The organism is Streptomyces sp. iso_384, assembly GCF_056172905.1.
This window is the reverse complement of sequence record NZ_JBWBTT010000001.1, coordinates 5,900,236-6,012,805: the sequence shown is the minus strand read 5'-3', so window position 1 is coordinate 6,012,805 and position 112,570 is coordinate 5,900,236. Positions and strand designations below refer to the sequence as shown.

Sequence of the window (112,570 nt, the reverse complement as noted above, 5' to 3'; positions counted from 1 at the left end):
TCCCGGTAGACGACAGGGAAGCCGCCGGTGCCGTTGCCCCACACGATCACCGGGTGGCGGCGGTCGCTGTCGGCGATGTCGCGCGGGTAGTACAGGGTGGTGACCGCCCCGACCTCCACCGCGGTGGCGTACGGGCCGGGGGCGCCGAAGTCACCGGCGGCCGAGGCCGAGGGCGTCGCGGCGGCCACGGTGGTGTCCGTGGCCGCCACCGCCGTGCCCGCGCCGGTCGACGCGGTCAGGGCCAGGGCGAGCGCGGCCAACGGGACGAGCAGTTTCCTTCTCCACAGCACGGCGACTCCTGACGTCGGGGTGGACCGGGTGGCGCGTCCGGATCACATCGGTGTCCGACCGCACATCCTGGGCGAGCGACCGGTTGCCGTCTCTGCGCAATCGCGGCAATCACCGACGGCGGAGTTTGTGCAACCTGCCGAGAGCCCCCCGCCGGCCGCGACCGTGCCGACGGCCCCCGGAGTTCGCGCCGCTGTCCTGGAGTGTTCGCACACCCGTCGCATAGCCTCCTGACCATGACTGCGACGACTGCCGATGTGTGGCTGCCCTTCCCGGCCGAGGAGATCGACGGGCTGCCCGATGGCCTCAACTACCTCTTCTGGGACGGCGAGTCGGACTACCCCGCGGACCCGGCCCACTGCGCCTACTACGTCGTGCCCTACATGAAGGGCCCCGAGATCGCGGTGCGCCCGCTCGCCGAGATGGGCGCCGTCCAGGTGGTGCAGACGCTCTCCGCCGGCATCGACCATGTGGAGCCGGGCCTCGGCCTGCTGCCCGCCGGCGTACGCCTCTGCAACGCCAAGGGGGTCCACGAGGCGTCCACCGCCGAGCTGACGATCGCGCTCGTCCTGGCCTCCCTGCGCGGCCTCCCCGGGTTCGTCCACGGACAGGACAAGGAGGAGTGGCGGTCCGGCTTCTACCCCGCGCTCGCCGACAAGTCCGTTCTCATCGTGGGCTACGGCTCCATCGGATCGGCCATCGAGGACCGGCTCGTCCCGTTCGAGTGCGCGCGGGTGGCGCGCGTCGCGCGCACCGCGCGGACCACCGCACGCGGCCCCGTACACACGCTCGACGATCTGCCCGCCCTGCTGCCCGAGGCGGACATCGTGATCCTCTCCACCCCGCTGAACCCGTCCACGCAGGGGCTGGTGGACGCCGACTTCCTCGCCGCGATGCCCGACGGCGCGCTCCTCGTCAACGTCGCACGCGGCGGAGTGGTCGACACCAAGGCCCTGTTGTCCGAACTGGAATCCGGACGGCTGCGGGCCGCACTCGACGTGACCGACCCGGAACCCCTGCCCGCGGGCCATCCTCTCTGGCATGCTCCGCATGTCTTGATCACGCCGCATGTGGGCGGCAGCACCTCGGCGTTCGAACCGCGCGCCAAGCGGCTGCTGGCCGCGCAGCTCACCCGGTTCGCCGCCGGAGAGCCGGTGCACAACGTGGTACGCACCACCGGCTGAGCCGCCGAGGCGGCCACGCTACGGGGTGGTTCGGATGCACGCGGTGCCGCTCACCTCGCCTTTCGTCACGGAGCGTAGAGAATCTATGGCCCTGAGTGACGGATCTGGTGTATCGTCCGATCCGGGGGGCTGCGCCGTGGAAGGACGGCGCGGGGGGAGCACCGGAACGCGAGGGGGCGACGGGCGATGTGCTGGCCATGGAGAGACGATCCGAAGTGGACGGGCGGACGGTCGCTGCCGTCCGCGACGACGGAGCACAGCACCCGCGGATGGCCGGATTTCTGCCCCGGACCGGCATCGCCGACGCCGCCCGGGCCGAGCCGGAGCGAGCGGCGCCGCAGGCGCCCCGCGAGGCGCCGGGCGCCGGGCCGCACCTGCCCGGCGGGCCCGGGGCGGGGAGACCTCCGGTGAGCGTGCTGGGGGCCCTGCTCGCCCCGCGGTCCGCCTCCGGCTCCACGGGGATGCGGTCCCGGATCCTGCTGGGCTTCGTCTGCGCGGCGTATTCGGTGGGCGCCGCCGTCGGCTGGGGCTCGCCGCAGGTCGCCGTCTTCATGGGGGACTTCGGTCTCGCGGCGGCGGCGCTGATCGCCGCGGTCTCCTGTTTCCTCTACGCACGGACGGGCGCGGGCCGACTGCGGCCCGCCTGGCTGCTGTTCTCGCTCTCCTCCCTCATGGCGGCCTGCGGAAACGCCGTCTGGGGCTGGTACGAGGTGATCCTCGGCGTCCCCGTGCCCACGCCCTCCCTCGCCGACGTCTTCTTCCTCTGCTTCGCACCGCCCGCCATCGTCGGGCTGCTGGTGCTCGCCAAGCGGCCCGTCACCCGCGCCGGCTGGGTGTGTCTGGCCCTCGACGCCTGGCTGATCGGCGGCTCGCTGCTGACGCTCGCCTGGAGCCTGGCCCTCGCGCACACCACGCACCTGGCGGGCTTCCAGGACACCAGCGTGGCGCCCGCGGCCCTCTCGCTGGCCTACCCGCTGCTCGACATCGTGCTGGTCTCGATGGTGCTCGCCCTGCACTTCCGCCGGGCCGGGGTGAACCGCTCCGCGGTCAACACCGCCATCGCCGCCCTGGCGCTCACCGTGCTCAGCGACGCGGTGTTCACCTCGCCGCTGCTGCGCTCCACCTACCACTCGGGTCAACTCCTCGACGCCGGCTGGTTCGCCGGGTCGCTGCTCCTCGCCTACGCCCCGTGGGGCGCCCGGCGCGCGGCCCGGCCGGCCGGCCGCCCCGGGCCCCCGCGCGCCATCGCCAGCCGGCCCATCGCCGGCTCGCTGGCCGCGCTGACCCCCTATCTCGCCGCCGCCGTCTGCACGTTGGGCATCCTGTACAACGTGGTCGAGGGCCGCCGGGTGGACCGGGTCGTCATCTTCACCGGCTGCACCGTCGTCCTGGCGCTGGTCGTCCGGCAGGGCATCATGCTCCTCGACAACATCTCCCTCACCCAGGAACTGGCCCAGAAGGAGAACCACTTCCGCTCCCTGGTGCAGGGGTCCAGCGACGTCATCATGATCGCAGCGCCCAACGGCACCCTGCGCTACGTCAGCCCCGCCGCCGCCGGGGTCTACGGGCGCGAGGCGGAGGATCTCGTCGGCTCCGAGCTGTCCTCGATCATCCACCCCGAGGATCTGGGCCGGTTCGTCCACGAGGTGCGCCGCTTCCTCGCCGCCCCGCCGCACGAGGAGCCCACCACCCGGATCGAGTGCCGCTTCCGCTCCGGCGCGGGCGACTGGCTCAATGTCGAGTCCACCGTCAACCGCCACCAGGGCGGCCTCCTCCTCAACAGCCGGGACGTCACCGAACGGGTCCGACTCCAGGCCCAGTTGCAGCACAACGCCGAGCACGACCCGCTCACCGACCTGCCCAACCGGGCCCTGTTCACCGCCCGGGTCCGCCAGGCGCTCGGCGGCCGCCGCTCGGGCGACCCCGGCACCGCTGTCCTCTTCATCGACCTCGACGGCTTCAAGCAGGTCAACGACACCATCGGCCACCAGGCGGGCGACGAACTGCTCGTCCAGGCGGGCCGCCGCCTCCAGGACTCCGTCCGGGCCGGCGACACCGCGGCGAGACTCGGCGGAGACGAGTTCGCCGCGCTCATCGTGGGCGACGGCACCCGCGACCAGGGCGCCCGCGAATACCAGGTCCACGAGATCGCCGACCGGCTGCGGCTCACCCTGTCCCAGCCCTACCGGATCGGCCCCAGCGAGGTCCGGGTGGCCGCCTCCATCGGGGTGGCCTTCGCCGAGCCCGCCATCAGCCCCACCGACCTCATGCGCAACGCCGACCTCGCGATGTACCGCGCCAAGGCCGGCGGCAAGGACCGGGTCGAGCTCTACGCCCCGCAGATGCAGGCCGACGTCGTACGCCGCTCCGAGCTGGCCACCCGGCTGCGCACCGCCCTGCGCGACGGCGAGTTCGCCCTGCTCCACCAGCCCGTCGTCCACCTCGCCAGCGGCTCCGTCGCCGCCGTCGCCGCCCAGGCCCGCTGGCGCTCCGCCCAGGGCATCCTGTTCACCCCAGCGGAGTTCCTGCGGGTCACCGGCGACGACGACCGCACCGCCGAGCTCGGCCGCTGGCTCCTGGAGGAGGCCGTGAAACAGGCCGCCGACCGGGCCAGGGCCGGACACCCCGTCGCCGTCTCCGTCCGGCTCTCCGCCGCCCGGCTGCTGGACGCCGGCCCGCCCCTCGGCTCCATCGAGGCGCTGCTGACCCGCCACGGGCTGCCCTCGGGCGCCCTGATGATCGAGGTGGCCGACAGCGACCCCCGGGTCTCCTTCGACGCCCTGGAGCAGCGCCTCGTGGCCCTGCGCCGGCTCGGCGTACGGATCGCGCTCGACGGCTTCGGCAGCGGCTTCGCGGCGATCAACGCCCTGCGCCGGCTCCCCATCGACGTACTGAAGCTCGACCGGAATCTGGTCGAGGGCGTCGTCGAATCGGCCCGCCTGCACAAGATCACCAGCGGCCTCCTGCGGATCGCCTGTGATCTCGGCCTCCAGTCCGTCGCCGACGGCGTCGACGTGCCCGAGCAGGTCCTCGCCCTGCGCGCCATGGGGTGTACCCACGGCCAGGGGATGGCCTTCTCCGGACCGCTCGACGAGTACCGGCTGCGACGTGCCCTGGTCCGCGGGGAGTTCCCCGTACCGGGCATTCCGAGCCCCCGGCCGGTGATGGCGGGCGGCTCGATCCCGCTGCTCACCGGATCACATGCTGAGACGCCCGTCCCACCCACTTGACACGTCATGCGTGCCGGAGAGAGGGTCAATGCCATGCGCACCCGAATTCTCGTACTTGGAAAGCGCGTCGGCTGAAGCAGAGTCACTCCACGACACTCTGCGGACCGCACCCGGCGCGCTCCCCTCGCTTGCCTCACGGCACGAGGGGTTTTTTGTTGCACTGACACCTCTCAAAACGCTGCAAAACACCCGCGAAAACCCTCAGCTTCGAGAAGAGAATGCCGATGACCGAGCAGGCCACCGGGGCCCACCACCCGCAGCCGCGCGCCCGTACCGGCGGACAGCCGTCCGTCACCGTTGAGCACGTCACGGGCGCGCAGTCCCTCATCCGTTCTCTCGAGGAAGTCGGCGCCGACACGGTATTCGGCATTCCCGGCGGTGCGATCCTCCCCGCCTACGACCCGATGATGGACTCCACCCGGGTCCGCCACGTCCTGGTCCGCCACGAGCAGGGCGCCGGTCACGCCGCCACCGGGTACGCGCAGGCCACCGGCAAGGTCGGCGTCTGCATGGCCACCTCGGGCCCCGGCGCCACCAACCTGGTCACCCCGATCGCCGACGCCCACATGGACTCCGTGCCGCTCGTCGCGATCACCGGTCAGGTCGCGTCCAAGGCGATCGGCACCGACGCCTTCCAGGAAGCCGACATCTGCGGCATCACGATGCCGATCACCAAGCACAACTTCCTGGTCACCAAGGCCGAGGACATCCCGCACACCATCGCCGAGGCCTTCCACATCGCGTCCACCGGCCGCCCCGGACCGGTCCTCGTCGACATCGCCAAGGACGCCCTCCAGGCGAAGACCACCTTCAGCTGGCCGCCCACCCAGGACCTGCCCGGCTACCGCCCGGTGACCAAGCCGCACGCCAAGCAGATCCGCGAGGCCGCCAAGCTGATCACCCAGTCCAAGCGGCCCGTGCTGTACGTCGGCGGCGGAGTCCTGAAGGCCGGCGCCACCGCCGAGCTGAAGGTCCTCGCGGAGCTGACCGGAGCGCCCGTCACCACCACCCTGATGGCGCTCGGCGCCTTCCCCGACAGCCACCCGCTGCACGTGGGAATGCCGGGCATGCACGGTGCGGTCACCGCCGTCACCGCGCTGCAGAAGGCCGACCTGATCGTCGCCCTCGGAGCCCGCTTCGACGACCGCGTCACCGGCAAGCTGGACAGCTTCGCCCCGTACGCCAAGATCGTCCACGCCGACATCGACCCCGCCGAGATCGGCAAGAACCGCACCGCCGACGTGCCGATCGTCGGAGACGCCCGCGAGGTCCTGGCCGATCTGGTCCAGGCCGTCCAGGCCGAGCACACCGAGGGCAACACCGGCGACTACACCGCATGGTGGAAGGACCTCAACCGCTGGCGCGACACCTACCCGCTGGGCTACGACCTGCCCGAGGACGGCAGCCTCTCGCCGCAGCAGGTCATCCAGCGCATCGGCAAGCTCGCCCCCGAGGGCACGATCTTCGCCGCGGGCGTCGGCCAGCACCAGATGTGGGCCTCCCACTTCATCGACTACGAGCAGCCCGCCACCTGGCTCAACAGCGGCGGCGCCGGAACGATGGGGTACGCGGTCCCGGCCGCGATGGGCGCCAAGGCCGGCATGCCCGACCGCACGGTCTGGGCGATCGACGGCGACGGCTGCTTCCAGATGACCAACCAGGAACTGACCACCTGCGCGCTCAACAACATCCCGATCAAGGTCGCCGTCATCAACAACGGCGCCCTCGGGATGGTCCGCCAGTGGCAGACCCTCTTCTACAACCAGCGCTACTCCAACACCGTGCTGCACTCCGGCGCGGACACGGACGGCAACGCCGCCAAGGGCACCCGAGTCCCGGACTTCGTCAAGCTGTCCGAGGCCATGGGCTGCTACGCCATCCGCTGCGAGGACCCGGCCGACCTGGACAAGGTCATCGAAGAGGCCAACTCCATCAACGACCGCCCCGTCGTCATCGACTTCATCGTCCACGAGGACGCCATGGTCTGGCCGATGGTCGCCGCCGGCACCTCCAACGACGAGGTCCAGGCCGCCCGCGGCGTCCGCCCCGACTTCGGCGACAACGAAGACGACTGAGAGACAGAGAGAGAACGACTCCCATGTCCGAAAAGCACACGCTCTCCGTCCTGGTCGAGAACAAGCCCGGTGTCCTCGCCCGGATCACGGCCCTGTTCTCCCGACGCGGCTTCAACATCGACTCGCTCGCGGTCGGTACCACCGAGCACCCCGACATCTCCCGCATCACCATCGTCGTGAATGTCGAGGGCCTGCCCCTGGAGCAGGTGACCAAGCAGCTCAACAAGCTGGTCAACGTCCTGAAGATCGTCGAACTCGAGCCGTCCGCTGCGATCCAGCGGGAGCTCGTCCTGGTGAAGGTCCGCGCCGACAGCGAGACCCGCTCCCAGATCGTCGAGATCGTCCAGCTGTTCCGCGCCAAGACCGTCGACGTCTCCCCGGAGGCCGTCACGATCGAGGCGACCGGAGGGGCCGACAAGCTGGAGGCGATGCTCAAGATGCTGGAGCAGTACGGCATCAAGGAGCTCGTCCAGTCCGGCACCATCGCCATAGGGCGCGGCGCGCGCTCGATCACCGACCGGTCCCTGCGCGCCCTCGACCGTTCCGCCTGACCCGCGACGGCAGCGGCGCCGCGCGCCGCTCGCATGGCGAGACCCGACAACGCATACGACGCACCCCGCCGTACGGTGGGACGCAACACCTGCACACCAAGGAGAAGACCCAGTGGCCGAGCTGTTCTACGACGACGATGCCGACCTGTCCATCATCCAGGGCCGCAAGGTCGCGGTTCTCGGTTACGGCAGCCAGGGCCACGCCCACGCGCTGTCGCTCCGCGACTCCGGCGTCGACGTCCGCGTCGGTCTGCACGAGGGCTCGAAGTCCAAGGCCAAGGCCGAGGAGCAGGGCCTGCGCGTGGTGACCCCGTCCGAGGCCGCCGCCGAGGCCGACGTCATCATGATCCTCGTCCCGGACCCGATCCAGGCCCAGGTCTACGAGGAGTCCGTCAAGGACAACCTCAAGGACGGCGACGCGCTGTTCTTCGGCCACGGCCTGAACATCCGCTTCGGCTTCATCAAGCCGCCGGCCAACGTCGACGTCTGCATGGTCGCCCCGAAGGGCCCCGGCCACCTGGTCCGCCGCCAGTACGAGGAGGGCCGCGGCGTTCCCTGCATCGTGGCCGTCGAGCAGGACGCCTCGGGCAAGGGCCTGGAGCTCGCCCTCTCGTACGCCAAGGGCATCGGCGGCACCCGCGCCGGCGTCATCAAGACCACCTTCACCGAGGAGACCGAGACCGACCTGTTCGGTGAGCAGGCCGTCCTCTGCGGTGGCACCGCCGCCCTGGTCAAGGCCGGTTTCGAGACGCTGACCGAGGCCGGCTACCAGCCCGAGATCGCGTACTTCGAGTGCCTGCACGAGCTGAAGCTCATCGTCGACCTCATGTACGAGGGCGGCCTGGAGAAGATGCGCTGGTCCATCTCGGAGACCGCCGAGTGGGGCGACTACGTCACCGGCCCGCGGATCATCACCGACGCCACCAAGGCCGAGATGAAGAAGGTCCTCGCGGAGATCCAGGACGGCACCTTCGCCAAGAACTGGATGGCGGAGTACCACAACGGTCTGCCCAAGTACAACGAGTACAAGAAGGCCGACAGCGACCACCTGCTGGAGACCACGGGCCGTGAGCTGCGCAAGCTCATGAGCTGGGTGAACGACGAAGAGGCCTAGGCCTCGGGGGAGCGGGGCGGGTCCTGACCACAGAATCCGCCCCGCTCCGCAGCACCGGAGGAGTCGCTCCGTACGGGGGTCCGGAGGGGCTGTTCCGCACGGGTGTACACGACGTCCACCCTCGTGCGGGTGATCCTTCCATCGGGGCGCAGTACGAAGCCCGTCGCATGACTACACTTCTCAACACATACACGCGTCAGGGCCCACAGTGTCGTGCGTCTACCACGCGGCTAGCCCCTCCACCGCCTGCGGCCGTCGGGACGGCCGTCCGCACTGGACTTGTGAGGACTCACGTGAGCTCGAAGCCTGTCGTACTCATCGCTGAAGAGCTGTCGCCCGCCACGGTCGACGCTCTGGGTCCGGATTTCGAGATCCGGCACTGCAACGGCGCGGACCGCGCCGAGCTGATCCCCGCCATCGCCGATGTCGACGCGATCCTGGTGCGCTCCGCCACCAAGGTCGACGCCGAGGCGATCGCGGCCGCCAGGAAACTCCGGGTCGTGGCCCGCGCGGGCGTCGGTCTGGACAACGTCGACGTCTCCTCGGCCACCAAGGCCGGCGTGATGGTCGTCAACGCCCCGACCTCCAACATCGTCACCGCCGCCGAGCTGGCCTGCGGTCTGCTGGTGGCCACCGCGCGCAACATCCCGCAGGCCAACACCGCGCTCAAGAACGGTGAGTGGAAGCGCTCCAAGTACACCGGCGTCGAGCTCAGCGAGAAGGTCCTCGGCGTCGTCGGGCTCGGCCGCATCGGCGTCCTGGTCGCCCAGCGCATGTCGGCCTTCGGTATGAAGATCGTCGCCTACGACCCCTACGTCCAGCCGGCCCGCGCCGCGCAGATGGGCGTCAAGCTCCTCAGCCTGGACGAGCTCCTGGAGGTCGCCGACTTCATCACGGTGCACCTGCCCAAGACCCCCGAGACCCTCGGTCTCATCGGCGACGAGGCACTGCACAAGGTGAAGCCCTCGGTGCGCATCGTCAACGCCGCGCGCGGCGGGATCGTCGACGAGGAGGCGCTGTACTCCGCGCTGAAGGAGGGCCGCGTCGCCGGCGCCGGCCTCGATGTGTACGCGAAGGAGCCCTGCACGGACTCCCCGCTGTTCCAGTTCGACCAGGTCGTCTGCACCCCGCACCTCGGCGCCTCCACCGACGAGGCGCAGGAGAAGGCGGGCATCGCGGTCGCCAAGTCGGTGCGCCTCGCGCTCGCCGGTGAGCTGGTCCCGGACGCGGTCAACGTCCAGGGCGGCGTCATCGCCGAGGACGTACGCCCCGGTCTGCCGCTCGCCGAGAAGCTCGGCCGGATCTTCACCGCGCTCGCGGGCGAGGTCGCGGCCCGGCTCGACGTCGAGGTGTACGGCGAGATCACCCAGCACGACGTCAAGGTGCTGGAGCTCTCGGCCCTCAAGGGCGTCTTCGAGGACGTCGTCGACGAGACCGTCTCCTACGTCAACGCCCCGCTGTTCGCGCAGGAGCGCGGTGTCGAGGTCCGCCTCACCACCAGCTCCGAGTCGCCCGACCACCGCAATGTGGTCACCGTGCGCGGCACGCTCTCCGACGGCCAGGAGGTCGCGGTCTCCGGCACGCTGGCCGGCCCGAAGAACCTCCAGAAGATCGTCGCGATCGGTGAGCACGACGTCGATCTGGCGCTCGCCGACCACATGGTCGTCCTGCGCTACCAGGACCGTCCCGGTGTGGTGGGCGCGGTCGGCAAGATCCTCGGCGAGGCCGGGCTGAACATCGCGGGCATGCAGGTGTCCCGGGCCGCGGAGGGCGGCGAGGCGCTGGTCGTCCTCACCGTCGACGAGACGGTCCCGCAGCCGGTGCTGACCGAGATCGCCGAGGAGATCGGCGCGTCCTCGGCCCGCTCGGTGAACCTCACCGACTGACACACCGCACGACCCCGGCTGCCGGGCGCTCCTTCACCGGGGGCGCCCGGCAGCCGTATTTTCTGCGGGCCAACCCGCCCGGGTGGGCCCGGGGTTGGGTCCTGGGGCCCACGACGTGAGGGGGCGCCCGACCCTAGGGTGACCGGTTGTCATGTCACTCATGGGCACCGGGGGTCGGATCACGTATGTCTGCTGTCGGTGGCATACCCGTAGCGGGAGGGCCGGCCCCTGCCGTCGCCCCGCGGCGTGACCTCCCGGGCCCGCTCACCGCGGTCCGGGTGGCTCTCCTCGTCCTGTTCGGCGCCACGGTGCTGGGCGCGTTCGGCCTGTCCGGCTCGGCGCTCGCGGTGGACGCGATGGGCGCCGAGGTGCTCGGCATCCTGCTGTACGCCTCCGCGCCCGGGGTGCTCGCGGCACTGCTGGCCCGGCATGTCAGGACCGGTGGCGCACGGGTGCGGTGGGGCATCGTCGCCGTCCAGGTGTGGCTGATACTCGGCGGTCTCGCCAACCTCGGCGACGGCTCGCCGGACGGGCTGACCCAGCTGGTCCTGCCGGTCCTGATCCTCGTCCTGGTCAACCGCCGGGTGAGCCGGGAGTGGTTCCGGCTGCCGCCCGGCGAGCGCGGGCAGCCGCCGAGGTTCTCGCTCCCGCACATGATCACCTGGAAGCGGGACCGGGGCCAGACCGCGCTGGAGTACCTGGGCCTGGTCCTGATCGTCGTCGCGCTGATCGCGGCCCTGACGGTGGGCGGCCTCGGCGGCCGGATCACCGAGGGCCTCCAGTCCGCGATCTGCTCGCTGACCGGCAGCTCCTGCCCGGTCTCGCCGGGCAGCGGCTCCGTCGAGGCGGGCGAACAGCCGGGCGACGGCACGGACGGCGGGGGAGCGGACGGCGGTACCTCGGGGAGCGCGGACGGCGGTACGGACGGGGGCGCCGACGACGGCTCGACGACCACCGGCGGCACGACCGGCGGCACCACCGGCGGCTCGACGACGACGGGCGGCACCACCGGCGGCACCACCGGCGGCACCACCGGCGGCACGACCGGCGGCGACGCCACGGGCGGCACGGGAGGGTCCGGCGGCTCCGGCGGCTCCGGCGGAACGGAAGGAACCGGCGGTACGGCCGGCTCCACCGGAGGCGAGAGCTCCGGCAGCTCCGGCTCCACCACGACGAGCGGCGGCACCGGCGGAACCGACGACACCGGGCGCCCCGGCACCGGCGAGGACACCTTCCCCGAGGACAACGAGGAGCCCGAGGCCGCCTACGACGTACAGGCGTCCGACGACGGCGACGGCGAGGGCGGCGAGCAGGCCGAGGAGAAGGAGGACTGCGGCGGCTGGGGCTTCTTCGGCTGCGCCTGGGACCGTACGACGCAGGTCTTCAAGGGCCTCGTGGTCGACGGGATCTGGGGCGACATCTCCGGGATCATCGACCTGTTCAAGCCGGAGACCTGGTCGGGTCTGGTCGACTACGGCAAGCAGCTCGGCGACCAGTGGGTCACGGACTCCTCGGGCGCGGGCGACAAGTGGGCCGACGGCGACTATCTGGGCGCTCTTCTGGACTGGGGCGGGGCCTCCGTCAACACCGTGATCTCCGTGGGCGACGACATCTTCGTCGGGGACGAGGTCCGCGAGCGCTGGAACAACGGCGAGAAGACCCGGGCCGTCACCGATGTGATCTGGAACGTCGGATCGATCTTCATCCCCGGCTACAACGTCGGGAAGGTCGTCGGCAAGGTCGGCAAGCTCGGGGTGCTGGGCAAGGTCGCCGGAGCCGTCGCCCGCGCCGCCGACGACGCGGGCGCGGCGGCCCGCCGGGCCCGTAAGGCCGCGGAGGCCGGCGACCTCGACGGCGTACGGAAAGCGGCGAAGGAGGCCGACGAGGCGGCGGACACCGCCGAGGACGCGGCGCGTCGGACCGGCTGCGCCATCGCGGGCGGGCCGCCGCTCGTGCGGTACGGCTCCGGCGGCACCGGCGGTGTGCCGGGCGCGGGCACCGGTGTGCTGGCGGCCGGTTCCGCGGCCCGGGTCGTCCTCGCCGAGGGCGGCTGCGACGAGGCGGCCAAGGCGGCCGCCGCCGAGGCGCGGGCGGCGGAGCGGGCCGCCCACCTGGAGCAGAAGCGGCTGGAGGAGCCGGACCGGGCGCGCAAGGCGGAGCTGGACAAGAAGCGGTACGCCGAGCCGCAGCGCAACGACACCTCCGACCCGCGCAACTACAACCCGCCGTCCTGGGCCGACGACCTCAAGGACCGTACGCTCGGGGACGCCGACGCGGGCGACGGCTACTGGGCGAGCCGGGACCGCAACCCCGCGCCGAACTGGAAGAACGAGTCCTGGCTCCGCTACCAGGAGCAGGTCACCGGTACCAACCGGGGCCAGGAGTACGTCGTTCCGCATCCGCGCGAGGGCAAGCCCGCGGTGGAGTACGACGGATGGGACTCCTCCCGGCAGACGTTCCTGGAGGCCAAGAACGGCTACGGCAGCTATCTGTCCAAGACCGACAGCGGCACCCTCACCCCGTCCGGCAAGGACAAGTTCGTCACCGAGGCCCGCGCCCAGGTGGAGGCGTCCGGCGGCCGGACCGTGGAGTGGCACTTCTCCGACCCGGACGTGGCCAAGGCGGCGCGCAAGGCGTTCCGTGACGAGGGGCTGCCGGTCAAGGTGGTCCACAGCCCGACGAAGCCGAACGACAGCACGAGGAAACCGGGAGCCTTCGACGAGTAGCCGAGTAGCCTGCAACGCGTGGTGGTCCCGGCCGTCGTCCGGCCGGGGGACCGCATGCGCAGCGGGCCGGGCGACGGAGGAGAGACGAGCATGCGACGCGTAGTGCGGGGCTTCTGGGGCCCCAGGCCGGAGCCGGTCGAGGCGCTGGCCGACCGGTGGCGGCGGACCCTCGACGGGCTCGCCGAACTGGTCCCGCAGGCGGCCGACGTCTGGAGCCAGGTCCACGGGAACGGGCCCGCCACCGCATTCACCGCCGACGGCGACACCCTGCTCGCGGCACTCCGCACCGCCCAGAGCGCGGCCGACTGGTCGGATCTGACCGGCACCGGGCTGCGGCTCGTCGGCACCGGGGCGCGCGGCTGGCAGGCGGAGGTCAGCGGTCTGGCCGGGGGAGCACCGGAGTTCCTGCTCCAGTCGCTCGCGATCACCCTGCACGCCCCGGACGAGGCCGTGGTGCCCGAGGAGGCGCTGCTGTCCCTCGTCGCCCGGGTGTGGGAACCGGACTTCGGCGATGTGAGCGACGACGACGTGCTGGACGCGCTGGAGGACGACGCCGGGTACTCCGTCGGCGACCCGGTCGTCGGCCGGACCGGCTATCTCTCCCCGGCCCGCGCCGCCCTGGTCCCGGGCGATCTGGAGACGGTCCGCGAACCCCTGCCCGGCGGCGGGGAGTTGCTGAGCATCGCGGCTCCGGGTGACAGTGCGACGGTGGTACGGGTGTACGAGCGGCTGCGCGAGGCGGGGGCGCTGGCCCCGCTGCCCCGCCCGATGGACCGGCCCGTCCTGTGACCGCCCGGGCGGGCGAGGCCTTCGACGCGGAGCGGGCGGCCGCCGAGGTCGGGGCGCTCCTCGCCGCTCCCGTACCGGCCGGAGGACCCACCACCGCCGAGGGCGACCCGGCCACCGGCGAGTGGACGGTCACCGTCGGGGCGGGCTTCCGGATCGTGCCGCTCTGGGAGGGCGACCCGCTCACCGGTGTGTACGCCCCCGAGTGGAACGACGCCGAGGAGGCTGCCGAGGCCCATCTGTCGGCGCTGGCCGAGGAGTTGGACCGTCACTGGGGCGCGCACCGCACGGTGCGGCTGCATGTGCCGCTGATGCGGTGGCAGACCGGTTCGCCCGTGGAGCCGCTGTTCGCCGCGCTGTTCGCCGAGGACCTGTACGGGGACCTGGAGGTCTGGGGCCCGGTGGACCCCGGCGGGCGGTGGATCGCCCTGGCGCTGGGCCACAGCGACGGCGACGCGCCGCTGGTGCTGGCCGCCCTGGTCAGCGACCGCCCGGTCACCGAACCGCCGGACGGCGACGGCCCGTTGTGAGCCCCGCCGCCGGCCCGGCAGGAGACGGCCGGAGCCGCTGATAAGGTCCTTCGACATCAGCCGTCCCGTGATGGAGAGGGTTCATGAAGCTGCTCCCCCTGTTCCTCCGCCGGCCGATCGAAGCGGTGTACGAGCGCCGGCTCGCCGCCACCCTGGTGGGCCTGCCGCGCCCCCAGCACGTCGGGATCATGGTCGACGGCAACCGGCGCTGGGCCCGCAAGGCCGGGCACGCGGACGTCCGGGAGGGCTACCGGGCGGGCGGCGCCAAGGTGACCACGTTCCTGGGCTGGTGCACGGCCGCCGGAATCGAGCACGTGACCCTCTTCATGCTCTCCGACGACAACCTGGGCCGCCCCGCCGAGGAGCTCGGCCCGCTGATCGAGGTCATCGAGGAGACCGTCCGGGACATCACCGCAGAGGGCCGGGACTGGGAGGTCCGGGCGATCGGCTCGCTGGACATGCTGCCCGGCACCAGCGCCCGGGTGCTCAAGGAGGCCACCGCCGCCACGACCGGCCGCGGCGGCCTCAAGGTGGACGTGGCGGTCGGCTACGGCGGCCGGCGCGAGATCGTCGACGCCGTGAAGAGCGCCTTCGAGGAGCACATCGCGGCCGGCGGCGACCCGGCCGAGCTGGTCGCCCGGTTCGGGATCGACGACATCTCCCGGCACCTCTACTCACCCGTGGCCGACCACACCGACTTCATCATCCGCACCTCCGGCGAGCAGCGGCTGTCCGGCTTCCTGCTCTGGCAGTCCGCGTACGCCGAGATGCACTGGGTCGACTGCTACTGGCCGGCCTTCCGGCACGTGGACTTCCTGCGCGCGCTGCGCTCGTACGCCAACCGGGAACGCCGCTTCGGCAAGTGAGCGCTGCCGGACCGCCTACAGCCGGGCCCGCTTCACCGCCATGTGCAGCAGCAGCCGGTCCTCGCCGTCGTTGAGATCCAGGCCGGTGATCTGCTGGATCCGGGAGAGCCGGTAGTAGAGCGTCTGGCGGTGGATGCCCAGCGCGGCGGCCGTCCGGCTCGCCTGGCCCGCGCAGTCCAGGAACACCTCGGCGGTGTGCGCCAGCTCCCGGTGCAGCGGGGTCAGCAGCGAGGCGACCGCCGGGTCCCCGGGGTCGTTGCCGGTGCCCGGGAGGGCGGTCAGCAGACGGTACGGGCCGATCGCCGACCAGCGGGCGACCGGGCCGAACCTGGTCTCGGCGCGGGCCGCGCGCGCCGCGGCCGTGGCCTCGCGCCAGGAGACCGTCAGCTCGTCCAGACCCCGGCGCGGCGCGGCGATCCCTCCGGTGGCGGCCGGTCCGGCGCCGGTGCGCAGCCGGTCCGCGGCGCTCAGGGCCGGGTCCAGCCGGTCCGGCGAGCGCAGCCGGACGAGCGCGGCCAGGGACCGGGGCCCGGCGGCCCCCGGCGCGGTGACCGTCGCCAGCGCGGCCGCCGAGGCTACTCCTCGTACCGAAGGCGTGTCGTCCGCCCACGGGGTCACGCACACCACCGTGTGCAGCCCCTCCGCGTCCCGGCCCAGCGCCTCGCCCAGCGCGGCGACGGCGGTGTCGTGCTGCCGGCCGGGCCCCGCCGTGAGCACCGCGCCGAACTCCCGCGAGAGGTCCGAGCCCGCCCGCGCCTCGTCGGAGAGCAGCGCCCCGATCCGGGCGGCGACCTCCATCGCGGCGGCCAGCTGCTCATCGGTCGGGCCCGGGTCCGCGTCGAGCAGCCAGACGTAACCGAGGACGACACCCCGATGGCGTACGGGAAGGCAGATGCGGTCCCGGAACACCCCGGCCTCCGGGGCGGCGGGAATCCGGACGGGGCCGGTCGCCCGGGTGATGCCGAACCCCTCGAACCAGGCGCGCACGGCGGGCGTGGAGCGCCGGGTCAGGATCGAGCGGGTGCGGACCGGGTCCATCGCGGTGTCGTCGTCGCTGTCGTGGGCTCCGAAGGCGACCAGGCCGAAGTCCCGGTTCTCCAGGGTGGCCGGAGCGTCGAGGAGGGCCGAGATCTCGTCGACCAGTTCCTGGTAATCGCCTGTCACTCCGCCATTCTGCACCCGTTCGCGGTCTTCTTCAGACAGATGTCTGAGATGGCGGCCACGGATGCGTGACAGGTGTCGATGGCACAGGATCGGAGCGGTCCCTAGATTTCACGGTGGTTATCCGTGCCGTACCGGTCCGTTCACGTTCGTACCGTTACGGCCATTCGTCCGTACATTCGTGGAGGTGCCCCGTGCTGGGTCCCGTGATTCTCGCCGCATCGCGCAGCGACAGGATGCGCCGGTTCGTCTCGGCCGCGCCCGGCACCAAGCAGGTCGTCGACCGCTTCATCGCCGGTGAGACCGTCGACCAGGTCGTGCCGATCGTCGAGGACGCCGCGGACAAGGGCCTGGAGGTCACGCTCGACGTCGTCGGCGAGGACATCACCACCCCCGCGCAGGCCGAGGCCGCCCGCGACGCCTACCTGGAGCTCATCGAGCGCCTGAAGGCCCTGGGCCTGGGCACCCGCGCCGAGATGTCCGTGAAGCTGTCCATGTTCGGACAAGCGCTGGAGGGCGGCCACGAGCTGGCCCTCGCCAACGTCCGCCCGGTCGTCGAGGCGGCCGCCGCCATCGGCACCACGGTCACCCTGGACGCCGAGGACCACACCACCCTCGACTCGATGTTCGCCATCCACGAGGAGCTGCGGAAGGACTTCCCGCAGACCGGCTGCGTCATCCAGTCCTACCTTTTCCGCACCGAGGGCGACGCCCGCCGCCTGGCCGCCGCCGGCAGCCGCGTGCGCATCGTGAAGGGCGCCTACAAGGAGCCCGCCTCCGTCGCGTACCAGGACAAGGCCGAGATCGACAAGGCCTACGTCCGGATCACCAGGATCCTGATGGAGGGCGAGGGCTACCCGATGATCGGGTCGCACGATCCCCGTCTCATCGCCATCGCCCAGGAGCTGGGCCGCCAGGCCGGGCGCAAACTGGACGAGTACGAGTTCCAGATGCTGTACGGCATCCGCAGCGACGAGCACATCCGGCTCGCGGCCGAGGGCCACCGGATGCGCGTCTACACGGCGTACGGCACCGACTGGTACGGATACTTCATGCGCCGCCTCGCGGAGAAGCCGGCCAACCTGCTGTTCTTCGGCCGCTCGATCCTCACCAAGGGCTGAGCAGCCCCCGGGCTGACCCACACCCCCGCCGACACCAAGGAGACAAGGCAATCATGGACGCCGTCACCCAGGTCCCCGCGCCGGTCAACGAGCCGGTCCACTCCTACGCCCCGGGCTCCCCGGAGCGCGCCCGCCTGGAGGTGAAGCTCAAGGAGCTCGCCGACAACCCGATCGACCTGCCGATGACCATCGGCGGCGAGAAGCGGATGGGTGGCGGCGAGCGGGTCAACGTCGTACAGCCGCACAACCACAAGGCTGTCATCGGCACCTTCGCCGGCGCCACCGAGCAGGACGCCCAGGACGCCATCGACGCGGCCCTCGCCGCCGCTCCGGCCTGGCGCGCGATGTCCTTCGACGACCGCGCCGCGATCATCCTGCGCGCCGCCGAGCTGCTGTCGGGCCCCTGGCGCGAGACGCTGGCCGCCTCCACCATGCTCGGCCAGTCCAAGACCGCCCAGCAGGCCGAGATCGACACCCCCTGCGAGCTCATCGACTTCTGGCGCTTCAACGTGCACTATGCGCGCCAGATCCTCGCCGAGCAGCCCCCGGCCAACTCCCCGGGCGTGTGGAACCGCATGGACCACCGCCCGCTGGAGGGCTTCGTCTACGCGATCACGCCGTTCAACTTCACGGCCATCGCGGGCAACCTCCCCACCGCCCCGGCCCTCATGGGCAACGTCGTGGTGTGGAAGCCGTCCCCGACCCAGACCCACGCCGCCGTGCTGCTGATGCAGCTCCTGGAGGAGGCCGGTCTGCCCAAGGGCGTCATCAACTTGGTCACCGGCGACGGCATCGCCGTCTCCGAGGTGGCGCTGAACCACCGCGACCTGGCCGGCATCCACTTCACCGGCTCGACCCCCACCTTCCAGCACCTGTGGAAGACGGTCGGCAACAACATCGCCAACTACCGCACCTACCCGCGGCTCGTCGGCGAGACCGGCGGCAAGGACTTCGTCGTCGCGCACCCCAGCGCCGACCGCGCGATCCTGAAGACCGCGCTGACCCGCGGCTCCTTCGAGTTCCAGGGCCAGAAGTGCTCGGCGTCCTCGCGGGCGTACGTCCCGGCCTCCATCTGGAACTCCGGTTTCCAGGAGGAGTTCGCGGCCGAGGTCGACTCCATCACGATGGGCGACGTCACCGACCTGTCGAACTTCATCGGGGCCGTCATCGACGAGCGCTCGTTCGCCAAGAACAAGGCCGCGATCGACCGCGCCAAGTCCGACCCGACCTGCACGGTCATCGCGGGCGGCACCTACGACGACTCGGTGGGCTACTTCGTCCGCCCGACCGTCATCGTCTGCTCCGACCCCGAGAACGAGGTCTTCACGACCGAGTACTTCGGTCCGATCCTCGCGATCCACGTGTACGAGGACGAGAAGTACGACGCCATGCTGGAGCAGATGGAGTCCGTCTCCGACTACGCGCTGACCGGCTCGGTCATCGCGGGCGACCGTGCGGCCGCCGCGTACACGATGGACAAGCTCCGCTACGCCGCGGGCAACTTCTACATCAACGACAAGTCGACCGGCGCCGTCGTCGGCCAGCAGCCCTTCGGCGGCGGCCGTGCCTCCGGCACCAACGACAAGGCGGGCGCCCCGCAGAACCTCCAGCGCTGGACCCTGACCCGGGCCATCAAGGAGACGCTGGTCCCGCCGACCGACTACACCTACCCCCACCAGGGCTGACGCCCTCCCGGGGCGTCGCAGCACGACGCCCCGGACCCGGGGCCTCCGCTGCGGAGCCCCCTCAGAGCACCGCCCCCCGACCGGCCCCCCTGCCGGCCGGGGGGCGGTTTTCATGTGCGCCCAGGTGCGGGGCCGTCGGCGCGGTCCCGGGTCACGCGGTCTTGTGGTTTAGGTAATGGGCATGTCAAATTCCTTCTCGGTACGTCCCCACACGTCACCTCAGAAGGAGCTCCCCCATGAGACGCAACTCCCGCGCGCGCCTGGGCGTTTCCCTGTTGCTCGTCGCCGGCGCCCTCGGCCTCGGAGCCACCCCCTCCACCGCCGCCGGCACTCCCGCCGCCGCACCCTCGGCGATCCCCGCCCCGTCCGCGTACGCGCTCGACACCAAGGTCGACCGCGCGCTCGGCGCCGCCACCGCCGGAACCTACCTCGACGCGAAGACCGGGAAGCTGGTCGTCACCGTCACCACCGACCGGGCCGAGGAGCAGGCCCGCGCCACCGGAGCCACCGTCCGCCGGGTGGCCCGCAGCGCCGCCCAGCTCGACGCCGCGATGGCGACCCTGGAGGCCGAGGCGAAGATCACCGGCACCTCCTGGGGCATCGACCCGCGCACCAACCGGGTCGCCGTCGAGGCCGACTCCTCCGTCTCCGCACGGGACCTGGCCCGCCTCGAAGCCGTCGCCGAACGGCTCGACGGCGCGGTCGACATCAAGCGCGTCCCCGGTGAGTTCCGCCGCGAGGTGCTGGGCGGCGGAGCGATCTACGGCGGCGGCAGCCGCTGCTCGGCGGCCTTCAACGTCACCAAGGGCGGGGCCCGTTACTTCGTGACCGCCGGACACTGCACCAACATCTCGGCCAACTGGTCGGCCAGCTCGGGCGGTTCGGTCATCGGTGTCCGGGAGGGCAGCAGCTTCCCGACCAACGACTACGGCATCGTCCGCTACACCGACGGCTCCTCGCCCGCAGGAACGGTCGACCTCTACAACGGCTCCACCCGGGACATCACCTCCGCCGCCAACGCCGTCGTCGGCCAGGCGATCCAGAAGAGCGGCTCCACCACCAAGGTGACCAGCGGCACCGTCACCGCCGTCAACGTCACCGTCAACTACGGCGACGGGCCCGTCTACAACATGGTCCGCACCACCGCCTGCTCGGCCGGCGGCGACAGCGGCGGCGCCCACTTCGCCGGATCCGTCGCCCTCGGCATCCACTCCGGCAGCTCCGGCTGCTCGGGCACCGCGGGCTCGGCCATCCACCAGCCGGTCACCGAGGCGCTCTCGGCGTACGGCGTGACGGTGTACTGAGTCCCGTGAGCCCATAGGCGGCCCATCCGGCCGCACGAGCCCGACGCCCGCCCGGACCACCGTGCATCCTGGTCCGGGCGGGCCTTCGCGCACGCGGGCGCCGGTCACCGGCAGGCCTCAGTCGGCGATCCTGATCAGCATCTTGCCGGTGTTCTCGCCGCGCAGCATGCCGAAGAACCCGTCCACCGTCCGCTCGAAGCCGTCCACGACGGTGACGTCCGGCGCGATCAGCCCGCTCTGCAGATGCGGCACCAGAAGCGCTTCCAACTCCGTCTGCGCATAACCGTAGTCACGCACCAGCACCCCTTCCAGGCGCAGGCTCTTCCCCACGATGTCGAACAGGTTGCGCGGAGCGGCGGGCGGCTCGTGGGCTGAGTGGTACTGCGAGATCGCGCCGACCCAGGCGATCCGGCCATGGTCGCGGAGGACCGAGATCGCACCCTCCAGATGGTCCCCGCCGACGTTGTCGACATAGGCGTCGATGCCGTCCGGGGCGGCCTTCGCCAGCAGTTCGCCGACCGGCCCGTCGTGGTAGTCGAAGGCCGCGTCGAAGCCGAGTTCCCCGGTCAGCCGGGCGACCTTCGCGGGCGTTCCCGCGCTGCCGATCAGGCGACCGGCGCCGAGCAGCCGCGCGATCCGCGCCACCGCCGTGCCGACCCCGCCCGCCGCCGCCGAGACGAAGAGGTCCTGACCGGCCCGGAACTCCAGCGTCCGGGTGAGCGCCACATAGGCGGTGAGCCCGGTGCCGCCGAGGATCGAGAGATGGGCGGCGAGCGGGACCCCGTCGTACGAGGGCAGCGTCCGCACGCCGCCCTCACCGGGCGTCACCACGGCGTGGGTCCGCCAGCCCGCACGGTGGAAGACGAGGTCGCCCTCCGTGAGGCCGGGGGTGCGCGAGGCCGTCACCCGGCCGATGGCGCGGCCCTCCAGCGGGACGCCCAGCTCCCAGCCGCCCTCGTCCATCAACTCGCGGTGGTACGGGTCCACCGAGAGGTAGACGTTCTCCACCACGGCCGTGCCGGGAGCCGGTTCCGGTACGGGTGTTTCCTCGACGGTGAAGAGGTCCGCGGTCGGGAAACCGTGCGGGCGGGCGGCGAGTTGGAAGGCGCGTGCGGTGCGCTGTGTCGTCATGCCGACGACGGTAGGAGGGAACGCGACGGCCGGACAGGGGGCGTCGTCGATGGAACAATCCTTTCCATGAACAGCATTCATGCGGGGGGTCCGGGGGCGGGACCGCACGGCGTACGGGGCGCGGGGCGGGCGGAACGGTGACCGATCTCCTGCCGCAGGAACTCCGCGTCATCGCCGCCGTCGCCGACGCCCGCGGATTCTCCGCCGCCGCCCGGACCCTCGGTATGACGCAGTCCGCCGTCTCCCACTCCGTACGCGCCAGTGAACGCAAGGTCGGCGCGGTGCTCTTCGAGCGCGGGCGCCTCGGCGCCGCGCCCACCGCGGCCGGTGACGTGGTCGCCGGGCATGCCCGGCGCATCCTCAGGCTGCTCGATGTGCTGGGCGCCGAGGCCCGGGGGGTGGCCGCCGGATCCGGCGGCGCGGACACGGTGGGCGGTCCGCTGCGGATCGCCGCCTTCCGCAGTGCCGCCCTGTATCTGCTGCCGCCGGCGCTGGAGCGTCTCACCGCCCGCCATCCGGGGATCGAACCGGTGGTCCGAATGGTCCGCGAGGTGGGCCGGGGCACGGCCGGCGAGGTGCTGGACGGGCGGGCGGACCTGGCCGTCGCGACGCTCGGGACCACCTCGCCGGTGCCGCAGGGGCTGGTCGGCGGCGTACTGCTGGAGGAGGAGTACTCCCTGGTGCACCCGGCCGGACACGCGGCACCCCGCACCCTGCCGCTGGTCGACTGGGTCGAGAACTGCACCTCGTACACCCGCGACTGGTGGTCGGCCCAGGAATGGATCCCCCGGGCGACGGTCGAGGCCGAGGACGACGGGGCGGTGCTCTCGATGGTCTCCCGTGGCCTCGGCATGGCGATCATGCCCGGTCTGTCCCTGTACGGAGCACCCGCCGGAACGGAGATCACCGCTCTCGGCCCCGACCGTCCCACCCGCTCGATCGGCTATGTCACCACCCCTGAGCAGGCACGATCGCTCGCAGTGCGGGCGCTGATCCGGGAGCTGCGGGCGGAACGCGTGGAGTCAGCCGTCTCAGATAGTAGGAAGTCCGACTAACTGTGGAGACAGAGCGGCCCGACTGTCCTAGCTTTGTAGGAGCCGAACGAATCGCTCGATCGAGCGACTGTGGCGGTTGCGGGCGCGCGCCCCGAAGCAGGTAACCCCTGCGGCGTACGCTCCCCGCTCCTTCCGGCGCCTCGAAATCCGGTCCTGATCCCTCGGCACCGTGCCGCGTCGTGCCTTCGCCCGACGCACGGTTCCGACATCCACGCGATCTCAAGGAGTCGATCCATCATGGCCACCTCCACCGCACGCCGCGTCCGCCACACTCCCCGTCAGTCGGAGTCGGACCGCAAGAACGCCGCCGCCGCTCTCCAGCGCGCCCTCGACCGCCGCGACAACGGCGGCTCGACCGGCCACTGAGCCGCCGCTCCGCCCGCCCCCGCTCCGCCCGCCCGTACACCGAACACCCTTGCCCTCTGTCCGAATGGTGGACGTCGGATGTCATGGGGTGGGACGCACCGTTAGGCTTCCGGCATGTCTCGCAGCATCGATCTCGCAGTGATCCCCGGTGACGGAATCGGCCAGGAAGTCGTGGCCCAGGGCCTCAAGGTCCTCAACGCTGTCCTCCCGCAGGATGTGAAGCTGGAGACCAAGGAGTACGACCTCGGCGCCCGGCGCTGGCACCGCACCGGTGACACCCTCCCGGACGCCGAGCTGGAAGCCCTCAAGAACCACGACGCCATCCTCCTCGGCGCGATCGGCGACCCGTCCGTGCCGTCCGGCGTCCTGGAGCGGGGGCTGCTGCTGAAGCTGCGTTTCGCCTTCGACCACTTCATCAACCTCCGCCCCTCCAAGCTCTTCCCGAACACCGCGACCCCGCTCGCCGGCCGCCCCGACATCGACTTCGTCGTCGTGCGCGAGGGCACCGAGGGCCCGTACACCGGCAACGGTGGCTCGCTGCGCACCGGCACCCCCGCCGAGGTCGCCACCGAGGTCAGCGTCAACACCGCGTACGGCGTCGAGCGCGTGGTCCGGGACGCCTTCGAGCGCGCGGCCGCCCGCCCGCGCAAGAAGCTGACGCTGGTCCACAAGAACAACGTCCTCGTCTACGCCGGCCACCTCTGGAAGAACACCTTCGACAAGGTCGCCGCCGAATACCCGCAGGTCTCCACCGACTATCTGCACGTCGACGCCGCGACGATCTTCTTCGTCACCCAGCCGGAGCGCTTCGACGTCATCGTCACCGACAACCTCTTCGGCGACATCCTCACCGACCTCGCCGCCGCCGTCACCGGCGGCATCGGCCTGGCCGCCTCCGGCAACATCAACCCGACGGGCGCGTTCCCGTCGATGTTCGAGCCGGTCCACGGCTCCGCCCCCGACATCGCGGGGCAGGGCAAGGCCGACCCGACCGCCACGGTCCTCTCCGTCGCCCTCCTGCTGCGCCACCTCGGCTACGAGGCCGAGGCCGTGCGCATCGAGGACGCCGTCTCCGCCGATCTCGCGGAGCGCGACGGGGGCACTGCGCGGACGACCGACGAGATCGGCGACGCTCTCGCGGTACGCGTAGCGAGCTGACCCGACGACTCCACTTCGAAGCCGCCGGGCCGGCGAAAGCACCCGGCGGCTTCTCCTGTGCGGCCCCCGGGTGCCACCATCGACCCCTGGACCGCATTCACCCCATTTCGTGCACGGCCCCCCGCAAGCGATAATCGAACGCGGGGCCGTGGCTCGTGGAAAAGCTCGGACGTCCTAGGATCTGACCGAAAACGTCGGGTGGAAACGGGCGTGAGCGCGGTCCATCACACACAAGACCGGTGAAGGACACGCACTCATGACGACGCCCACGATCGAGCTCAAGCCCTCCTCGAACCCGCTGTCCGACGCGGAGCGCGAGGCGATCCTGGCCAACCCCGGATTCGGCCGGCACTTCACCGATCACATGGTGACCATCCGCTGGACCGAGGGCCGCGGCTGGCACGACGCCGAGCTGGTCCCCTACGGCCCGCTGTCGCTGGACCCGGCCAACATGACCCTGCACTACGCGCAGGAGATCTTCGAGGGGCTGAAGGCCTACCGTCAGCCCGACGGCACGGTCGCCTCCTTCCGCCCCGACGCCAACGCCCGCCGCTTCCAGCGCTCGGCCGCCCGCCTCGCCATGCCCGAGCTGCCCGTCGAGACGTTCATCGCGGCCTGCGACGCCCTGGTCCAGCAGGACAAGGCGTGGGTCCCGGCGCACGGCGGCGAGGAGTCCCTCTACCTGCGCCCGTTCATGATCGCCACCGAGGTCGGCCTCGGCGTGAAGCCGGCCAACGAGTACCTGTTCCTGGTCATCGCCTCGCCCGCCGGCGCCTACTTCCCCGGCGGCGTGAAGCCCGTCTCCATCTGGCTTTCGGAGAACCGCGTCCGCGCCGTCCCCGGCGGCGTGGGCGACGCCAAGACCGGCGGCAACTACGCCGCCTCGCTCCTGGCCCAGGCCGAGGCCGCCGCACACGGCTGCGCCCAGGTCGCCTACCTCGACGCGGTCGAGCACAAGTGGGTCGAGGAGCTCGGCGGCATGAACCTCTACTTCGTGTACGCCCAGGAGGACGGCTCCAAGAAGATCGTCACCCCGGCCCTCACCGGTTCCCTCCTCGCCGGAGTCACCCGTGACTCCCTCCTCAAGGTCGCCCGCGACCTCGGTTACGGCTCCGAGGAGGGCCGGGTCTCCATCGGCCAGTGGCGCGACGACACCGCCGAGGGCACCCTCGTCGAGGTCTTCGCCTGCGGCACGGCCGCCGTCATCACCCCCGTCGGCCTGGTGAAGTCCGAGGGCGGCGAGTGGACCCAGAGCGGCGGCGAGCCCGGCGAGGTCACCATGAAGCTGCGGGAGCGCCTTCTCGACATCCAGCGCGGTGTCGTCGAGGACACCCACGGCTGGATGCACCCGCTCGGCTAGGCAACCCCGAGGGTTTCCCACCCCGGACAAGGCCGCACCCGGCTGCTCGCCGGTGCGGCCTTTTCCGTGCGCGGAGATTAGAGCGCTGCTCGAACTGAACCGGAAGAGCTTTCGGTCAGCTGAGCCATTCGGTTAGAGTGACACTCTAATCGCCTCGCCAGGAGCCCCCATGCCACCCACCCCCGCCCCCTTCCGCATGCCCCCCGAGTGGGCCCCGCACGAGCGCACCTGGATGGCGTGGCCGGGGCCCAACCCCACCTTCGCCTCCGACGCCGAGCTGGCCGAGGCTCGTCGTGCCTGGGCCGGTGTCGCCCGGGCGGTGCGCCGCTTCGAGCCGGTCACGATGGTGGTCGGGCCCGGCCAGGAGGAGGGGGCCGCCGCGCTGCTCGGGCCGGACGTGGAGCTGGTCGTGCGGCCGCTCGACGACGCCTGGATGCGGGACATCGGCCCCACCTTCGTCACCGACGGCCGCACGCTGGCCGCCGTCGACTGGACGTTCAACGGCTGGGGCGCCCAGGGCTGGGCCCGCTGGGAGCACGACCAGCGCATCGCCCGGGCCGTCGCCGAGCTGACCGGCGCCCCCGTCCGCAGCTCCCCGCTCGTCAACGAGGGCGGCGCGATCCACGTCGACGGCGAAGGCACCGTCCTGCTCACCGAGACCGTCCAGCTCGGCGAGGAGCGCAACCCCGGTTGGAGCAAGGAGCAGGCCGAGGCGGAGATCCACGCCCGCCTCGGCACCGAGAAGGCGATCTGGCTGCCGCGCGGGCTGACCGGCGACTACGGGACGTACGGCACGCTCGGCCATGTCGACATCGTCGCCGCCTTCGCCCGCCCGGGCACCGTCCTCGCCCACGTCCAGCCCGACCCGGCCCACCCCGACCACGAGGTCACCCGGGAGCTGCTGGCCGTGCTGCGCGCCGCCACCGATGCCCGGGGCCGCGCCCTGGAGGTCGTCGAGGTGCCCGCGCCCACCGTGCTGCGCGACGAGGACGGCGAGTGGGTCGACTACTCCTACATCAACCACTACCTCTGCAACGACGGCGTGGTCCTCTGCGCCTTCGACGACCCGCGCGACGAGGAGGCCGCCGCGATCTTCCGGGGCCTGTTCCCGGACCGTACCGTGACCCTCGTCGACGCCCGTACGGTCTTCGCCGGCGGTGGAGGCATCCACTGCATCACCCAGCAGCAGCCGCAGGTACGAACGAACCCATGACCCCCGCCCCCCGCCGCACCCACCACGCCGCCCCGCCCCGCGAGGACGTCCTCGCCGCCGCCATGGCCACCATCGCCGAGCGCGGGCTCGACGGGCTGACCATGGCCGGGCTCGGGCGCGAGGTCCAGATGAGCAGCGGGCACCTGCTCTACTACTTCCGCACCAAGGACGAACTGCTGCTCCGGACCCTGGAGTGGAGCGAGGACCGACTCGGGGCCGAGCGGCGTGCCCTCCTCGCCGAGCCACGGGCCGGATCCGCCCGTGAGCGGCTGGACGCCTACATCGACCTCTATCTGCCCGCCGGCCACCGCGACCCGCACTGGACGCTCTGGCTGGAGGTCTGGGGCCGCTCGCAGAACGCCGACGAGGACGCCCGCGCCCGGCAGGCCGCGATCGAGGGGGCCTGGCACCGCGATCTGGTGGCGCTGCTCGCCGAGGGCATGTCGCGCGGCGCGTTCCGGCCGGTGGACGCCGACCGGTTCGCCGCCCGGCTGCGGGCGCTGCTCGACGGGTTCAGCATCCATGTGACGGTCGGGATCCCGGGAACGGGCCGCGAGCAGGTGCTGGCGCAGGTGGCGGAGTTCCTCGACGAGACGCTGACGCCCCCCGGCCCCGCGCGGACCATCGCGTGACCCACCGCGCGGCCGGGGGCGAGATGCGACCGGCGTCACGACCGCATCCTGAGACGCCGGTGTCACGGGCGCGTCACTGTGCGAGACTTCTGCCGTGTCCTCGTTCGTCATGATTATTGGCAGCAGGCGCGCCGGTCCGCAGTGACCGTCCCGTACCACCCCGTACGGCACGGCCACCGTGCCCCAGACCCGCGCGCAGACCTCTCGCACCCGCGAGGGGTTTTTTCGTTTTCCGGCCCGTACCCGGGCGGGGCGAAGCGCGCGGGATGATGGGGGCAAGTGGAACCCGATCGTCCGGATCCACTCATCCGACAGGAGCCAGATCAGCATGACCACCAAGGCCAACGCCACCGACGACAGTTTCCATGTCTTCGACACCACACTGCGCGACGGTGCTCAGCGTGAGGGCATCAACCTGACGGTCGCCGACAAGCTGACCATCGCCCGTCATCTGGACACCTTCGGTGTGGGGTACATCGAGGGCGGCTGGCCGGGGGCCAACCCGCGTGACACCGAGTTCTTCGCCCGTGCCCAGCAGGAGATCACGTTCGAGAACGCCCAGCTCGTGGCGTTCGGCGCGACCCGCAGAGCCGGTGGCAGCGCGGCCGACGACCCCCAGGTCAAGGCGCTCCTCAACTCCGGCGCCCCGGTGATCACCCTGGTGGCCAAGGCGCACGACCGCCATGTCGAGCTCGCCCTGCGCACCACCCTGGACGAGAACCTGGAGATGGTCCGCGACACCGTCGCCCACCTGTGCGAACAGGGCCGCCGCGTCTTCGTGGACTGCGAGCACTTCTTCGACGGCTACCGCGCCAACGCCGAGTACGCGAAGTCCGTGGTCCGTACCGCGTACGAGGCGGGCGCCGAGGTCGTCATCCTCTGCGACACCAACGGCGGCATGCTCCCCGCCCAGGTCCAGGCCGTCGTCTCCACCGTCCTCGCCGACACCGGCGCCCGGCTCGGCATCCACGCCCAGGACGACACCGGCTGCGCCGTCGCCAACACCCTGGCCGCCGTGGACGCCGGCGCCACCCACGTCCAGTGCACGGCCAACGGCTACGGCGAGCGGGTCGGCAACGCCAACCTCTTCCCCGTCGTCGCCGCCCTGGAACTCAAGTACGGCATGAAGGTGCTGCCCGAAGGCGCGCTTGCCGAGATGACCCGGATCTCGCACGCCATCGCCGAGGTAGTCAACCTCACCCCCTCCACCCACCAGCCGTACGTGGGCGTCTCCGCCTTCGCCCACAAGGCCGGGCTCCACGCCTCCGCGATCAAGGTCGACCCGGACCTCTACCAGCACATCGACCCGGAACTGGTCGGCAACACCATGCGGATGCTGGTCTCCGACATGGCCGGCCGCGCCTCCATCGAGCTGAAAGGCAAGGAGTTGGGCGTCGACCTCGGCGACGACCGCGCCCTGGTCGGCCGGGTCGTCGAGCGGGTCAAGGAACGCGAACTGAAGGGCTACACCTACGAGGCCGCCGACGCCTCCTTCGAACTGCTGCTGCGCGGCGAGGTCGAGGGCCGGGCCCGGCGCTACTTCCGTACGGAGTCCTGGCGGGCGATCGTCGAGGACCGCCCCGACGGCACCCACGCCAACGAGGCCACCGTGAAGCTCTGGGCCAAGGGCGAGCGGATCGTCGCGACCGCCGAGGGCAACGGCCCGGTCAACGCGCTGGACCGGGCGCTGCGCGTCGCCCTGGAGCGGATCTACCCGCAGCTCGCCAAGCTGGAACTGGTCGACTACAAGGTCCGCATCCTGGAGGGCCGCACCGGCACCGAGTCCACCACCCGGGTGCTCATCACCACCGGCGACGGCACCGGTGACTGGGCGACCGTGGGGGTCGCCGAGAACGTCATCGCCGCCTCCTGGCAGGCACTGGAGGACGCGTACACCTACGGACTGCTGCGCGCGGGCGTCGAGCCCACCGAGTAGCCCGCCGTCACCGCATCACGCGAGAGCCGCCGCCCGTCACCGGGTGGCGGCTCTCAAGCGTTCAAGAGATGAATGCACAATGCGTCCTGCCTGGTGAGCCGATGGGTCCGGACCAATCTCGACGTGAAGTATTGACGGCCCCGTATCGGCGCGGTTAACTCCAGCCGCAACGCCGGTACCGGTTCCGGAACCGGTACCGAACGCGTCGGCCGACAGGTCACCACACTGTCCGCCGCGCTGCCCCACCCTGCTCGCACCCTGCTCCCACCTGCTCATTCCTTGCCCTTGCCTGGTCCAACGGAGGCCCAGATGCGTGTCACCATCGCCGATGTCGCCCGCGAGGCCGGCGTCAGCAAGACGACCGTGTCACGGGTCATCAACACCAAGGGCGAGGTGGACCGTTCCACGGCCGCCCGTGTTCGTGAAGTGATCGCACAGCTCGGTTACGTACCCAGCTCCGGAGCCGTCGGTCTCGCCCGTGGCTCCAGCCGTACGGTCGGCATGCTCGTGCCCTCGCTGACCTGGCCGTGGATGGGCGAACTGCTCCAGGGCGTCGTCGACACCGTCGAGGCCGCCGACTACGGGCTGCTGCTCTTCACCTGCAACCGCGGGGCCGAGTCCGTCCAGCGCTTCACCAGCCAGGTGTCCGCGCGCGCCTTCGACGGGCTCGTCGTCGTGGAGCCCGAGAACACCCTCGGCCACCTCACCGAACTGCACCGCGACGGCCTGCCGATCGTGCTCATCGACGATCGCGGCCACCACCCCGAATTCCCCTCCGTCGTGACCACCAACCACGAGGGAGGCGCGTCCGCGGCCCGCCACCTGCACGCCGCCGGACGCTCCCGGCCCCTGATCCTGACCGGTCCCCAGCACTTCGGCTGTGTACGGGACCGGACAGCCGGATTCCGTTCGGTCCTGCCCACCGACCTGGTCGTCGAAGGCGACTTCACCGAACGCGGCGGCCGGCTCGCCGTCGAGGAACTCCTCGCACGGGGCGTCGCGTTCGACTCCGTCTTCGCGCACAACGACATCAGCGCGGCCGGTGTGCTCCGCTCCCTGCGGGCCGCCGGACGCCGGGTCCCGGACGACATCGCCGTCGTCGGCTTCGACGACATCCCGATGGCCGAACACACCGAACCGCCCCTCACCACCGTGCGCCAGCCCACCCGCCGGATGGGCGAGACGGCGGCCCGGATGCTGCTCTCCCACCTCGGCGGCACGCCCGTACCGGACGGACCGGCCGTGCTGCCCACCGAACTGGTCGTGCGCCACTCGGCGCCCTGACGGACCCGGCCGCACGGCCGCGCCCCGCTCGCTTCGCACCCTTCCGCCCGCCGGGCTCTCCCCGACCCCGGCAGCCCCTTCCTGGAGTCGCCATGTCCGTACGCCGTCGCACCACCCTCAGAGCGGTCGCCGCAGCCACCGTCGTGGTGGCGCTCGCCGCCGGTTGCTCGAACGCCAACTCGGGTGCCAACAAGGGGGGCGGCGCCGCGAGCGGCGTGCTGACCCTGGGCAAGCCGGACGGACCGCAGACGAACAACAGCAACCCGTTCCTCAACACCTCGGCGGGCGCGGTCCTCGGCTACCGCTACATGATCTACGAGCCGCTGGCCATGACGAACATGATCAAGCCCACCGAGAAGGCCGACCCCTGGCTCGCCACCGAATGGGCCTGGGAGGACAACTTCACCCAGGTCACCTTCACCCTCGACGAGCGGGCGAAGTGGGCCGACGGCAAGCCCCTGACCGCCGCCGACGTGGAGTTCACCTTCAACCTCCTGAAGAAGCACCCGGCGCTCAACGGGAACGGCATTCCCTTCGACGGGATCGCCGTGGAGGGCGAGAAGGTCGTCCTGACCTTCAAGGAGTCCCAGTTCGTCAACCAGAACAAGATCATCCAGACCTTCGTCGTGCCCAAGCACATCTGGGAGAAGGTCGACAACCCGGAGACCTGGCCCAACCGCACCCCGGTCGGCTCCGGACCGTACAAGCTCAAGACGTTCACCCCGCAGACCACCACCCTGACCGCCACGCCGAGCTACTGGAACGGCACCACCAAGGTCAAGGAGCTGCGCTACACCGCGTACAACGACAACAGCGCGGCCACCACCGCGCTGGCCACCGGCAAGGTCGAGTGGTCCTTCGTCTTCATGCCGAACCACAAGCAGCTGTTCATCGACAAGGACCCCAAGAACCACCAGCTCTGGTTCCCCTCCGGTCTCGGCATCCACGGCCTCTGGTTCAACACCGCCCGCAAGCCCTTCGACAACCCGGCGCTGCGCAAGGCGATGGCGATGGTCGTCGACCGCAAGGCCATCCACATCCAGGCCCAGGCCACGCTCTACCCGGAGATCACCAACCCGACCGGCATCCCGCTGCCCGCCGGTGAGCCCTTCCTCGCGCCCGAATACCAGGACGCCACCACCAAGCCCGATGTCGCCGGGGCCAAGAAGGTGCTCAGCGAGGCCGGGTTCACCCTCAGCGGCGGTGTGCTCAAGGACCCGTCCGGCAAGCCCGTGAAGCTGACCTTCACCGACCCGGCCGGCTGGAACGACTACATCACCGGGCTCGCGATCATCAAGGACAACATCAAGGAACTCGGCATCGAGGCCAAGGTCAAGACGCAGACCGCCGAGGCCTGGGGCGCGGACGTCGCCAACGGCAACTTCGACGCCACCCTGCACTGGACCAACAGCGGCGCGACGCCCTACGACATGTACCAGAACATCATGGACGGGGCGATCCTCCAGCCCATCGGCAAGAGCTCCCAGACGGGCAACTTCGGGCGCTTCAAGAGCCCCGAGGCCACCGCCGCGCTCAAGGAGTACGCCAACGCCACCGGGGATGCGGACCGCACCAAGGCGCTCAACACCCTCCAGAAGATCTTCGTCGAGGAGGCCCCGGTCATCCCGACGGCCGCCGCGCCCATCGGAGCCGAGTACTCCACGAAGAACTGGATCGGCTGGCCCACCGAGGCCAACCCGTACGCCCCGCCGCAGCACACCCAGCCCACCGCCCTGGAGATCGTGCTCAACCTCAAGCCCGCCTCCAAGTAGGCACGGGGAAGGACGGGAAGGACGGGAAGAACCGGCCATGACCATGAACGATCAGCCCGAGCCCGAGCGGAACGGCACCGATGTGGTGCTCGAAGCGCGCGGAGTCACCAAACACTTCCCCCTGCGCCGCACCGCCCGCGACCTGTTCGCCCGCGAGCGCCGCAGCGTCCACGCCGTCGACGACGTCTCGCTCCGGCTGAGACGCGGCACCGTCACGGCCCTGGTGGGGGAGTCCGGCTCGGGCAAGTCCACCGTCGCCCGGCTGCTGGCCCAGCTCCATCCGCTCACCTCGGGCGAGATACGGCTGGGCGGTGAGCCGGTGGTGGCCGGTCGCGGCCGGTCCTTCCGCCGTTACGTACGCCGGGTCCAGCTGATCTTCCAGGACCCCTTCGCCTCGCTGAACCCGGTGCACACCGTGCGCTACCACCTCACCCGCGCCCTGAAGATCCACGGCCGGGCGGGCAAGGGCGACGCCGAGCTGGAGGAGAACCTGGCCGCCCTGCTGAACCGGGTCCAACTGGCCCCGCCCCAGCAGTTCCTGGACAAGTTCCCGCACGAGCTCTCCGGCGGGCAGCGCCAGCGCGTCGCCATCGCCCGGGCGCTCGGCGCGGACCCGCAGGTCCTCCTCGCCGACGAACCCGTCTCCATGCTCGACGTGTCGATCCGGCTCGGCGTCCTCAACCTGCTCCGCGACCTCAAGGAACGCCTCCACCTGGCGATCCTCTACATCACCCACGACATCGCCTCCGCCCGCTACTTCGCCGACACCACCCTCGTGATGTACGCGGGCCGGATCGTCGAGGGCGGCGACAGCGAGACGGTCACCCAGCACCCCGCCCACCCCTACACCCAGCTCCTCATCGCCTCCGCACCCGACCCGGACCGGATCGCCGCCGAGGCGGAACAGGAGGAGACCGGCACCGGCGAACCGCCCTCGCTGATCACCCCGCCCGCCGGCTGCCGCTTCCACCCCCGCTGCCCCAAGGCGATGGAACGCTGCCGCACCGAACTGCCGCCGCGCTTCGACCTGCCCGACGGACAGTGGGCGGCCTGCTGGCTCTATGACGGCTCGGACACCCGGGCCGCGGCGGGCGCGGGCAACCGGGCCGCAACGGGCACGGACACCCGGGCCGCGGCGGGCACGGGCGCCGAGGAGGTCTCGCGGTGAAGTACCTCCTCCAGCGCCTCGCCTTCTACGCCGTCACCGCGTGGGCCGCGATCACCATCAACTTCCTCATCCCGCGGCTGATGCCCGGCGACCCGGTCCAGGCCCTGCTCAGCCGCTACCAGGGGCAGCTCGACACCAAGGCCATCGACTCGCTCAAGGCCCTGTTCGGCCTCGACAAGCAGCAGTCGATGTGGCAGCAGTACACCGACTACTGGGCCCACCTCCTCGACGGCGACCTCGGCCTCTCCTTCACCTTCTTCCCCACCCCGGTCAGCGAGGTCATCGGCCAGTCGCTGCCCTGGACCCTGGCCCTGGTCGGCATGACCACCCTGATCAGCTTCGTGCTCGGCACCGGCATCGGCGTCTACAGCGGCTGGAAGCGCGGTTCCTGGCTGGACGGGCTGCTGCCGGTCACCACCTTCATCTCCTCCATCCCGTACTTCTGGCTGGGCCTCGTCGCCATCGCGGTCTTCGCCGAGAAGTGGTCGCTGTTCCCGAACTCCGGCGGCTACGACAACGCGCTCGTCCCGGCCTTCGACTGGCCGTTCATCTCCAGCGCCCTCTACCACGCGGTCCTGCCCGGCGTGACGATCGTCCTCAGCGCGGTGGCCGGCTGGATCCTCGGCATGCGCAACATGATGGTCACCGTCTCCTCCGAGGACTACGTGATGGTCGCGCAGGCCAAGGGCCTGTCCGAGCGGCGCGTGATGTTCGGCTACGCGGCCCGCAACGCGGTCCTCCCCAACATCTCCGGCTTCGCCCTCTCCCTCGGCTTCATCGTCGGCGGCACCCTCCTCGTCGAGATGGTCTTCACCTACCCGGGCATCGGCTTCCAGCTGCTCCAGGCCGTCGGCGGCAAGGACTACCCCCTGATGCAGGGCGTCTTCCTGATCATCACGCTCTCCGTCCTCGCCGCGAACCTGCTCGCCGACCTCGTCTACGCCGCCCTCGACCCCCGCACCCGGAAGGAGGCATAAGGCATGTCCATCACCGACCCCGACGTCGCCGTCCTCGACGGCGCGCCCCCGCCCGCCGCCCCCACCCGCCGGGCCCGGCTCCGGTTCCTGCGCGGCGGGAAGACCCGCACCGGCCTGATCCTGCTGGCGTTCTTCGTCCTGCTGGCCGTCGCAGGCCCGTGGCTCGCCCCGTACGACCCCGACGCCATGAGCGACCAGCTGCTCCAGCCGCCCTCCGGCGACCACTGGTTCGGCACCACGCACACCGGGCAGGACGTCTTCTCGCAGATCCTCGTCGGCACCCGGGGCGTTCTCGTCGTCGGACTGCTCGCCGCCGTCATCGCGACCGCCCTGTCCGTCCTGATCGGGGTCAGCGCCGGATTCCTCGGCGGAGCCGTCGACGAGATCCTCTCCGCGCTCTCCAACATCTTCCTGGTGCTGCCCGGACTCCCGCTGATCATCATCGTCGCGAGCTTCGTCCCCGACACCGGCGACATCGTCATCGCCGTCGCCATCGCCCTGACCTCCTGGGCCTGGGGATCGCGGATCCTGCGCGCCCAGACCCTGTCGCTGCGCCGCCGCGACTACGTGGAGGCCGCCCGCGCCACCGGCGAGTCCACCCCGCGGATCATCCTCTTCGAAATCCTGCCGAACCTCACCGCCGTCATCGCCTCCGGCTTCGTCGGCACGGTCATCTTCGCGGTCCTCACCGAGATCACCCTCGCCTTCATCGGCGTCGCCGACATCTCCCACTGGAACTGGGGCACCGTGCTCTTCTGGGCCCAGTCCAACCAGGCCCTCGCCCAGGGAGCCTGGTGGTGGTTCGTCCCGGCCGGCCTCTGCATCGCCCTGCTGGGCACCGCGCTCGCCCTCATCAACTTCGGCATCGACGAGTTCGTCAACCCCCGCCTGCGCACCGCCACCGGATCCTCCCGGAAGGTGAAGATGCGCGTCGGCTTCACCCCCGTGGCCCGGAAGACCCCCGGCACGGGCCACCCCGGGCAGAGCAGCAAGGAGCCGCGCCCATGAGCGCCGAGCCGGTCCTGACCATCAGCGGACTCAACGTCGACTACGGCACCGACGCGAGCGCCGTCCACGCCCTGCGCGACATCGACCTCACTCTCCGCCGCGGCGAAGTCCTCGGCCTGGCAGGGGAGTCGGGCTCGGGCAAGTCGACCCTCGCCTACGCGGTGACCCGGCTGCTGTCACCGCCCGGCGTCATCACCGGGGGAGAGGTCCACTACCACCGGCCCGGCGGCGACCGGGTCGACATCCTCTCCCTCGAACCGGACCAGCTGCGCGCCTTCCGCTGGCAGGAGCTGTCCATCGTCTTCCAGGGGGCGATGAACTCCCTCAACCCGGTGCACACCGTCCACAGCCAGCTCACCGACGTCCTCGCCGCCCACCGCCCCGAGCTGAGGAAGCGCCAACGGACGGCACAGGCAGAGGAGTTGCTGGAGCTCGTCGGTATCAGCTCCGACCGGCTCGCCGCCTACCCGCATCAGCTCTCCGGCGGGATGCGGCAGCGCGTGATGATCGCGATGGCGCTCGCCCTGGAACCCGAGATCGTCATCATGGACGAGCCGACCACCGCGCTGGACGTGGTGATGCAGCGGCAGATCCTGCGACGGCTCGTCCAGTTGAGGGAACAGCTCGACTTCTCGGTCGTGTTCATCACCCACGACATCTCGCTCCTGATCGAATTCTCGGACCGGATCGCGATCATGTACGGAGGCCGCATCGTGGAGCAGGCGGGTGCGGCGGAGATCTACCGCGACCCCCGCCACCCGTACAGCGACGGGCTCCTGCACTCCTTCCCCGCGCTCCACGGCCCCCGGCGCGAACTGACCGGCATCCCCGGCTCCCCGCCCCACCTCTCCGCGATGCCCACCGGCTGCGCCTTCCACCCGCGCTGCGGCAAGGCCTTCGCCCCGTGCGCCGCCGAGGTCCCCCGGCCGGCCCCGCCCACCGGCGAAACCGGCCGCGAGGTCGCCTGCCACCTGCACGCCTGACCAGGTCCCTCCCCTCCTACGTACGGAGACCGATGAACCTCGCCCCCACCCCGCAGCGACTCCTCCGTCCCGCCCCGGTGCGAGGACTCCCGGCCGACTTCCGCTGGGGCGTCGCGACCTCCTCGTACCAGATCGAGGGCGCCGCCGCCGAGGACGGGCGCACCCCGTCCATCTGGGACACCTTCTGCCGGGTGCCCGGGGCCGTGGAGGGTGGTGAGCACGGCGATGTGGCCTGCGACCACTACCACCGGATGCCCGAGGACGTGGAGCTGATCGCGGGCCTCGGCGTCGACACGTACCGCTTCTCGCTCGCCTGGCCGCGCATCCAGCCGGGCGGCCGGGGCCCGGCGAACAAGAAGGGGCTGGACTTCTACAAGCGGCTGGTCGACGAGCTCCAGGGGCGCGGCGTCACCCCGTGGATCACGCTCTACCACTGGGACCTGCCGCAGGAGCTGGAGGACGCGGGCGGCTGGCCCGCGCGGGACACCGCCCTGCGCTTCGCGGAGTACGCGGCTCTCGCCTACGAGGCACTCGGCGACCGCGTCGAGCACTGGACCACGCTCAACGAGCCCTGGTGCTCGGCGATGCTCGGTTACGCCTACGGGCTGCACGCCCCGGGCCGCCGCGACCTGGGCGACGCCATGGCCGCCGTCCACCATCTGCTCCTCGGCCACGGTCTCGCCGCCGGCGCGCTGCGGGACGCGGCCGGGAGCGACCCGCTGGAGCTGGGCATCACCCTGAACCTCGGCACCGCCACCCCCGAGACCGACAGCGAGGCCGACCGCGAGGCGTGCCGCCGCGCCGACGGCATGGGCACCCGGCTCTACCTGGACCCGCTCGTCCACGGCCGCTACCCCGAGGACATCGTCGCCGACCTGGCCGCCCAGCACATCGAACTCCCGTTCAGGGAAGGCGATCTGGCAGCCATGGCCGCCCCGCTCGACGTCCTCGGCGTCAACTTCTACCGCGGCATGCAGTTCTCCGGCGTCACCGAGGACGGCTCGCCCACCGACGCCGACGGTCTGCCCGTCACCCGCGTGGTCGAGCGCGAGCTGCCCCGTACCGCGATGGACTGGGAGATCACCCCGGCCGAACTCACCGACCTGCTCCTGCGGTTGGAGCGTGACTACGCCCTCCCGACGGTCATCACGGAGAACGGCGCGGCCTTCGACGACACCGTCGCCGCCGACGGCTCGGTCCCCGACGCCGACCGCACGGCCTATCTCGCCGACCACATAGCCGCCGTCGTCGCCGCCCGCGACCGAGGGGCCGACGTGCGGGGCTACTTCGCCTGGTCGCTGATGGACAACTTCGAGTGGGCCTACGGCTACGACAAGCGGTTCGGCATCGTCCGCGTCGACTACGACACCCAGGTCCGCACGCTGAAGGACAGCGCCAAGTGGTACCGCGACACGATCCGCCTCACCCGCGACGCCGGCACCGCACAGCGCGCCACCACCTCTGATCCGTAACGACGTTCGGTACATCGGCCCCCTGAAAGAGAGCGCTCCCAAACAATGTCTCGCACCCCGCACCTCCGTCCCCGTAGGGGCAGAGCCAGACCCGCGACGGCCGCCCTCGCCGCCGCGGCCGTGCTGGCCACCCTGCTCGCCGGCTCGACCACCGGCCCCGCCGCGGCCGCCGACGAACCGGCCCCCGTGCTCGTCGACCGCTTCGAGGGCGAGGTGCCGCTCGGCAACAACCCGCCCGCCGACGCGATCTTCACCTGGGGCGGCGACGCGGACGACCATCCGCAGCTGAAGCTGGCCGAGCGCGCCGACGCCCCCGAGGGCGAAAAGGTCCTCGAAGGCTCCTACGACATCAGCGCGTACGGCGGGTTCAGCCATGAGTTCGCCGTGGACACCCCGCCGCAGAACTGGACCGCCCACCAGGGCATCCGCTTCTGGTGGTACGGCCAGAACACCGCGCCGCTGCCGCCCGGCTCCGGCAAGAAGATCAACTTCGAGATCAAGGACGGCGGCGCGAACGGCGGCGCGTCCGAGCTGTGGACCACCTCCTTCACCGACGACTGGGAGGGCTGGCACCTGGTCGAGATCCCGTTCGCGGACTTCGTCTACCGCGCCGACTACCAGCCCGTCGGCGGCATCGACCAGATCCTCGGCCTGAACGAGATGTGGGGCTACGCCCTCACCCTGCCCGGCGGCGGACCCGGCGAATTCGCCCTGGACGCAGTTGAGTTGTACGGCAAGGCGGACCCGGCGCTCACCGCGAGCGTGGTCACCGACACGGCCGTCCGCCCGGTCGGGAACGGCGAGACGGCGCAGCTGACGCTCTCCGTCGCCACCACCGGCTCCGTCCCCACCGAGGAGCCGGTCACCGTCACGTACGCCACCAAGGGCGGCACGGCGGAGGCCGGCAAGGACTACACCCCGGTCACCGGCAGCCACACCTTCCCCGCCGGCACCGCGTCCGGCACCACCCACCAGGTCACCGTCCGCACGGCGAAGGCGTCGAAGCCCGCCGAGGCGAAGACGATCCCGCTGGAGCTGACCGTCACCGGCGCGAAGGCCCCCCGGGAGAACCCGCAGGTCGTCATCGACGCACATGGACTCCCGTACCAGAACGCCAAGTTGCCGGTGAAGCGGCGAGTGGCGGACCTGCTGGCCAGGATGTCTCCGGCCGAGAAGGCCGGCCAGATGACCCAGGCCGAACGCAACGCGCTCCGCGCCCCGGGTGACATCGCCGCCTACGACCTCGGCTCGCTGCTCTCCGGCGGCGGCTCGGTCCCCACGCCGAACACGGCGGCGGCCTGGGCCAAGATGGTCGACGCCTATCAACTGCGCACCCGGGCCACCCGCTTCCAGATCCCGCTGATCTACGGCGTGGACGCGGTGCACGGCCACAACAACGTCGTCGGCGCGACGATCATGCCGCACAACATCGGCATCGGCGCGGGCCGCGACCCGAAGAGCGCCGAGAAGACCGGCGCGGTCACCGCGAAGGAAGTACGCGCCACCGGCGTCCCGTGGGACTTCGCGCCGTGCGTCTGCGTCACCCGCGACGAACGCTGGGGCCGCTCCTACGAGGCCTTCGGCGAGGACCCGGCGCTGGTCGAGGCCATGGAGACGGTCATCCAGGGCATGCAGGGCAGCCCCTCCGGCAAGGACCTGCACCGCAACGACAAGGTGCTCGGCAGCGCCAAGCACTTCGTCGGCGACGGCGGCACCGAGTACGGCTCCGCCACCACCGGCTCGTACACGATCGACCAGGGCGTCACCAAGGTCACCCGCGAGGAGCTGGAGGCCGTACACCTGTCGCCGTTCGAGGAGTCGGTGAAGCGGGGCGTCGGCACGGTCATGCCGTCGTACTCCTCGCTCGACGTCCTGGGCGACGACCAGGGCCCGGTCAAGATGCACGCCAACGCCGAGATGATCAACGGCGTCCTCAAGGACCGGATGGGCTTCGAGGGCTTCGTCATCAGCGACTGGCAGGCCATCGACCAGATTCCCGGCGACTACGCGAGCGACGTCCGTACGTCGGTCAACGCCGGACTCGACATGATCATGGTCCCGACCGCGTACCAGGACTTCACGAAGACGCTCAAGGACGAGGTGACGGCGGGCCGGATCAGCGAGGCCCGGATCGACGACGCGGTCGCCCGCATCCTCACCCAGAAGTTCCGCCTGGGCCTCTTCGAGAAGCCGTACGCGGACACCACCCACCTCGACAAGGTCGGCTCGGCCGAGCACCGCGCGGTGGCCCGTGAGGCGGCCGCGAAGTCGCAGGTGCTCCTGAAGAACGACGGGGCCGTCCTGCCGCTCAAGCCGAACCAGAAGGTGTACGTCGCCGGGTCCAACGCCGACGACATCGGCAACCAGGCCGGCGGCTGGACCATCAGCTGGCAGGGCTCCTCCGGGAAGACCACCACGGGGACGACCATCCTGGAGGGCATGAAGAAGGCGGCGAGGAGCCCGGAGTCCGTCACGTACTCGCGCGACGCCTCCGCCGCCACGGACGGCTTCGACGTCGGTGTGGTGGTCGTCGGCGAGACCCCGTACGCCGAAGGCATCGGCGACGTCGGCAACGGCCACGACCTGGAGCTGACGGCGGCCGACAAGGCAGCCGTGGACAAGGTCTGCGCGGCCATGAAGTGCGCGGTCCTCATCGTCTCGGGCCGCCCCCAGCTCATCGGCGACCAGCTCGGCACGATCAACGCGCTGGTGGCCTCCTGGCTGCCGGGCTCCGAGGGCGACGGCGTGGCCGACGTCCTCTACGGCAGGCGCGCCTTCACCGGACAGCTGCCGGTGACCTGGCCGAAGTCGGAGGCCCAGCTCCCGATCAACGTCGGGGACACGGCGTACGACCCGCAGTTCCCGTACGGCTGGGGCCTGACCACCCTGAAGAAGCCCCCGGCCGGCGGCGAGCTCACCCTCGCGGCCCTCGCCGTGGCCGCCCAGGTCGCCGAGAAGGCGAAGCTGGGGAAGACCCCGGCGGGCAAGGCGATCGTGGAACGGGCCCGGCTGCTGGTCCAGCGGAAGATCGACGGAAAGTTCGGCCAGGCGGTCGCCAAGCCGTTCGCGGAGGCGGACCACCTGCTGCTGAAGGGTGACCTGACCGGCGCGGTCGCCAAGCTGCGCACGGCCTACCGAGCCGCGTAGCCGAGCGGTGCTCCAGGCGGGCGACGGCGTTCGCCGCCCGTCTGGAGTAGCGTGAAGTATGAGGAAAAGGCTCTTTCCCGCGCTGCTGGCGGGCCTGCTGCTCATCATCGCAGCGGCGGCTCTCGCCCTGACCTCCCCCGCGTCGGCCGCGCCCGCCGCGACCGTCCAGGACGCCGCCCAGGCCCTGCGCGACGACCCGGTCTATGTGGACCCGGGCGCTCGCGATCAGCTTTCCGTCGCTGACGAGAAGGCCCTGGAGAACAAGATCACGGACGCCGACAAGCCGGTGTTCGTGGCCGTCCTCCCCGATACCCCCGCCTTCCCCGAGGAAGGCCTCCTCCAGACCCTGCGCAGCGAGACCGGCATCACCGGTGTGTACGCGATACGGCTCGGCGACGGCTTCGACGCGGGCGCGGACCCGCAGGTCATGCCCACCCGAGCGGTGAACAACCTCACCGCGTCGGTGGAGAACCCGGCCACCGCGGCCGACCCGAACACCCAGCTCAACGCCTTCGTCGACCGCGCCGTCGAGCAGGCCCGGGGCACCGCCCCCGCCTCCTGGTCCGGCGGCGGAGGCGCGGCGGACGGGACCGGAGCACCGGTCGGCGGCCTGATCACGCTCGGCGCGCTGGTCGCGGCGGGCGGCGCGGGCGCGTACGCGATCTCCCGCCGCAACAAGCGCCGCAAGGAGGAAGAGGAGCGCATCGCGCTCGACAAGCTCCGGGTGGTCGTCGACGAGGACATCACCGCGTACGGCGAAACCCTGGAACGCCTGGACTTCCACCCCGCCGAGAAGGGCGCGGACGACACCATGCGCGCCGACTACGAACGGGCCCTGGACTCCTACGAGACCGCCAAGACCAGGATGGACAAGGCCACCCACCCCTCCGACGTCCGCGGAGTCACCCAGTCCCTGGAGGACGGCCGGTACTCCCTCGCGGTCCTGGAGGCCCGCCGCGCCGGAGCGGAGATACCGGCCCGCCGCCCGCCGTGCTTCTTCGACCCGCGCCACGGCACCGCGGTCACGGAGGTCGTGTGGACCCCGTCCGGCGGCGCGGCCCGCGAGGTCCCGGTCTGCGGTGCGGACGAGGCCCGGCTGAGCCGGGGCGAGGACCCCATGAGCCGGACGGTCGACGTGGGCGACGGCAACCGCCGCCCGTACTGGGAGGCGGGCCCGGCGTACGGCCCCTGGGCCGGCGGCTACTTCGGCGGCGGCCTGCTCCCCGGCCTCCTGGTCGGCACCATGCTCGGCTCGATGCTCGCCACCCCGGCGTACGCCTCCGAGTACGGCGGCGGTGACTTCGGCGGCGGCGCGGGCGGCGACTGGGGCGGCGGCGACTTCTCCGGCTCCGACTTCGACTCCTCCGGCTTCGGCGGTGGCGGCTTCGGCGACGGCGGAGGCTTCGGGGGCGGAGGCTTCGACGGCGGCGGGTTCTGAGACCGGCGGCGCTTTCCGAGCCGCCCGGCAGCACGGTCGTTCCGCAGCGCGCCGGGCGTCACGGTCTCCCCTCAGCGCCCCGGGTTCCGGTGGATCCCCTCAGCCGGGACCCGGGGTCTTGTTTCGGGCGGACTCAGTCCTCGTCCTCCTCCATGCTCTCGAACCCGGAGTGGAACAACGCCGAGAAACTGGAGTACTTCGTGGTGTCGCCGTACTTCGGTGTGAACTCGTGGGCCGCCCACTCGCCGTCCGGCCCGACGTCGGTCGGGTCGAGCAGCCAGAAGTCCTCCCCCCGGGCGATCTCGATGCACCGGCGAAAGAGCTCGACGTCCTCCTCGTTGCCGGGTATCGAGGCGTAGATCTCGGTCACGCGTCCGCCGGCCTCGCTGTCCCGCATCCACACGACGCGGTCGCACGGATGAACCCCGTCCACCCAGCCGTCGAGGCGCGTCCACCCGTCGCTCGCCAGGAAGAATCCCCGCAAGCCGGCCGGGAACCGCACGCCGAGCCGCTCCTCGGACGCTGCCAGGGCTTCCTCCCGGGCAGGGGCTTCACCCAGCCACGCCTCGACCCGCTCGTCCTGGTCCAGAGCGTCCAGCTGATCCTCGTCCAGCAGGTCGACCAGCTCTTCCTCGTCGGCACGGACCTTCACGTACAGCTCGCCGTACCGCTCCAGGAAGACACGCCATTCCTCCGGTGTGGTCGGAGCGTCAGCAACTTCATTCTCTTCAGGCTCAGTTGTATCGGTCACGCCGATCATGGTGCCAGGTGGTTCTGACAACGCCGAGGTGGGCGAGGACTCCTGTGGCAGGCGTCCCCCGGTACGGGTGGAACCGCCGGGAGGTCAGGCGTGGGTGATACCGGCCTCGGTGGCGCGGGCCCGGCGTTCGGTGATGGAGCGGTACAGGGCTCCGAGAGCGGTGGCCTGGACGATGGCACCGATGGGAATGCCTATCAGTCCGACGGGACCGGCGACGAGGAACATCATCGAGGTCGGGGCGGTGGCCAGGACCGCCCACAACCCGGCGAAGCCGGCGTCTCCGGTGGAGGACGCGGAGACGGCGTCGATGGTCGCCCACAGGCACACCGCAAGGACGATACCCAGGGCGGGTACGCGGTCGAGCCGACCCGGGCGGACGGGCTGACGGTGATCCCCGACGCGGCCAGCCGGGACGGGGGAACGGTGCGTGGCTTCGGGGCGGACCATGTCGTCGAGCGCGGGGCCGGAATCGCTGAGCGCATCCGTGCGCTCGTCCCTAAGGCGTGGCCGGTGTGGTGGACGGGTCGGCCCGGACCACCGAGCTGGTGCCCGCGATCAGAGACGGTGGCACGCTCGTCGAGCTTTGGGGGTGGCCGGGGCCGGCCGAGCGGGGCATCAGGGTGTGACCGGTGATGGTGCCCGATCGCATCGGCGACACGGTCGGCCTGGACAGACTCTGCCGTCAGGCCGAGGCCGGCGTTCTGACGCCGCGCGTCGCGCGGGTGCTGCCCGCCGCCGAGGCCGCCCGGGCGCACCGGCTGTTGGAAGCGGGCGGCCTGCGGGGCCGGGAGGTCCTGGACTTCTCCTGAGCCCGGCAACCGTCCGTCCACGTGAGGGCGGCTATGCCGCGTACCAGGCGGCCACGCCACCGAGGACGATGATCACGCACATCGCCGCGTTGCTCTGCCGGTAGTCCACGAAGATCGCGGTGAACTCACGGAGCATCGCGTTGGGCCAGAAGTAGGCGGCGGTGGGGGAGCCCACCACCTGCCCCCGGATGCCCACCCGTCGTGCGGTGAGCGCGGCACGGAAGGCGTGGTAGTTGCTCGTGACGACGACGCACCGGTAGTCGGGCTTCGCCTTTTCCATGATCGCCTTGCTGAACCGCAGGTTCTCCTCGGTGTTCGTGGACCCGTCCTCCCGCTCGATGAGCTCCGCCGGGAACCCTTGGGCGACCAGGTGGTCGGCCATGGCGTGGGACTCCGGCAGCTTCTCGTCGGGCCCCTGCCCGCCCGAGGTGATGAGCACGGGGGGACTGCCGCGCCTGGCGAGCCTTGCGTGGACAGACTGCCCGCGCTTCAGGCGGCCGGCCAGCAGCGGCGGAACGGTGGAGCCGCCGATCAGCCCCGAGCCCAGCACCACCACGAAGTCGGCCTTGCGGCGCACCCGGAGCCGCCCGTAGAGGAACGCGTAACAGACGAAGCACAGGAACAGGAAAGCGAAGTAGAGCGCCAGCCCACCGGCCGCCGTCGCCAGCCCGATCAGCACCGGAGTCCGCACGGCGGCGGCTGTCGCCAGCAGGGCGACGACACCGAGGATCGCCAGGGCCGCCAGCAGGGAGAGCAGGTTGGACGGGCTCCGGCCTTCCTTGCGCAGCATGCGTACGCCGTTGAGGAACAGGAAGCACACCAGCACGAGCAGGGCCACCGCCCCCAGTGCCACCAGCGCTCCGACGACGTAGGGCACCGAGGGCGACTTGGAGCTGACCAGGCGGTACAGCAGGGCACCCAGCGCGCAGAGCACGGCGAGCCCCAGGACGACCGCGTTGCTGAACTTGCGGCGTTCGAACAGCACGCTCACGCAGAAGACGAGGAAGAGAAGTGCCGCGGGGGCGTAGGCCAGCATGCGCACAGACTAGGCAGCGTCCCGGCGGCCGTCGACGGCGAGGAGGGGCGGGGCGGTTGCCATCGTGCTGGCGGCCGGAGGGCTGCGCCGGGCGGACGACGCATCCGCCGCACCGTGACGGTGACGGTGCCCCCACGGACCCGGTGTGACGGTGCCCCCACGGACCCGGTGTGACGGCGTCCGTGCGCGTGTCCGTGACGGTGATCGCCGATCGGGGCGTGCCCTTTGCGGGGTCTCGGGCGTTGAACCCGGCATGAAGAAGCGAAGCGTACTTGCCGCCGTCACCCTCGCCACCGGAGCGGTCATCGCCGCGATCAGCCCGCCCCCGGGAGGCGGCGACGCGGCGCACGCCGCCGAACCGCCGGTCAGCCTCGGCGCGCTGGACGACGTCGGCGACCTCGGCAAGCTGGTCGACGGCGCGGCCGGGGCGACCACCTCCACCGCCGGTACGGTCACCAGCACGGTGGAGGACGCCCGGTTCAGCTGAGCCGGCCGGCGAAGGCGCCAAGGGCGGCAGGGGAGGCGGATCGCCTCCCCTGCCGCCCTTCTCCTGTTCGGTCAGGCCAGGAAGTCGACGCCGAGGCAGGAGCCCGCGTCGGCGGCAGCCCGGTAGACGGGCCAGGCCAGGGCCAGATCCTGCCAGGGCAGCCCGACGGGCGCGTAGACGGTGATCTGGTCGCTCGTTTCGCGGCCCGCCTGCTCACCGCCGAGCACCTGCCCGAGAGACGCGTGCGCGGCGTCGGCGCTCAGACCGCTGTTGCCGAGCGCCCCCATGGAGACGGCCAGCTCGACGTCGTCGACCACGGTGCGGGCGCGTCGCAGCGCGTCGGCGGCGAGTTCGACCTTGCCGGGCTCGTCCGCGCCGAGCGTGGTGACGTGCATGCCCGGGCGCAGATCGGCGGCAGCCAGCAGAGGGCTGCGTGACCAGGTCGCGAGGACGACGATGTCCGTGCGCGCCGCGGCGCTCCGCGGCTCGCTGACCGTCTCGACCTCGATGCCCAGGAGCTTTTCGTGTTCAGCGGCGAACGCGGCCGCTCGCGCGGGGTCGGTGTCGCACACGGTCAGCCGGGACACCGTGCGCAGGCGGACGAGACCCCGCAGCACCATTCGGGCCTGCACGCCCGCGCCGACGACGCTCACCGAGTCGGAGCCCTCGTCGGCGAGTACATGGGTCGCCAGCGCCGCGGCCAGTCCGGTACGCCAAGCGGTGACCGAGGCCGAGTCCAGCACGGCCAGCAACTGCCCGTCCGCCAGGTCGTGCAGGCAGACGAGGCCCCGCAGCGCGGGAACGGCGTCGGGAAACTTCGCGTTGACCTTCACCGTGTAGGCCGGGATTCCGTCGATCACCCCGGGCAGAAGCGCTGTCGCCGTACCCGGACCGGGCAGGTCCGTACGGATCCGCAACGGACGGACGTCCGGAGAGGGCGCGGTGAAGCCCGCACGAAGCCCGGCCATCACGGTGTCGGGGTCGAGCAGGTCGGTGATCTGGGAACGGGTCAGCAGCAACGTCACCGGGCCACCCTCGCTCGTGGGCCGTGGTTGGGGCAACCACGTGAAGACAGTCCGGCAACCGGCGTCGTCCGGGTCGGGCTTCGGCGACTGGGCGCGTCGAGCCCGTACGACCTGATGAGGCGGGCCAGTTCTCGGCCCCACGCCAGGAGAGGTTCCTCGCTCCGGTTGACCTGGGCGGTGACCTCGGCGCCCTCCACGGCGCTGATGACGGGGTCGCCAGCTTGCGGGCGTCCTGTGCCGGGAAGACGCCGGAGTGCACCTCGGCGATGTCGACCGCCTGGCCATGGGGCTGGCCGGCGCCGAGCACGTTCTGGAGACCAACGCCGACGCGGGCGTCGACACGGCTCTCCCGGCCGCCGTCGTCGACCTGTTCCGGCGGGGCGTGGAGGCGGGGCACTCCACGGACAGCTTCTCGGCCCTGGTGGAGCTGATGGCGAAGCCCGGGAGCAGCTGAAATATGCGGCAAGGCGCAGGTTTACGGCCATGGGGCATATGCGACGCCTTATTGGTCCAGACCTATTGTGCGGGCGTGCCCGGCTCGCTAGCGCTCTGACCGGAAACGATCACCGGGTGGTGTCCAACGGAGCTCGTGCCGGTTGGATGTGATGACACGTCTGATCGGTGCGGGGAGGCGGGACGGCAGGGCTGGTCAGGGTTCGCAGGCTGACCGAGCAGGAGGGGCAGAAGCTGCAGCAAATCGTGCGGAGGGGCAGCACCAGCACTGTGCGGTTCCGTAGGGCGATGATGGTGTTGGCCTCGGCGGGTGGGAACACCGTCCCGGTGATCGCGAATCTGGTGCAGGCGGACGAGGACACCGTCCGGGACGTGATCCACCGCTTCAACGAGATCGGTCTGGCCTGCCCGGACCCTCGGTGGGCGGGAGGCCGTCCCCGCCTGCTCAGTGATGACGACGAGGAGTTCGTCATCCAGACGGCCATCACCCGCCCCACCAAGCTCGGCCGGCCCTTCACGCGCTGGTCGATCCGCAAGCTCGCCGATCATCTGCGGCGCAACGCCAGCCGTCCGATACGCATCGGCCGAGAGGCCCTGCGCTGCCTGCTCGCGCGCCAAGGGGTGACGTTCCAGCGGACCAAGACCTGGAAGGAATCCAGCGCCCCGGACTTCGACGCCAAGCTGGAACGGATCGAGTACGCGCTGACCGAGCGCCCTGATCGCACGTTCGCCTTCGATGAGTTCGGGCCGCTCGGCATCCGTCCCACCGCCGGGTCCTGCTGGGCGAAGGAGGGCCGGCCCGACCGGGTGCCGGCGACCTTCCACCGCACCCACGGGGTCACCTATTTCCACGCCTGTTACTCGGTCGGCGACGACACCCTGTGGGGTGTCAACCGTCGTCACAAGGGGAGTGTCCCGTCCCTGGCCGCGCTGCGATCGATCCGGGCCGCCCGTCCGGACGGTGCCCCGATCTACGTGATCCTGGACAACCTGTCCGCGCACAAGTGCAGCAAGATCCGCCGGTGGGCCCGGCAGAACAAGGTCGAGCTGTGTTTCACGCCGACCAACGCCTCCTGGGCGAACCCGATCGAGGCGCATTTCGGGCCGCTGCGGCAGTTCACCCTGGCCAACTCGCACCACCCCAACCACACCGTGCAGACTCGGGAGTTGCAGCGATACCTGCGCTGACGCAACCAGAACGCCCGCCACCCTGACGTCCTGGCCGCGCAAAGGCGCGAACGCGCCCGTATCCGTAGCGAGAAGGGCATTCGGTGGGGCGGTCGACCACTGGTCGCAGCAGTTTGATGGGCCCGGCCACAGCGGTCTACTCGGCCATCTCCCCGGGAGAACGACGGGAGATCTCCTTACCCGCTTCGGTCTCCACCAGGGTCACCGCGCCGATCCAGTTGCCGTCATCCGGGTACTCCCAGTTGGCCGCGTCCTCCAGGACGGCCGGAAGCTCATCCCGAGGCACCAGGCCCCCGGGCTGGAAGCCCTGCTCCCCGGACGGGGACGTCCACGGCGCGACTCGACGAACCTCGATCCATCCACGATCGATGAGAGTGAGCAAGGTCCCTGCCAGCTCCTTCACGGGCCGGGACTGATCGGCATCGTCGAGATCTCCCCAGACACCAGCCAGGATGTCGATCTCGTATGAATTGACCATGAACGCTTCCTCGGACCTGGTCAACGCCTGCCACTCGTGCTCGCTCATTCACTGATCATCGCAGGACACCCCGGTGATCGTTTCCGGTCACGGCACTAGCTTTCTCCTGGCGGCGCGCGCTGTTCGGATCGGCCCGACTCATCTATTCACTGACGCATAGTCATGTGTGTTGACTGAAAACGGAGTTACCGACATGCACAGACGCATTGCCGCTCTCGCGGTGACCGTGGCGACCGCCGGAGCGATGCTCCTCGGCACCGCCTCGACCGCCTCCGCCACGGGCCCCGGATTCTGGCTCCGCAGTCATCACGCCAGCCTCGCGGAGTGCCAGGCGGTGGGGAACGCCGGCGCCGACAACGCCCTCTGGAGCCGTGTCTTCATCTGCAACCCGTTCGCGGGCAATCCGAGCGTGTACGAGTTGTGGGTGCGCTACTGAGGTAGCGGGCGGACAGCGAACCGCCCCGGCCGCGGCGGCGGCCGGGGCGGTGCCGGGCGTTCAGAGGGCGGCGCTGCTGCCGTGGACGAAGGCGCTCCAGGCGGCGGGCTCGACGGTGAGGACGGGGCCGTCGGTCACCTTGGAGTCGCGGATGTGGACGGCGGCGGGGTGGGCGGCGACTTCGACGCAGGCTCCGCCGTCACCGTTGCTGTAGCTGGACTTGCGCCAGTGGTAGGCGACTTCGACGCAGTCCCCGCCGTCACCGTTGCTGTAGCTGGACTTGAACCAGTGGAGGGCCGTCGGACCGGGGGCGGGGTGTGCTGCGCGGGACATGTCTCTCCAAGCAGTGCGTCAAGCAGTGCGTCCAGTAGCCGGGCGCTCTCCGCGACGGTGAGCGCCTGGGAACGCAGCATCCCATACCTCTGCATAAGTGCGCTGACGTCGGCGGGCTCGTCATACAGCTCTCCGCGCAGCTGGCCGTCGACGTAGACGAGCCCGTCGTGGTCGGGCGTCTCCAGTAGAACGAGCGGCCCCGCGAGCCCGGCGTGCCGAGGGGTGTTCCGGGGCATGATCTGAATGGTGACGAACGGCAGATCCATGCAGCGCCGCAGGTGGAGAAGCTGCTCCCGCATCCTTTCGGGGTCGCTCAGCTGGGCGTGCAGGATGCTCTCCTCCAGGATGAAGTGCAGGAGCGGCCGAGGCTTGCGCTCCAGGATCTTCTGGCGGCCGAGTCGGTCCGCCACCCGCTTCTCGATCTCTTCCTCTTCGATCGGTGGGTAGTTGCAGCCGAAGATGAAGCGCGCGTACGCCTCGGTCTGCAGCAGCCCAGGGATGAGCTGCGACTGGTACGAGAAGAGGCTCGCCGCGTCCTGCTCGTACTGAACGAAGTCCTTGACCAGCGCCTGATAGCGCTCCTTCCGCGGAATCCGCTCCACCGCGACCCGCAACACGCCTTTGCTGTCCAGTAGTTCATCGAGCTGGACGGCCAGATCCAACTGAAGGGCTCGACGCCCCTGCTCGATCGAAGCGATGGTGTCCTCGCCCACCCCGAGTTGCTCGGCGAGGGCGGCCTGTGTCAGCCCGGCGAGTTTGCGGAAGTGGCGCAGCTGCGCCCCGACCAGCTGCCACGAAGTAACTCGCCTGATGCCGCTCTGCTTTCCCGGTTGCATGACCTGGCTCTCCCCGTTCCGGTCCCGCTGTCAACCCGTCAGAACCCGTACAAAACCTTTTGTACGGCTCTCCGCTCTGCTGAAGCCTAGTTACACCGTGTGAGCGTGGAAGCATGAACGAGACAACTCAACTCCCTTACTACCGCGCCGCCTTCTACTGCCGTGAGCGCAGGTCGATCCCGGTCGTACGGAAGTTCACCCGTAAGGCGCTGGTCGAGTGGGAGTGCGAAGCGCGTGCTGACGACGTGCTGCTCTGCGTGACCGAGCTGGCGACCAACGCCCTCCGGCACGGTGTGCCGCCGGGGCGTGGCTTCAAGGTCCACATCTACCTGGAGCGGGTCGAGAACATGATCCGCGTCGAGCTGCACGACAGCGGCGACGGTGAGGTGCGGCCGGCGGACGGGGTGCCGGGGGCCGACGAGGAGGGCGGACGCGGACTGCTGCTGGTCGCGGCGGTGGCGGACAAGTGGGGGGTGAGGGAGCGGAACCCCGGCAAGGTCGTGTGGTGCGAGTTCAGCATCGAATGAGTTGCCGTTTCGGCAAGGATGTTTGTCGTTTCGGCCGCACGGGCGCACTCTCGTCATCGAGCGGAGGCGGGCTGAGGTGATCCGCAGCCGCGTGACGAAGGAGGAGCGACATGAAGCAGCAGCGGTACGACGTGGTGATCGTGGGCGGCGGGGCGGCCGGCCTGAGCGGGGCGCTGACCCTGGCGCGGGCCCGGCGCTCGGTTCTGGTGATCGACGCGGGCGAGCCCCGTAACGCGCCCGCGTCCCATGTGCACAACTACCTGGGCCGCGAGTCGACCCCGCCCGGCGAGCTGCTGGCGATCGGACGCGGCGAGGCGGCCGGGTACGGGGCGGAGATCGTCGAGGGCCGGGTGGCCTCGGCCGAGCGGCTGCCCGGGGACGGGGAGAGGGGCTTCCGGGTGGCGACGGAGGACGGCCGGAGCGTCGAGGCGCGGCGGCTGCTGGTGACGACGGGGCTCGTCGACGAGCTGCCGCCCGTGCCGGGGCTGGCGGAGCGCTGGGGGCGCGAGGTGCTGCACTGCCCGTACTGCCACGGGCGCGAGGTGGCGGACCGCCCGATCGGCGTGCTGGCCACCGGCCCCCTCGCCGTACATCAGGCGCTGATGTGGCGGCAGTGGAGCGAGGACGTGACCCTCTTCCTCCACACGGGACCCGAGCCGTCGGAGGAGGAGTACGAGCAGCTGGCGGCCCGCGGCGTCGCGGTCGTGGACGGCGAGGTGGCGGGCCTGGAGGTCACGGACGACCGGTTCACCGGCGTACGGCTGGTGTCCGGCCGGGTGGTCCCGCGCGAGGCGCTGGTGGTACAGGCCCGGTTCGTGGCCCGTTCGGCGGTCCTGGAGTCGCTGGGGCTGAAGCCCGTGGCGCAGGAGATGGGCGGGGTGGTGATCGGTGCGTACATCCCGACCGACCCGACCGGCGCGACGGAGGTCACCGGGGTCTGGGCCGCGGGCAACGTCACCCGCCTCACCGAACAGGTGATCGGTGCCGCTGCGGCGGGCCTCATGGCGGCGGGCGCGGTCAACGGCGACCTGATCACCGAGGACACCCGGCTGGCGGTGGCGGCCCGGCGGCGCGGTTGATCGGGTGCCGTCAGGAGAACAGGGCGGAGAGGAGGTCCCCCGTCCACCCGAAGACCTTGTGCACCAGCACCGCCATCAACGCGAAGATCCCGAGGATCACCACGGTGACCCAGGAGCAACCGCCCCCGCCCCCCGCATCGGGCTCGTCCCGCCCGCCCAGCTCCGCATCGAACAGATCCACGGCTGCTCCCGTCCCACCCCCTCACCGAAGCCCGGCGACCGGAACCCCCCGGTTCCGTGGGTGAAGAATCGCACGGTCGGGGCCGGTCGGCGGAGGCGGTGCCGTACTCAGTGGGGTGGGGGAAAGTACTCAGTCGGCGCGCGGCCGCCCGTGGCCCGTGTTCCTCGCCCGGCGTTCCCGTCCGGCGTAACGCAGGCGGGCGAATGACGGGCCGCGGGGTGAAGGCAGGGGCCCGGCGGATGTGTGAGGTCCGGTTACGGGGATACGCGGAGGGTCCCCGGTGCCACGAGGGCGCCGGGCGTCGGCAACGTAAAGGGAGATTTCCGTGGGCATCGTCGCCTGGATCCTCATCGGCCTGTTCGCCGGGCTCATCGCCAAGGCGCTGACGCCCGGCAAGGACCCCGGGGGCTGCCTCGTCACGATCGTGATCGGCATCGTGGGCGGGCTGCTCGGCGGCTGGCTGGGCAAGGTGATCTTCGGCGTCGATTCGATCGACGGATTCTTCAGCCTGTCCACGTGGATCGCCGCCGTCGTCGGTTCGGTGATCGTCCTGCTCGTCTACCGGCTGGTCGCGGGACAGCGCTCCCGCTGACCCGGTCTCGCCCCGCCCGCACCCGGGCCGTTCGCTTCGACTTCTCGACGGGTCGATTCGTCCGTGTTTGCCTACATTGGCAGAGGGTCAGTAGGGCAGCCGTAGTAGGAGCCAACGCCGACGCGTCTGCGGAAGACAAACAAGAGGAAACAACGACATGACCGACACCTCGCGCAAGCCGACCACCTCCGACTCCGGCGCCCCGGTGGAGAGCGACGAGCATTCGCTCACCGTCGGCCCGGGCGGGCCGATCCTGCTCCAGGACTCCTACCTGATCGAGCAGATGGCCCAGTTCAACCGCGAACGCATCCCCGAACGCCAGCCGCACGCCAAGGGCAGCGGCGCGTTCGGGAAGTTCGAGGTGACCGCGGACGTGTCCGCGTACACGAAGGCCGCGCTCTTCCAGCCGGGCGTCACCACCGACCTGGTCATCCGCTTCTCCACCGTGGCGGGGGAGCGGGGCAGCCCGGACACCTGGCGGGACCCGCGCGGCTTCGCGGTGAAGTTCTACACCAGCGAAGGCAACTACGACATGGTGGGCAACAACACCCCCGTGTTCTTCGTGAAGGACCCGATGAAGTTCCAGCACTTCATCCGGTCCCAGAAACGCCGGGCGGACAACAACCTCCGCGACCACGACATGCAGTGGGACTTCTGGACGCTCTCGCCGGAGTCGGCCCACCAGGTCACCTGGCTGATGGGCGACCGGGGCATCCCGCGCAGCTGGCGCCACATGAACGGCTACACCTCGCACACGTACATGTGGATCAACGCGCAGGGGCAGCGGTTCTGGGTGAAGTACCACTTCAAGACCGACCAGGGCGTCGAGACGTTCACGCAGCACGAGGCCGACCAGATGGCCTCCGCGGACACCGACTACCACACGCGTGATCTCTTCGAGCACATCCGCGACGGCGACTTCCCGAGCTGGACGCTGAAGGTCCAGATCATGCCGTACGAGGATGCCAAGGACTACCGGTTCAACCCGTTCGACCTGACCAAGGTGTGGCCGCACGGCGACTACCCGCTGATCGAGGTCGGCCGGATGACGCTGGACCGCAACCCCACGGACAACCACGCGGAGATCGAACAGGCGGCGTTCCAGCCGAACAACTTCGTCCCCGGCATCGGCCCGAGCCCGGACCGCATGCTGCTGGCGCGGCTGTTCAGTTACGCGGACGCGCACCGCCACCGCATCGGCGGCAACTACCAGCAGCTCCCGGTCAACGCCCCCGTCGTGCCGGTGAACACGTACTCCAAGGACGGGGCGATGGCGTACCGCAAGACCAGCGACCCGGTCTACGCCCCGAACTCCAAGGGCGGCCCGGAGGCGGACACGGCACGGTACGGCACCCCGCCGAGCTGGTACGCCGACGGTGACATCACCCGGGCGGCGTACGTCGACCACGCCGAGGACGACGACTGGGGCCAGGCGGGCACCATGGTCCGCGAGGTCCTGGACGACGCGGCGCGGGACCGGCTGGTGGACAACGTGGTGGGCCACCTGCTGAACGGAGTGACCGAGCCGGTCCTCCAGCGGGCGTTCCAGTACTGGTCGAACGTCGACGGCACGCTCGGCAAGCGCATCGAGCAGGGGGTGCGCGCGAAGGCGGGCGAGAAGGACCCGAAGGCGGCGGAGCAGGCCAATCCGGCGCGCACGTCGATGCAGCGCAAGGCCTGAGGCCCGGGCCGCTGCCCGCTTCCGGGCCGTACGACAGGACCTCACCCGTCGGCCGACGGGTGAGGTCCTGCGGCGTTCCCCGTTCGGTCGCGCGCGTACCGGGGGCCGGAGGAGGCCGTTTCGGTCGCCGGTTCTAGGCTGGCCGCGATCCCGGGGGGCGACGATGCAGCGATACGACTGGTACGGCGGTGAGGAGTCCGAGCGGAACCCGGACGCCGAGGCCGAGGCGCTCAAGGCGAAGGTGCACGCCGGTATCGCGGGAGGCTGCGGGCTGACGGTGCTGCTGGCGGTCGTGGCGGGCGCGATCCTGCTGGGCGTGGTGGTGGCTGCGGTCTGGGCCTGGGTGTCCAGCCGCCACTGATCCGGCCGGGCGGTGATTCCGTGGCCCGCGCCACCGCCGCCCGGTCCTCCTCAGTGCTGGACCAGGCCGCCGACCGGGACGGGGCCGACATGCCCGGAGGGCGGAAGCGTCTGCGCGAGATCGATCCCGACGTCCACCAGCGAGGACCGGCGCAGGCGGCCGACGTCGGACAGCGGGGTCCACACCGACCCGGCGGTGTCGCCGTTCGGCTCGGGCCGGAGCCGGCCGCCGGTGACGCGGACGCGGTAGAAGACGCCGACGTTCTGCAGCTCGGGCGCCCCGGGCCGGCGGCGCTCGCCCGCCGGAATCACCCGTGAGTCCACGCCGAGCAGCCGCTCGACCACGGCCTCCAGACCGGTTTCCTCGGCGACCTCCCGGATGACCGCGTCGAAGGGGTCCTCCGCGTGCTCGACCCCGCCGCCCGGAAGGGTCCAGGTCCGCTCGCCGTCCGGCTCCACGGCCTGGGTGAGCAGCACCCGCCCGTCCTCGATGCACACCGCGTACGCGGCCAGTCGCCGATCCATCCGGCGAGGCTATGCCCGGGGCGCGGAGAGCCGGCACCCCGCCCACCACTCAAGATCATCAACATGCAGAATGACCTGTATGTCGATATCGAACACGCCTCGGGCGGCCACGCTCGACGATGCCGCGTCGATCAGCGAAACGCTGGCCCGCGCCTTCCAGGACGACCCGATGATGGAGTGGTTCTTCCCCGGCGGCGCCTCGCGCGAGCCGGACCTGGTCCGCTACTTCACCACGATCTTCACCCGGCAGTACGGCCGCCACGGGGTGTGCGAGCGCACCGCGTCGGCGGCCGCGTTCTGGGTGGCGCCGGAGGGGCAGGAGAAGACCGTTCCCGACGCGGAGACGGTCGCGGAGCTGGAGGAGATCCTCGGCGACCGGGCGCCGCTGTTCCGGGACGCGGTCTCGGCCGCCGCCGAGCAGGGCCCCAAGGAGCCGCACTGGTACCTGGCGGTCGTCGGAGCGGACCCGGCCGCCCGGGGCCAGGGGCACGGGGCGGCGCTGCTGCGTTCCGGACTGGCCAAGGCCGACGCGGCGGGCCTGCCGGTCTATCTGGAGTCCTCCAAGCCGGACAACCTGCCGTTCTACGAGCACTTCGGCTTCACGGTGCTCGGCGAGGCGGCACTTCCCGGCGGCGGCCCGGCGCTGTGGGTGATGCGACGGGAGCCGCGCCCGGTGGACGCGGCGTAGCAGGACACCGGCGCCGCCGACGGCAACCGTGCTGCTCCGCGAACTTCCGCGGAGCAGCACCAGCGTGCGATGCCGGCCGCCATGGCCGGGTCGAGGGAACGTGGCGTTCGAGTGAGCGCACAGAGGTGTGCGGGGCGCGGGTACACACGGCGCGAGCCGCCGACGCGGCTTCGGTCCTAGGCCGAGCGGCCGACGCGCGCATGATCGCTCACTCCGTAAGCTCCCTGCACGAGCGGCCGTCCACGGCCGGCCGATCCACGCCGATCAGGAGGTAGCGCGATGCCGGCAGACGCCACGGCTCACGTGCGCATCGCCCGCCCGTCCCGCGACCTTGCGGCGGCGGAACGCTTCTGGGTCGCGGGGCTCGGCCTCGACGTCCAGTACCACCACGAGGCGGACGGCACGCCGGGCCACCACTCGCTGCTCATGGTCGGCTGGCCCGGCGCCGCCTGGCACCTGGAACTCGTCCACGACCCGGCGGACCCCGTGGAACCGCACCCGACGCCCGAGGACCTGCTCGTGGTCTACCTCGGTGAAGAGGTGCCGGACACTCTCGTGGAGCGGCTCGAACAGCACGGCGGGACGCGGGTGCCCGCGCACAACCCGTACTGGGACACCTGGGGCGTCACGCTCCGGGACCCGGACGGCTATCTGCTGGTGCTGTCCACCCGGACCTGGTCGTGACCCGCCTGCTGAGGGCCCTACGCGCCCGCCTCGTACCGGATTCCGTACAGCGACCGGCCGGGCCACCGCCGCTCACCGAGGCGGAGACGGCCGAAGCGGAGGCCCAGCTCGGCGTCACCTTCCCTCCGGAGTACCGCCGGCACCTGCTGGAGGTGAGCGCCGGCGGCGAGGCGTTCGCCAGGCTGGAGCGGACCGAGGGCGTCTGGTGGTGGGCGGACAACAGCGCCACGCGTCGCGATCTGCTGGCCCTGCCCTTCCCGCACCCCGACTCCTACGACGAGGCCGACGACGCGCTCCTCCAGCGCGAGCCGCGGGCCGAGGACTATCCGGACAACGAGGAAGCGTTCACACGGGCCTGGACCGCGTGGGACGACGAGGCGGGTGAGTTCGAGGACCGGAAGACCGCCGGGGCCGTCGTCCTGAAGGAGCACGGCTGCGGCTTCGCCACCCTGCTGGCCCTCACCGGCCCGCTGGCCGGCACCGTGTGGTGGGACGGCCGGGCCACCTGCGACCTCATCGTCCCGCTGTCCCTGGACCACGCGGGCGGCGCACGGCCCGTGACCTTCGGCGAATGGCTGGGGCGCGACTCCTGGGACCTGCTCCCGCCGGACAGTTGGCCGCGGCGGCGGGACTGACCGCCGTACAGGGCCCTCGCCCCTCGCCTGCCGCCGCCTGCCGTGCACGCCCGTCCCGAGCGGCGCCGACTATAAACCACGCGTATAAACCAGGTGTATAGACTCTGTGTATAGTCGGGGCATGGCTGCTACCGATGCGATCGCTCCACCCCGCCTACGCTTGAAGAACGTTCCGGGCGCGTCTGTTCTGTGCCTCGGCGCCGGACTCGTCGGGGGCATCCTGACGAACCTGTTGCAGGGCTGGCTGCCCGGGGCGTGGAACAACCTGGCGAACTCCGGCGCGGTGTGGACGACGCTCGCGTTCGCCGCGGGCATCGTCCTCGCGAGCCGAACCGACGACCATCGCGTTCTGGCGGCAGCCGGAGCCCTGGCGGAGATCGGGCTCGTCGTCGGCTACTACGGGTACGCCGAGTTCGGGCGGGACGGAATGGGCTCGCTCACCTTTCCGCTGGTCTGGCTCACCATGGCCTGTGTCGCGGGGCCGCTGTTCGGCATCGCGGGCGCGTGGTCGAGGCGCGGTACGCGACCCTGGCGGCGCTACATGGCGCTCGGCGCACTCGGCGGTCTCTTCGGCAGTGAAGGCCTCCACTACTGGCTCGGCCTGGGGTACGCGCCTCAGGCGATGGTCTGCGGGGCTCTCGCCTGCGGCCTTCCGCTGCTGCTGGGGCGCACCTGGAAGGAGCGCGGTCTGAGCCTCGCCGTGGCGATCCCCGCGTCCTTCCTCACGTACCAGATCCTCTACGGCCTCCTGAACGCGGTGTCCGGCTGAGTGAGCCCGCAGGCGAGGGGCGCGTCTGTCCGTATCGACGGACTCGCGGGCCGACCGGGCTCGTCCCAACTGGTCAAGCAGGCGCGGCGGATCAAGGCCGCGACCGGCGACGCACCCGGGCGGGGACCGTGTGACCGGCCGTCGGCCGGGCCGGCGGATCAGCCGGCCACACCGTTCACCCGGTAGTTGCGGTTATCGTACCACTGGCTGACGGTCAGGTGGAGATCGGCGACGGTGGAGCCCGGAACGATGAATCCGCCGTACGGGCTCGCCACGGCGTTGCCGGTCTCCTGGCCGGAGACGGCCCGGCCGTCGTACTCGGCGTACGTGCGGAAGTCGGCATCGACCCAGGGCAGCAGCTGGGCGATGTGGAAGGTCTCCCAGTCGCGGGGGCCGACGCTGGAGCTGACCGGGTTGGAGTACCAGCCGGCGTGCCCGCCGTCCGGCATCACGACGATGAGCGGCTTCCCGGCGGTCCACGCGCGGATACCCATCCGGTCGAAGGCGACGAAGTCCTGGTCGGTGCCGCCCCCGTGGAACAAGTGGAGGACCGGGTATCTGCGGCCGGAGGCGTGGTAGCCGTGCGGGAGGAGGACGTTGACGCCGGGGTTCCAGCCGATGGCGGAGGTGGCGAAGCGGTAGTAGCGCATCCGGGCGTCGGACTCGTTGCGGTCAACGATGCGCAGGCCGTCGCCGACGGCGTGGGCGGCCGAGGCGGATGCCAGGACTCCTCCCGCGCCGAGCGCGGTCATGGCGGTGAGCGAGGCGGCGGCCTTCAGCACACCTCGGCGGCTGGGGCGGGCGGTGTTCAACACGCACTCCAGGGTGGGGAAGCGGTGAACAGGTCGATGCCAGGCGGGAGCCGTTCCACGGGTCGGGCGGAGCAGCTACCGGGCGGGGCGGCGAGCCGGTCGACGGCGAGCCGGTGGAGCTGCTTCCGTCGGCGGAGACGGGCGGCCCGGCGGTGGAAACGGCGTCGCGGCCTCGCGAGAACCCGCGCACGTCACGTAAGCCCAGGCTTACACGGGCTGCCGGTGGTCGCGGCTCCCGGCAGTCGGGAGGGTGCGGCTCCCGCCCGCCGTGGAGGGAGTGGAGGGCAAGGCGCCTGAGGCCGTACGGACCGTCGTCGTCCGTGCCGCGGCCCACCGAGCCGTCGCCTGCCGACCGAGGCCCTGCCGTCACCTGACGGACAGGGCCGTGCCGTCACCCGCCGGTCGAGGTCGCGCCTTCACCTACCGACCGAGGTCGCGCGCGTCACTCGCCGCCGACCTGGGCCTCCGCCCCCGCCCACGTGTCAGGCGCCCACAGCCCCGACCGCTTCAGCGACGCCGGGCAGTGGCGGAAGATCTCGTCGATCTCGACGACCAGGGCGAGCTTCGGGCGCTGGCCCTTCAGCGTCATCGCGTCGAAGAACGGGGCGTCCGTGAGGATGCGGGCCCGGCCGTTGACGCGCAGGACGTCCATCGCGCCGGGTATCAGGTAGAGCAGGCCCACGTGCGGGTTGGCCAGGATGTTGTGGAAGCTGTCCGCGCGGCGGTTTCCCGGGCGGTCGGGCAGGGCGATGGTGCCCGGGTCCAGGACGTGGGTGAAGCCGGGGGTGCCGCCGCGCGGGGTGGAGTCGCAGTTGCCCTCCGCGTCGGACGTGGCGAGGGCGCAGAACGGGGAGCGGGCCAGCAGGGCCAGGTCGTCGTCGGTCAGCCGGTCGTGGACCTTGTCGATGACGATCGGGTGCGGGGTGCCCAGCAGCTCGCGCAGTTCGTCCGCCGAGCCCAAGGGCACGGCCCCGGCCAGCGGACCGGTGGCGGGGGCTGTGGTGTCGGCGGGGTCGGCGTACGACAAGGAAGGGGCTCCGAAGCTCGTGGGGTGCGGCAGCACGCTGTCGAACTGACGCTGTTAGGGTGACCTTACTTTGGGCTCCCTTGTGTTTCCCGTCCGGGGTGGACCGGTCGACGAGGGCGACTCCCGTACCCCAGGGGTGCCCCCGGCGCCGACGAACAAGTGTGAGGAACGACAAGTGCAGCACCGCATTCCGGCTGCCCCGGAGGCCGGGGCGTGAGCGGCTCGGCCCTCCTGGAGAAGGAGAAGCCGCCGGGCGGCGACAAGGAGACGCGGCGCAGGCGCAGTCGGCCCGTGCTCGCCCTCGGACTCCTGGCCGCACTCGCCGTGCTCTTCCTCACCGTGGTCGCCAGCCTCGCCGTCGGATCCGGCGATGTGCCCTTCCGCGATGTCGTCGACGGGGTCCTCGACGCGGACGTCTCCGTCAAGGGGCAGCTCATCGTCCAGGAGGTCCGCATCCCGCGCACCGTCGCCGGACTGCTCGCCGGCGTGGCGCTCGGCCTCGCGGGCACGGTGATGCAGGGCGTCGCCCGTAACCCGCTCGCCGACCCCCAGCTCCTCGGCATCAACGCGGGCGCGTCCGTCGCCGTCGTGTGCTCGATCACCCTGCTCGGGTTCACCGCCGCCACCCAGTTCATCTGGTTCGGCTTCCTCGGCGCGCTGCTCGCCGCCCTCCTCGTGTACGGGGTCGGCTCGCTCGGGCGGGAAGGCGCGACGCCCGTGAAGCTCGCGCTGGCGGGGGCCGCGACCGCCGCGGTCCTCACCTCGGTGACCAGTGCGATCCTGCTCCAGGACCGGGGCAGCTACGACCAGTTCCGGTTCTGGCAGCTCGGTGCGCTGACCGCGCGGAGCTCCGAGGTGCTGTGGCAGGTCTCGCCGTTCATCGCGGTCGGCACCGTCCTCGCGCTGGCCCTCGGACCGCAGCTCAACGCCCTCTCCCTCGGCGACGACCTGGCCCGCGGCCTCGGCCAGCGCGTCGGGGCCATCCGGATGGTGTCCGCCCTCGCCGTGGTGATCCTGTGCGGCGCGGCCACCGTCGTCGCCGGGCCCATCGGCTTCGTCGGGCTCGCCGTACCGCACGCCGCCCGTCTCGTCACCGGACCCGACTACCGCTGGGTGCTCCCGTACAGCATGGTGCTCGCCCCGATCATGCTGCTCGTCGCCGACATCGTCGGCCGGGTCATCGCCCGCCCCGGCGAGGTGCAGGTCGGCGTGATCACCGCCGCCATCGGCTGCATCCCGTTCATCTGGCTGGTCCGGCGCAGGAAGCTGGTGGAGCTGTGACCGCGCCCCGCCCCGGCAGCCCGGTGACCGGGTCCCGCCTGAAGGAGACCGCGTCCGGGTCGGACGCCCGGCTCGCCGATGCCGTACGCCGGGTCTCCGCCGTACGCGGCCGGAGCCTGCGACGCTCCGTCCTCGTCGGCACCGGCCTGCTCGCCGCCGTGATCGTCGTGTTCGGCGTCTCGCTCAGCTACGGCGATCTGGTGACGCCGATCGACAAGGTGGTGGCCACCCTGTTCGGCGGCGGCGACGGCGGATCGCAGTTCGTCGTGCTGGAACTGCGGCTGCCCCGGGCCCTCCTCGCGATCCTCGTCGGCACCGCCTTCGGGCTCTCCGGAGCCGTCTTCCAGACCGTCCTGCGCAACCCGCTCGCCAGCCCCGACCTCATCGGCATCAGCGCCGGGGCCAGCGCGGTCGCCGTCACCGCCGCCCTGCTCTTCCAGGTCAGCGGACTCGCGCTCTCCGCGAGCGCCCTCACCGGTTCGCTGGTCGCCGGAGCCGCCATCTATCTGCTCGCCTGGCGGCAGGGCATCGCCGGGCAGCGCCTGGTCCTCGTCGGCATCGGCGTCGGCATGGGGCTCTCCAGCATCGTCTGGTACGTGATGGCACGCTCCGAGGTCACCGACGCGCAGGAGGCGTTCCGCTGGCTCGCGGGCAGCCTCAACGGCCGCTCCTGGAACCAGGTGTGGCCGCTGCTCATCGCCCTCGGCCTGCTCGTGCCGCTGACCGTCCTCGCCGCCCACGCGCTGCGCCCCCTCCAGCTCGGGGACGACGCGGCCGCCGGGCTCGGCGCGAAGGTCGAGGGCGGCCGGCTCGCGCTGCTGGGCTGCGCGACCGCGCTCGCCGGGGCCGCGACCGCCGCCGCCGGACCCGTCGGGTTCGTGGCGTTCGTCGCCGCGCCGATCGCCCGCCGCCTGGTCCCGGGCCGGGGTGCCGCCCTGCCGCAGGCGGCCCTGACCGGGGCGCTGATCGTCCTGGTCGCCGACTTCGGGGCGCAGCACCTGTTCCCGGTGCAGCTGCCGGTGGGCGTGGTCACCAGCATCATCGGCGCCCCGTATCTGCTCCTGCTCCTGGCCCGCGCCAACCGCGTCGGCAGCGGGGGCTGACGTGGAGAAGCAGATGGTTCAGAAAGACGACGACGAAAGGCGTGGCCCTGCCGTGGCCGAACACACTCTGGAAGCCCGGGACGTCCGGCTCGGCTACGGCGAACGCGAGATCGTCCCCGGTCTGAGCGTGACCGTGCCGCCCGGGAAGATCACCGTCATCGTCGGCCCCAACGCCTGCGGGAAGTCGACCCTGCTGCGGGCGATGGCCCGGCTGCTGGCCCCCTCCGCCGGGGCGGTGCTCCTGGACGGCCGGTCCATCCAGGAGATGCCGACCAAGGAGGTCGCCTCCGTGCTCGGGATTCTGCCGCAGAGCCCCACCGCCCCGGAGGGCATCACCGTCTCCGACCTGGTCGGGCGCGGCCGCTACCCGCATCAGGGCTGGTTCCGCCGGTGGAGCTCCGAGGACGACGAGGCGGTCGCGCAGGCGCTGCTCTCCACCGACGTCCTCGAACTCGCCGACCGTTCCGTGGACGAGCTCTCCGGCGGCCAGCGCCAGCGGGTGTGGATCGCGATGGCACTGGCCCAGCGCACGGACATCCTGCTGCTCGACGAGCCGACGACCTTCCTGGACGCCAGCCACCAGCTGGACGTCCTGGACCTGCTCACCGACATCAACCGCGAGCGGGGCGTCACCATGGTGGCCGTGCTGCACGACCTGAACCTGGCCTGCCGGTACGCCGACCACATGATCGCGATGCGGGCGGGGCGGATCGTCGCGGAGGGCCGGCCGGTCGACGTCGTCACGGAGGAGTTGGTCGGCGAGGTCTTCGGGATGCGCTGCTCGGTGATCGAGGACCCGGCGTCGGCCACCCCGATGGTCGTGCCGCTGGGCCGCCACCACGTCAAGGACCCGGCCGCCTGAGCCGCGTACGTACGGGGAGCAGCCCTTCGGGTCAACCCGATGGCACCGTTGTCATTAGGTGAGGCTAACCTAAAGGGTATGAATGCTTCCGCTCCCCGCGCCTGGCGCCCCCGCCGCACCCCCGTCCTCGTGGCCGGTGCCGTCGCCGCCCTCCTCGTCGGCCTCTCGGCCTGTGGCTCGTCGGACGACGCCGACAGCTCCGCGTCCTCCTCCGCCTCCGGCGGAGCGTCCGAAGGCGCCTTCCCGGCCAAGGTCCAGACGAAGTACGGCGAGGTCTCCGTCGACAAGCAGCCCAAGCGCATCGTCGCGCTCGGCTGGGGCGATGCCGAGACCGTGCTCGCGCTCGGCGGCCAGCCGGTCGGGGCCAGTGACTGGCTGCCGTTCGGCGGCGAGGGCGTCGGCCCGTGGGCCAAGGGCATGTACGACAAGAAGCCCGAGCTCATCGGCACGTTGGAGCCGGAGTTCGAGAAGATCGCCTCCCTCCAGCCCGACCTGATCCTGGACACCAAGTCCAGCGGCGACCAGACCCGTTACGACACCCTGAAGAAGATCGCCCCGACCGTGGGCGTGCCGAAGGGCGGCGACCAGTACAAGATCTCGTGGGAGCAGCAGACCACGATGATCGCCGCCGCCATGGGCGTGCCGGAGAAGGGCAAGGAGCTGATCGCGGAGACCGGGAAGAAGTTCGAGGCCGCCGCGAAGGCCCACCCCGAGTTCAAGGACAAGACCATCACGGTCGGCTCGCGCACGTCCGAGGGCTTCGGCGTCTACGTCGGCGGCACCGGACGCATCGACTTCGTCGAGCGGCTCGGCTTCAAGAACAACCCGAAGGCCGAGGCCCAGGCCGGCGAGGGCTTCTCCGTGTCCGTCTCCAAGGAGAACCTGGACCTGCTCGACGCCGATCTGACGGTCATGACCCCGATCGGCATCCCCGCCACGGACATCGGCAATGACCCGCTGTACAAGGCCGTCCCGTCGGTGAAGGCGGGCAACGACATCGTCTTCGGCGACAAGGACATCTCGCAGGCGTTCGCCACGGACTCGATCCTGTCCGTCTCGTACGCGCTGGAGAAGGTCGTTCCGCTCTTCGCGGAGAAGGTCGCGAAGTAGCCGCCCGGCGCACGCACGCGCAGCGCCCCGTCCCCGGGAGATCCGGGTGCGGGGCGCTGCGCGTGTGTACGGAGGAGGTCAGGCCGCCGGGGCCGCCTTGATCGCGGAGATGTCGAAGGTCAGCTTCACCTTGTCGCTGACCATCACACCGCCGGTCTCCAGCGCCGCGTTCCAGGTCAGGCCCCAGTCCGAGCGCAGGATGTCGGTGCTGCCCTCGAAGCCGACGCGCTCGTTGCCGTAGACGTCGGTGGCGGAGCCGTTGAACTCCAGGTCGATGGAGAGCGGGCGCGTGACGTCCTTGATGGTCAGGTCGCCGGTGATCCGGTACGTGTCGCCGCCGCGCTGCTCGGCCTTGGTCGAGCGGAACGTCATGAGCGGGAACTTCTCGGCGTCGAAGAAGTCGCCGCTGACCAGGTGGCCGTCGCGGTCGGCGATGCCGGTGTCGACGCTGGCGATCTTCACGTCGATGGAGGCGGAGGAGTTCGCCGGGTCCGTACCGTCCAGCACCAGGGTGCCCTCGTGCTCGGCGAAGGAGCCGCGCACGTTGGTGACCATGGCGTGGCGCACCGTGAAGCCGATGCTGCTGTGGGCCGGGTCCAGGGTGTACGTGCCGGTCAGGGCGGCAAGCGCCGGGTCCACCGCGGGGGCCTCGGTGACGGTGGTGGCGGTCGACTTGCGGGTGAACAGAGCCATGGCTCCTCCTCGGGGGACGTGTTCGTGGAGGTTGTTTAACCTTCAACGAGATTGACTGTAACTCCATCTTGTTCAAAGTTCAACCTTTCCGTCGCGGGTGCCCCGCGCAAGGCCCTCGCCGCCGTCGCCGACGGCAAGGCGCCCCACCCTCTGGCGGACGCGCGTAGAGCTCGGGCGCCATCTCCCTGCCCGGCGTACGCGGCCCCGCGCCCGTACGCCCACTGTTTTGTCATGAGCAGGAGGAATCCCCCCCCATGGTGACCCGTCCACGACTCCGCCCCGCCCTCACCGCCCTGGCCCTCGTCCTCGGCGCACTCTTCGCGCCCGGGATCGGCGCCCTCGGCAGCGGCGCCACCGAGGCGCACGCCGTGACCAAGCTGACCCACGCGCAGGCGACCTCCCGGTTCAGCTCGTCCGGGATCACCTGGTCGTCCTCGGGCGGCTGCTCCGACCGGTCCAACCCCACCTGCACGTCCTTCGACCAGCTCAACCTGCCCAGCGCCCAGGGCGCGCAGACCCTCAAGAGCGCCACCGGCTGCGCGCTCAGGATCACCGGAGGCACCGAGACCGGGCACGCGGGCGGCACGTACTCCCACGGGAACGGCTACAAGCTCGACTTCGCCAAGAGCACCTGCCTGAACAACTACGTCACCGGCGCCTTCACCTACATCGGCACCCGGGGCGACGGCGCCCGTCAGTACCGGTCCGGCTCCGGCAACATCTACGCGGACGAGGGCAACCACTGGGACGTCACGTACGACAACTGCGGCGGCTGCTGACCACGGCGGAGGCCCAGGGGCCGCCCCGCGCCAGGGGCGGCCCCCACCGCGTCACGGGATCGGATCGGCGTCCGGCCCCTCCTGCGCCAGCAGGTCCCGGGCGAAGTCCTCCCACTGCGCGTACCGGTCCGGGTGCGCGGACCGCTGCACCGCCTGGCACACGTCGCCCGGGTCCATCGACTCCCAGCCGTCGATCTGGAGCAGCCCGGGGTTGGCGCTGGGCGAGGGCAGCCCGTAGAAGGACTTGGACGCGGTCGGTACGTGCGTGATCTGGGCCGGCGTACCCCAGCCCATGCTGGGGCGCTGCTGGAAGACACCGAGCGAGTCGTGGTCGACCGCCGTCGTGTAGTTGACGAACGTCGACTCCTGCATCGCCGTCATCAGGGCGATGATCTGCGCCTCCTCGGAGAGGTCCGCCCCCTTTCCGACGCCGATGACCGTCCGGGCGTGGGCCAGCTGCTCCGGGCCGAGGTCGGACGGAGCGGCGAAGAACGCCCGCAGCTCGCTGTCCGGGGCGGTCTTGAGCAGATGGGCGGTGGCCGTGTCGATCCGGCCGGTCGGAGGCAGCCCGTAGCTCTTCTGGAAGGCGGGCAGGCCGTGTGCGCCGGAGGCCTGCGGGGCGGGGGAGGGCGGCGGTGCGGGGTCCGCGTGCGCCGGAGCCGCCGCGGTGAGCAGAAATCCGGCGGCGACCGCCGCGAGCATGCGGCGGGGGAGTCGGTTCATTCGCATACGGAACCGTCCCGGGACGCCGTGCCGAAGTCAAGAACGCCGCACACCGTGTCAATTGATGAGGTATCGGATGCCGGGCGGGCCGGAGTCCGCGCACCCGGAGTCCGGACATGTGTGTGCCCCCGCCGCACGGACGGGGGCACACGGTCCTACCGGGCGGGCGTCAGGCGCCCACGCTCACCGTGAAGCGGCGCGGGTTCCCGTCGTGCGCCGCGCCGGAGACGTCCGGCTCACCGTCCGGGCGGACGTCGTCGTACGGGAACGCGTAACCGATCGGGCTGTTCGCGTGGACCACCCGGGACCAGTGGTTGGTGGCCGGGGTCTTGTAGTAGTCCGCCGTCGACGTGCCGTTCGGCTGGCTCGGGTGGCTCAGCATGATCGAGCGGTTGAAGCCCGCCGCCAGCCGGGCCAGGATCGCCTTCTTGTCGTCGGAGTCGCCCGGGTTGTTGGTGAACGGGCCGTGGTTGCAGGTGAAGATGTCCTTCGTCTCCGGCTTGGTGAAGGTGTGGCCGCCCTCGAAGGTGAGGACGTCGCCGCTCACCCGGCCGGCCAGGGTGCCCCGGCCGCCCTGGAGGTCGATGCGCAGGTCCTCGGAGCGGTACTTCTCCCAGACCTCGTCGATCTGGGCGGTGAACAGGTCCCGGAACGGCATCTCGGCGGGCCGGTCGAAGTACGGGGCCATGATGTTCTGCGGCGAGACGACCCGCAGCACCTTGCCGTCGTCGCCCCGGGTGATCAGCTTGTCCCACGGCTGCCCGTCGGCTGCGGCCTGGGCGGTGAGGTCCTCCGCGATCCGCTCCACCGCGCCCTCGGGGTGCGGGGCCACGACGTGGGTGCCGTCGCCCTCCAGCGTGATGCCGATCGGGAGCGCGGTGATCAGGTCCACGTAGCTGATGTTGGAGTACAGCTGCTCGGTGTTGAAGGTGAACTCGGCGAAGGCCCAGGTCCGCCCGTAGTTCGGGTCCGTCGGCGTCGCGAAGGCGGGCTCCACCAGGGACGGGCCCGGGTTGAGGAAGAAGTCCAGTTTGTCGTCGCGGACGAAGTAGACCCGCGCGCCGTACATCTGCGGCAGGGTCAGCACCACCGGGTCCGCGCCCGCGCCGTTGAGCGGGATCGCGCAGTCGACGGGCAGCGGGGTCTGCGGGGCGCCGGGGGAGTCGGGGCGGTAGACCTCACCGTTCGGCCGGAGCAGCACCCAGCGGTCGGTGCCCAGCTCGTGGCCGGTGACGTACGCGTGCACCGTGCCCGGCAACGACTTGTTCTCCAGGGCGATTTCGCAGGTGGCGGGCGCCGCCGAGGCGCGCGGGCTGAGGGCGGTGCCCCAGGCGGGGTACGTGAGCGCCGCAGCCGAGGCGGCGGCGCCGGTCAGGAACATTCGGCGTGAAATCACGAGGGGACTCCCGAGATGGTGGGGGGCCGCAGGCGGGGGTGGGGGGTGGCGCGGGGAGGGTCAGGAACCGTGGGGGTGCCTGCGGTGCGCACCACTCTCGCCAGGCCCGGCACGAGCGTCAAGACTTGCGACTGAGAGCGCTCTCAATAGTTCCGAGTCTTCACAACTCGACGGCCCGAAGCGGTACTTGCCGGAACCGAGCGGGTGCGAACCGTGACCGTGGGAGGACGCCGACCGCCAAGAGATGAAGCCGGCCGCCAAGAGGTGGACACGCGCCCGGGACGCCCCCGCACCCACCTGACTTGGACTAACGCACCGGGGTTGTTGGACGGAGTCGGCCCCCGCGGCCGAAGTTCGTTGACGGTGTCCGGACACGGCGACTACTCAGGGGCCATGTCGCCAAGATTCCCTCGCCCCGGCCTGGTCGCCGCGGCCTCCGCAGCCGTCCTGGCGCTCGTGGGGGCCGCCCTCCCCACCGCAGCCGCCGCCCCGTCGTCCCCCGCCCCGGCCGGAGCGGCGGAGGCCACCGGGTCCGCCGTGATCCGGTCCGACCGGCTCGCCGTCGCCGTCGCCGACGACTTCCCGCGCGTCCTGTCGTACACCGACCGGGCGAGCGGCGAGCAGCTGCTCGGCTCCACCCGGCCGGTCACCGCCGTCACCCTCAACGGGACCGCCCGCCCGGTGAAACTCAAGGGCGCGCCGAGGATCAGCGGCAACGCCGCCCGCTACACCCTGGCCTTCGACGCGCTGCCGGGCGTCGAGATCGACGCCTCGCTCACCGTCTCCGGGCGGGCCACCACCTTCAAGGTCACCGCCGTCCGCGACACGTCCGCCTTCCGGGTCGGGACCATCGACATCCCCGGGCACGACCTGATCTCCGTCGGGTCCACCGAGGCCGGCGCCGCCACCGCGTTCACCACGCTCGACCCTGACTCCACCCGCACCGCCGACGTCTTCGGCAAGGTCACCGCGGAGACGAAGCCCGACGCCGCGCCCGTCGGGGCCAGTTACGCGATCCTCGGCAACGGCTCCCTCGCTGCGGCGATCGAGTCCAACTCCTCGTACGACAAGCCCTCCGGGCCCACCGGCGGCGACGACGCCCGCTTCTGGCACCAGGCGCGCACCGAGGAGGGCGGTGGCGTCCGGGTCGGCGTCTGGTCCGGCCAGTGGACCTACCGGGGCGAGGGCGCGCCGAAGCCCGAGAGCGGCGAGAACCTGCCGTGGGCCAAGGTCGTCGTCACCCCGGACGCCAACGGCGACAAGGCCGTCGACTGGCAGGACGGGGCGATCGCCTTCCGCTCCATCGGCGTCACCGCGCCCGGCAGCGAGGACACCGCCAAGCGGGTCGTCACCCATATCCCGTTCAACTTCGCCAGCCAGGCCACCCACCCCTTCCTGCGTACCCTGGACGACGTCAAGCGGATCTCGAAGGCCACCGACGGCCTCGGCCAGCTCGCCGTCCTCAAGGGCTACGGCTCCGAGGGCCACGACTCCGCCCACCCGGACTACGGCGGCAACTACAACAAGCGGGCCGGCGGACTGAAGGACCTCAACACCCTGCTCAAGGCCGGCAAGAAGTGGGGCGCCGACTTCGGCGTCCACGTCAACGCCACCGAGTCCTACCCGGAGGCCAACGCCTTCTCCGAGCAGCTCGTCGACAAGACCAAGCCCGGCTGGAACTGGCTCAACCAGAGCTACTACATCGACCAGCGCCGCGACATCAACAGCGGCGACCTGGAAAAGCGCTTCCGGCAACTGCGCGACGAGACAGACAAGAACCTCGACTTCCTCTACATCGACGTCTACTACAGCCACGGCTGGATCGCCGACAAGACGATCCAGGCCGTCCAGAAGCAGGGCTGGACCGTCGGCACCGAGTGGGCCGACAAGTTCGAGCGCGCCTCGCTCTGGTCGCACTGGGCCAACGACCTCAACTACGGCGGAGCCACCAACAAGGGCCTGAACTCGCAGATCATCCGGTTCATCCGCAACGGCGAGAAGGACATCTGGAACAACCACCCGGTCCTCGGCCAGAGCGCCCTGGAGGACTTCGAGGGCTGGACCGGAGAGACCGACTGGAACGCCTTCACCGCCAACATCTGGCAGAAGAACCTCCCCGCCAAGTACCTCCAGCAGCAGAAGATCACCCGCTGGGACGGCAACGACATCACCTTCACCGGCGGGGTGCGCGGCACGGTCGAGAACGGTGAGCGGACCTTCTACGCCCAGGGCCGCAAGGTGCTCAGCGGCACCGACTACCTGCTGCCGTGGGACGGCGGCAAGAAGCTCTACCACTACAGCGGGACCGGCGGCACCAGCAGCTGGGAGGTGCCCGGCAAGGGCGCCTACACCGTCTACGAGCTGACCGACAACGGCCGGAAGAAGGTGGCCACCGTGCGCCCCTCCGGCGGGAAGATCACGCTCACCGCCACCGCCGGACAGGCCTACGTCCTCTACCCCGACCGCGCCCCGAAGGAGACTGCGGCCGGCTGGGGACAGGGGACCGGGCTCAAGGACCCCGGCTTCAACGACCGTGACCTCACGGGCTGGAAGAAGACCGGCACCGCCGTACGCGACACCGACGAGCAGGGCCGCAACAGCGCCGAGCTGTCCGGCTCCGGCACGGCCGCCCTCGCCCAGACCGTCACCGGCCTCACGCCCGGCAAGCGCTACACCGCCTCCGCCCTGATCGAGGTCGAGCCAGGCGAGAGCCGCCGTACGGTGCTGAGCGCGGGCGGCGCGTCGGTGGCCGTCGAACGCTCCACGGCCGAGGACTTCGTCGCCGCGTCCGACTGGCACGGCACCTCCTTCCAGCGCGCCAAGGTCAACTTCACCGCCCCCGCCGACGGCCGCACCACCTTGCGGATCGAGGCGGCGGCGGGCAGCACGGCCAAGGTCCGCGCCGATGACGTACGGATCGTCGAGAACGCCCCGGCGACCCGCACCGGCACGGTGGCGTACGAGGACTTCGAGGCTGTCGACCAGGGCTGGGGCCCCTTCCTCAAGGGCGACGCGGGCGGCTCCACCGACCCTCGCACCAGCGTTTCGCAGCTGAACGCCCCGTACACCCAGTCCGGCTGGAACGGAAAGCTGATCGACGACGTGCTCGGGAAGAAGGAGTCGCTGAAATCGCACGAGGAGAACACCGGCCTCGTCTACCGCACCGCCCCCTGGACCGTCCCGATGAAGGACGGCCACCGCTACAAGGTCGAGTTCGCCTACCAGTCCAGCCACGCCGGCGCCTACAGCTGGGTCGAGGGCTACGACCGGGTCGCCGACGGCAAGGCGTCCTCGACCGAGACCCGGGCCACCCCGATCGGGCAGCAGCGCACCACCGGGCAGTTCGGCCGGACCCTCACCGCGGGCTGCGGCGACACCTGGACCGGGCTGCGCAAGCTCGCCGGAGCACCCGAGGGCGCGGACTTCGTCCTCGACGACTTCACCGTGACCGACCTCGGACCGGCCCCCGCCGGACAGGAGGCCGTCTGCGGCACGCTCGACGTGGCCGCCGACGCCGAGACCCTGGAGCCCGGGGCCCCGAACACGGTGAAGGCGACCTTCGGCAACGACGAGGCGAGCGCCGCCACCGGTGTGCAGCTCGCGCTGACCGTGCCCGAGGGCTGGCAGGCCGAGCCCGTGGGCGCGGTCGCCTTCGACTCGGTTGCCCCGGGCGCGAAGGTCACCGGCAGCTGGCGGGTCACCCCGCCGGTGGACGCCCCCTACGACACGTACGCGCTGGACGCCCAGGCCACGTACGCCGTCGCGGGAGCCGGTCGTACGCTCGGCGCGGGAACCTCGGTCCGTACGCTCCCGCCGCCGCCCACCGAGGACGGCTGGGCCAGTGATCTCGACTGGACGGCTTCGGAGAACGGCTGGGGCCCGGTCGAGCGCGACCGGTCCAACGGGGAGGCCGGGGCAGGTGACGGCGGGCCGCTGAAGATCGGCGGCGTCGCCTACGACAAGGGCCTGGGCACGCACGCCCCGGCGAAGATCCGTTATTACCTGGGCGGGAAGTGCACCTCCTTCACCGCCGAGGTGGGCGTGGACGACGTCCAGGCCACCCGGGGCAGCGTACGGTTCTCGGTCACGGCAGACGGTACGGAGAAGGTGGTGTCGCCCGTACTGGGGGCGGCCGACCCCGCCTGGAAGCTCACTGCCGAGGTCACCGGCGCGAAGTACGTCGAGCTGGTCGTCCAGGACGGCGGCGACGGCAACGGAAACGACCACGCCGACTGGGGCAACGCCCGTTTCCACTGCGGAAGTTGAACCTCCGCCGAATGGCGGTCGAGCCGTGGAGGAGCCGAGCTGAACAGTGCTGGGTCATACTGAGGGGGCCTTCGGGCCCCCTCAGGGGCATGTGGCCCACGGCACATCCGCTATTTGTGGGGTCTCCACAAGGCGAGGCGGCGTTTCGCTGGTGGATCGCGTGCACGATGCCATGGTTCTGTTCACTCCCACCACGAAACCGGGCAGGAGACTGTTCGGAGTCGACGGCACGATTTCTGGGTCGGGGTTCGTAGGGTCGGTACATGACCGTTGTGGACGAAACCCAGGGTGAGCCGACCGACGCCCGAGGCCGGGTGGCCGAACTGCTGGCCCTGCGCGAGCAGGCGCGGCGCGGGCCGAGTGAGCGGGCGACCGAGGCGCAGCACGCCAAGGGGAAGCTGACCGCTCGGGAGCGGATCGGGCTGTTGCTGGATCCGGGTTCGTTCAAGGAGGTCGAGCAGCTGCGTCGGCACCGGGCGACGGGGTTCGGTCTGGAGGCGAAGAAGCCGTACACCGATGGTGTGGTCACCGGTTGGGGCACGGTCGAGGGCCGGACGGTGTTCGTGTACGCGCACGATTTCCGGATCTTCGGCGGGGCGCTGGGTGAGGCGCATGCCACGAAGATCCACAAGATCATGGACATGGCTATCTCGGCGGGTGCTCCGCTGGTGTCGCTGAACGACGGCGCGGGAGCGCGTATCCAGGAGGGCGTTTCGGCGCTCGCGGGTTACGGCGGTATCTTCCAGCGCAATACGCGTGCGAGCGGTGTGATTCCGCAGATCAGCGTGATGCTGGGCCCGTGTGCGGGCGGTGCGGCGTACTCCCCGGCGTTGACGGATTTCGTGTTCATGGTCCGGGAGACCTCGCAGATGTTCATCACCGGGCCGGACGTGGTGAAGGCGGTCACCGGTGAGGAGATCACCCAGAACGGTCTGGGTGGTGCGGACGTGCACGCCGAGACGTCGGGTGTCGCGCATTTCGCGTACGACGACGAGGAGACGTGCATCGCGGAGGTCCGGTACCTCATCGGGATGCTGCCCTCGAACAACCGTGAGAACCCGCCGACCGTTCCGAGTGACGATCCGGCCGACCGGCGCGGCGACGTGCTGCTGGACCTGGTCCCGGCCGACGGGAACCGTCCGTACGACATGCACCAGGTGATCGAGGAGCTCGTCGACGACGGTGACTACCTGGAGATCCACGAGCGCTGGGCCCGCAACATCATCTGCGCGATGGCCCGCCTCGACGGCCAGGTCGTCGGCATCGTCGCCAACCAGCCGCAGGCCCTGGCCGGGGTGCTGGACATCGAGGCCTCCGAGAAGGCCGCTCGCTTCGTCCAGATGTGCGACGCCTTCAACATCCCGATCATCACCCTTCTGGACGTCCCCGGCTTCCTGCCGGGCGTGGACCAGGAGCACGGTGGGATCATCCGCCACGGCGCGAAGCTGCTGTACGCCTACTGCAACGCCACGGTGCCGCGGATCTCGCTGATCCTGCGGAAGGCCTACGGAGGCGCGTACATCGTCATGGACAGCCAGTCCATCGGAGCGGACCTCACCTACGCCTGGCCCACCAACGAGATCGCGGTCATGGGCGCCGAGGGCGCGGCCAACGTGATCTTCCGCCGCCAGATCGCGGACGCCGAGGACCCCGAGGCCATGCGCACCCGCATGGTCAAGGAGTACAAGGCCGAGCTGATGCACCCCTACTACGCGGCCGAGCGCGGCCTCGTCGACGACGTCATCGACCCCGCCGAGACCCGCGAGGTCCTCATCGCCTCGCTCGCCATGCTCCGCACCAAGCACGCCGACCTGCCGTCCCGCAAGCACGGCAACCCCCCGCAGTAGTCCTCCTCCGCAGCGGCGCGATCCGCCGCACGGTCCACGACATCCTGCTGAGAAGACGGAGACACCCCACCATGAGCCTGACTTCCGCCGAGTCCGTCCTGCGCGTCGAGAAGGGTCACGCCGACCCCGAGGAGCTGGCGGCCATCACCGCCGTCCTGATGGCCCGCGCCGCCGCTCAGCCCGCCGCCCCCGCCCACCGGGGCCGTGACACCGCCGGCTGGCGCCGCCTGGAGCGCACGCCGGGCTTCCGCGCCCCGCACAGCTGGCAGGGCTGACCGCCCGCCCGCCGCACGTCATACGGAAGGGCCCCGCACTCCTCAGGAGTGCGGGGCCCTTCCCGTGGTGCCGTAACCCGGAGGCCTCAGCGCAGCCGTGCCATCAGGGCGTGCTCGACCAGCGTGATGAGCGCGCTCTTGGCGTCCGCGCGGTGGCGGGCGTCCGTCGTCAGGATCGGGGTGTCCGGACCGATCTGGAGCGCCTCACGCACCTCGTCGGGCGTGTAGGGCTGGTGTCCGTCGAAGCCGTTGAGGGCGATGACGAACGGGAGGCCGCTGTTCTCGAAGTAGTCGACGGCCGGGAAGCAGTCGGCGAGACGGCGGGTGTCGACGAGGACGACGGCGCCGATCGCGCCGCGGACCAGGTCGTCCCACATGAACCAGAAACGGTCCTGACCGGGCGTACCGAAGAGGTACAGGATCAGGTCCTGGTCCAGGGTGATACGTCCGAAGTCCATGGCCACCGTCGTGGTGGTCTTGTCCCCGGTGTGGGTCAAATCGTCGATGCCCGCCGAGGCGGACGTCATCACGGCTTCGGTGCGCAGCGGGTTGATCTCCGAAACGGCACCGACAAACGTGGTCTTACCCACGCCGAAGCCCCCTGCCACCACGATCTTCGCCGAGGTAGTGGAGCGGGCCGCTCCGCCGCTAGAGCTTGCGAAGTCCACTGAGCACCCTTTCGAGCAGTGTCACATCTGGCTGGCCGCCGGCGGCCTCGTCGCCGCCGGGCTGATGGATAGCGACGAGTCCGGCCTCGGCCAGGTCGGCGACGAGGATCCGGGCAACGCCGAGGGGGATCGAGAGAAGGGCCGAGATCTCGGCGACCGACTTGATCTCGATGCAGAGCCGGCAGATCCGCTGGTGCTCGGGCAACTGCCCTTGCAGCCGGGACGGATTGGCCGTGGTGCTGACCAGCGCCTCGATGGCGAGCTGGTAACGCGGTCGGGTCCGGCCGCCGGTCATGGCGTACGGACGGACCAACGGGTTGTGGGCGGCGGGCTCGGGGGCCCGCCGCTGCTGTTGCACCGGCTGAATACGCGACCGCTGGGGCGCGTCGTACCGCTGGGGCTGCTGCGGTTGCTGCGGCCACCCCGACCCCGGTTGCTGCGGAGGCCACTCGGACCCCTGCGCGCCGTGAGCACCCTGCTGCGGCTGTTGCTGCTGCGGCTGCTGATATGGCTGATACTGCCCGGGGCCCTGCCCGCCAGGAGCGGCAGGGAAGCCGAAACGGTCGTCACCGTGCTCACCCGGAACCCTCTGGTCACCGTTGTATGGGTGCCCGCCTGTGGGTGCTGCCACGTTTCCTCCTCCGACTGCCGGTCGCCGATCCCAGTGGGGCCGCGCCACCGCACTTTATGGCGCGGTGGCGAGAAACGCACTGTCTGTCTACTAGTTAAGAAGACTTCCCTGAAGTTCGGCGCGGAGGTCCGGCGTCAGGACACTGCCCGCGCGGTCCACCAGAAGGGCCATTTCGTACCCAACCAGACCGATATCGGCGTCCGGGTGGGCGAGAACGGCGAGGGACGAGCCGTCGGAGATGGACATGAGGAAGAGGAATCCCCGCTCCATCTCCACAACGGTCTGATTCACGGCGCCGCCCTCGAAGATCCGCGAGGCCCCCGCGGTCAGCGACGTCAGACCGGAGGCGACGGCCGCCAGCTGGTCGGCGCGGTCGCGCGGGAAACCTTCGGACATCGCCAGCAGGAGTCCGTCGGCGGAGACCACCACCGTGTGCGACACCCCGGGGGTGTTGTCCACGAAATTGGTGATCAACCAGTTGAGATTCTGCGCCGCCTGGCTCATCGGGCTCACACTAACGCTCCTGGTTGTAGGTGGTACTGGTGTCCGACCCCGCGCTGCGTCCCCGCTGGATCCCCCGCCGCAGGTTGCTCAACCTGCCGCGGACGTCCTCGGGCGCACGGGAGACCTGTGGGCCGCCCTGCTGGGTCTGCTCCGCCGTGCCCTCGACCAGGTTGGCCTTGGGTACGCGCCGGGGGAGACCGGAGGGGGTGATTCCGCCCGCCTTCGGCTCACGGAGCTTCTCGGCCCGCTCCCAGCGCTCGTCGTTCGTCGAGCGCCAGTCGTCGGTGCCGTCCCCGTCCGTCTGCGGGTCCTGCCGCTGTTCCTGCTGCGGAAGGCGCTGCGGAGTCGGAGCGGGCTGGTCGTCGGCGCGGCCGCCGGGGCCGGGCTGCCAGTGCTGCTGACCGCCGCGGCGCGGCAGACCGGCTTCGGTCAGCTCGTGGCCGACGTTCGGGGTGGGTCCCGGACGGTCGAAGCCTACGCGCTCCGAAGGCTCCGCGGGCGTGCTCGGAACAGATTCCGATTCGGCGGGAGCAATCGGCTCATAAGTGTTCTGGAAACCGCTCTGAACAGGCCAGTCGTCCTGGTGGGACTGGTCGGCGGCCGGAGCCGCGTACGGGTCGGCGTACTGGCCCGGCCGGTCGTCCGGAACGGCATATGCCGATTCCTGGAAGCCGTCTCCGGGGTGCTGCTGATCCTGCTGCGGCTGCTGATCCTGCTGCGGATAGCCGTCCTCGGCGCCGTACTGCTGCTGCTGTTCGTAGGAGCCCTGGTACTGGTCCTGCTGCGGCTGCTGCCCGTACTGGTCCTGGCGGTAGTGCTCGTCGGCGTACCCCTGCTGCGGCTGCTGCTGCCCGCCGTACGGGTCGCCCGCGTACGGCTCCGGTGCGTAGCCCTGCTGCTCCTGGGAGGTGTCGCCGAACGGGCCGCCCGTGCCCGTCTGGGCCTCCAGGGCCGCCCTGCGCTCCTCGCGCATCAGCGAGCGGTTGACCGGGTCGAGCTGGCCCGGGTCCGCCGGGACCTCGTACCGCGAGTCGTCGAAGCCGAGCTCCGCCGCCGTACGCATCGGAGCCTGCTGCGGCGCCGGCTCGAAGGCCTGCTGCTGCTCGGGGATGATCGAGGAGACGGTGAAGTCGTCCTGGCCGTTGCCCGGTTCGCCACCGCCACCGTGGGTGATGGCGTCCGGCAGCATGACCAGCGAGGTGGTCCCGGCCTGCTCGCCCGAGGGGCGCAGCTGGACCCGGATCCCGTGCCGGTCGGCCAGCCGGCCGACCACGAACAGGCCCATGCGCTGGGACACCGCGGCGTCCACGGTCGGCGGGTTGGCCAGCTTGTGGTTGATGTCGGCGAAGTCCTCGGCGGTGAGGCCGATGCCCTTGTCGTGGATCTCGACCATGACGCGGCCGTCGGGCAGCCGGGTCGCGGTGACCCTGACCTTGGTCTGCGGCGAGGAGAACGTGGTGGCGTTCTCCAGCAGCTCGGCCAGCAGGTGCACGAGGTCGGTGACGGCCTGGCCGTGGATCTCGCTCTCCGGCACACCGGTCAGCTCGATGCGCTCGTAGGACTCCACCTCGGAGGAGGCGGCCCGGAGCACGTCGACCAGGGGAACGGGCTGGTTCCAGCGGCGGCCGGGCTCCTCGCCCGCGAGGACGAGGAGGTTCTCGCCGTTGCGGCGCATACGGGTCGCCAGGTGGTCCAGCTTGAAGAGGCTCTCCAGCTGGTCCGGGTCGGCCTCGTTGTTCTCCAGGTCGCTGATGAGGGTCAGCTGGCCCTCGATGAGCGACTGGTTGCGGCGCGAGAGGTTGGTGAAGATCGCGTTGACGTTGCCCCGCAGCATGGCCTGCTCGGCGGCGAGCCGGACGGCCTCGCGGTGCACCTGGTCGAAGGCGCGGGCGACCTCGCCGATCTCGTCCTGTGTGGTGATCGGGATGGGCTGCACCCGGGTGTCGACCCGGCCCGGGTCGGTACGCGAGAGCTGGTCGACCAGGGAGGGCAGCCGCTGCTCGGCGATGCCGAAGGCGGCGGTACGCAGCTGGCGCATCGAGCGGCTCATCTGGCGGGCCATGAGCCCGGCCAGGATGAACGCGGCCAGCAGCGCGATGACGACGATGAGGCCGTTGACGATGGCGTCGGTCTTGGCGTCGGAGGAGATGCTCGCGGCCTCGTCCACCGCCTTGGTGACGAGCTCGTCCTCGACGGTGGCGTACCCCTCGAACTTCGCGGTGGCCGCCGCCATCCAGGTCTCGGGCGTGATGCCCTTGGCCGCCAGGTCCTTGGGGTCCTGGCCCTTGCCGATCTCCTGGGCCATGCCGTCGAAGACCGAACCGTCGATGCTCGGCGGCGCCACGAAGGGCTTGCCCGCGGCCTCGGCCTGCTCCTTGGCGGCCTTGAGCTGCTTGGCGCCCTCGGCGGCCTTGCCCGCCATGACCTGCTTGAGCCGGTCGACGTCCGCCTGGGTGCCACCGGAGTTGAACTCGCCGAGGGCGATCTGCTCCAGGTAGTTGTACGAGCCGAAGGCCTTGACCTGGTCGTTGTACGTGCCCGGCTTCTGGCTCGGGCGCACCAGAAGGTGCATGCCGATCGAGCGCTGAAGCGATTCTGCAGCCTTGGACAGCTCGATCGCGTAGACGGTGCGGCCGTAGCTGGTGATGTTGCCGGTGCCGAGGCCGAGCTCGTTGGAGAACTCCATCAGCGAGTGCTGGACCTGGACGTAGCCCTCTTCGGTCTTCACCGGGTCCAGGGCCTGCGAGTAGGCGGCCTTGCGCAGCTCGGGAAGCTTGGGCTCCTCACCCTTGAACAGCTTCAGCCGGCGCTCCAGGCCCGGTTTCGACGGCATGTCCTTGACCGCGGCGTCGAACTTCCGCGCCGCCTCGTCGGTGGTGGCCCGGGTCTGCTCGACCACATCGGCGTCACGGTCGCCCGAGAGCAGCGGCTCCGCGGTGAGGTCGCGCTCGTTCAGCAGCGCCTGCCCGTAGTCGGACGCGGCTCGCACGACGACCGCGATCTTCTCGGCCTCCTGCGCCTCGCCCCAGGTGTCGATGGAGCCCTTCACCTGGAAGCCGCCCATGACCAGACCGACCAGCACCGGGATCAGGAGGATCGCGTTCAGGCGGGTGGCCACGCGCCAGTTGCGTGGGGACAGCCGGCTGGAGCTGCCGCCCTCGGCGGGCACCGTGCCGGGCACATCCGCAGGGGACGCCGCAGCGCGCGACGGCGGGGTGAAGTTGCCCCGCTCGGGCTGCGCCGCGGAGCCCTCGTTGCTTCGCCTCACTCGACCAACAACCTCTCGGCGTCGGCACCTACGCTGTGCCGGATTATTTCGTTCAGGGCCGTACTACTGGGGAGTTCGTCGAATTGCAGCACGGGTACCGGCCCCGTTCCAAACACTCGGAATCATCGATTCCGAGTGGCCCAGGCCTCAGATAAAACGGGCATAAAGAGCGAGCCCCGTCAAAAGGCGGGGCTCATGTGAGCGCAGTGGCACCGAATGGATGCATCGGGTGGCGGAGCGGAGTCAATTCTCTGTCGAAACGTTATGAACACGGGGGCGGATCGTGTCAAACGACACAGGCCGCCCCCGCGTGACTACTGCAACTTCCGTATACCGATATCGACTTGCGTCTGGCGGAATGACTACTTCAGGCGTGCCATCAGAGCGTGCTCGACCAGCGTGATCAGGCCGCTCTTGGCGTCCGCGCGGTGGCGGGCGTCGGTGGTGATGATGGGCGCGTCCGGACCGATCTGGAGCGCCTCACGCACCTCGTCGGGCGTGTAGGGCTGGTGTCCGTCGAAGCCGTTGAGGGCGATGACGAACGGCAGCCCGCTGTTCTCGAAGTAGTCGACGGCCGGGAAGCAGTCGGCGAGACGGCGGGTGTCGACGAGGACGACGGCGCCGATCGCGCCGCGGACCAGGTCGTCCCACATGAACCAGAAACGGTCCTGACCGGGCGTACCGAAGAGGTACAGGATCAGGTCCTGGTCCAGTGTGATGCGGCCGAAGTCCATGGCGACGGTGGTCGTCGTCTTGTCCCCGGTGTGGGTCAGATCGTCGATGCCCGCGGACGCGGACGTCATGACGGCCTCGGTGCGCAGCGGGTTGATCTCCGACACGGCCCCGACGAACGTGGTCTTGCCCACGCCGAAGCCGCCCGCCACCACGATCTTCGCCGAGGTGGTGGCGCGGCCCGTACCGCCGCTAGAGCTTGCGAAGTCCACTGAGCACCCTTTCGAGCAGTGTCACATCCGGCGCGCCGCCGGCCTCTCCGTTGCCCGGCTGGTGGATGGCCACCATGCCGGCTTCCGCCAGGTCCGCCACCAGGATCCGGGCGACGCCGAGCGGCATCGACAGCAGTGCCGACACCTCCGCCACCGACTTGACCTCACGGCAGAGGTGGCAGATCCGCTGGTGCTCGGGGAGCAGGGTCCCCAGATGCGCCGGGTCTGCCGTCGTGCTGACCAGAGCCTCTATCGCGAGCTGGTAGCGCGGCCGGGTCCGGCCGCCGGTCATGGCATAAGGACGAACCAGCGGCTGGTCGCCTTCCCCGTCGTACGACGCGTGGTGCAGTGCGCCGTACGGATCGGGTGAGGCGGGTGGCGGGGTCATGAATCCTCCGGGCGTGACAGCAGGTTCTCGGCTTGCCGTCTGCAAGGGGCCGGTGAGGGGACTAAAGCGGCCTGTCGGGTGAGGGTTGTGGGCATTACCTGGGGGGATCGTGTCGTGAATCCGCTGGATGGCCGTCTAATGGAGCAGACTGCCTTGGAGCTCGGCGCGGAGGTCGGGCGTGAGGACGGTGCCCGCACGGTCGACCAGGAGGGCCATTTCGTACCCGACCAGACCGATGTCGGCGTCCGGGTGGGCGAGAACGGCGAGGGACGAGCCGTCGGAGATGGACATGAGGAAGAGGAATCCCCGCTCCATCTCCACAACCGTCTGACTGACGGCGCCGCCCTCGAAGATCCGGGACGCACCCGCGGTCAGCGAGGTCAGCCCGGACGCGACAGCGGCGAGCTGGTCGGCGCGGTCGCGCGGGAAACCTTCGGACATCGCCAGCAGCAGGCCATCCGCGGAGACCACCACCGTGTGGGACACCCCTGGGGTGTTGTCCACGAAGTTGGTGATCAGCCAGTTCAGATTCTGCGCGGCCTGACTCATGGGGCTCAACTAACGCTCCTGCTGGTGAGTGGGGCCGAGATGGATACTGCCGGTCTGCGAGCCGTTGTTGGCCTGCCGACCCTGCTGGATGCCCCGGCGGAGATTGGTCAGACGACCGCGCACGTCATCGGGCGCGCGCGAAACCTGAGGTCCGGACTGGTGATTCTGCTGCTGTGCGGTCCCCGGAACCAAATTGGCGCGGGGAACACGGCGGGGCAGCCCGGAAGTGGTGACACCGCCGGCCGCGGGCTTCTTGACCCGTTCGGCCTGGCGTACGAGTTCGTCGTTGGGAGAGGCCCGCCAGGAACTGGTGACCGAGGGGTCGGCCGCACCACGCTGAGGCATGGGCGGAACGGGCACACCGGTGGGCTCCGGAGCGGCCGGCGCCTGCGGTTCGGCGGGCGACTGCTGGCCGCCCTGGCCCGGACCGTGGAACCAGTTCGTCTCCAGCGTGTCGTACAGCGGCGTACGCCCGTCCCCGGGACCGGCCGGTGGCAGGGCCTCCGGCTGCTGGGGCTGGGACGGCAGCGCCGGACGCGGGGCGCCGAAGTCGTTGCCCTCCGGGCCGGGCCGACGCGGCGCGGGCAGCTGCTGCTGACCCTGGTCGTAGCCGCCCTGGCCCTGCTGGTTGCCGCCCGGACCCTGCTGGTTCGGGTGCGGCTGCTGCGGGACACCGAAGTCCGGCCGCGCGAACTGCGCGGTGCTCGCCGGGTCCTGGCCCTGCGGAGCCTGCTGCGGGTACGAGCGGTCCTGCGGAGCCCCGGGAGCCGAGAAGTCGGGCCGGGCGAACTCGGAGGTCGCACCGGGGCCCTGCCGGTCGTCCGCAGGCCGCTGGTTCAGCGGGGCGTCGAACGCCGGGTCCTGGCCGGGGCCCGCCGGCCGGGCGAACTGCCCGGTCGTGTCGTGCTCCTCGTGGCCGCGCGGGGTGTCGGCGCCCCAGCTGGTGGCCGCCGGACGCTGCGGCTGCGGGTTGCCCCCGGGCAGCTCGGCACGCGGTCCACCGGGCGGCGGCAGCTGACGGCCGGGGCCGCCGGACTGCTGGAAACCGCCCTGGGCGGGGCCGTTCTGTCCCGGGCGCCCCTGGGGCTGCTGCGCCCCGGGGCCCTGCTGGTTCGACTGGTTCTGCTGGCCCTGCTGGTTCTGCCAGCCGGACGGGCCCTGCTGGCTCTGCTGGTTCTGGGGTGCGAACGAGCCCGGGCGGCCGTTCTGCCCGGGGGAGGGCGGAGCGCCGTGCCCGAACAGGTTGGGCTGCGCCGGGGCCTCGCCCTGGGGGCCGCCCTGGGCGCCGCGCGCGCCGAGCCGGGCGCTGTTGCCGAAGGCGCCGGAGAGACCGCCGCCCTGGCGCTGGGGCGCCTGGCCCTGGGCCGGGAAGTCCTGACCCGGGCCGCCGTTGTTCGGCTGACCGCCGCCCTGCGGGCCCTGCGGCCGACCCGTCGAGCCGTCCCGGGACGGCAGCGCCGCCCGGGGACCCGCGCCTGCGCCGACCTGGCCGCGCTGGGCGCCGGGTCCACCGCCGAGGCTCTTGGCGTCCGGACCGCCCGGACCGCCCGGACCGCTGCCGAGACCCGCGCGCTGGCCGTTGCCCGCGCCGTTCCCGTTGCCCGCGAGCAGACCGCCCGGGGCGCCGGACTGCTGCCCGGAACCCTGCTTGGACGGCGGCTGCTTGCCACCGTGCGCGACGTCGACGGGCAGCATGACCAGCGCGGTCGTACCGCCGGAGTCGGAGGGACGCAGCTGGATCCGGATGCCGTGACGCAGCGACAGCCGGCCGACCACGAACAGTCCCATGCGGCGGGAGACGGAGACGTCCACCGTCGGCGGCTGCGCGAGCCGCTCGTTGATCGCGGCGAGGTCCTCGGGCGAGAGGCCGATACCGGTGTCGTGGATCTCGACGAGCACGCGGCCGTCGGGCAGCGCGTGACCGGTGACCCGGACCTTCGTCTGCGGTGAGGAGAACGACGTGGCGTTCTCCAGCAGCTCGGCGAGCAGGTGCACGAGGTCGTTGACGACCCGTCCCGCGACCTCGGTGGCGGGCACCGCGGAGAGTTCGATGCGCTCGTACTGCTCCACCTCGGAGGCGGCGGCACGGAGCACATCGACCAGCGGGACGGGGCGGGTCCACCGGCGTCCCGGCTCCTCGCCCGCGAGGACGAGGAGGTTCTCGCCGTTACGGCGCATACGGGTCGCGAGGTGGTCGAGCTTGAAGAGCGAGGAGAGCTGGTCCGGGTCGGCCTCGCGGGACTCCAGTTCGGAGATGAGCGAGAGCTGGCGCTGGATGAGGCCCTGGGAGCGGCGCGAGAGGTTGGTGAACATCGCGTTGACGTTGCCCCGGAGGAGGGCCTGCTCGGCGGCGAGGCGGACGGCCTCGCGGTGCACGTCGTCGAAGGCCGCGGCCACCTGGCCGATCTCGTCCCGGGAGTGCACACCGACCGACTCGACGGAGGTGTCGACGTCCTGCGGGTCGGTCTCGGAGAGCTGCTTGACGAGCTCGGGCAGCCGGTCCTGGGCGACCCGGGTGGCGGTGTCCTGGAGGCGGCGCAGCGAGCGGATCATGGAGCGGGCCACCACGAAGGCGCCGACGAGCGAGACGCCGAGCACGAGGAGGATGACCGCACCGTTGACGATCGCCTCGCGCTGGGAGGCCTGGCGCAGTTCGCGGGCCTTGGCCTCCATGTCGCTGAGGAGGGTGGCCTCGATCGTCTCCATGGCCTTGATCTTGATGGTGCTCTGGTCGTACCAGTCGAGGTAGGACCGGACCTGCTTGCCCTCGATCCCGTTGGTGGTGTCCAGGATCCGCTTGGCGTACATGTTCCCGGCGTTGATCTCCGGGTTGCCGTTGTCCAGGGGAGCCATGAGCTCCTCGGCGCTCTCCCCGGTCGTCCCGTAGATCGTCTTGAACGAGGTGAGGGCGCGGGACTCCTTGGCGAGGGCGTTGGAGCCGAACTGCCGGTCGTTCGGGTTGAGGTGCGGCTCCTTGACCGAACCGCCGGGCAGCGCCGCGGCGATGATCGCGCGCTGGACCGAGGCGTACTCCTTGGCGGAGGAGAACGCCGCCAGGGCCCGGGTCCGCTTGATCATGTCCGGGTTGCTGGTCGCCTGCGCCATGTCCTGCGAGAGGCTCAGCAGCGAGGTGATCAGCTGGTTGTACTGGTCGATCGTGTTGAGACTCGGTGCGCCCTCTTCGTACGCCGTCTTGCGGATCGTACGGATGGTGCCGAGCTGGGAAGCGATCTGCGAGATGCTCGCGTGGATGCTGTCGAGCGCCTCGTCGCCCTCGGAGTCACCGATCGAGTCGGTCTCGTCGAGGAAGGCGTCCTTGGCCCGGTCCGTCTTGTCCCGGGGCCCGGTGACCTTGTAGTCGGTGGGCTTGGACTTGTTCGACAGCGGACCGGCCGACTGGTCGCGCTCCACCTGGAGCGCCTGGGCGAGCGAGGTCGCCTGCTTGGTCATCTTCGTCAGCAGCTGCATGTGCTCCAGCTGCTGCATGTCGGTCATGGACTCGTTGATCCTCAGACCGCCCAGCGTGGTCGCTGCGACCACGGGGAGGGCGAGGAGCGAGACCAGTCGCGTACTGATGCGCCAGTTACGGAGCGCTATTCGCGAACCCGTGTCGACCGGGCCACGCGACTGTGCGGGCGTGTTCGGCTCCGCGCCGCCGCCCGTCGTGGAGCCCGGGCGCTGCGCACGGTCGCTGTTGTCGCCGGCAGCGGCCGGCCCGGGGTTCTGGGCGTGCTGGGGCGAGGAACCGCGGTCGGTCCCGCCGCGCGGCTCCTGTTCCGCCGGAGCGCTGCCATCCCTCTTGAAACGTCCCTGCACTAGCGTCGCAACCTCTGGACCAGGCGTCCCGCCCGCAGGTAGCGGACAAGAACGGTGTCGGCGTCGTGGGGCGCTGGACGCGCCCCATGGTGGTCGTATGAGTGACCGGCGTACTTCCCCCTCCCGCCGCCACTCGGCGCTGCGTTGCGCCCCGGCGCGCCGGATCTGAAGCCCGCGGCGGTGCGTGGAATTCCAGCACAGTGCAGGATCTCCAACAAGGCCCATGTACCGGGCTGTGACCTGGGTGACACGTTGTGATGAATGGGTAACAAGCAGTGGAGAGTGATCGTGAGTAAAGCGGACTATTGGGGGCGAGTCACCTAGGGGTGGGGGGTGTCCCAGTCGCGATGATCAGGAGCGGAATGGTGGATTCAGTGGTGCAATGTCCGTTTTCTGGAACGGGGCCGACTGTCCGAAATGGGCAAATTGTCGATTAGTTCGTGAGCAAACTCACATGATGATCGTCGCCTCATCCCGGCTCGGGCAGGGAATCGGATGTTTAGCCTGACGCTTTACAGGGATGGCGAATCCGACAAGCCGGCGCCGCGACGAGTGACGCCCATACCGACAGGGTCCTGACGGCAGATGAAGACGACGACGATGTTCCGCAACATTGCCAACCCCCGGCGCACCACGCTGGCGCACCTCAAGGACGCCGAAGCGCTGCAGACGCCGCCGGCCCCGGAGCACGCCGCCGACCTGCCGAACGTGACGGCCAACCCGCGCCGCACCATCCTGATGGAAGCCCCGGTCACCGCCGCCCAGTAGTACCCCCGTCGTACGCACGGCCGTCCCCCTCATGCGCGCTCAGCGCCTCGCCCGGCGCTAGCCTGGAGCGTCAGTCTTCAGCCAGCCAGCAAGTGAGGGGCGACAGCATCCCGTGCGCATCGCCAGGTTCTCCATCGACGGCAATGTCGCCTTCGGCGCCGTCGAGGGGCAGGGCACCGTGGAATCCGGTGACCTCGTCCTCGACATCATCAAGGGCATTCCGTACGCCGACTTCGAGCTCTCGGGCACCAAGGTCCCGCTGAACAAGGTCCGGCTGCTGCCCCCCGTGCTCCCCAACAAGGTCGTGGCCATCGGCCGCAACTACGCGGAGCACGCCGCCGAACTCGGCCACGAGGTCCCCGACGCGCCGATCATCTTCTTCAAGCCCACCACCTCGGTGATCGGCTCCGGCGACGCGATCGAGTACCCCTCCTTCTCCAACGAACTGCACCACGAGGCCGAGCTGGCCGTGGTCATCGGCCGCATGTGCCGCGAGGTCCCGCGCGAGCGCGTCAAGGACGTCATCCTCGGCTACACCTGCGCCAACGACGTCACCGCCCGCGATGTGCAGCAGCGCGAGAAGCAGTGGGCCCGCGCCAAGGGCTTCGACACCTCCTGCCCGCTGGGCCCCTGGGTGGAGACCGACGTCGACCCGCACGACCTCACCATCCAGGCGACGGTCAACGGCGAGCAGCGACAGCTGGGCCGCACCAGCGACATGGTCCGCTCCGTCGAGGACCTGGTCGTCCACATCACGGAGGCCATGACGCTGCTCCCGGGCGATGTGATCCTCACGGGCACCCCCGCAGGGGTCGGACCCCTGCACGTCGGCGACGAGGTCGCCGTCACCATCGAAGGCATCGGCACTCTCACCAACAAGGTGATCAAGCGTGGCTAACGCACCCTCCCCCAAGGTCTCGGCTCCGCTCGACCAGGGGGTACCCCCTCGCGTCCGTTTCTGTCCCTCCCCGACCGGTAACCCCCACGTGGGCCTGGTCCGGACGGCGCTCTTCAACTGGGCCTTCGCCCGGCACCACCAGGGCACCCTGGTCTTCCGGATCGAGGACACCGACGCGGCGCGCGACTCGGAGGAGTCCTACCAGCAGCTGCTCGACTCGATGCGCTGGCTGGGCCTGGACTGGGACGAGGGCCCCGAGATCGGCGGCCCGCACGCCCCCTACCGCCAGTCGCAGCGGATGGACCTGTACAAGGACGTCGCCGAGGAGCTCCTCGCCGGCGGGTACGCCTACCCCTGCTACTGCACCACCGAGGAGCTGGACACCCGCCGCGACGCCGCCCGCGCCGCCGGAAAGCCGTCCGGCTACGACGGCCACTGCCGCGACCTCACCGCCGAGCAGAAGGCGGCGTACGAGGCCGAGGGCCGCACCTCGATCATCCGCTTCCGGATGCCCGACGAGGCCATCACCTTCACCGACCTGGTCCGCGGCGACATCACCGTCCAGCCGGAGAACGTCCCGGACTACGGCATCGTCCGCGCCAACGGGGCTCCGCTCTACACGCTGGTCAACCCGGTCGACGACGCGCTGATGGAGATCACCCACGTCCTGCGCGGCGAGGACCTGCTGTCCTCCACCCCGCGCCAGATCGCCCTGTACCGGGCGCTCATCGAGCTGGGCATCGCCAAGGACACCCCGGCCTTCGGCCACCTGCCGTACGTCATGGGCGAGGGCAACAAGAAGCTCTCCAAGCGCGACCCGCAGGCCTCGCTCAACCTCTACCGCGAGCGCGGGTTCCTCCCCGAGGGCCTGCTGAACTACCTCTCGCTGCTCGGCTGGTCGATCGCCGAGGACCGCGACATCTTCTCGATGGACGAGCTGATCGCGGCGTTCGACATCAAGGACGTCAACGCCAACCCGGCCCGCTTCGACCTCAAGAAGTGCGAGCACATCAACGCCGAGCACATCCGCATGCTCGATGTGAAGGCCTTCACCGAGGCCTGCGGCCCCTGGCTCCAGGCCCCCTTCGCCCCCTGGGCCCCCGAGGCCTTCGACGCGGAGAAGTGGACCCGGATCGCCCCGTACGCACAGACCCGGGTCACGGTGCTCTCCGACATCACCGACAACGTCGACTTCCTCTTCCTCGACGAGCCGGTGGAGGACGAGGCGTCCTGGACCAAGGCGATGAAGGGCGACCCGGTGGCCCTGCTCACCACGGCCCGCGCCAACCTGGAAGCGGCCGACTGGAGCGACCCGGAGTCGCTGAAGAACGCCGTCCTCACCGCCGGCGAGGCCCACGGCCTCAAGCTCGGCAAGGCCCAGGCCCCGGTCCGCGTCGCCGTCACCGGCCGCACGGTCGGCCTGCCGCTCTTCGAGTCCCTGGAGATCCTGGGCCGTGAGAAGAGCCTGGCCCGCGTGGACGCGGCGCTGGCGAAGCTGACCGCGTAACCAGCGCCGACGCCCCGAGGAGGGCCGCAGCCGACCGGCTGCGGCCCTCCTCGGCTTTCCCCCTCCGCGGCCGCCCGCCGACGGCTACCGTGAGATCCATGCCGATCCGCGCCGTGCTCTGGGACATCGACGACACGATCTTCGACTACGCGGGCGCCGATCGGACCGGTATGCGGCTCCACCTGGAGAGCGTGGGACTGCCCGAGGCGTACGCGTCGGTGGACGAGGCCCTCGCCGCCTGGAAGACGATCACCGCCGTGCACTGGGCGCGCGTCGCCGCCGGGGAGACGGACTTCCTCGGCCAGCGCCGGGACCGGGTGCGGGACTTCCTCGCGCGGACGATGGCGGACGCGGAGGCCGACGCCTGGTTCGCCGGTCATCTGACCCACTACGAGGCCGCCTGGACGCTCTTCCCGGACGTGCTGCCGGTCCTGGACCGCCTGGCGCCCGACTACCGCCACGCGATCCTCTCCAACTCCAGCAGCCACAACCAGCACCGCAAGCTCACCGCGCTCGGTGTCCGGGACCGCTTCGAGGCGATGGTCTGCGCCGTGGAGCTCGGGATCTCCAAGCCGGAGGCCGCCGCCTTCCACGCGGCCTGCGAGGCGCTCGCGCTGGAGCCGCACGAGGTGGCGTACGTGGGCGACGAACCCGACATCGACGCGAGCGGGGCCGTGGCCGCCGGGCTGACGGGGATCTGGCTCGACCGGCGGGGGAGGGGCGGGCGGCCGGACCTCGTGACGATCACCGGGCTCGACCAGCTCCCCGGCCTGCTGGCAGGCGATACCCGTTTTGGAGCGCCGGACACCTTCGGGTAATGTTCTTTCTGCGCCGCCCGAGCGGGCCGAAAGATCCGGCCGGGAAGCGCAGACAGAAGTGAAGCCCCCTCCAGGGGTTGCATTTCAGTGGGCTATGGTGTAATTGGCAACACTACGGTTTCTGGTACCGTCATTCTAGGTTCGAGTCCTGGTAGCCCAGCGCAAGACCAAGCAGTACGAGCAAGACCAGCAGGACAAGCCCCCGTTGTGTAGCGGCCTAGCACGCTGCCCTCTCACGGCAGTAGCGCCGGTTCGAATCCGGTCGGGGGTACAGATCCTTCCCGCGAGAACATCATGGGTCGCACCCATCGCTCTCGATGCAGGATCGCTAGGGCCCCCGTTGTGTAGCGGCCTAGCACGCTGCCCTCTCACGGCAGTAGCGCCGGTTCGAATCCGGTCGGGGGTACTTGTCACACCATGGGCTATGGTGTAATTGGCAACACTACGGTTTCTGGTACCGTCATTCTAGGTTCGAGTCCTGGTAGCCCAGCGCAAGTCAGCAGTAACCACGCCCCCGTTGTGTAGCGGCCTAGCACGCTGCCCTCTCACGGCAGTAGCGCCGGTTCGAATCCGGTCGGGGGTACAACAGAGCAGTACGGAAAGGCCCTTCACCTCGGTGGAGGGCCTTTCCGCTGCCGCCCCTGCCGTGAGGCCGTCCCCGTCACAGGCCGTACCGGCGGGCCGATTCCTCGCTCTGCGCCGGCCGCCGCAGGGACATCGGCAGCGGTTCGTACCACACCGCCGACGCGACGGCCTTCTCGACCTGCTCGGCTTCGGAGGCGTACGTCTCCATCTCGTCCGGATCGTGCACCGCGGCCTGCTCCATGATCCGGGCCTGCCGGGTCAAGTAGCCGATGTCACACGGGTATCCGAGCCGGATCAGCGTGGCCACCGAAGCGACCGGGGACCGGTGGACGGGGGAGAGCTCGCCGAGCTCCAGCGTCGCCGTCCACCCCAACTCCGTGAGCAGCGCGGCCACCTCGGCCCGTGCCGTCGCCGTCGGGACGCCGCTCCGCTCGCTCAGCTCCGCCAGTCGCAATCTCCGCGCCTTCCCTTGCGCCCCCGTCCGGGCGCGGGGCCGCAGGCCGGCGGACCGCCTCGCCCACCGGTCCTCCGACGGCTGAGCGGAGAGAGAGTGGAGAGGCCCGGGAAAGAAAAAGGGCCGCCACGGCGCTGGGGCGGCCTTCCGGAAGACGGTGAGAAGAAGAGACGGGGAGAGGGGGGAGACGGGGGAGCGGAGCCGTGACGGGCGGGTCAGCCCGTGCGGCGCAGGGCCTCGCTCAGCCGCGCTGCCGAGTCGATGACGGCCTGGGCGTGCATCCGGCCCGGGTGGCGGGTCAGCCGCTCGATCGGCCCGGAGACCGAGACGGCGGCGACCACCCGGTTCGAGGGGCCGCGCACCGGGGCGGAGACCGAGGCCACCCCCGGCTCCCGCTCGCCGATCGACTGGGCCCAGCCCCGTCGCCGTACGCCGGAGAGCGCCGTCGCCGTGAACCGGGCGCCCTGGAGGCCCCGGTGCAGCCGCTCCGGCTCCTCCCAGGCCATCAGGATCTGGGCGGAGGAGCCCGCCTTCATGGTGAGCGTGGAGCCGACCGGCACCGTGTCCCGGAGTCCGGACAGCCGTTCGGCCGCCGCCACGCAGATCCGCATGTCGCCCTGCCGGCGGTAGAGCTGCGCGCTCTCGCCGGTGATGTCGCGCAGGTGGGTGAGCACCGGTCCGGCCGTGGCCAGCAGGCGGTCCTCGCCCGCCGCGGCTGCCAGTTCCGACAGCCGGGGGCCGAGAATGAACCGGCCCTGCATGTCCCTCGCCACCATTCGGTGGTGTTCCAGTGCCACGGCCAGTCGATGGGCCGTGGGCCGTGCGAGCCCGGTCGCCGCGACCAGCCCGGCGAGGGTGGCCGGACCGGACTCCAGGGCGCTCAATACCAGAGCTGCCTTGTCGAGAACGCCGACGCCGCTAGAGTTGTCCATACGACGATACTCCCGTCTCACTCTGTGAAACGCAAGTTCAATTTTCGGCGGAAGTTGCGAACCTGTACGGGCGGCCCCACAACGGCTCGTAGCCACCGCCCCGCACGGGGGTCCGGACGGAGGCGCACCAATCTCTAGTTGGGCCGGCGAAGACGCCGGCCGGAGGGAAAGCGATGGGTAGGACACTCGCGGAGAAGGTCTGGGACGACCATGTCGTCCGGCGCGCGGAGGGCGAGCCCGACCTTCTCTTCATCGATTTGCACCTGCTGCACGAGGTGACCAGCCCGCAGGCCTTCGACGGTCTGCGTCAGGCCGGACGTCCGGTGCGGCGCCTCGACCTCACCATCGCCACCGAGGACCACAACACCCCGACCCTCGACATCGACAAGCCGATCGCCGACCCGGTCTCGCGCGCCCAGCTGGAGACCCTGCGCAAGAACTGCGCGGAGTTCGGCGTACGGCTGCACCCGCTGGGCGACGTCGAGCAGGGCGTCGTCCACGTGGTCGGCCCGCAGCTGGGGCTGACCCAGCCGGGCACCACCGTGGTCTGCGGCGACTCCCACACCTCCACGCACGGCGCATTCGGCGCGCTGGCGTTCGGTATCGGCACCAGCCAGGTGGAGCACGTCCTGGCCACCCAGACGCTGCCGCTGGCCCGCCCGAAGACCATGGCCATCACGGTCGAGGGCGAACTGCCCGACGAGGTCACCGCGAAGGACCTGATCCTGGCGATCATCGCCCGGATCGGCACCGGCGGCGGCCAGGGCTACATCCTCGAATACCGCGGCTCCGCCATCGAGAAGCTCTCGATGGAGGCCCGGATGACCATCTGCAACATGTCGATCGAGGCCGGCGCCCGCGCGGGCATGATCGCCCCGGACGCCACCACCTACGACTACCTCAAGGGCCGCGACCACGCCCCCGTGGGCGAGGACTGGGACGCCGCCGTCGCGTACTGGAACACGCTGCGCTCCGACGACGACGCGGTGTTCGACGCCGAGGTCGTCATCGAGGCCGCCGAACTCGCCCCGTTCGTCACCTGGGGCACCAACCCCGGCCAGGGCGCGCCCCTGTCGGCCAACGTCCCCGACCCGGCTTCGTACGAGGACGCCTCGGAGCGCTTCGCCGCCGAAAAGGCCCTGGAGTACATGGGGTTGACCGCCGGGCAGCCGCTGCGCGAGATCAGCGTCGACACCGTCTTCGTAGGTTCGTGCACCAACGGCCGCATCGAGGACCTGCGCAACGCGGCCTCGATCCTGGACGGCCGCAAAGTCGCGAGAGGCGTAAGGATGCTGGTCGTCCCCGGCTCGGTCCGGGTCGCGCTCCAGGCCGTCTCCGAGGGCCTGGACAAGGTCTTCACCGAGGCCGGCGCCGAATGGCGGCACGCGGGTTGCTCGATGTGCCTCGGCATGAACCCCGACCAGCTGGCCCCCGGCGAGCGCTCCGCCTCCACCTCGAACCGCAACTTCGAGGGCCGGCAGGGCAAGGGCGGCCGCACCCACCTGGTCTCGCCCCAGGTCGCCGCCGCCACCGCGGTGCTGGGCCATCTGGCCTCGCCCGCCGACCTGTCCGACGCCCGTACCCCCGCCGGAGTCCGATAGCCATGGAAGCCTTCACCACGCACACCGGCCGGGTCGTCCCGCTGCGCCGCAGCAACGTCGACACCGACCAGATCATCCCCGCCCACTGGCTGAAGAAGGTCACCCGCGACGGATTCGAGGACGGGCTCTTCGAAGCCTGGCGCAAGGACGAGAACTTCGTCCTCAACCGCCCCGAGCGCCAGGGCGCGTCGGTCCTCGTCGCCGGTCCCGACTTCGGTACGGGCTCCTCCCGCGAACACGCCGTCTGGGCCCTGCAGAACTTCGGGTTCAAGGCCGTCGTCTCCTCCCGCTTCGCCGACATCTTCCGCGGCAACTCGCTGAAGAACGGCCTGCTCACGGTGGTGCTGGAGCAGAAGGTCGTCGACGCGCTCTGGGAGCTGACGGAGGCCGACCCGACCGCCGAGGTGACCGTCGACCTGGAGACCCGCCAGGTCCGCGCCGAGGGCATCACCGCCGACTTCGAGCTCGACGAGAACGCCCGCTGGCGCCTGCTCAACGGCCTCGACGACATCAGCCTCACCCTTCAGAACGAAGCGGACATCGCCGCGTACGAGGCGGCCAGGCCGGTCTTCAAGCCGCGTACCATTGCCGCCTGAGCAGCGCTTTTCCAGGACTGCGCCCCCTGCCTCCCGGCAGGGGGCGCAGTCGCTTGTTGAGACCCCGTCGGGCGACAACTCGCCCCAGATGGCACAATCGGTGCATGGAACGCGACAGCCAACTCAAGCTCTATGGCCAAGTCGCCGACCGATTGAAGGAAGCGCACGCGAAGGTGCGTGCACTGCAAGTCCCGGAGAGCGTAAGGATGGCGCTGACCCGGAAGCTGTTGGTCGTCACGGCCGCGGCGAAGCACGATCTCCCGGACGCGGCAAGGCGTCTGGACCGGTTGATGAAGGACCTCGATGAGGGCCGATTCCCCGAAGGTGACTGACACGTGGAACTGCGCATCGGTCGACTTCGTTGCGGCACTAGGGTGATTAGCCCGTTTCGTGTTTGATTTGCGGTATATATCTGCCTAACGTGCGAAAAAGCTTGAACACTTTCGTTCTGGCAATGTCTCCGAAGGGGAAGACGTGAACAAGGCGCAGCTCGTAGAAGCGATTGCCGACAAGGTCGGCGGCCGTCAGCAGGCCGCGGACGCCGTCGACGCGGTACTCGACGCGATCGTCCGTGCCGTTGTCGCCGGGGACCGTGTCTCGGTCACCGGCTTCGGCTCGTTCGAGAAGGTCGACCGCCCCGCCCGGTACGCCCGCAACCCGCAGACGGGTGAGCGCGTCCGGGTCAAGAAGACCTCGGTGCCCCGCTTCCGCGCGGGTCAGGGCTTCAAGGACCTGGTGAGCGGCTCGAAGAAGCTCCCCAAGAACGACGTGGCCGTCAAGAAGGCGCCCAAGGGCAGCCTCTCGGGCGGATCTTCCGCCGCCCGTACGACGGTGAAGGCCGCCGCCGCCAAGAAGTCGGCCGCCAAGAAGGCCACCGCGAAGAAGACCACCGCCAAGAAGGCGACTCCGGCGAAGAAGACCACCGCCGCAGCCAAGAAGGTCACCGCGAAGAAGACCACCGCGACCGCCAAGAAGACCTCCGCGGCCGCGAAGAAGGCGACTCCGGCGAAGAAGACCTCCGCCGCGGTCAAGAAGACCGTCGCCAGCAAGACCGCGCCCGCCAAGAAGACCACGGCGAAGAAGGCGCCCGCGAAGAAGACCACGGCGCGCAAGACCACGGCCAAGAAGGCCACCGCACGCAAGAAGTGAGACCGGGCCACCCGCTCTTACCTCACAACGCGCCGGGCCGGGCTCCCCTCCGGGGGAGCCCGGCCCGCGGGCTGTCCGGGCCCCGTTCGGCCCAGCGAACCACTTCTAGAACGTCTGCAGGGTCACCAGCGTGATCCGCAGCTCCGCCCCCTCGCCCTCGCCCTCGATCCGTACCCGCTGCCCCGGGCGCAGCAGCAACAGGCCGCCCGCGTCGAAGGCCGGGGCGTCGAACTCCACTGGGGTGCCGTCGTCCAGCAGCACGCTGCCGCTGCGGGTCTCGGGGTCGTACGTGTACGAGGTCGCCTGCATGGGCGGCAGCCTATCGGTCGGCCGCCGGGGCGGGCACGGCCGCGATCCGTGCCGTGTGCGGCCCCACTCCCAGGGCCAGGGCCACCCGCAGATCCTCGCCCGTATCGACGTCCCGGCGCACCGAGTCGACGCCGGACAGCGCTATTTCCACCGCCCCCGACGCCAGGTGCCGTGACCCGGACGGGCCACCGAAAGCCGGACGGAATTCCGCACCGCTCGCGGCGGCCAGAAATGTCGTACCGATTCCCGCCGCGTCCCGGAGAAATGCGCTGGGAAAAGCGGAAGCAAAATCGAGCACCCGCTCCAATTCACCGGTGCGCAGCGCGGGCAGATCCGCGTTGAGCGCGGCCACCGCGGCGGCGGGCCGCACGGCCCGCACCGAGCGGGCGCCGTGCGCGAGCGCCGCGTTGAGCCCGGCCCCCGGATCGTCCGGCACGATCCGCGCCCCGAGCGCGGAAAGCGCCGCCGCGGCCACGGCGTCGTCCGTGACGACCACCACATCGCGCACCCGCGCACAGGCCAGCGCCGCCGCCACCGTGTCCTGGGCGAAGGCCAGGGCCAGCAGAGGCCGCGCAGCCTCGCCCGCCGCCCGCCCCAGGCGGCTCTTGGCCCGTGCGAGCGGCTTCAGCGGAACGACCAGGGACCAGGGCCCGGCCGGATCGGTGTTCGTGGCGATCTCCCCCTCCGTACGCATCGGCACCTATTCTCGCCTGCCGGTACGACAACCCGGAGGACCCCTACGCAACGTGAGGCGTACGGTGTTCTCGACAGAGCAGGGGCCTGGGGCGAGACTTGACCGTCAGTAGCCAGCCAGCAGGTCAAAGTCCCTAAGGAAGGTGTCCGAGTGTCCCGCCGCAGAATCGGCTTCTGGTACCGCCTGGCGGCGGTTATCGCCAAGCCGCCATTGGTGGTTCTGTTCAAGCGCGACTGGCGGGGGATGGAACACATTCCGGCCGACGGCGGATTCATCACCGCCGTCAATCACAACTCCTATCTGGACCCGCTCTCCTACGGCCACTTCCAGTACAACACCGGGCGCGTGCCGCGCCTCCTGGCGAAGGCCGGCCTCTTCCGCACCCCGTTCGTCGGGATGATGCTGCGCGGCACCGGCCAGATCCCCGTCTACCGCGAGACCACCAACGCCCTGGACGCCTTCCGGGCCGCCGTGGAGGCCATCGAGCGCGGCGAGTGCGTCGCCTTCTACCCCGAGGGCACCCTCACCCGCGACCCCGACATGTGGCCGATGGCCGGCAAGACCGGGGCCGCCCGGGTCGCCCTGATGACCAAGGTGCCCGTCATCCCGGTCGCCCAGTGGGGCGCCAACCTCGCGATGCCGCCGTACGCCAAGGAGAACAAGTTCCGGCTGTTCCCCCGCAAGACGCTCCAGGTGCAGGCCGGGCCGCCCGTCGACCTCAGCCGCTTCCACGGCCTGGAGCCCACCCCCGAGGTGCTGCGCGAGGCGACCGAGGTCATCATGGCGGCCATCACCCGCGAGCTGGAGGACCTGCGCGGCGAGAAGGCGCCCGCCGAGCTCTACGATCACCGCAAAGCCCGTGCTGAACAACGGCGCAGGGCCCAGGGAAAGGGACCCACGTGACGCACCCCGTAAAAGCAGCCGTCTTCGGAACCGGCTCATGGGGTACGGCCTTCGCCGTGATCCTCGCCGACGCGGGCTGCGACGTCACCCTCTGGGGGCGCCGCGCCGAGGTCGCCGAGACCATCAACACCACGCACACCAACCCGGACTACCTCCCGGGCATCGAGCTCCCCGACTCCATCCGCGCCACCACCGACGCCGCCGAGGCCCTGCGCGGCGCCGAGTTCGCCTTCCTCGTGGTGCCCTCGCAGACGCTCCGCGCCAACCTCGCCGACTGGGCCCCGCACCTGGGGCCGGACACCGTCCTGGTCTCCCTGATGAAGGGCGTCGAGCTGGGCACCGCCGAGCTGATGAGCGAGGTGATCGCGGACGTGACCAAGGTCTCCGCCGACCGTATCGCCGTCGTCTCCGGCCCCAACCTGGCCAAGGAGATCGCCGAGCGCCGCCCCGCCGCGGCCGTCGTCGCCTGCGCCGACGAGTCCGTCGCCCAGCGCCTCCAGGCCGCCTGCCACACCGCGTACTTCCGGCCGTACACCAACACCGACGTGGTCGGCTGCGAGCTCGGCGGCGCCGTGAAGAACGTCATCGGCCTCGCCGTCGGCATCGCGGACGGCATGGGCCTCGGCGACAACACCAAGGGCTCCCTCATCACCCGGGGCCTCGCCGAGACCACCCGTCTGGGCCTGGCCATGGGCGCGGACCCGTTGACGTTCTCCGGACTCGCGGGCCTGGGCGACCTGGTGGCGACCTGCTCCTCGCCGCTCTCGCGCAATCACACCTTCGGCACCAACCTCGGCCGCGGCATGACGCTCCAGGAGACGATCGCCGTCACCAAGCAGACCGCGGAGGGCGTCAAGTCCTGCGAATCGGTCCTCGACCTGGCCCGCAGGCACGGGGTCGACATGCCCATCACCGAGACCGTCGTCTCCATCGTCCACGAGGGCAAGTCCCCGGTCGTCGCGGTGAAGGAGCTGATGTCGCGGAGCGCCAAGGCCGAGCGACGCTGACGTCTCCCCTACCAGCAGGTACGCTCATCGCGATATGAGCAGCGAGAACCTCCCCCAGAGCCCTGAGCGCCGCGAGAGCCCTGAGCAGCAGCGTCGCAAGCCCCGTGTGGCGGTCGTGTTCGGCGGCCGCAGCTCCGAACACGGCATCTCGGTCGTCACGGCCGGCGCCGTCATGAAGGCCATCGACCGGACCACGTACGACGTCCTGCCGATCGGCATCACGACGGACGGCCGCTGGGCGCTCACCGCGGACGAGCCCGAACGCATGGCCATCGCCGACCGCAAGGTCCCCGATGTGGACGGGCTCGCCGAGTCCGCCGAGGGCAGCGTCACGCTCTCCGTCGACCCCGGCAGCCGCGAGGTCCTCTACAGCGAACCGGGATCGGTGCCCAAGGCGCTGGGCGAGGTCGACGTCGTCTTTCCCGTGCTGCACGGACCGTACGGCGAGGACGGCACCCTCCAGGGGCTTCTGGAGCTCTCCGGAGTGCCCTACGTCGGCGCGGGCGTCCTCGCCTCGGCCGTCGGCCAGGACAAGGAGTACATGAAGCGGGTCTTCCGCTCCTTCGGGCTGCCGGTCGGACCCTACGAGGTCGTCCGCCCCCGCGAGTGGGAGAGCGACCCGGCCGCCGCCCGCAAGCGGATCGTGGACTTCGCCGGCGAGCACGGCTGGCCGCTGTTCATCAAGCCCGCCCGCGGCGGTTCCTCGATGGGCATCACCAAGGTCGACGGACTCGAAGGCCTCGACGAGGCGATCGAGGAGGCCCGCCGCCACGACCCGAAGTTCCTCGTCGAGTCGCTGCTGCGCGGCCGGGAGATCGAGTGCGGGGTGCTGGAGTTCGAGGACGGCCCGCGCGCCAGCGTGCCCGCCGAGATCCCGCCGGTCACCGCGCACGACTTCTACGACTTCGAGGCCAAGTACATCGACTCGGCCGCCGGTCTGGTGCCCGCCCCGCTCACCGAGGAGCAGACCGCCGAGGTGCAGCGGCTCGCCGTCGCCGCCTTCGACGCCGTCTCCTGCGAGGGCCTGGTGCGCGCCGACTTCTTCCTCACCGAGGACGGCGGTTTCGTCATCAACGAGATCAACACCCTGCCGGGCTTCACCCCGATCTCGATGTACCCGCGCATGTGGCAGGAGAGCGGCGTCGACTATCCGGAGCTGGTCGACCGGCTGATCCAGGCCGCGTTGAACCGCTCCACCGGACTGCGCTGACGGAACCGCCCGCGGGCCTCAGAGCCGGTTCGGGACCGTCTTCGCGATGGGGCCGGCGAACGAGGCCAGCGGCGTGATGTCGTGGGCGTACGCCGAGGAGAGCGTGACCTCGACGTACGCCTTGCGGTACGTGGTGGTGAACCGCGGTCCGGAGTCCTCGGGCTCCTCCAGCATCCACTGCACCCCGTCCGCCTCGACGCCCTGTGACTGGGGGTCGTCCATCTTCGCGGGCCGGGGGACCCCGCAGCGCAGTACGATCGCCCCGTCCCCCCAGCCGGCGGTCAGCTCCGAAGCCGGGGAGGGGTCGCTGCGTTCCAGTTCGAGGACGGCCTCCGGCAGTTCCTCGTGCAGGGCCTCGCAGTACGCTGCGGCCTCCGAGGACGGTGTGGGAACCGTGACCGAGGGCTGCGCGTCGCTGAGGGAACAGCCCGCCGCGGCCAGCACGAGCACGGCAGCGGACGGACCGAGGAATATCGAGCGTGGGGAACGGCGGGCGGATGACGTCACCGGCCCAGCCTAGACGGGGGTCAGAGGTGGACGACCGGGCAGGTCAGGGTTCGTGTGATGCCGTCCACCTGCTGCACTTTGGCGACCACCATGCGGCCGAGTTCATCGACCGTGTCTGCCTGGGCCCGCACGATCACGTCGTACGGACCGGTGACGTCCTCTGCCTGGATGACTCCCGGAATCTTGGAGATGGTCTCGGCGACGATCGACGCCTTGCCCACCTCGGTCTGGATGAGGATGTACGCCTGTACCACGGAACCTCCAGGGCGGCCACGAGGATCATGTGGGGGAAAGGGACGCCACGTTATCGCGTCGCCGCGGGCCGCGGGGAGACCTACGGGCCGGATGACGCCCACAGCGTGGCGTACAGGGCGCAGAAGTTGACGTATCTCTTGACGGTACCGACAGCACAGACGGCTCGCGACCGGGGGCCCGGACGGGTGTCCGGGGCGATAAAGGAGAGGTGAGACTCGGTGAAGGGAACCGTGGGCGAGTTGGGGGAGTTCGGGCTCATCAGAGAGCTCACGTCCCGGCTCACCACCACTCCGGCGGTACGGCTGGGGCCCGGCGACGACGCCGCGGTCGTGGCCGCCCCCGACCGCAGGGTCGTGGCCAGTACGGACATCCTGCTGGAAGGGCGGCACTTCCGCCGCGACTGGTCGACGGCGTACGACGTCGGCCGCAAGGCCGCCGCCCAGAACCTCGCGGACATCGCGGCGATGGGCGCCGTGCCCACCGCGCTGCTCCTCGGCCTCGTCGTCCCCGCCGACCTCCCCGTCACCTGGGCCGCCGAGCTGATGGACGGACTGCGCGACGAGTGTCAGGTGGCGGGCGCGGCCGTGGTGGGCGGCGATGTGGTCGGCGGCGACACGATCACCGTCGCGATCACCGCGCTCGGCGATCTGCGCAACCACGAACCCGTCACCCGGGGCGGCGCCCGCCCCGGCGACGTCGTCGCGGTCACCGGCTGGCTCGGCTGGTCCGCCGCCGGATACGCCGTGCTCTCCCGCGGCTTCCGCTCGCCCCGCGCCTTCGTCGAGGCCCACCGCCGCCCGGAGCCGCCGTACCACGCGGGCCCCGCGGCCGCCGGACTCGGCGCCACCGCGATGACCGACGTCAGCGACGGCCTCGTCGCCGACCTCGGCCACATCGCGGAGTCCAGCAAGGTCCGCATAGACCTGCGCTCCGGCCTGATCGACATCCCCTCACAGATGTCCGACATCGGCCAGGCCGTCGGCGTCGACCCGCTCCAGTGGGTGCTGACCGGGGGGGAGGACCACGCGATCGTGGCGACCTTCCCGCCGGACGTGAAACTGCCCGCCCGCTGGAAGGTGATCGGCGAGGTCCTCAACCCCTCCGCCCTGCCCCAGGTCACCGTCGACGGCGCGCCCTGGACCAGCAGGGGCGGCTGGGACCACTTCGGCTCCATCGAGGACACCCACCAGCCCCGGTGACCGTTAGATTGCTGCGTATGTCCATACGTACCGCTGTCCCGCCCCGTGTGCTCACCGTCGCCGGATCCGACTCCGGCGGCGGTGCGGGGATCCAGGCCGATCTGAAGACGATGCTCGCCCTCGGCGTGCACGGCATGAGCGTGCTCACCGCCGTCACCGCACAGAACTCCCTCGGCGTCCAGGGCGCGTGGGAGCTTCCGGTGGACGCCGTACGCGCCCAGTACCGCAGCGTCGTCGACGACATCGGCGTCCAGGCCGTGAAGACCGGCATGCTCGCCTCGGCCGCCCTCGTGGAGACGGTCGCCGAACTCCTCGCCGGAACCGACGCCCCCGTCGTCGTCGACCCGGTCGGCGTCTCCAAGCACGGCGACGCGCTCCTCGCCGCCGAGGCCCTCGACTCCGTACGGACGAAGCTGCTGCCCGTCGCCACCGTCGCCACCCCGAACCTCGACGAAGTGGCCCAGCTCACCGGCGTCCGGGTCACCGACGAGAGCGGAATGCGCCGTGCCGCCGAGGAGATCCTCGGCTTCGGGCCGCGCTGGGTCGTGATCAAGGGCGGCCATCTGCCCGGCGAGGCGGTGGACCTGCTCACCGACGGGAGCGCGGAACACTGGCTGCGCGCCCCCCGGCACGACAACCGCCACACCCACGGCACCGGCTGCACCCTGGCCTCCGCCATCGCCTCCGGGCTCGCGCTCGGGATGGACGTACCCACGGCGGTACGGGACGCGAAGACGTACGTCACCGGCGCGATCGAGGCCGGCTTCCCGCTCGGCGGCGGTATCGGTCCGGTCGACCACGGCTGGCTGACCCGGCCGGCCGACTGACGGGCTCCGGCTGGCCCTGCCGCCCGATCAGCTTCTGAGCACGGCGAAAAGCTCCTGAGCACAGCAAAAAGCCGGTCCACCGAGATGGACCGGCTTTTTGGGCAACCGGAAGGCTGCGCTACGACGGGGACGTCAGCGCGCGACCTTGCCGGCCTTGATGCACGAGGTGCAGACGTTGAGCCGCTTCGGCGTCCGACCGACCACGGCACGCACGCGCTGGATGTTGGGATTCCAGCGACGGGACGTACGGCGGTGCGAGAACGAAACGCTGTTGCCGAAGCTCGGCCCCTTGCCGCAAACGTCGCAGTTGGCAGCCACGGGTCACTCCAAAGACTTCAGATGCACTTACAGTGAATTCCGGCGCGCCGGAATCAGTTCGACTGAAGTGGCGGTACCGGAGGGATGGCCCGACTCTCATCGGGCAACCGGAGCAGCATACAACGCCTGCTTCGGAGATACGAAACTACCACGGCTCGGCCGCCCGCCCTCCCGGCCCCTGTCCCTGCCGGGACCCCGGCAGGCGGGCTAACCTGCGGTGCAGCCCGTTGCCACGGCCGCTTCAAGGAGGACCATCGGTGCCGCAGCTCCCCGACGACCTGGACGCCGTCGCGGTACGCACGTGGTGCTCGCTGGCCCTGGAGACGCTGGGCCGGGAGCGCGCGGAGATCGACGCGATCAACGTCTATCCCGTCGCCGACGGGGACACCGGCACCAACCTCTATCTGACCGTCGAGTCCGCCGCCGCGGCCGTCGAAGCGGTGTTCGCCGCGCACGAGACCGGCACCACCGCACCCGCCACCGCCGACGCCGTACGCGCCATGGCGCACGGCGCCCTGATCGGCGCCCGCGGGAACTCCGGCACGATCCTGGCCCAGCTGCTGCGCGGCATGGCCGGGGTGCTGGCCGACGGCGGCGACGCGGCCCATCTGCGCCTCGCCCTCACCAGTGCCGCCCACGCGGCCCGGCAGGCTGTCGCCCACCCGGTCGAGGGCACCGTGCTCACCGTCGCCGCCGAGGCCGCCGAGGCCGCCCGGGGGGAGCACTCCGACCTGGGCACCGTCGTCACCGCCGCCTACGAGGGCGCGCGCGCCGCCCTCGCGCGCACCCCCGAGCAGCTCGCCGTCCTCGGCCGGGCGGGCGTGGTCGACGCCGGGGGCCGCGGCCTGGTGGCGGTCCTGGGCGCGCTGGTGGAGACGGTGACCGGGCAGCCTCCCGTACGGGGACCCCGTACCGGTTCCGGGAGTTCCGGGAAGGCGCCCATGACCGTGGACGGGGGTGACGGGGGTGACGGGGGTTCGGTGGTGGGGCTTCCGGCGGGCGGCACTCCGGTGGAGGGCGTCATGGAGGGAGACCTTCCCGTGGGCGGCGTTCCCGGCGGAGCCGCGGGGGACGGGCCGCTCGACTGCCCCGAGGACGGGGGCGTCGGGCCCGCGTTCGAGGTGATCTACCTCCTGGAGGCCCGCGACGAGCAGGTGGCCCGGCTGCGGACCCGGCTCGACGCGCTGGGCGACTCCCTGGTCGTGGTCGGCGGGGACGGGCTCTGGCACGTCCACGTCCATGTCGACGACGCCGGGGCCGCCGTGGAGGCGGGCGTCGAGGCCGGCCGGCCGTACCGGATCCGGATCACCCACTTCGCCACCGAGAGCGGCCACGACGTCCGCGTCCAGGCCGAACCCGCCCAGCGCGCCGTCGTCGTCGTGGTCCCCGGCGACGGCCTGGCCGGGCTCTGCACCGAGGCCGGCGCCACCACCGTGATCGCCCGCCCCGGCGAACCGCCCGCCAGCGGCGAACTCGTCGACGCCATCCGCCGCGCCCACGCCCGCGAGGTGGTGCTCCTGCCCAACGACGCGGCCCTGCGCCACACCGCCGCCGCGGCCGCCGAACAGGCCAGGACCGAGGGGGTCAGGGTCGCGCTCGTGCCGACCCGCGCCGCCGTCCAGGGCATCGCCGCCCTCGCCGTCCACGAGCCTGACCGGGGCTTCGACGAGGACGTGGTCGCCATGACCGCCGCCGCCGGAGCCACCCGCTACGCCGAACTGGCCGTCGCCGAGCGCCAGTCGTGGACCATGGCCGGGGTCTGCCAGGCCGGTGACATCCTCGGCCTGATCGACGGCGACGTGGCCGTGATCGGCGCCGACGTCCCGGCCACCGCCCGCACCGTGCTCGACCGGATGCTGGCGGCCGGAGGCGAACTGGTCACCCTCGTCCTCGGCGAGGACGTCCCGGACTCGCTGGCCGACGCGCTGGAGGAGCACGTACGCGAGGGCCATCTCGCCGTGGACACCGTGGTCTACCGGGGCGGGCACCAGCGCGCACCGCTGCTGATCGGCGTCGAGTAGCGGCGAGTGGTAGCGGCGGGCCGTGCGTGCCCGGCGGACAGCTGTCAGTGCCGTGGTGTGCAATGGATCGCGTGTCCTCGTTCGATGAACCTCTCAAGAAGCTGCTCGGCGGAGCCACCGCGAAGGTGATGGCCGAACACCTCGACCTGCACACGGTCGGTGATCTGCTGCACCACTACCCGCGGCGGTACGAGGAGCGCGGCAAGCTGACCGCGCTGGCCGACCTCCCGCTGGACGAGCACGTCACGGTCGTCGCCCAGGTCGCCGACGCCCGGATCCTGATGTTCAACAACGGCCGGGGCAAACGCCTGGAGGTCACCCTGACCGACGGCAGCGGCCGCCTCCAGCTGGTCTTCTTCGGCCACGGCGTCCACAAGCCGCACAAGGAGCTGCTCCCCGGCCGCCAAGCGATGTTCGCGGGCAAGGTCTCCGTCTTCAACCGCAAGATGCAGCTCGCCCACCCCACGTACCAACTCCTCGACGCCTCCGACGCAGACGAGGCGACCGAGGCCGTGGACGCCTTCGCCGGACGGCTGCTGCCGATCTACCCCGCCTGCAAGCAGCTCGACTCCTGGCGGATCGCCAAGGCCGTCGACGCCGTCCTGCCCAGCGCGCAGGACGCGGTGGACCCGCTGCCCGCCTCGCTCCGCGAGGGCCGCGGCTTCACCCCGCTGCCCGAGGCCCTGCTGAAGGTGCACCGCCCGCAGACGAAGGCGGACATCGAGGACGCCAAGGCCCGGCTCAAGTGGGACGAGGCGTTCGTCCTCCAGGTCGCCCTGGCCCGCCGCCGGTACGCCGACACCCAGCTGCCCGCCGTCGCCCGCCGCCCCGTCGCGGACGGGCTGCTGGACGCGTTCGACGCCAAGCTGCCCTTCACCCTCACCGAGGGCCAGGAGAAGGTCAGCAAGGAGATCTTCGACGACCTGGCCACCGAGCACCCGATGCACCGACTCCTCCAGGGCGAGGTGGGCAGCGGAAAGACGATGGTGGCCCTGCGCGCGATGCTCACCGTGGTCGACGCGGGCGGCCAGGCCGCGATGCTCGCCCCCACCGAGGTCCTGGCCCAGCAGCACCACCGCTCGATCACCGAGATGATGGGCGAGCTGGCCGAGGGCGGCATGCTCGGGGGTTCGGACCGGGGCACCAAGGTCGTCCTGCTCACCGGCTCCATGGGCATGGCCGCCCGCCGTCAGGCCCTGCTCGACCTGGTCACCGGCGAGGCCGGGATCGTCATCGGCACCCACGCCCTCATCGAGGACAAGGTGCAGTTCCACGACCTCGGCCTGGTCGTCGTGGACGAACAGCACCGCTTCGGCGTGGAGCAGCGCGACGCCCTGCGCTCGAAGGGGAAGCAACCGCCCCACCTCCTCGTCATGACCGCCACCCCCATTCCCCGTACGGTCGCCATGACGGTCTTCGGCGACCTGGAGACCTCCGTCCTGGACCAGCTCCCGGCCGGCCGCTCCCCGATCGCCAGCCATGTCGTCCCCGCCAAGGACAAGCCCCACTTCCTCGCCCGCGCCTGGGAACGCGTCCGCGAGGAGGTCGGGAACGGCCACCAGGCGTACGTCGTCTGCCCCCGCATCGGCGACGACGCGGAGGAGGCCGGGGGGAAGAAGGGCAAGGCGAAGAAGAACACCGCCGAGGAGGACCCGGAGAAGCGCCCGCCGCTCGCCGTCCTGGAGATCGCCGACGAGCTGCGCAAGGGCGCGCTGGCCGGACTGAGCGTCGAGGTGCTGCACGGCAGGATGCACCCCGACGAGAAGGACGACGTCATGCGCCGGTTCGCCGCCGGTGATGTCGACGTCCTGGTCGCCACCACCGTCATCGAGGTCGGCGTCAACGTCCCCAACGCCACCGCCATGGTGATCATGGACGCCGACCGCTTCGGCGTCTCCCAGCTCCACCAGCTGCGCGGCCGCGTCGGCCGTGGCTCCGCCCCGGGGCTCTGCCTGCTGGTCAGCGAGGCCCACGAGGCGAGCCCCGCCCGCGCCCGGCTCTCCGCCGTCGCCGCCACCCTCGACGGCTTCGAGCTCTCCCGGATCGACCTCGAACAGCGCCGCGAGGGCGATGTGCTGGGCCAGGCCCAGTCCGGAGTGCGCTCCTCGCTGCGGATGCTCACCGTCATCGACGACGAGGAGGTCATCGCCGCCGCCCGCGAGGAGGCCGTCGCGATCGTCGCCGCCGACCCGGAGCTGGAGCACCTGCCGGAGCTGCGCACGGTGCTGGCCGCCCTGCTGGACAAGGAGCGCGAGGAGTATCTCGACAAGGGGTGAGGGCGCGGGGGCGTCCTGCCGGTCGGGCCGCTGCGGGCCGCACGCCATATCGTGGACGCACGGCCCTCGCACCCCGCGGGCCCCTCCGTACGCCCCCGACCCCGAGGACCCCACACCCATGACCCGCGTGATCGCCGGCTCGGCCGGCGGACGCCGCCTGGCCGTCCCGCCCGGCACCGGCACCCGCCCCACCTCCGACCGTGCGCGCGAGGGCCTCTTCTCCACCTGGCAGGCGCTGCTCGGCACCCTCGAAGGCAGCCGCGTCGCCGATCTGTACGCCGGATCCGGCGCGGTCGGCCTCGAAGCGCTCTCCCGGGGCGCGGTCCACGCCCTGCTCGTCGAGGCCGATCCGAAGGCGGTCCGCACGGTCCGCGACAACGTCCGCACCCTCGGCCTCCCCGACGCCGAGGTCCGGGCGGGCAAAGCCGAGCAGATCGTGACAGGACCGGCGCCCTCGGACCCGTACGACATCGTCTTCCTGGACCCGCCGTACGCCGTCACCGACGACGATCTTCGCGAGATCCTGCTCACACTCCGTGCTCAGGGGTGGCTCACGGCCGATGCGCTCGTCACGGTGGAACGCGGCACCCGGGGCGGAGAATTCGGCTGGCCCGCGGGATTCGAGCCACTGCGGTCCCGTCGCTACGGCGAGGGAACGCTTTGGTACGGTCGCGCCGCCGCTACGTGCGAAGACGCACGATGACCGGACCGGAGAGCGAGGGAATCACAGTGCGCCGCGCCGTCTGTCCGGGGTCGTTCGACCCCATCACCAACGGACATCTCGACATCATTGGCCGAGCCTCGAAGCTGTACGACGTGGTGCACGTGGCGGTGATGATCAACCAGTCCAAGAAGGGGCTGTTCACCGTGGACGAGCGGATCGAGCTGATCCGCAACGTCACCGCCGACTTCGGCAACGTCGAGGTGGAGTCCTTCCACGGCCTGCTGGTCGACTTCTGCAAGCAGCGGGAGATCCCGGCGATCGTGAAGGGCCTGCGGGCCGTCAGCGACTTCGACTACGAGCTGCAGATGGCCCAGATGAACAACGGCCTCTCGGGCGTCGAGACGCTGTTCGTGCCGACCAACCCGACGTACAGCTTCCTGTCGTCCTCGCTGGTCAAGGAGGTGGCGACCTGGGGCGGCGACGTCTCCCACCTGCTGCCGCCGGCCGTCCACGAGGCGCTGGTGAAGCGCCTCGGCGAACGCTGAGAACCTGACGGGCCGTCACCAGGTGTCGGGTGGCGGCCGACTGGCCTTACAGTCGTCCCGTCCGTCTCCAACGGAGCAGCAGCTTCAACAGAGCAGCAGAGAGTGGCGAGCACACGGTGGACGTGCAGAAGAAGCTCGACGAGATCGTCGAAGCGGTCGGGAGCGCCCGATCCATGCCCATGTCGGCCTCGTGCGTGGTCAACCGCGCCGAGCTGCTCGCCATGCTCGAAGAGGTGCGCCAGGCGCTGCCCGGCTCCCTCGCCCAGGCCCAGGAGCTGCTCGGCGGCCATGAGCAGCTCGCCGAGCAGGCCCGGCGGGAGGCCGAGCGGATCATCGAGTCCGCCCATACCCAGCGCGGCTCGCTGATCTCCGAGACCGAGATCGTCCGCCAGTCGCAGAGCGAGGCCGACCGGATCCTGTCCGAGGCCCGCCGCGAGGCCGAGGAGGTCCGGGCCGAGGCCGACGACTACGTCGACAGCAAGCTCGCCAACTTCGAGGTCGTCCTCACCAAGACCATCGGCTCCGTCGACCGCGGCCGCGAGAAGCTCCTCGGCCGTGGCCAGGGCCTGGACGAGCAGGGCTACCAGGACCCCGACTTCGCCGAGGCCCCCGAGCGCAGCGCCGACCCGGAGACCCTGCGGCAGCGGGCCGACGCCTATGTCGACGCCAAGTTCGGCGCCTTCGAGGCCGTCCTCGCCAAGACCCTGGAGGCGGTCGGCCGGGGCCGGCAGAAGCTGCACGGCCGGGTCGCCACCGACGACCTCGGCGCGCACATCGCCGCCCAGGACGCGGCGGGCGGCCAGGGCCACACCAGCGACGCCGACTATCTGGCCGGCCTCGCCGAGCTCGCCCCCCCGGAACCGCGGCAGGCGCCCCAGCAGCCGCAGTACTCCGCACAGCCGCAGGGCGAGCCGAGCTACGCGCAGGCGTCGTACGGCTACCAGGAGCAGCCGGTCCAGCAGGGCATGCAGGACGCGTACGGCTACCAGCAGCAGCCCGACCCGTACGCGGCCTACCAGCAGCAGGGCTACGACCCGAACGGCTACCCGCCCCAGCCGGCCGCCCAGCCGGACTACGGCTGGCAGCAACAGCCCCAGCAGCCCCAGGGGCCCGGCCAGCAGGGTGGCGGCGCGCTGGACGAGACCAGCCTCTTCGACACCAGCATGATCGACCTGGAGCAGCTGCGCCGGTACGAAGAGGGCCGCTGACCCCGGGGCGGGCCGACCCGATTGGGTGCTGAGCGGTCCGTCCAGTATCCTGAATCCTCGGTCGCACATAGGTCCGCGATCTCGGCTGCCCGTTTCGTCTCGGAACGGAGGCGGTTCGTCCCGGACCGTAGACGGCCCTTCCTTCGCAGTACGACACCCATGATTCGAAAGCAGGAAAAGCCCTGAACGGCCACCTCGACCACCGCAACCCTCTCGTGTTCGATACGCACGAGCTGGGCCGGCGTCCCGGTGCCATGAAGCGGCTGACCCGCTCGGTGGAAGCACCCGGTTCACCGGTCCTGGGCATCGACGGCGTCATCGGCGTGCCGGAAGGCGCACCGGTGGAGCTGGACCTCCGCCTCGAATCGGTCATGGAAGGGGTGCTTGTCACAGGCACCGCCCGTGCGACCGCCGAGGGGGAGTGCGTAAGGTGTCTGGAGCCGCTGACCGTAGAGGTCGACGCGGACTTCCAGGAAATGTTCTCGTACCCTGACGCCGATGACCGGGGCCGCAGCAGTGCGGCGGAACCGGCCGACGACGCCGAGGACGACGAGGACAGGTTCTTCCTCGAGGACGGCTTGTTCGACCTCGAACCAATGCTGCGTGACGCGGTAGTGCTCGCACTGCCCATGCAGCCGGTGTGCAAGGAGACCTGCGCCGGTCTGTGTTCCGAATGTGGAATCAGGCTGGACGAGAATCCGGACCATCACCACGACGCCGTCGACATTCGTTGGGCGGCACTGCAAGGACTCGCCGAGACCGTTCAGGACGGCGAGAAGGACAACATGGGCGGCGCCGAACCGGGCGTCGACGAGAAGCAGGAGAAGTAGCCGTGGCTGTTCCGAAGCGGAAGATGTCGCGCAGCAACACGCGCCACCGCCGGTCGCAGTGGAAGGCTGCGGTCCCCACCCTGGTTTCGTGCGAGCGTTGCCAGGAGCCCAAGCTCCAGCACATTGCGTGCCCGAGCTGCGGCACCTACAACAAGCGCCAGGTCCTCGAGGTCTGAGCGGCTGGTGAGAGGCCCGATGTCTGAGTTGTCCAGCGCCAAGAAGCAGGCAGACAACGTCAACACAGCCTCGTCCCACACGCTTCTGGAAGGGCGGCTCGGGTATCACCTCGAGTCCGCCCTTCTGGTGCGTGCGCTGACCCACCGTTCGTACGCATACGAGAACGGCGGTCTGCCCACCAACGAGCGGCTCGAATTCCTCGGGGATTCGGTGCTCGGCCTGGTGGTCACGGACACGCTGTACCGCACCCACCCCGACCTGCCCGAAGGCCAGCTGGCCAAGTTGCGGGCCGCGGTGGTCAACTCGCGTGCGCTTGCGGAAGTGGGCCGCGGCCTCGAACTCGGCTCCTTCATCCGGCTCGGCCGCGGTGAAGAGGGCACGGGGGGCCGGGACAAGGCTTCCATCCTCGCCGACACACTGGAAGCAGTGATCGGCGCGGTCTATCTCGACCAGGGCCTCGGCGCGGCCTCGGAGCTGGTCCACCGGCTCTTCGACCCGCTGATCGACAGGTCCTCGAACCTCGGTGCCGGCCTGGACTGGAAGACCAGCCTCCAGGAGCTCACCGCGAGCGAGAGCCTCGGAGTCCCCGAGTACCTCGTCACGGAGACCGGTCCGGATCACGAGAAGACCTTCACTGCTGCCGCTCGCGTCGGTGGTGTCTCGTACGGCACCGGCACCGGCCGTAGCAAGAAGGAAGCGGAGCAGCAGGCGGCCGAGTCCGCCTGGCGCGAGATCAGCGCCGCCGCAGAGGCACGGCAGGCCGCGGAGAAGTCCGCGACCGACGGAGGGGCCGCCGACACCCCTGCCGACCCGATGCCGAACACGGACGCCGCTCCGGCCTGAAGCACAACGAGAACCCCTCGGTGCCATGTGCACCGAGGGGTTTTCCCTGTCCAGGGGGCGGCTCCCGCGGCCACCGCGGTCTTCGCGTTTCCGCCCGTCCCACCCCCGTACTACCGTCGATGTGTCTGGAGTGGTGCACCGTGCCCGAGCTGCCCGAGGTCGAAGTCGTCCGCCGGGGCCTGGAGCGCTGGGTCAGCGGCCGCACGGTCACCGAGGTCGAGGTTCTGCACCCGCGCTCGGTCCGCCGGCACCTCGCGGGCGGCGTCGACTTCGCCGCCCGGCTCAGAGGAGCCCGCTTGGGGGCGGCGATGCGCCGCGGCAAGTACCTCTGGGTGCCGATCGAGGAGGCCTCCGCCTCGCTCCTGGGGCACCTCGGCATGAGCGGACAGCTGCTGGTGCAGCCCGCCGACGCCCCCGACGAGAAGCACCTGCGGATCCGGATGCGGTTCGACGACGCGCTCGGCACCGAGCTGCGCTTCGTCGACCAGCGCACCTTCGGCGGGCTCTCGCTGCACGACAACACCCCCGACGGCCTGCCGGACACCATCGCGCACATCGCTCGGGACCCGCTCGACCCGCTCTTCGATGACGCCGCCTTCCACACCGCGCTGCGCCTGCGCCGTACGACGGTCAAGCGCGCCCTGCTCGACCAGTCGCTGATCAGCGGCGTCGGCAACATCTACGCGGACGAGGCGCTCTGGCGCGCCAAGCTGCACTACGACCGGCCCACCGCGACCCTGACCCGCCCCAAGTCCGCCGAACTGCTCGGCCACGCCCGCGACGTCATGAACGCGGCGCTCGCCCAGGGCGGCACCAGCTTCGACAGCCTGTACGTCAACGTGAACGGCGAGTCCGGCTACTTCGACCGGTCGCTCGACGCGTACGGCCGTGAGGGCGAGCCCTGCAACCGGTGCTCCACCCCGATGCGCCGCCGCGCCTGGATGAACCGCTCCAGCTACTACTGCCCGCGCTGTCAGCGGCCGCCGCGCGCCTCGTCGTAACGCGCTCGGGCGGAGAGCACATCGCCCATCCGCTCCTCCACGAGATGGATCAGCCCGAGCAGCTTCTCCGTGACCTCGCGGCCGAACGGGGTGAGCTCGTAGTCCACCCGCGGCGGGTTGACCGGCTGGGCCTCCCGCAGGACGAGCCCATCGCGCTCCAGCGCGTGCAGGGTCTGGGAGAGCATCTTCTCGCTGACCCCGTCGACCCGGCGGCGCAGCTCGTTGAAGCGGAGGCTCTCCTCGTACAGCGCGCCGAGCGTCAGACCGCCCCAGCGTCCGGTGACATGCTCCAGCGTCGAGCGCGAGGGGCACGCGCGGGAGAAGACGTCGAACGCGAGGCTGTCGAAGCTGTCCGTATCCGTATCGCTGGCCATATCAAAAGCTTACTCCCGCACAGTGCTCACCCCGAGGGAGCGCTGTGCGGGAGTAAGTGGACCTGAGGTGGGCCCGGCGCGGGTCAGAAGCCGAAGTTCTGGACCCACCACGGGCCGCCGGAGCCCTCGTGGACGCCGATGCCGATGGTCTTGTAGTCGCAGTTGAGAATGTTCGCGCGGTGGCCGTCGCTGTTCATCCAGGCCTCCATCACGGCCTGGGCGTCCGCCTGTCCGCGGGCGATGTTCTCCGCGCCGAGCCCCTGTACACCGGCCTGGGCGGCCCGGTCCCAGGGGGTGTCGCCGTCCGGGTCCGTGTGGTCGAAGAAGCCGCGGGCCGCCATGTCCTCGCTGAATTTCTGTGCGAGCGAGGTCAGCGGGGCGCTGGTGGACAGCGGGGAGCAGCCGACCTTCGCGCGTTCCTGGTTCACCAGAGCCAGCACCTCGGAGCGTGCGGAGGCGTCGGTGGGGGAAGGGCTCGGCTTCTTGCTGGGCGGCGGGGCGGCGGAGGTCTTCGGCGCGGCCGGGGCCTTGCTCGCCGGGGCGGTGCTCTTCTCCGGTGTCGAGGAGGACGCCTTCGACTTCTTCGACGGGGTGGCGGCCGGCTTCTTCGACTCCTCCGCCTTCTTCGAGGTGGAGGGGGCGGCCGACTTCGAGGGGGAGTCCGAGGCCGAGGACGTCGCGGACGGCGACTTCGACGGGGACTTGCTGGGCGCCTCCGGGCGCTCGCTGCCCCGGCTGGCGGGTGAGGAGGAGCGGTCTGCCGGCGCCGTGGAGCTGCCGCCCTGCGTCAGCAGGTCCGGAGCGCCGCCGCTGCGTACCTGGTCGGCGGCGGTGGTGTTGCCGGACGTGGAGGTGTCGCCGCCGGGCAGCAGGCCGGAGGCGACGGCGACCGCGCCGACCGCCACGGCCGCCGAGACGCCGAGGAGCCCGGTGCGGATCGGCACGGCGGACTTCTTCCGGCGCGTGCCCCGGCGCCGGGAAGC

Annotated in this window: 104 protein-coding genes, 5 tRNA genes and 4 pseudogenes (2 of these 113 running past the window's edge); 78 read left to right on the top strand and 35 right to left on the bottom strand. The window is 70.9% G+C overall.

The window, feature by feature from the left end:
• On the bottom strand, positions 1–290 hold the start of the coding sequence (locus AC0VY3_RS26910) for an alpha/beta hydrolase family protein (protein WP_475550786.1). It extends 592 nt beyond the left edge of the window; only the first 290 of its 882 coding nucleotides appear in the window; its start codon is at positions 288–290; the stop codon falls past the left edge of the window.
• 234 nt (positions 291–524) lie between these two features.
• Here AC0VY3_RS26910 and AC0VY3_RS26905 point away from each other — a divergent pair, with 234 nt between their 5' ends.
• The 10 genes from AC0VY3_RS26905 to AC0VY3_RS26860 all read left to right on the top strand — a co-directional run bounded on the left by AC0VY3_RS26905 (position 525) and on the right by AC0VY3_RS26860 (position 15,236).
• Positions 525–1,472 carry a 2-hydroxyacid dehydrogenase gene (locus AC0VY3_RS26905; protein ID WP_475550785.1) on the top strand — a complete coding sequence of 316 codons (948 nt, stop codon included), beginning with the start codon at positions 525–527 and terminating at the stop codon, positions 1,470–1,472.
• A 407-nt stretch (positions 1,473–1,879) separates the two neighbouring features.
• Positions 1,880–4,702, top strand: a complete 2,823-nt coding sequence (locus AC0VY3_RS26900) for a putative bifunctional diguanylate cyclase/phosphodiesterase (RefSeq protein WP_475551738.1) — start codon at positions 1,880–1,882, stop codon at positions 4,700–4,702.
• Positions 4,703–4,920: 218 nt separating this feature from the next.
• Positions 4,921–6,777: an acetolactate synthase large subunit gene (locus tag AC0VY3_RS26895; protein WP_103508125.1), complete on the top strand. Its 1,857-nt coding sequence runs from the start codon at positions 4,921–4,923 to the stop codon at positions 6,775–6,777.
• A gap of 23 nt (positions 6,778–6,800) precedes the next feature.
• Positions 6,801–7,328, top strand: a complete 528-nt coding sequence (gene ilvN, locus AC0VY3_RS26890; RefSeq protein ID WP_006127785.1) for an acetolactate synthase small subunit — start codon at positions 6,801–6,803, stop codon at positions 7,326–7,328.
• 112 nt (positions 7,329–7,440) lie between these two features.
• Positions 7,441–8,442: a ketol-acid reductoisomerase gene (ilvC, locus tag AC0VY3_RS26885; RefSeq protein ID WP_030078942.1), complete on the top strand. Its 1,002-nt coding sequence runs from the start codon at positions 7,441–7,443 to the stop codon at positions 8,440–8,442.
• A gap of 293 nt (positions 8,443–8,735) precedes the next feature.
• Positions 8,736–10,328: a phosphoglycerate dehydrogenase gene (gene serA / locus AC0VY3_RS26880; RefSeq protein WP_103508124.1), complete on the top strand. Its 1,593-nt coding sequence runs from the start codon at positions 8,736–8,738 to the stop codon at positions 10,326–10,328.
• 185 nt (positions 10,329–10,513) lie between these two features.
• Positions 10,514–13,054 (top strand): Tox-REase-5 domain-containing protein, encoded by a 2,541-nt coding sequence (locus AC0VY3_RS26875; RefSeq protein ID WP_475550784.1) that lies wholly within the window; start codon positions 10,514–10,516, stop codon positions 13,052–13,054.
• A gap of 90 nt (positions 13,055–13,144) precedes the next feature.
• The gene (locus tag AC0VY3_RS26870; protein ID WP_475550783.1) at positions 13,145–13,843 is read left to right on the top strand and encodes an Imm52 family immunity protein; all 699 of its coding nucleotides are present in this window, start codon (positions 13,145–13,147) and stop codon (positions 13,841–13,843) included.
• Positions 13,840–14,370: a hypothetical protein gene (locus AC0VY3_RS26865; RefSeq protein ID WP_475550782.1), complete on the top strand. Its 531-nt coding sequence runs from the start codon at positions 13,840–13,842 to the stop codon at positions 14,368–14,370. The genes AC0VY3_RS26870 and AC0VY3_RS26865 overlap by 4 nt, the downstream gene beginning before the upstream one ends.
• Before the next feature lie 83 nt (positions 14,371–14,453).
• Positions 14,454–15,236: an isoprenyl transferase gene (locus AC0VY3_RS26860; protein ID WP_103507244.1), complete on the top strand. Its 783-nt coding sequence runs from the start codon at positions 14,454–14,456 to the stop codon at positions 15,234–15,236.
• A 15-nt stretch (positions 15,237–15,251) separates the two neighbouring features.
• Here AC0VY3_RS26860 and AC0VY3_RS26855 read toward each other — a convergent pair whose 3' ends face one another.
• On the bottom strand, positions 15,252–16,400 hold the full coding sequence (locus AC0VY3_RS26855) for a PucR family transcriptional regulator (RefSeq protein WP_242741024.1): 1,149 nt from the start codon (positions 16,398–16,400) through the stop codon (positions 15,252–15,254).
• A 191-nt stretch (positions 16,401–16,591) separates the two neighbouring features.
• Between AC0VY3_RS26855 and AC0VY3_RS26850 the strand changes: the two genes are divergently transcribed.
• The 3 genes from AC0VY3_RS26850 (at position 16,592) to AC0VY3_RS26840 (ending at position 20,507) form a co-directional block, all read left to right on the top strand.
• A complete protein-coding gene (locus tag AC0VY3_RS26850; protein ID WP_475550781.1) occupies positions 16,592–17,518 on the top strand; it encodes a proline dehydrogenase family protein in 927 nt (308 codons plus the stop codon).
• A gap of 53 nt (positions 17,519–17,571) precedes the next feature.
• Positions 17,572–19,203 (top strand): L-glutamate gamma-semialdehyde dehydrogenase, encoded by a 1,632-nt coding sequence (gene pruA / locus AC0VY3_RS26845; RefSeq protein WP_103507721.1) that lies wholly within the window; start codon positions 17,572–17,574, stop codon positions 19,201–19,203.
• A gap of 236 nt (positions 19,204–19,439) precedes the next feature.
• Positions 19,440–20,507, top strand: coding sequence for a S1 family peptidase (locus tag AC0VY3_RS26840; RefSeq protein WP_242741022.1), 1,068 nt, complete (start codon positions 19,440–19,442; stop codon positions 20,505–20,507).
• 117 nt (positions 20,508–20,624) lie between these two features.
• On the opposite strand, the gene AC0VY3_RS26835 is transcribed toward AC0VY3_RS26840, so the two are convergent.
• Complete coding sequence (locus AC0VY3_RS26835) at positions 20,625–21,638, bottom strand: NADP-dependent oxidoreductase (RefSeq protein WP_103507719.1); 1,014 nt, start codon at positions 21,636–21,638, stop codon at positions 20,625–20,627.
• A gap of 137 nt (positions 21,639–21,775) precedes the next feature.
• Between AC0VY3_RS26835 and AC0VY3_RS26830 the strand changes: the two genes are divergently transcribed.
• The 16 genes from AC0VY3_RS26830 (at position 21,776) to AC0VY3_RS26755 (ending at position 42,607) form a co-directional block, all read left to right on the top strand.
• A complete protein-coding gene (locus AC0VY3_RS26830) occupies positions 21,776–22,693 on the top strand; it encodes a LysR family transcriptional regulator (protein ID WP_103507718.1) in 918 nt (305 codons plus the stop codon).
• A 237-nt stretch (positions 22,694–22,930) separates the two neighbouring features.
• Complete coding sequence (locus AC0VY3_RS26825; protein ID WP_256341920.1) at positions 22,931–23,059, top strand: hypothetical protein; 129 nt, start codon at positions 22,931–22,933, stop codon at positions 23,057–23,059.
• 114 nt (positions 23,060–23,173) lie between these two features.
• Positions 23,174–24,217, top strand: coding sequence for a 3-isopropylmalate dehydrogenase (locus tag AC0VY3_RS26820; RefSeq protein WP_475550780.1), 1,044 nt, complete (start codon positions 23,174–23,176; stop codon positions 24,215–24,217).
• 256 nt (positions 24,218–24,473) lie between these two features.
• Positions 24,474–25,577 carry a branched-chain amino acid aminotransferase gene (locus tag AC0VY3_RS26815; protein ID WP_103507716.1) on the top strand — a complete coding sequence of 368 codons (1,104 nt, stop codon included), beginning with the start codon at positions 24,474–24,476 and terminating at the stop codon, positions 25,575–25,577.
• A 169-nt stretch (positions 25,578–25,746) separates the two neighbouring features.
• Entirely contained in the window at positions 25,747–26,790 is a 1,044-nt protein-coding gene (locus tag AC0VY3_RS26810) for an agmatine deiminase family protein (RefSeq protein ID WP_475550779.1), read from the top strand.
• Positions 26,787–27,422 (top strand): TetR/AcrR family transcriptional regulator, encoded by a 636-nt coding sequence (locus AC0VY3_RS26805; RefSeq protein ID WP_475550778.1) that lies wholly within the window; start codon positions 26,787–26,789, stop codon positions 27,420–27,422. Before AC0VY3_RS26810 ends, AC0VY3_RS26805 begins: the two co-directional genes overlap by 4 nt.
• Positions 27,423–27,750: 328 nt before the next feature.
• Positions 27,751–29,358, top strand: coding sequence for a citramalate synthase (gene cimA, locus AC0VY3_RS26800; protein WP_242741017.1), 1,608 nt, complete (start codon positions 27,751–27,753; stop codon positions 29,356–29,358).
• A 309-nt stretch (positions 29,359–29,667) separates the two neighbouring features.
• Entirely contained in the window at positions 29,668–30,642 is a 975-nt protein-coding gene (locus tag AC0VY3_RS26795; RefSeq protein WP_030078902.1) for a LacI family DNA-binding transcriptional regulator, read from the top strand.
• Between the two features lie 92 nt (positions 30,643–30,734).
• Positions 30,735–32,414 (top strand): ABC transporter substrate-binding protein, encoded by a 1,680-nt coding sequence (locus tag AC0VY3_RS26790; protein ID WP_475550777.1) that lies wholly within the window; start codon positions 30,735–30,737, stop codon positions 32,412–32,414.
• 43 nt (positions 32,415–32,457) lie between these two features.
• Positions 32,458–33,582: an ABC transporter ATP-binding protein gene (locus AC0VY3_RS26785; protein ID WP_103507723.1), complete on the top strand. Its 1,125-nt coding sequence runs from the start codon at positions 32,458–32,460 to the stop codon at positions 33,580–33,582.
• Complete coding sequence (locus tag AC0VY3_RS26780; protein WP_103507710.1) at positions 33,579–34,559, top strand: ABC transporter permease; 981 nt, start codon at positions 33,579–33,581, stop codon at positions 34,557–34,559. Before AC0VY3_RS26785 ends, AC0VY3_RS26780 begins: the two co-directional genes overlap by 4 nt.
• Positions 34,560–34,562: 3 nt before the next feature.
• Positions 34,563–35,567 (top strand): ABC transporter permease, encoded by a 1,005-nt coding sequence (locus AC0VY3_RS26775; protein WP_475550776.1) that lies wholly within the window; start codon positions 34,563–34,565, stop codon positions 35,565–35,567.
• Positions 35,564–36,550 carry an ABC transporter ATP-binding protein gene (locus AC0VY3_RS26770; RefSeq protein ID WP_103509805.1) on the top strand — a complete coding sequence of 329 codons (987 nt, stop codon included), beginning with the start codon at positions 35,564–35,566 and terminating at the stop codon, positions 36,548–36,550. Before AC0VY3_RS26775 ends, AC0VY3_RS26770 begins: the two co-directional genes overlap by 4 nt.
• A gap of 32 nt (positions 36,551–36,582) precedes the next feature.
• The gene (locus AC0VY3_RS26765; protein WP_103509804.1) at positions 36,583–38,022 is read left to right on the top strand and encodes a GH1 family beta-glucosidase; all 1,440 of its coding nucleotides are present in this window, start codon (positions 36,583–36,585) and stop codon (positions 38,020–38,022) included.
• A 45-nt stretch (positions 38,023–38,067) separates the two neighbouring features.
• Positions 38,068–41,169, top strand: a complete 3,102-nt coding sequence (locus AC0VY3_RS26760; RefSeq protein WP_103509803.1) for a glycoside hydrolase family 3 protein — start codon at positions 38,068–38,070, stop codon at positions 41,167–41,169.
• A 58-nt stretch (positions 41,170–41,227) separates the two neighbouring features.
• Positions 41,228–42,607, top strand: a complete 1,380-nt coding sequence (locus tag AC0VY3_RS26755) for a hypothetical protein (protein WP_475550775.1) — start codon at positions 41,228–41,230, stop codon at positions 42,605–42,607.
• A gap of 133 nt (positions 42,608–42,740) precedes the next feature.
• Here the strand turns inward: AC0VY3_RS26755 and AC0VY3_RS26750 are convergent, their stop codons facing one another.
• The gene (locus tag AC0VY3_RS26750; RefSeq protein ID WP_103509801.1) at positions 42,741–43,367 is read right to left on the bottom strand and encodes an SMI1/KNR4 family protein; all 627 of its coding nucleotides are present in this window, start codon (positions 43,365–43,367) and stop codon (positions 42,741–42,743) included.
• Between the two features lie 84 nt (positions 43,368–43,451).
• On the bottom strand, positions 43,452–43,814 hold the full coding sequence (locus tag AC0VY3_RS26745) for an SCO4225 family membrane protein (protein WP_475550774.1): 363 nt from the start codon (positions 43,812–43,814) through the stop codon (positions 43,452–43,454).
• A 185-nt stretch (positions 43,815–43,999) separates the two neighbouring features.
• Here AC0VY3_RS26745 and AC0VY3_RS26740 point away from each other — a divergent pair, with 185 nt between their 5' ends.
• Positions 44,000–44,176, top strand: coding sequence for a zinc-binding dehydrogenase (locus AC0VY3_RS26740; protein WP_258047209.1), 177 nt, complete (start codon positions 44,000–44,002; stop codon positions 44,174–44,176).
• 31 nt (positions 44,177–44,207) lie between these two features.
• Here AC0VY3_RS26740 and AC0VY3_RS26735 read toward each other — a convergent pair whose 3' ends face one another.
• A complete protein-coding gene (locus AC0VY3_RS26735; protein ID WP_475550773.1) occupies positions 44,208–45,212 on the bottom strand; it encodes a YdcF family protein in 1,005 nt (334 codons plus the stop codon).
• A 253-nt stretch (positions 45,213–45,465) separates the two neighbouring features.
• On the opposite strand from AC0VY3_RS26735, the gene AC0VY3_RS26730 reads away from it, so the two are divergent.
• On the top strand, positions 45,466–45,699 hold the full coding sequence (locus AC0VY3_RS26730) for a hypothetical protein (protein ID WP_103509799.1): 234 nt from the start codon (positions 45,466–45,468) through the stop codon (positions 45,697–45,699).
• A 71-nt stretch (positions 45,700–45,770) separates the two neighbouring features.
• Here the strand turns inward: AC0VY3_RS26730 and AC0VY3_RS26725 are convergent, their stop codons facing one another.
• Together AC0VY3_RS26725 and AC0VY3_RS26720 are read right to left on the bottom strand one after the other, a co-directional pair.
• Positions 45,771–46,724, bottom strand: coding sequence for an ornithine cyclodeaminase family protein (locus tag AC0VY3_RS26725; RefSeq protein WP_475550772.1), 954 nt, complete (start codon positions 46,722–46,724; stop codon positions 45,771–45,773).
• 89 nt (positions 46,725–46,813) lie between these two features.
• A pseudogene (locus AC0VY3_RS26720) lies at positions 46,814–46,968 on the bottom strand (LmrA/YxaF family transcription factor); the annotation flags it as partial.
• Between AC0VY3_RS26720 and AC0VY3_RS26715 the strand changes: the two are divergent.
• Positions 46,963–47,178, top strand: a pseudogene (locus AC0VY3_RS26715) (imine reductase family protein); the annotation flags it as partial. The pseudogenes AC0VY3_RS26720 and AC0VY3_RS26715 sit on opposite strands and share 6 nt — an antisense overlap.
• Positions 47,179–47,369: 191 nt before the next feature.
• A pseudogene (locus AC0VY3_RS26710) lies at positions 47,370–48,482 on the top strand (IS630 family transposase).
• A gap of 19 nt (positions 48,483–48,501) precedes the next feature.
• On the opposite strand, the gene AC0VY3_RS26705 reads toward AC0VY3_RS26710, so the two are convergent.
• On the bottom strand, positions 48,502–48,891 hold the full coding sequence (locus AC0VY3_RS26705) for a hypothetical protein (protein ID WP_475550771.1): 390 nt from the start codon (positions 48,889–48,891) through the stop codon (positions 48,502–48,504).
• Between the two features lie 145 nt (positions 48,892–49,036).
• On the opposite strand from AC0VY3_RS26705, the gene AC0VY3_RS26700 reads away from it, so the two are divergent.
• Positions 49,037–49,279 carry a hypothetical protein gene (locus tag AC0VY3_RS26700; RefSeq protein WP_030078876.1) on the top strand — a complete coding sequence of 81 codons (243 nt, stop codon included), beginning with the start codon at positions 49,037–49,039 and terminating at the stop codon, positions 49,277–49,279.
• A 60-nt stretch (positions 49,280–49,339) separates the two neighbouring features.
• Here AC0VY3_RS26700 and AC0VY3_RS26695 read toward each other — a convergent pair whose 3' ends face one another.
• Positions 49,340–49,612 carry a DUF397 domain-containing protein gene (locus AC0VY3_RS26695; RefSeq protein WP_475550770.1) on the bottom strand — a complete coding sequence of 91 codons (273 nt, stop codon included), beginning with the start codon at positions 49,610–49,612 and terminating at the stop codon, positions 49,340–49,342.
• A 41-nt stretch (positions 49,613–49,653) separates the two neighbouring features.
• Positions 49,654–50,448, bottom strand: a pseudogene (locus tag AC0VY3_RS26690) (helix-turn-helix domain-containing protein); the annotation flags it as partial.
• A 113-nt stretch (positions 50,449–50,561) separates the two neighbouring features.
• Here AC0VY3_RS26690 and AC0VY3_RS26685 point away from each other — a divergent pair.
• Complete coding sequence (locus AC0VY3_RS26685; RefSeq protein WP_475550769.1) at positions 50,562–50,975, top strand: ATP-binding protein; 414 nt, start codon at positions 50,562–50,564, stop codon at positions 50,973–50,975.
• Between the two features lie 110 nt (positions 50,976–51,085).
• Positions 51,086–52,054: an NAD(P)/FAD-dependent oxidoreductase gene (locus tag AC0VY3_RS26680; RefSeq protein ID WP_475550768.1), complete on the top strand. Its 969-nt coding sequence runs from the start codon at positions 51,086–51,088 to the stop codon at positions 52,052–52,054.
• A 10-nt stretch (positions 52,055–52,064) separates the two neighbouring features.
• Here the strand turns inward: AC0VY3_RS26680 and AC0VY3_RS26675 are convergent, their stop codons facing one another.
• A complete protein-coding gene (locus AC0VY3_RS26675; RefSeq protein ID WP_181010912.1) occupies positions 52,065–52,235 on the bottom strand; it encodes a hypothetical protein in 171 nt (56 codons plus the stop codon).
• Between the two features lie 325 nt (positions 52,236–52,560).
• Between AC0VY3_RS26675 and AC0VY3_RS26670 the strand changes: the two genes are divergently transcribed.
• The 3 genes from AC0VY3_RS26670 (at position 52,561) to AC0VY3_RS26660 (ending at position 54,869) form a co-directional block, all read left to right on the top strand.
• Positions 52,561–52,827 (top strand): GlsB/YeaQ/YmgE family stress response membrane protein, encoded by a 267-nt coding sequence (locus AC0VY3_RS26670; protein WP_103509794.1) that lies wholly within the window; start codon positions 52,561–52,563, stop codon positions 52,825–52,827.
• A 157-nt stretch (positions 52,828–52,984) separates the two neighbouring features.
• Positions 52,985–54,508 carry a catalase gene (locus tag AC0VY3_RS26665; protein ID WP_475550767.1) on the top strand — a complete coding sequence of 508 codons (1,524 nt, stop codon included), beginning with the start codon at positions 52,985–52,987 and terminating at the stop codon, positions 54,506–54,508.
• Between the two features lie 163 nt (positions 54,509–54,671).
• On the top strand, positions 54,672–54,869 hold the full coding sequence (locus AC0VY3_RS26660) for a hypothetical protein (RefSeq protein ID WP_103509792.1): 198 nt from the start codon (positions 54,672–54,674) through the stop codon (positions 54,867–54,869).
• A 50-nt stretch (positions 54,870–54,919) separates the two neighbouring features.
• On the opposite strand, the gene AC0VY3_RS26655 is transcribed toward AC0VY3_RS26660, so the two are convergent.
• Entirely contained in the window at positions 54,920–55,393 is a 474-nt protein-coding gene (locus AC0VY3_RS26655; RefSeq protein WP_475550766.1) for an NUDIX hydrolase, read from the bottom strand.
• A 70-nt stretch (positions 55,394–55,463) separates the two neighbouring features.
• Here AC0VY3_RS26655 and AC0VY3_RS26650 point away from each other — a divergent pair, with 70 nt between their 5' ends.
• From AC0VY3_RS26650 to AC0VY3_RS26635, 4 genes are all read left to right on the top strand, one after another.
• Positions 55,464–56,081 (top strand): GNAT family N-acetyltransferase, encoded by a 618-nt coding sequence (locus tag AC0VY3_RS26650; protein WP_475550765.1) that lies wholly within the window; start codon positions 55,464–55,466, stop codon positions 56,079–56,081.
• A gap of 279 nt (positions 56,082–56,360) precedes the next feature.
• A complete protein-coding gene (locus AC0VY3_RS26645) occupies positions 56,361–56,765 on the top strand; it encodes a VOC family protein (RefSeq protein WP_475550764.1) in 405 nt (134 codons plus the stop codon).
• Entirely contained in the window at positions 56,762–57,400 is a 639-nt protein-coding gene (locus AC0VY3_RS26640) for an SMI1/KNR4 family protein (protein WP_475550763.1), read from the top strand. Before AC0VY3_RS26645 ends, AC0VY3_RS26640 begins: the two co-directional genes overlap by 4 nt.
• A 121-nt stretch (positions 57,401–57,521) precedes the next feature.
• Positions 57,522–58,169 (top strand): DUF6518 family protein, encoded by a 648-nt coding sequence (locus AC0VY3_RS26635; RefSeq protein WP_475550762.1) that lies wholly within the window; start codon positions 57,522–57,524, stop codon positions 58,167–58,169.
• A gap of 158 nt (positions 58,170–58,327) precedes the next feature.
• Here AC0VY3_RS26635 and AC0VY3_RS26630 read toward each other — a convergent pair whose 3' ends face one another.
• Both AC0VY3_RS26630 and AC0VY3_RS26625 read right to left on the bottom strand, forming a co-directional pair.
• Positions 58,328–58,981: an alpha/beta hydrolase gene (locus tag AC0VY3_RS26630; RefSeq protein ID WP_475551737.1), complete on the bottom strand. Its 654-nt coding sequence runs from the start codon at positions 58,979–58,981 to the stop codon at positions 58,328–58,330.
• Between the two features lie 442 nt (positions 58,982–59,423).
• Positions 59,424–60,008 (bottom strand): MSMEG_1061 family FMN-dependent PPOX-type flavoprotein, encoded by a 585-nt coding sequence (locus AC0VY3_RS26625; protein WP_475550761.1) that lies wholly within the window; start codon positions 60,006–60,008, stop codon positions 59,424–59,426.
• Positions 60,009–60,221: 213 nt separating this feature from the next.
• Between AC0VY3_RS26625 and AC0VY3_RS26620 the strand changes: the two genes are divergently transcribed.
• The 4 genes from AC0VY3_RS26620 (at position 60,222) to AC0VY3_RS26605 (ending at position 64,364) form a co-directional block, all read left to right on the top strand.
• Positions 60,222–61,289 carry a FecCD family ABC transporter permease gene (locus AC0VY3_RS26620; RefSeq protein ID WP_103509786.1) on the top strand — a complete coding sequence of 356 codons (1,068 nt, stop codon included), beginning with the start codon at positions 60,222–60,224 and terminating at the stop codon, positions 61,287–61,289.
• A 23-nt stretch (positions 61,290–61,312) separates the two neighbouring features.
• Positions 61,313–62,392, top strand: a complete 1,080-nt coding sequence (locus AC0VY3_RS26615) for a FecCD family ABC transporter permease (RefSeq protein ID WP_475551736.1) — start codon at positions 61,313–61,315, stop codon at positions 62,390–62,392.
• Positions 62,393–62,405: 13 nt separating this feature from the next.
• Positions 62,406–63,254 (top strand): ABC transporter ATP-binding protein, encoded by an 849-nt coding sequence (locus AC0VY3_RS26610; protein ID WP_475550760.1) that lies wholly within the window; start codon positions 62,406–62,408, stop codon positions 63,252–63,254.
• Between the two features lie 78 nt (positions 63,255–63,332).
• Positions 63,333–64,364 (top strand): iron-siderophore ABC transporter substrate-binding protein, encoded by a 1,032-nt coding sequence (locus AC0VY3_RS26605; RefSeq protein WP_475550759.1) that lies wholly within the window; start codon positions 63,333–63,335, stop codon positions 64,362–64,364.
• Positions 64,365–64,442: 78 nt separating this feature from the next.
• On the opposite strand, the gene AC0VY3_RS26600 is transcribed toward AC0VY3_RS26605, so the two are convergent.
• Complete coding sequence (locus tag AC0VY3_RS26600; RefSeq protein ID WP_103512558.1) at positions 64,443–65,057, bottom strand: YceI family protein; 615 nt, start codon at positions 65,055–65,057, stop codon at positions 64,443–64,445.
• A 254-nt stretch (positions 65,058–65,311) separates the two neighbouring features.
• Between AC0VY3_RS26600 and AC0VY3_RS26595 the strand changes: the two genes are divergently transcribed.
• Entirely contained in the window at positions 65,312–65,836 is a 525-nt protein-coding gene (locus AC0VY3_RS26595) for a hypothetical protein (RefSeq protein WP_475550758.1), read from the top strand.
• A gap of 51 nt (positions 65,837–65,887) precedes the next feature.
• Here AC0VY3_RS26595 and AC0VY3_RS26590 read toward each other — a convergent pair whose 3' ends face one another.
• Both AC0VY3_RS26590 and AC0VY3_RS26585 read right to left on the bottom strand, forming a co-directional pair.
• Positions 65,888–66,559: a peptidoglycan-binding protein gene (locus tag AC0VY3_RS26590; protein WP_475550757.1), complete on the bottom strand. Its 672-nt coding sequence runs from the start codon at positions 66,557–66,559 to the stop codon at positions 65,888–65,890.
• A gap of 169 nt (positions 66,560–66,728) precedes the next feature.
• The gene (locus AC0VY3_RS26585) at positions 66,729–67,940 is read right to left on the bottom strand and encodes a glycoside hydrolase family 64 protein (protein WP_475551735.1); all 1,212 of its coding nucleotides are present in this window, start codon (positions 67,938–67,940) and stop codon (positions 66,729–66,731) included.
• A 408-nt stretch (positions 67,941–68,348) separates the two neighbouring features.
• Between AC0VY3_RS26585 and AC0VY3_RS26580 the strand changes: the two genes are divergently transcribed.
• The 3 genes from AC0VY3_RS26580 to AC0VY3_RS26570 all read left to right on the top strand — a co-directional run bounded on the left by AC0VY3_RS26580 (position 68,349) and on the right by AC0VY3_RS26570 (position 74,343).
• On the top strand, positions 68,349–72,221 hold the full coding sequence (locus AC0VY3_RS26580; RefSeq protein WP_475550756.1) for an endo-alpha-N-acetylgalactosaminidase family protein: 3,873 nt from the start codon (positions 68,349–68,351) through the stop codon (positions 72,219–72,221).
• A gap of 263 nt (positions 72,222–72,484) precedes the next feature.
• Positions 72,485–74,068: an acyl-CoA carboxylase subunit beta gene (locus tag AC0VY3_RS26575; RefSeq protein WP_475550755.1), complete on the top strand. Its 1,584-nt coding sequence runs from the start codon at positions 72,485–72,487 to the stop codon at positions 74,066–74,068.
• 71 nt (positions 74,069–74,139) lie between these two features.
• A complete protein-coding gene (locus tag AC0VY3_RS26570) occupies positions 74,140–74,343 on the top strand; it encodes an acyl-CoA carboxylase subunit epsilon (RefSeq protein ID WP_030076048.1) in 204 nt (67 codons plus the stop codon).
• A gap of 86 nt (positions 74,344–74,429) precedes the next feature.
• On the opposite strand, the gene AC0VY3_RS26565 is transcribed toward AC0VY3_RS26570, so the two are convergent.
• From AC0VY3_RS26565 to AC0VY3_RS26530, 8 genes are all read right to left on the bottom strand, one after another.
• On the bottom strand, positions 74,430–75,011 hold the full coding sequence (locus tag AC0VY3_RS26565) for a GTP-binding protein (protein WP_014048542.1): 582 nt from the start codon (positions 75,009–75,011) through the stop codon (positions 74,430–74,432).
• Positions 74,992–75,642, bottom strand: a complete 651-nt coding sequence (locus AC0VY3_RS26560) for a DUF742 domain-containing protein (RefSeq protein ID WP_475550754.1) — start codon at positions 75,640–75,642, stop codon at positions 74,992–74,994. Before AC0VY3_RS26560 ends, AC0VY3_RS26565 begins: the two co-directional genes overlap by 20 nt.
• A gap of 90 nt (positions 75,643–75,732) precedes the next feature.
• Positions 75,733–76,146, bottom strand: a complete 414-nt coding sequence (locus AC0VY3_RS26555; RefSeq protein WP_030125847.1) for a roadblock/LC7 domain-containing protein — start codon at positions 76,144–76,146, stop codon at positions 75,733–75,735.
• A 10-nt stretch (positions 76,147–76,156) separates the two neighbouring features.
• Positions 76,157–79,414: a sensor histidine kinase gene (locus AC0VY3_RS26550; protein ID WP_475550753.1), complete on the bottom strand. Its 3,258-nt coding sequence runs from the start codon at positions 79,412–79,414 to the stop codon at positions 76,157–76,159.
• Positions 79,415–79,776: 362 nt separating this feature from the next.
• Positions 79,777–80,358 carry a GTP-binding protein gene (locus tag AC0VY3_RS26545; protein WP_003966011.1) on the bottom strand — a complete coding sequence of 194 codons (582 nt, stop codon included), beginning with the start codon at positions 80,356–80,358 and terminating at the stop codon, positions 79,777–79,779.
• Positions 80,339–80,746, bottom strand: a complete 408-nt coding sequence (locus AC0VY3_RS26540; RefSeq protein ID WP_003966010.1) for a DUF742 domain-containing protein — start codon at positions 80,744–80,746, stop codon at positions 80,339–80,341. The genes AC0VY3_RS26545 and AC0VY3_RS26540 overlap by 20 nt, the downstream gene beginning before the upstream one ends.
• 135 nt (positions 80,747–80,881) lie before the next feature.
• On the bottom strand, positions 80,882–81,295 hold the full coding sequence (locus AC0VY3_RS26535) for a roadblock/LC7 domain-containing protein (protein ID WP_006127850.1): 414 nt from the start codon (positions 81,293–81,295) through the stop codon (positions 80,882–80,884).
• A 9-nt stretch (positions 81,296–81,304) separates the two neighbouring features.
• Positions 81,305–85,111 carry a sensor histidine kinase gene (locus tag AC0VY3_RS26530; protein WP_475550752.1) on the bottom strand — a complete coding sequence of 1,269 codons (3,807 nt, stop codon included), beginning with the start codon at positions 85,109–85,111 and terminating at the stop codon, positions 81,305–81,307.
• Between the two features lie 585 nt (positions 85,112–85,696).
• Between AC0VY3_RS26530 and AC0VY3_RS26525 the strand changes: the two genes are divergently transcribed.
• The 9 genes from AC0VY3_RS26525 to AC0VY3_RS26485 all read left to right on the top strand — a co-directional run bounded on the left by AC0VY3_RS26525 (position 85,697) and on the right by AC0VY3_RS26485 (position 89,685).
• Positions 85,697–85,879 carry a hypothetical protein gene (locus tag AC0VY3_RS26525; protein WP_475550751.1) on the top strand — a complete coding sequence of 61 codons (183 nt, stop codon included), beginning with the start codon at positions 85,697–85,699 and terminating at the stop codon, positions 85,877–85,879.
• Between the two features lie 112 nt (positions 85,880–85,991).
• Positions 85,992–86,777 (top strand): fumarylacetoacetate hydrolase family protein, encoded by a 786-nt coding sequence (locus tag AC0VY3_RS26520; protein WP_475550750.1) that lies wholly within the window; start codon positions 85,992–85,994, stop codon positions 86,775–86,777.
• Entirely contained in the window at positions 86,770–88,284 is a 1,515-nt protein-coding gene (gene gltX, locus AC0VY3_RS26515) for a glutamate--tRNA ligase (RefSeq protein WP_475550749.1), read from the top strand. The genes AC0VY3_RS26520 and gltX overlap by 8 nt, the downstream gene beginning before the upstream one ends.
• Positions 88,285–88,382: 98 nt before the next feature.
• A complete protein-coding gene (locus AC0VY3_RS26510; RefSeq protein WP_475550748.1) occupies positions 88,383–89,102 on the top strand; it encodes an HAD family hydrolase in 720 nt (239 codons plus the stop codon).
• An 88-nt stretch (positions 89,103–89,190) separates the two neighbouring features.
• Positions 89,191–89,262, top strand: a tRNA-Gln gene (locus AC0VY3_RS26505).
• Between the two features lie 38 nt (positions 89,263–89,300).
• Positions 89,301–89,373 (top strand) — tRNA-Glu (locus tag AC0VY3_RS26500).
• A 62-nt stretch (positions 89,374–89,435) separates the two neighbouring features.
• Positions 89,436–89,508: transfer RNA gene (locus AC0VY3_RS26495), tRNA-Glu, on the top strand.
• Positions 89,509–89,520: 12 nt separating this feature from the next.
• Positions 89,521–89,592: transfer RNA gene (locus AC0VY3_RS26490), tRNA-Gln, on the top strand.
• A gap of 20 nt (positions 89,593–89,612) precedes the next feature.
• Positions 89,613–89,685, top strand: a tRNA-Glu gene (locus AC0VY3_RS26485).
• Positions 89,686–89,763: 78 nt separating this feature from the next.
• On the opposite strand, the gene AC0VY3_RS26480 is transcribed toward AC0VY3_RS26485, so the two are convergent.
• On the bottom strand, positions 89,764–90,141 hold the full coding sequence (locus AC0VY3_RS26480; RefSeq protein ID WP_475550747.1) for a hypothetical protein: 378 nt from the start codon (positions 90,139–90,141) through the stop codon (positions 89,764–89,766).
• 215 nt (positions 90,142–90,356) lie between these two features.
• Positions 90,357–91,073 carry an IclR family transcriptional regulator NdgR gene (ndgR, locus tag AC0VY3_RS26475; RefSeq protein ID WP_003966003.1) on the bottom strand — a complete coding sequence of 239 codons (717 nt, stop codon included), beginning with the start codon at positions 91,071–91,073 and terminating at the stop codon, positions 90,357–90,359.
• 173 nt (positions 91,074–91,246) lie between these two features.
• Between ndgR and leuC the strand changes: the two genes are divergently transcribed.
• From leuC to AC0VY3_RS26455, 4 genes are all read left to right on the top strand, one after another.
• The gene (leuC, locus tag AC0VY3_RS26470; RefSeq protein ID WP_475550746.1) at positions 91,247–92,674 is read left to right on the top strand and encodes a 3-isopropylmalate dehydratase large subunit; all 1,428 of its coding nucleotides are present in this window, start codon (positions 91,247–91,249) and stop codon (positions 92,672–92,674) included.
• Between the two features lie 2 nt (positions 92,675–92,676).
• Entirely contained in the window at positions 92,677–93,270 is a 594-nt protein-coding gene (gene leuD / locus AC0VY3_RS26465; RefSeq protein ID WP_137234498.1) for a 3-isopropylmalate dehydratase small subunit, read from the top strand.
• A gap of 104 nt (positions 93,271–93,374) precedes the next feature.
• On the top strand, positions 93,375–93,602 hold the full coding sequence (locus AC0VY3_RS26460; protein ID WP_032790676.1) for an SCO5555 family protein: 228 nt from the start codon (positions 93,375–93,377) through the stop codon (positions 93,600–93,602).
• Positions 93,603–93,744: 142 nt separating this feature from the next.
• On the top strand, positions 93,745–94,419 hold the full coding sequence (locus AC0VY3_RS26455; RefSeq protein ID WP_103512690.1) for an HU family DNA-binding protein: 675 nt from the start codon (positions 93,745–93,747) through the stop codon (positions 94,417–94,419).
• A gap of 105 nt (positions 94,420–94,524) precedes the next feature.
• Here the strand turns inward: AC0VY3_RS26455 and AC0VY3_RS26450 are convergent, their stop codons facing one another.
• Both AC0VY3_RS26450 and cofC read right to left on the bottom strand, forming a co-directional pair.
• The gene (locus AC0VY3_RS26450; RefSeq protein WP_103512691.1) at positions 94,525–94,728 is read right to left on the bottom strand and encodes a hypothetical protein; all 204 of its coding nucleotides are present in this window, start codon (positions 94,726–94,728) and stop codon (positions 94,525–94,527) included.
• Between the two features lie 10 nt (positions 94,729–94,738).
• Entirely contained in the window at positions 94,739–95,422 is a 684-nt protein-coding gene (gene cofC, locus AC0VY3_RS26445) for a 2-phospho-L-lactate guanylyltransferase (protein ID WP_103512692.1), read from the bottom strand.
• 150 nt (positions 95,423–95,572) lie between these two features.
• Here cofC and AC0VY3_RS26440 point away from each other — a divergent pair, with 150 nt between their 5' ends.
• The 3 genes from AC0VY3_RS26440 to AC0VY3_RS26430 are packed head-to-tail and all read left to right on the top strand — an operon-like array spanning position 95,573 to position 98,542.
• Positions 95,573–96,325: a lysophospholipid acyltransferase family protein gene (locus AC0VY3_RS26440; protein WP_103512693.1), complete on the top strand. Its 753-nt coding sequence runs from the start codon at positions 95,573–95,575 to the stop codon at positions 96,323–96,325.
• On the top strand, positions 96,322–97,332 hold the full coding sequence (locus AC0VY3_RS26435; protein ID WP_103512694.1) for an NAD(P)H-dependent glycerol-3-phosphate dehydrogenase: 1,011 nt from the start codon (positions 96,322–96,324) through the stop codon (positions 97,330–97,332). Before AC0VY3_RS26440 ends, AC0VY3_RS26435 begins: the two co-directional genes overlap by 4 nt.
• 34 nt (positions 97,333–97,366) lie before the next feature.
• A complete protein-coding gene (locus AC0VY3_RS26430) occupies positions 97,367–98,542 on the top strand; it encodes a D-alanine--D-alanine ligase family protein (RefSeq protein WP_103512695.1) in 1,176 nt (391 codons plus the stop codon).
• An 18-nt stretch (positions 98,543–98,560) separates the two neighbouring features.
• On the opposite strand, the gene AC0VY3_RS26425 is transcribed toward AC0VY3_RS26430, so the two are convergent.
• Complete coding sequence (locus AC0VY3_RS26425) at positions 98,561–99,049, bottom strand: DUF3515 domain-containing protein (protein WP_103512696.1); 489 nt, start codon at positions 99,047–99,049, stop codon at positions 98,561–98,563.
• Between the two features lie 20 nt (positions 99,050–99,069).
• Positions 99,070–99,303 carry an Lrp/AsnC family transcriptional regulator gene (locus AC0VY3_RS26420; RefSeq protein WP_006127869.1) on the bottom strand — a complete coding sequence of 78 codons (234 nt, stop codon included), beginning with the start codon at positions 99,301–99,303 and terminating at the stop codon, positions 99,070–99,072.
• Between the two features lie 219 nt (positions 99,304–99,522).
• On the opposite strand from AC0VY3_RS26420, the gene AC0VY3_RS26415 reads away from it, so the two are divergent.
• Both AC0VY3_RS26415 and thiD read left to right on the top strand, forming a co-directional pair.
• On the top strand, positions 99,523–100,503 hold the full coding sequence (locus AC0VY3_RS26415) for a thiamine-phosphate kinase (protein ID WP_475550745.1): 981 nt from the start codon (positions 99,523–99,525) through the stop codon (positions 100,501–100,503).
• Positions 100,504–100,520: 17 nt separating this feature from the next.
• Positions 100,521–101,330 carry a bifunctional hydroxymethylpyrimidine kinase/phosphomethylpyrimidine kinase gene (gene thiD / locus AC0VY3_RS26410; protein ID WP_475550744.1) on the top strand — a complete coding sequence of 270 codons (810 nt, stop codon included), beginning with the start codon at positions 100,521–100,523 and terminating at the stop codon, positions 101,328–101,330.
• Positions 101,331–101,462: 132 nt separating this feature from the next.
• On the opposite strand, the gene rpmB is transcribed toward thiD, so the two are convergent.
• A complete protein-coding gene (gene rpmB, locus AC0VY3_RS26405) occupies positions 101,463–101,648 on the bottom strand; it encodes a 50S ribosomal protein L28 (protein WP_006127872.1) in 186 nt (61 codons plus the stop codon).
• 257 nt (positions 101,649–101,905) lie between these two features.
• Between rpmB and AC0VY3_RS26400 the strand changes: the two genes are divergently transcribed.
• From AC0VY3_RS26400 to mutM, 9 genes are all read left to right on the top strand, one after another.
• A complete protein-coding gene (locus AC0VY3_RS26400; RefSeq protein ID WP_475550743.1) occupies positions 101,906–103,669 on the top strand; it encodes a DAK2 domain-containing protein in 1,764 nt (587 codons plus the stop codon).
• 62 nt (positions 103,670–103,731) lie between these two features.
• Positions 103,732–105,945 (top strand): ATP-dependent DNA helicase RecG, encoded by a 2,214-nt coding sequence (gene recG / locus AC0VY3_RS26395; protein ID WP_475550742.1) that lies wholly within the window; start codon positions 103,732–103,734, stop codon positions 105,943–105,945.
• Positions 105,946–106,063: 118 nt separating this feature from the next.
• Positions 106,064–106,648 carry a 16S rRNA (guanine(966)-N(2))-methyltransferase RsmD gene (rsmD, locus tag AC0VY3_RS26390; RefSeq protein WP_475550741.1) on the top strand — a complete coding sequence of 195 codons (585 nt, stop codon included), beginning with the start codon at positions 106,064–106,066 and terminating at the stop codon, positions 106,646–106,648.
• Between the two features lie 26 nt (positions 106,649–106,674).
• A complete protein-coding gene (coaD, locus tag AC0VY3_RS26385; RefSeq protein WP_475551734.1) occupies positions 106,675–107,154 on the top strand; it encodes a pantetheine-phosphate adenylyltransferase in 480 nt (159 codons plus the stop codon).
• A 116-nt stretch (positions 107,155–107,270) separates the two neighbouring features.
• On the top strand, positions 107,271–108,362 hold the full coding sequence (locus AC0VY3_RS26380) for an ATP synthase F0 subunit B (RefSeq protein WP_103512703.1): 1,092 nt from the start codon (positions 107,271–107,273) through the stop codon (positions 108,360–108,362).
• A 215-nt stretch (positions 108,363–108,577) separates the two neighbouring features.
• On the top strand, positions 108,578–109,192 hold the full coding sequence (locus AC0VY3_RS26375; protein WP_103512704.1) for a YceD family protein: 615 nt from the start codon (positions 108,578–108,580) through the stop codon (positions 109,190–109,192).
• Between the two features lie 2 nt (positions 109,193–109,194).
• Positions 109,195–109,368, top strand: coding sequence for a 50S ribosomal protein L32 (gene rpmF, locus AC0VY3_RS26370; RefSeq protein ID WP_003965982.1), 174 nt, complete (start codon positions 109,195–109,197; stop codon positions 109,366–109,368).
• Between the two features lie 19 nt (positions 109,369–109,387).
• Complete coding sequence (gene rnc, locus AC0VY3_RS26365) at positions 109,388–110,212, top strand: ribonuclease III (protein WP_103512705.1); 825 nt, start codon at positions 109,388–109,390, stop codon at positions 110,210–110,212.
• Between the two features lie 140 nt (positions 110,213–110,352).
• Entirely contained in the window at positions 110,353–111,213 is an 861-nt protein-coding gene (mutM, locus tag AC0VY3_RS26360) for a bifunctional DNA-formamidopyrimidine glycosylase/DNA-(apurinic or apyrimidinic site) lyase (protein ID WP_006127881.1), read from the top strand.
• Here mutM and AC0VY3_RS26355 read toward each other — a convergent pair.
• Together AC0VY3_RS26355 and AC0VY3_RS26350 are read right to left on the bottom strand one after the other, a co-directional pair.
• A complete protein-coding gene (locus tag AC0VY3_RS26355) occupies positions 111,186–111,587 on the bottom strand; it encodes a winged helix-turn-helix transcriptional regulator (RefSeq protein ID WP_242736901.1) in 402 nt (133 codons plus the stop codon). The genes mutM and AC0VY3_RS26355 overlap by 28 nt on opposite strands.
• A gap of 83 nt (positions 111,588–111,670) precedes the next feature.
• A protein-coding gene (locus AC0VY3_RS26350) for a CAP domain-containing protein (protein ID WP_475550740.1) crosses the window boundary here: on the bottom strand, positions 111,671–112,570 show its 3' portion. The gene runs 60 nt beyond the window's last position; only the last 900 of its 960 coding nucleotides appear in the window; its start codon lies off the right edge, out of view; it ends in the stop codon at positions 111,671–111,673.

What these genes read in the sequence shown, in the direction of transcription:
- AC0VY3_RS26785 (WP_103507723.1), top strand. Translation starts at nt 32,458, where the DNA reads ATGAACGATCAGCCCGAGCCCGAGCGGAACGGCACCGATGTGGTGCTC.
- AC0VY3_RS26610 (WP_475550760.1), top strand. Translation starts at nt 62,406, where the DNA reads ATGGTTCAGAAAGACGACGACGAAAGGCGTGGCCCTGCCGTGGCCGAA.
- AC0VY3_RS26510 (WP_475550748.1), top strand. Translation starts at nt 88,383, where the DNA reads ATGCCGATCCGCGCCGTGCTCTGGGACATCGACGACACGATCTTCGAC.
- AC0VY3_RS26655 (WP_475550766.1), bottom strand. Translation starts at nt 55,393, where the DNA reads ATGGATCGGCGACTGGCCGCGTACGCGGTGTGCATCGAGGACGGGCGG.
- AC0VY3_RS26595 (WP_475550758.1), top strand. Translation starts at nt 65,312, where the DNA reads ATGGTGACCCGTCCACGACTCCGCCCCGCCCTCACCGCCCTGGCCCTC.
- AC0VY3_RS26775 (WP_475550776.1), top strand. Translation starts at nt 34,563, where the DNA reads ATGTCCATCACCGACCCCGACGTCGCCGTCCTCGACGGCGCGCCCCCG.
- AC0VY3_RS26815 (WP_103507716.1), top strand. Translation starts at nt 24,474, where the DNA reads ATGACGACGCCCACGATCGAGCTCAAGCCCTCCTCGAACCCGCTGTCC.
- AC0VY3_RS26535 (WP_006127850.1), bottom strand. Translation starts at nt 81,295, where the DNA reads ATGAGTCAGGCCGCGCAGAATCTGAACTGGCTGATCACCAACTTCGTG.
- AC0VY3_RS26700 (WP_030078876.1), top strand. Translation starts at nt 49,037, where the DNA reads ATGCACAGACGCATTGCCGCTCTCGCGGTGACCGTGGCGACCGCCGGA.
- AC0VY3_RS26805 (WP_475550778.1), top strand. Translation starts at nt 26,787, where the DNA reads ATGACCCCCGCCCCCCGCCGCACCCACCACGCCGCCCCGCCCCGCGAG.
- AC0VY3_RS26895 (WP_103508125.1), top strand. Translation starts at nt 4,921, where the DNA reads ATGCCGATGACCGAGCAGGCCACCGGGGCCCACCACCCGCAGCCGCGC.
- rnc (WP_103512705.1), top strand. Translation starts at nt 109,388, where the DNA reads ATGTCTGAGTTGTCCAGCGCCAAGAAGCAGGCAGACAACGTCAACACA.
- AC0VY3_RS26795 (WP_030078902.1), top strand. Translation starts at nt 29,668, where the DNA reads ATGCGTGTCACCATCGCCGATGTCGCCCGCGAGGCCGGCGTCAGCAAG.
- AC0VY3_RS26705 (WP_475550771.1), bottom strand. Translation starts at nt 48,891, where the DNA reads ATGAGCGAGCACGAGTGGCAGGCGTTGACCAGGTCCGAGGAAGCGTTC.
- AC0VY3_RS26460 (WP_032790676.1), top strand. Translation starts at nt 93,375, where the DNA reads ATGGAACGCGACAGCCAACTCAAGCTCTATGGCCAAGTCGCCGACCGA.
- AC0VY3_RS26685 (WP_475550769.1), top strand. Translation starts at nt 50,562, where the DNA reads ATGAACGAGACAACTCAACTCCCTTACTACCGCGCCGCCTTCTACTGC.
- AC0VY3_RS26730 (WP_103509799.1), top strand. Translation starts at nt 45,466, where the DNA reads ATGAAGAAGCGAAGCGTACTTGCCGCCGTCACCCTCGCCACCGGAGCG.
- AC0VY3_RS26660 (WP_103509792.1), top strand. Translation starts at nt 54,672, where the DNA reads ATGCAGCGATACGACTGGTACGGCGGTGAGGAGTCCGAGCGGAACCCG.
- cofC (WP_103512692.1), bottom strand. Translation starts at nt 95,422, where the DNA reads ATGCGTACGGAGGGGGAGATCGCCACGAACACCGATCCGGCCGGGCCC.
- AC0VY3_RS26665 (WP_475550767.1), top strand. Translation starts at nt 52,985, where the DNA reads ATGACCGACACCTCGCGCAAGCCGACCACCTCCGACTCCGGCGCCCCG.
- AC0VY3_RS26825 (WP_256341920.1), top strand. Translation starts at nt 22,931, where the DNA reads ATGGCCACCTCCACCGCACGCCGCGTCCGCCACACTCCCCGTCAGTCG.
- AC0VY3_RS26735 (WP_475550773.1), bottom strand. Translation starts at nt 45,212, where the DNA reads ATGCTGGCCTACGCCCCCGCGGCACTTCTCTTCCTCGTCTTCTGCGTG.
- AC0VY3_RS26745 (WP_475550774.1), bottom strand. Translation starts at nt 43,814, where the DNA reads ATGGTCCGCCCCGAAGCCACGCACCGTTCCCCCGTCCCGGCTGGCCGC.
- AC0VY3_RS26525 (WP_475550751.1), top strand. Translation starts at nt 85,697, where the DNA reads ATGAAGACGACGACGATGTTCCGCAACATTGCCAACCCCCGGCGCACC.
- AC0VY3_RS26835 (WP_103507719.1), bottom strand. Translation starts at nt 21,638, where the DNA reads ATGACGACACAGCGCACCGCACGCGCCTTCCAACTCGCCGCCCGCCCG.
- AC0VY3_RS26450 (WP_103512691.1), bottom strand. Translation starts at nt 94,728, where the DNA reads ATGCAGGCGACCTCGTACACGTACGACCCCGAGACCCGCAGCGGCAGC.
- AC0VY3_RS26860 (WP_103507244.1), top strand. Translation starts at nt 14,454, where the DNA reads ATGAAGCTGCTCCCCCTGTTCCTCCGCCGGCCGATCGAAGCGGTGTAC.
- AC0VY3_RS26575 (WP_475550755.1), top strand. Translation starts at nt 72,485, where the DNA reads ATGACCGTTGTGGACGAAACCCAGGGTGAGCCGACCGACGCCCGAGGC.
- leuD (WP_137234498.1), top strand. Translation starts at nt 92,677, where the DNA reads ATGGAAGCCTTCACCACGCACACCGGCCGGGTCGTCCCGCTGCGCCGC.
- AC0VY3_RS26605 (WP_475550759.1), top strand. Translation starts at nt 63,333, where the DNA reads ATGAATGCTTCCGCTCCCCGCGCCTGGCGCCCCCGCCGCACCCCCGTC.
- AC0VY3_RS26600 (WP_103512558.1), bottom strand. Translation starts at nt 65,057, where the DNA reads ATGGCTCTGTTCACCCGCAAGTCGACCGCCACCACCGTCACCGAGGCC.
- AC0VY3_RS26755 (WP_475550775.1), top strand. Translation starts at nt 41,228, where the DNA reads ATGAGGAAAAGGCTCTTTCCCGCGCTGCTGGCGGGCCTGCTGCTCATC.
- AC0VY3_RS26905 (WP_475550785.1), top strand. Translation starts at nt 525, where the DNA reads ATGACTGCGACGACTGCCGATGTGTGGCTGCCCTTCCCGGCCGAGGAG.
- ilvN (WP_006127785.1), top strand. Translation starts at nt 6,801, where the DNA reads ATGTCCGAAAAGCACACGCTCTCCGTCCTGGTCGAGAACAAGCCCGGT.
- AC0VY3_RS26650 (WP_475550765.1), top strand. Translation starts at nt 55,464, where the DNA reads ATGACCTGTATGTCGATATCGAACACGCCTCGGGCGGCCACGCTCGAC.
- AC0VY3_RS26585 (WP_475551735.1), bottom strand. Translation starts at nt 67,940, where the DNA reads ATGTTCCTGACCGGCGCCGCCGCCTCGGCTGCGGCGCTCACGTACCCC.
- AC0VY3_RS26680 (WP_475550768.1), top strand. Translation starts at nt 51,086, where the DNA reads ATGAAGCAGCAGCGGTACGACGTGGTGATCGTGGGCGGCGGGGCGGCC.
- AC0VY3_RS26555 (WP_030125847.1), bottom strand. Translation starts at nt 76,146, where the DNA reads ATGAGCCAGGCGGCGCAGAATCTCAACTGGTTGATCACCAATTTCGTG.
- AC0VY3_RS26820 (WP_475550780.1), top strand. Translation starts at nt 23,174, where the DNA reads ATGTCTCGCAGCATCGATCTCGCAGTGATCCCCGGTGACGGAATCGGC.
- AC0VY3_RS26740 (WP_258047209.1), top strand. Translation starts at nt 44,000, where the DNA reads ATGGTGCCCGATCGCATCGGCGACACGGTCGGCCTGGACAGACTCTGC.
- AC0VY3_RS26790 (WP_475550777.1), top strand. Translation starts at nt 30,735, where the DNA reads ATGTCCGTACGCCGTCGCACCACCCTCAGAGCGGTCGCCGCAGCCACC.
- recG (WP_475550742.1), top strand. Translation starts at nt 103,732, where the DNA reads ATGGATCGCGTGTCCTCGTTCGATGAACCTCTCAAGAAGCTGCTCGGC.
- AC0VY3_RS26645 (WP_475550764.1), top strand. Translation starts at nt 56,361, where the DNA reads ATGCCGGCAGACGCCACGGCTCACGTGCGCATCGCCCGCCCGTCCCGC.
- AC0VY3_RS26870 (WP_475550783.1), top strand. Translation starts at nt 13,145, where the DNA reads ATGCGACGCGTAGTGCGGGGCTTCTGGGGCCCCAGGCCGGAGCCGGTC.
- AC0VY3_RS26580 (WP_475550756.1), top strand. Translation starts at nt 68,349, where the DNA reads ATGTCGCCAAGATTCCCTCGCCCCGGCCTGGTCGCCGCGGCCTCCGCA.
- AC0VY3_RS26635 (WP_475550762.1), top strand. Translation starts at nt 57,522, where the DNA reads ATGGCTGCTACCGATGCGATCGCTCCACCCCGCCTACGCTTGAAGAAC.
- AC0VY3_RS26540 (WP_003966010.1), bottom strand. Translation starts at nt 80,746, where the DNA reads ATGACCCCGCCACCCGCCTCACCCGATCCGTACGGCGCACTGCACCAC.
- AC0VY3_RS26810 (WP_475550779.1), top strand. Translation starts at nt 25,747, where the DNA reads ATGCCACCCACCCCCGCCCCCTTCCGCATGCCCCCCGAGTGGGCCCCG.
- AC0VY3_RS26430 (WP_103512695.1), top strand. Translation starts at nt 97,367, where the DNA reads ATGAGCAGCGAGAACCTCCCCCAGAGCCCTGAGCGCCGCGAGAGCCCT.
- rsmD (WP_475550741.1), top strand. Translation starts at nt 106,064, where the DNA reads ATGACCCGCGTGATCGCCGGCTCGGCCGGCGGACGCCGCCTGGCCGTC.
- AC0VY3_RS26750 (WP_103509801.1), bottom strand. Translation starts at nt 43,367, where the DNA reads ATGATCGGCGTGACCGATACAACTGAGCCTGAAGAGAATGAAGTTGCT.
- leuC (WP_475550746.1), top strand. Translation starts at nt 91,247, where the DNA reads ATGGGTAGGACACTCGCGGAGAAGGTCTGGGACGACCATGTCGTCCGG.
- ndgR (WP_003966003.1), bottom strand. Translation starts at nt 91,073, where the DNA reads ATGGACAACTCTAGCGGCGTCGGCGTTCTCGACAAGGCAGCTCTGGTA.
- AC0VY3_RS26355 (WP_242736901.1), bottom strand. Translation starts at nt 111,587, where the DNA reads ATGGCCAGCGATACGGATACGGACAGCTTCGACAGCCTCGCGTTCGAC.
- AC0VY3_RS26760 (WP_103509803.1), top strand. Translation starts at nt 38,068, where the DNA reads ATGTCTCGCACCCCGCACCTCCGTCCCCGTAGGGGCAGAGCCAGACCC.
- pruA (WP_103507721.1), top strand. Translation starts at nt 17,572, where the DNA reads ATGGACGCCGTCACCCAGGTCCCCGCGCCGGTCAACGAGCCGGTCCAC.
- thiD (WP_475550744.1), top strand. Translation starts at nt 100,521, where the DNA reads ATGTCCATACGTACCGCTGTCCCGCCCCGTGTGCTCACCGTCGCCGGA.
- AC0VY3_RS26765 (WP_103509804.1), top strand. Translation starts at nt 36,583, where the DNA reads ATGAACCTCGCCCCCACCCCGCAGCGACTCCTCCGTCCCGCCCCGGTG.
- cimA (WP_242741017.1), top strand. Translation starts at nt 27,751, where the DNA reads ATGACCACCAAGGCCAACGCCACCGACGACAGTTTCCATGTCTTCGAC.
- AC0VY3_RS26770 (WP_103509805.1), top strand. Translation starts at nt 35,564, where the DNA reads ATGAGCGCCGAGCCGGTCCTGACCATCAGCGGACTCAACGTCGACTAC.
- AC0VY3_RS26875 (WP_475550784.1), top strand. Translation starts at nt 10,514, where the DNA reads ATGTCTGCTGTCGGTGGCATACCCGTAGCGGGAGGGCCGGCCCCTGCC.
- AC0VY3_RS26840 (WP_242741022.1), top strand. Translation starts at nt 19,440, where the DNA reads ATGAGACGCAACTCCCGCGCGCGCCTGGGCGTTTCCCTGTTGCTCGTC.
- AC0VY3_RS26590 (WP_475550757.1), bottom strand. Translation starts at nt 66,559, where the DNA reads ATGAACCGACTCCCCCGCCGCATGCTCGCGGCGGTCGCCGCCGGATTT.
- AC0VY3_RS26570 (WP_030076048.1), top strand. Translation starts at nt 74,140, where the DNA reads ATGAGCCTGACTTCCGCCGAGTCCGTCCTGCGCGTCGAGAAGGGTCAC.
- AC0VY3_RS26695 (WP_475550770.1), bottom strand. Translation starts at nt 49,612, where the DNA reads ATGTCCCGCGCAGCACACCCCGCCCCCGGTCCGACGGCCCTCCACTGG.